Raw genomic sequence first — 115,343 nt, 5'->3', positions numbered from 1 at the left:
CCCAGATTGATAAGCCTCTCTGAAAACTCGTCCAATTCTGATGATAAACCGTTCTTTTCAATGCTTGTAAAAATGACGTTCACGAATTCTCGGTTCGTATTTTCAACCATTTCGTCTGAAATTGTTGATGTGTAGTCATTTTTGTTGCTTGTATTGATTTCTTCGAGCCACATTTTTACAATGTCATCACTGTGCTCAAGAACAATATCCTTCAAATTTTCATCCATTTTTGTATCCCCGCCTCCGTCAACTTTCTCAATTTTTCACGTTCTTTATTATTTAGATATAATTTTATCAAAAATGGGGTAGGTTTTCATAGTCATCCGTCTTCTAAAATAAATCACCGTCAACTCTTCCCTTAATAAATCTATTATAAACTAGAAAAACAAAAAAAATAAAGCTGACTTTTCAGGCAGCTTTATTCTTAACATGAAGATATAGTTTTGTAATCAGAAATCTATCAAGCCGAGACTGATCTGCAACGCTTTGTTCACTTGCTGCATCATCGGATCATCTAGTTGAGTAATCTTGTCGGTCAAACGTTGTTTATCAATCGTTCTGATTTGTTCCAATAGGATCACAGAGTTTCGTTCAAACCCATATTTTTCTGCGTCGATTTCAACATGAGTTGGAAGTTTGGCTTTTTGTATTTGCGCTGTAATCGCAGCGACGATTACCGTTGGGCTGAAACGATTACCGATATCGTTTTGTAAAATGAGTACAGGACGAACCCCGCCTTGCTCTGATCCCACTACCGGGGACAAATCAGCGAAATAAACGTCTCCTCGTTTGACTATCAATGGCTTCACACCCCGCCCACTAGTTGCTCCAGGGTGTGTTCGGCCTCCTCTTCAGCTTGAAACGCTTCTGAAGCGATGTTTAAATTGATTTTCGCCATTTCCATATAACCTCTACGCATAGATTCTCTGATATGGCGTTGTTTCTTTTCTCGCAAATACATTTTAGTTGCTTGACACATGAAATCGCTCCGATCACTATTATCGAGTTGAATGAAGCCGTCCACTTCATTGAGTAGGTTATCCGGAATCCGGATGACAATTTCCTGCATGCTATCGGACAAAACCATACACCTCCACCATCTTCTCTCAAAGAAAACCAGTCAATAAGTCCACTCTAATCTTACCAAACGGGAGTGTCTATTGCAAAGGCGGGTTGGAATTTTTTTGTGAATGATGCAGCCTTGTTACCAAAGATAGGGAGGTTTGTCTAACCCCTGAAATGACAACGTTTAAAGAGGATTATCAATTTCTACGATATTTCCATGATCCACGAACATGCGCGGCACCCTGTAACTGATCATACAAGGGATTTCATAATTGATCGTTTCTAAATAATCCGCTACTTCATCCATTGAAATAGATTGATGTTCTTGTTTACCAATTAAGGTAACCATTGTACCGACAGGATATTCTTGATCCAGCCGTACCATGAATTGATCCATACATATTCTTCCGACAATCGGGTGGCGCTTCCCGTCGACCAGGACTTCCATCCCTTGGAGTTTCCGGATCCAGCCGTCCGCATATCCGAGTGGAACCGTACCGATCCACTCTTCTGATTCTGTTTGATACGTAGCCCCGTAACTGATCGATTCATTCGCCGGAACCTTCTTCACATGAATCAACCGGCTTTGCAGTGAAAAAGCAGGTTTCAAGTTTATCGGACGCTCTTTTTTCACTACACTGGAAGGATATAAGCCATACATACTGATTCCGAACCTTACAAAGTGCTTCATATGATCCGGAAACCTCATACTTGCCGCACTGTTCCCTGTATGAATTTCGACATTTCTCGACCAAACCCTTTTAAAATGGGAAAATAATTGGTCGAAACGGTCCTGCTGTTCTTCATAATAAGCGTGATCTTCTTCATCCGCCGTAGCAAAATGAGTGAAGACCGCTTCTAATTCCATCAATTTATTTTTATGAATCATAGATAATAACTCGTCCATTTCATCCTTGGTCCGAATTCCTATCCTTCCCATACCCGTGTCCCATTTCATATGGATCTTCAACGGTTTTGCAGAAGGAGACAGCCTGGCATTTTCAACCCAGTCTGCCTGGAAAACAGTCACAGATATATCCCTTTCAGCTGCTACATGGGCATCTTCCGGTCGAATCCAACCCATGACTAGTATGGGAGCTTCAATCCCGGCATCTCTTAATTTCAGTGCTTCATCCAGCAAAGATACGGCAAGGCCCTTCGCCCCTGCCCTTAATGCACATTCAGCAACCTGCTCATCGCCATGTCCATAGGCATTCGCTTTGACGACTGCATAAATTTTCGTATCTGTATGAAGACGCTGTTTCAATTGATTGATGTTGTATTCAATACTTGAAAGGTCCACTTCCACCCATGAATCCCTGTAAAAAGCTTCAATCGACAAAAGACCCGCTCCTCTCTATTTCTTTCAATATCTTTCTATTATTGAACGAGAGGAAATCCATGTCAATAAAATTCAGAAGCCGTCTCCACTCTTCAACCCTGCCTTACAAAATTCCTTCAACATCCTCACCAAAACTTTGCTGGAAGGTATGGTCACCCTCCACCTCGAATAGTCTCTGATTCCTCACTAAATAAGGGGGAAGTGACCGCAGCGCTGAAGACGGAACACTCCCACCGCATCTCCTTGAAGCTTTTTTAACTATGCCTGATGATATCATTCACAGGGATGGATGACTCCAAAATAAAAGCAGACCGCTAAGCCTGCTCCACGCAATGTTATTTGGCTGTCGAACTGGTAATGGAACTGGCCACAGAAACCATTTCGGCCTGCGTCAATTCATTGCTTGCAAGCTGGTAGGTGGTACCATTCTGATTCCACTCCAGGCGGTTATGCTCCATAGCACCGATCGATCCATCTTCCAATTGGACGGGATCACCACTGACCTCCACAGCATATTGAGCACTGGCCGGCTGCACTTCCGCTTTCTCCTGAATCAATGTGAAGTTTTTATCTCCGGCGTAAGTCATGATGACCCGCGTACCGTTTTCTGTCTTCACTTCCTGCTCACTCGCGAGCTCTGCACCATATGTCTCTTGTGGGTACAACACTTCTGCCAATGATTCATTCTCTAAGTTCGCGACTGGTGATTCGGTTGGGGCCATCGCCATATTTTTATCCACATCGAAGTCTTCTTTCTTCAATGATTCGTCCTTGGCGAAATTGGCGAACTGCACTTCCACCAGAGCGTTCATATCCTGATCGAAAACTTTCACCATCACAGGTTGATAGGTTTTCTTATCAAAGTAGATTTCCTGATACGGAAGAGTCTTATTGTTTTGATAGTTCGTCTTCGTTTTGAACATGAAATATTTCTCTGATGCTGTGAATTCAGAATCTGCATCAGCTTGGATGTCCTTCAGTAAAGAAGCATATAAATAAGGCTGACTTGTGTTTTGCGGCCATTCACTTTGGAACTTGAAGCTCTTATTCAAAGCCGGCGTCAATACATAGACTCCGCTGTCGTTCTTCAAAATGATCTGGCTGCCTTTTTCATCTTTATCGCTCTCCAGCTTGACTCGGTAAAACTCGTCTTTCTTATGCCAAACCTGGATATGATATTTTTGTTCATCCTTACCGGTCCGCATTTTCATGTTGGCTTCCGTCTTATACCCGGCCATTTCTTCCGACTGTTTTTCAAGCTTCTTCATGACATCTTCTTTTGATTGCGCTCCACATGCAGTCAAAGCAAATAATGCAAACAATGCAAACATCAAAATCAGAAAACGTCTTTGCATAAGACTCAACTCCTTTGTCTCTACTTAAGGACAAAGGGAACGTTATGATCTGGATGAAGAAGAAAGTGTACGAAAGGTTCGGGATAAACCTTCAATGACATCAGAAGCGAGTAGGTCCGTTTCCGAATGTGTCTCTTGGGTCAACCAATCTGCCGTGCAGCCATGGATGACACAACTGTTGCTCATGGCGTCCATCAGCGACTCTGTTTGCAGCACCATACCTAGCAGTATTCCTGACAACACATCACCGCTCCCGCCTTTGGCTAAACCGGCGTTCCCCGAAACATCCACACGCTGCTCACCATCGGCAGATGTAATGATCGTCGATGGTCCTTTTAAGATCAGGTGGACACCGTATTCCAAAGCGAAATTACGGCTGTAGGAAAATGGAGACTTCAGCAATTCCTCAATCGAAACGCCTGCCAGGTGCGCAAATTCTCCCGGGTGCGGTGTAAGGATGGTCGGTGTTTTTCGATTTTTGAGCGAAGGAAGCAAGCTTTTCATCAGATACAACCCATCTGCATCGACGATCAACGGTCCATCGACCGAGTCGATCAAGGATTGGAGAAGAACTTCCGTCCCATCCCTTCGACCGAGCCCCATACCGACCAAAACGCCGTCATATGAAGATGCTTGCTCCAATGCTTGTCCGGCAATCCACCCTTCCTGCTCTTCCACATTTAAAAATGTAGCCTCTTGAACAAAAGAGGAAACAGCAGGAATAGCTTCGCGAACTGTCGCTACTGACAATAAACCCAGTCCACTTTTCAAGGCTGCCCTTGCAGCCATCGCAATCGAACCCGGCATAAATGCAGATCCACCGATCATCAACCCTTTACCGTGGCTACCCTTATGAGAATCAGCTGCTCTGACAGGGAACGTTTCTTTCACCTCATCGATCCCCCAAAGTTTCCGCTTCGGCTTTTCCAGCAATGGGACAGGCAATCCGATTTCCACCACATTCCACTCCCCGTAAAAGGGTCGGGATTGTTGGAGAAAAACACTCAGCTTCGGCGCAGCGATGATGGTTGTATAATCCGCACGAAAGGCATCAAATCCACTCTCGCCTTCACCGGCAGGCACTCCAGTCGGCAGGTCCACAGACATTCGGAATGCATGCAGGTCGTTCACCACTTGAATGATCGAAGCGTAAGGTTCTCTCAAACGTCCCTTCACTCCAATGCCAAGCATGGCGTCTATCACCACATCGGCCCGCTCCAAGTGAGGATGAAGATCCTCGATCGTAGTGAATGGATACACGTCATAACCCGAAGACAAGAAAATTTTCTTGTGAGCTTCAGCGTCACCGGATATCTTCTCATCCGGAACTACCTGCCATGTGTCCACCTCATACCCTTTGTTCAATAGAGTACGAGCGATGACGAATCCATCTCCTCCGTTGTTCCCGGCACCGATTAAAATGATGACTTTATCCTGCTTTTTGATGTGTTGAAGCATATCATTCGCGACGGCGCGGCCTGCACTCTCCATTAACATTTTCCCGTCGATTCCGGCAGCTTCGATAGCCGCCCGATCCCAATCGTACATTTCTTGTGCGGTTACAATATCCAATTCGTTCCCTCCTACCCGCATTACAATGTTATGAGACAAACTATGTAATTATGTCAGGTCACTCTTCCAAAACAACTTGGGCTACGGCATGGTCAGAACTGTGACTGATGGAAACCCATATGGAAAAATCCTCGTAGCCTCTCGCTTTCAGCGTCGGCGCTCCCGAAGATTCAGATAAGATTTCAATATCCTGAAAACCCAGTTCTCCGATTCCCGTGCCAATTGATTTGGCAAATGCTTCTTTTGCCGCGAACCTTCCAGCTAAATACTCCACCTGCCTTCGTTCACTCAATTGGAAGTAGCGTTCTTGTTCCTTCTCCGTCAATATTCGTTGAACGAAACGAGGGTTACGCTTTATACTTTGTTTAATACGTTGCATGTCGATGATGTCAATTCCGATTCCTTTGATCACATACATCTTCCTTTTCATAAAAACTACTTGTAGTATACCCGATATTCAACGTCATAAAAAAGAATACTAGATACTGAAAACGATTATATTGGTACAAACACATCCTATTTAAAGGAGAATCAACCTATGTTCCTGAGGACGGAAAGCTTCAAAGAATTTCTCAAATTTTACCCGGTCGTCTCCTTTCTTGTCGGCCTGCACTTCTTTTTATGGATTCTGATCGATGTTCTCGGCCTCGGATTCGCCAGAGATTTAGAGAGCTTTGGTGTCGGGGTCAACCTTTTCATTTTACAAGGAGAGTACTGGCGTCTTGTAACGCCGATATTTTTACACAGCGGATTCACTCACGCACTGTTCAATTCTTTTTCCCTTGTTTTGTTCGGCCCTGCTTTAGAACAAATGCTAGGCAAAGGGAAGTTCATCGTCATGTATTTAGCCGCGGGCATTTTCGGCAACTTCGGTACATTCATCGTTGATCCCGATGCTTACTATGCCCACTTGGGGGCTTCTGGAGCAATCTTCGGCATTTTTGGTGTCTATGTTTATATGGTGCTGTTCAGAAAACATTTGATTGACCAGGCAAATTCCCAAATCATCATGGTCATCCTGATATTAGGTTTATTCATGTCTTTCACCCGACCGAACATCAATATACTCGGTCATATTTTCGGATTAATCGGGGGATTCGCTGTCGCTCCCCTTCTTTTAAGGCGTGCACGTCCGTTTTCCATCTGGCAGGTGAGGGCTCAGCGTACTTCATCTACCCGTTCAGACATTTCCTTCGATCCAAACCGATGGAATCAAAAGAAGCTCCCGATGAAGAAATACGGAAAATATATCATCTGGGGACTCATCATCTTTTTAGTACTCGTCGCCCTCGCCAGCGGATCATTTTAACCTGAGGTTCTGTTCATTTAACAGGAACTTCTTCGCATAATAAAAGCCGGACCTTTTGAAGGTCCGGCTTTTCGTTCATTTATTTAGCGTTGGATCCGCTTCTTTTGTTTTGATAGCTGCGCTTCCCTTTACCGTTGAAGTTACGGTTGCGGGATTTGTTTTTAGAGTTGAAGTTTCGTTTGCCGCCTTTGCGGTAGCCCTTCTTCCCTTTATCGCGCTGGGCATTTTTCACACTGATCGGTTGAACAGAAGAAAGACGGACAGGTACTTCACTGCGCTCTTTCGTCATCTGTTTTAGTGCAGCTGCAACTAAATCGACAGAGTCGTGCTGTTCAAGCAATTCGTGTGCAGATTGCTTATAGTGTTTAAGGTCATTTTTATCGATGGTTTCCACCAGTTTGTCGACCGCGACTTTTTGCTGTCCACGCTGTGCTTCTTCAGAAGAAGGAACCTTCAGACGCTCCACTTTCTTCTTCGTAAGCTTCTCGATCAAGTTCAGTTGAGCTTTCTCACGTGGTGTAACGAAGGAGATGGACTCTCCTTTACGTCCGGCACGGCCTGTACGACCGATACGGTGTACATAGCTTTCTGGATCTTGAGGGATATCAAAGTTGTAAACGTGAGAAACTTCTGAGATATCCAACCCACGTGCTGCAACGTCTGTCGCTACAAGGATTTCGATGCGTCCGCGTTTGAATTTATTCAGTACGGACATACGCTTTCCTTGCGTCAAATCGCCGTGAATACCTTCTGCGCTGAAACCACGCGCTTGTAAGCCGTCAGCAACTTCGTCAACACGACGCTTTGTACGACCGAATACGATCGCAAGTGCCGGGTCATGGATGTCCAATAGACGAGTCAGCGTATCGAACTTATGCTTTTCAGGAATCTCAACAAAGTACTGTTCGATATTTTCAACCGTCATTTCCTTTGCTTTGACTTTGACTTCTTCCGGGTTCTTCATCAATGTCGTTGCAATATCACGGATTTCCTTCGGCATTGTAGCTGAGAACAACAGGGTTTGGCGTTCTTCAGGAAGAGCCTTAAGAATATCACGGATATCATCGATGAAGCCCATGTTAAGCATTTCATCCGCTTCGTCAAGTACAGCAGTGTGTACATTTTCAAGCTTGATCGTTTTACGACGGATATGGTCAAGTAGACGCCCCGGCGTAGCTACAACGATGTGGTTGTTTTTCAAGGCACGGATTTGACGTTCCATGTTGGAACCACCATAAATCGGCAGAGAGCGTACGCCTTTACTTTTACCAAGGCGGTTCAGTTCTTCTGCCACTTGGATTGCAAGCTCACGGGTAGGTGCGATTGCAAGTCCTTGAACCCCTTTTTTCTTCGTATCGATCTTTTCCAGCAATGGAATTCCGAATGCAGCCGTTTTACCAGTACCTGTCTGGGCTTGGCCGATAACGTCTTTTCCTTGTAATCCTAGCGGAATCGTTTGTGCTTGAATCGGTGTCGTTTCCTCAAAACCCATAATGTCTAATGATTTAAGAATCGGTTTTGAAAGTTCTAGTGATTGAAATGTTGTCACTTAATTTCATGCTCCTTTTATATAAAGTGTTCTATTTGTTATTTACCTATAAACATGTAAAAAAAGCCTTCCGCCACACGTCTCGGAGAGGCTCCTCTGATTATTTGCATCATAGATTTATTCATCATAACACACTTGTTAATGATAATTCTACACATTTTATCTGTGCTTTTCAAACCGAACAATGATAAAATGATTGCAAACTGATAATACCAGAGGAGGGATCCCATGGATAAACCTCCATTCCATCCCTATATTATTTTATTTATCGGGGTACTTTCGATTTCCACTGCCGCGATCTTCGTTAAACTGGCAGGAGACACCCCCGCTTCAATCATCGCCTTTTACAGATTGGGTCTGGCCGTAGTGATCATGGCCCCTTATGTATTATGGAAACATTTCGACGAACTCAAACAGACGCACAAAAAAGATTGGATCCTTGCTGTTTTTTCTGGCATTTTCCTGGCATTTCATTTCATCTTCTGGTTTGAATCTTTACAATATACATCAGTTGCAAGTTCCGTGGTCCTTGTAGCGCTGCAGCCCGTTTTCGCCTTTATAGGTACATTCATCTTCTTCAAAGAACGTTTTACGATAGGAGCCGTTCTCAGCCTGATCATCACCTTGACCGGCAGCTTTATCATCAGCTGGGGAGATTTTCAGATCAGCGGGATGGCTTTATTTGGAGACATGCTCGCTATCTTGGGAGCGATGATGGTGACCGGGTACTTTTTATTAGGTCAGAATCTGCGTAAGCGGCAGTCATTGATGACTTATACCTTTATCGCTTACGGAATGGCATCTGTCACACTTTTGTTTTATAACCTTCTCCTCAATCATCCCTTCACAGGGTATGGAGGAGATGAGTGGTTGATTTTCCTTTCTTTAGCGATCATCCCTACTTTTTTCGGACACTCTTTGTTCAATTGGACATTGAAATGGATCAGTACTTCCACCATTTCTATGGCGGTTCTGCTTGAACCCATCGGCGCATCGATTTTGGCTTATTGGATTTTGGAAGAAGCCATCACCTGGTCGCAATGGTTAGGTGGTTCTATCGTCATTTTTGGATTGATGATGTTCATTTTCAGTACGACGAAAAAAGTGAAACCGAAGATCACACATGTGAGAGACAAGAATTGAAGCTTTGAGAGTATTTGTATAGAAAACATAGAATTGAGAGCAGGTGTAGAGATGACAATCAAACTTTTTATTGACGGGGGAGCAGATCTCCCTAAAGCAATGAGTGAAAGGTATGAAGCTAACACAGTCCCGCTGAATTTGGATTTCGGAGAAGAACAATACAAGACAGGGCAGCTTGATCTACAGACATTTTATGAAAAATTAAAGCGTTCAGAAGAGCTGCCGAAGTCTTCCTCCCCAAGTCCTCAGGATTTCTACGACCATTTCAAAAAACAGGACCCGGAGGATGAAATCCTTGTCCTCGCTTTGACACAGGGTCTCAGCAGCACGTATGAGAGTGGTGTCATGGGAATGGAAATGCTGCTTGAAGAAGAGCCTGACAGAAAGATTTCAGTATTGAATACGAAAACAGCTACATGCGGTATCGCACTTCTTTTAAATGAAGCTGAAAGCAAAATCGAAGAAGGAATCACCTTTGATGCGCTTGTTTCCCATATGGAGGAATGTATTGAAAGAACGACTACCCTATTCATTTTGAAGACGCTTGAAAATGTCATCAAAGGGGGACGTCTTGATAAAGTCAAAGGAGCCATTGCTAAAACACTGAATATCAAGCTGCTCATGAGAGCAGATGAAGATGGGGCAATCGAAGTATCAGAGAAAGTCCGTGGAAACAAAAAAGCCTTGCGCCGTTTTGTTGAACAAATCGGTGAATATGCGAACAACTTCGAGGATCGTGTCATTGCTTTATCCCACTGTAATGATGAGACACGCGGTCAAAAAGTGTTAAACGACATCAAGGAAAAGTATTCATTCAAGGACAGCTTGTTCATGGAAATGGGACCTCTGATCAGCACCCATGCTGGTGAAGGTGCCCTTGTCATCGCCTTTTTCAAAGATTAATAAAAACGTCAGAGGACAGCAGCCTCTGACGTTTTTTTATGCATGATAGTCTTCATATTTCGGTTGTGGTGATAATAATGCCAATATCCCCGCAGTGACCGGGAACAACAGTGTCAGAAGGATGACCTCCTGATAACCTCCGAGCCAGTCGTAAAAAATACCGAAAGGCAGCGGGCCAAGCGCCGATCCTATGACCATCACCGTCTGAGCCAGACCCTTGATGCTTCCGAGATGCTCCCTGCCGAAATAATTCGGCCAGACAATATTGAGAACGATCCGTTCAAACCCTGAAACCATTCCCCACACAACCCCGAATCCCACCGCCAGCCACCAAGTGTCCGTAAACAGCAGGATAAGCAGTGTGAAAATGTGACCGAAAAACGTGATTGCAAGTATGTAATGCACTTGGAAACGATCGACAAGATAGCCGCTGATGAATGTAACCGGAAAACCGACTACAGCCATCAATGTGAGCACCATGGCTGCGACGGCTGTGTCCAGTCCTCTCAGATCCATGATGGAAACCATGTGGAAAGTGATCGCTGTATTGACGAGAGCAGGAACGACCACACAGAATAAAATGAACCAAAAAGCACGAGTCGCCATCGCTTCTTTCAGTGTCCAGCTTTTTTCATTCACATCGACATTCGGGTTTTTATTCACCTGTCCTTTGATCGATTTTGGATTCCCATCGGGAACTTCACCGATCTGTTTCGGTTGATTCCTCACAAAGAAATAAGCGGACGGAACGAATAATACCAGAATGACAGTCCCCCAGATTCCCCAGGTCATCCTCCAGCCGAATTCTTCAATCAGCCACGTATTCAAAGGAGGAAGCAGCGCTGAGCTTGCAAATCCCCCGATAGCCATGACGCTGAGAGCTCTTCCTCTTTTCCGGATGAACCATTGAGGCACCAGGGTATTCGGTATCAGCGTCATCGACCCTTGTCCGAAAAGCCGGATCATGAAAAAGCCGAGGAACATCATGATCGGACCGATTAAAAAGGCATTCCAAAACAGAGCCAGTGATAAAAGTGAGCCGATGGCCACCATCATGGCACGCTGCCCGAAACGATCGACAAGACGCCCCATCATAAATAAAGTCAAACCTGCACAAAGGGTAGCACCGGAATAAATGCCGGAAACCAACGACCTGGAATAATCGAAGTCTTCAATATAGTAATCAATGAAAATCGAAACGGAATACGTTTGGCCTGGGCCAGAAAAGAAAACGCCGAGTCCAGCGACGAACACAATAACCCAACCGTAGAAGAACGGGGGTTGGATGGGTGCTTTTTTATCATTTTCACTCATCATTCATCCCCCTTGCCCCATTTAATTCAAAAATTCGAGAACTCTGTTAAACAACTCGTCCTTATCATCCCCGTGACAGATCAGGTGCTTGGATTGCTTCAGGAAAACGACCTCTTTGTCAGACGAAGGAATCTCATCATCCAAATAGTCAGCCGCTTTTTTCGGAACCATCCCGTCCAGTTCTCCTTGTATGATCAATACCGGGCACTCGACGAGTCTTAAATAAGGGCGGGTGAACTTCACACATTTCATGAATTCCAACGAAGAGATGAAGTACGTCTGCTTCAATTTCTTTTGATACCTTAGAAACAGTTCATTGGAAGCCAGTGCACCATTACAAGCATCCACACACATCCCGCCGACATCTTTGCACATTTGGGGGAGGCTGATATATTTCCCTGCTGCCGACAGCAGAACGATGCGCTCCACTTGGTGTTTTGCTGCAAGATAGGCTGCAATCATACCTCCCATGGAAAAACCGACGATATAGACCGTTTCATGCCGGTCAAGGAGACCTAAAAGTGCTAATTCAGCTGTAGCTATCCATTCTTGAAAGTAATGCCCGGCGAGATCCAGTTTTTCTCCATGCCCGGGTAACGTAGGATTGACAAGCTCCCAGTTTGTACGTTTACTTAAAAAATCGACAAGGGGTTGTACTTCTTCAGGACTGCCTGTATATCCATGAATACATAAACAACCAATACTCATTCCGATCCTCCACCATTCATTCAGATATGCGAAGATTATAGCATAAAGCATGTTGAAAATTGAAAAAATACGCGCTGTGAGTACCCTCAGCAGCGCGTTTATTTTATTCCTTTGACGAAAGAGCCGATCCCTTTGACGAGCGGAGAAACTTGTTGGACAGTTTTCATGACCTGCCCCGTCGTAGACATCATTTTATCCAAGTCCAACTGCCCTTCTTCATCCTGAAAATAATTGATGACCGTCTTTTGCAAATCGGCTACGTTGAACGAGGACGCGTTCGGAGCTCCGTTCCCAGTATACCCTCCATACCCGTAACTATGCGTGTATGGGTTCGAGTAGTTGTAGGTGCCTTGAGCATAATTATGATAATTATTCCAACCATAAAGGGGATTGGAATACACTTGCTGCCCGGCAGGATAGTAGGGCTGAAACGCGGGATTGCGATAATACCAGTTATTCCATGACTGTGGGTATCCGTTCATGTTGTTCCATTGCTGTTGATAAGAATACATGGTGTACCACACCTTTTTTGCATTTACTTCAGCCTATGCCTAAGCCAAAAAAAAGTGTAAAAAAAAACAAGTGATTCACAATCACTTGAGTCAAGAAAAGTTCATAGCATCTGTATTGAGAAAACGATCCTCATATTGAATGCCAAGGGTTCGTTTGAGTTTGCGCTCTTGGAAACCTAAAACCTTTTCTTCATCTATAAAGGTAGCTGGTGTACCATATACTTTTTTGCTTTGCAGTTCTTTAAAATATTCTCTATTTCTAGTTATGTTGCGCTCTTCAAATTCTACTTCCCATTCCGATAACTTCGTAATGACCCGATCACAATTAGCGCAGTCATCACTTGTATACACAACAACTTTTGGGTTACTCATAGATGACCTCCTTAGCCCAAAGACCAATCATATAATCCACTATTATGTTTCTTTTACCCGTTCGTTTTTATATTAAACCCATACTTATAATAAAATGTACCTACATTTATGTAAAGGTGCTGGATTGAACTGTTACTCTTCTTTCAAAGATGGCTCTGTTAATATTTTGTTTCGTTACTTTCACATGTGAGCTTACATCAGCTCTTTCCGTACCAGCAATTGTATGAGGCGGTCTTGGGAATAACTCGCTTTCTGTGGGGTACCGTTAGTCTCCTCAGCCTACGCCTTCCGGGGTCTCACGATGTACCTTTATCCCACAGGAGTCTTCCCATTCTAAAAGGCCGCCTCTTCAAAATAGGAGAAACGGAAAGACCATATACCTTTATAAAGCGAAGTCCGTTAAACCAACAACAAATGGTTAGGAAAGGAAAACAAGGAAACTCAGCGTTCCCCGCGGAAAGACCGCTAACAAGGGACTTGTAAGATTTCTTATAAAATTCACCCTGGACTTTAAAAGATATTTTAAGAAAGGCAGCGGGTCAGTCGCTGCCTTCATTCATCCAATCTTCATAGAGGTTTTCTATTTTTCTCTCTACCTCTTCTTTTTGACTTTGTAATTCCATCAATTCATCAAGGTCCGACGTTTGTTCCATCTGCATTTCAATCGACTCTTGTTCCTTTTCCAGCCTCTGAATTTCTCCTTCAATACTTTTGGATTCATCCACATCCCTGGTTGTTTTGGAACGCGGCACCTTGGGAGCTGTTGATTTCACCTTCTTAACAGGTTGGTCAACAAGGTTCAGCCAATGGTCACGGGTTTCATCGTACGTTCCAATATAACGATGCAGTCGCCCATCGACTAAATAAGCAGTGTCTGTAAAACAGCTGTTCAGGAAATAACGATCGTGTGAAATCCCTAAGACTGTCCCTTCAAACCGGTTGAGTGCTTCTTCAAGAACTTCTTGAGACTCGATGTCAAGGTGATTGGTCGGTTCATCCAAAACGAGAACATTGACGCCCTGGTGCATAAAGACGGCTAACTTCAACCTCATCTGTTCTCCGCCGCTCAAATGGCGGATTTTCTGGAATACGTCATACCCGTAAAACATGAAGTTGGCAAGGATATGCCTTGCTGCCCCTTCAGTGACGGTGATATGTTCCCTGAAATAGTCAATCATCCTTTGTTCAGGATCAGCACCCTGAAGCGGATTCTGAGGTAAATAGCCAATTTCTATCGAAGGAGCCAGTTTTATTTCACCGTCATCAGGCTTTTCTTTGTCCATAATCAAACGGATCAGTGTAGACTTGCCGCTGCCATTGGCACCGACCAGGGCGAGCCGCTCCTGGTAACGGACATGTAAATCGACCCCTTTAAGAATGGGACGCCCGCTGAAGGTTTTCTGCAACTGATCAGCTACAATTACATCCTCGCCTGTACGGGACTCCGCGTCCAAGGAAAGCTTCATTTTCTTTGGGTCCATGACTGGACGGTCAAATTTCTCCATCCGCTCCAATACTTTTTCCATACTTTTCGCTTTTTTGAACAGTTTCGGATTGGGTGGATTCGCTTCATTTGCCCACTGCCTCAACCGACGTATCGATTCTTTCATTTTTTTAATCTTTTTTTGCTGTTCTTGATATTGATGGAATTCGACAAGCAGCTTTTCTTCTTTTTGTTTTTCAAAAGAAGAATAATTGCCTTTGAATACATCAATCTCTCCTGACTCCAAATCCATGATGGTATCGACGGTATGATCAAGAAAATAACGGTCGTGAGCAATCATACATATCGCCCCGTCATAGTTCACCAGATACTCTTCCAGCCATTCGATGGCACGCAAGTCTAAATGGTTGGTGGGCTCATCCAATAGGAGTACATCCGGTTTTTCAAGCAGCAGCTTGGCAAGGCCCAGCTTCGTTTTCTCCCCTCCGCTCAATTGATCAAACGTTTGATTTAACAGCGTGGAAACATTGAGCCCCTGCGCTACTTGGTTGATGAGACTATCGATTTCATAACCTCCGGATACGGTGAATCTTTCCTGAAGTTCACCGTAAGCTTTCAAAGCTTCCTCCATTTTCTCAGGGTTACTCATTTCTTTCTCCAGCCCGTCCATTTGTCTTTTCATCACGAAAAGATCTTCGAAAGCGGACTCCAGGTAAGACCTTGCAGTTCCATCCCATTGGTCAGGGATTTGTTTCAAACAGCCGATTTTCAACCCTTTTTGAATGAACAGATCTCCACCATCCAAAGGTTCTTCTTTCATAATCAAACGAAATAAAGTAGACTTTCCGCATCCATTCCTTCCGACTAAACCGATCCGTTGTCCTTCATTCAACTCGAACTGCAGCGATTCGAATAGGACACGGCCACCAACAATTTTATGGATATCTTTTAATGTAATCAGCATTTATAATACTCCTCCTAAAGACAAAAAAAGCCAGAGGCCTCTGCCTCTGACTTTTTTTCCGTAAATGTAATCAGATATGAGACGTTACAGTTTTCATGTATTCAGCTATTTAAAAAAGGACATACGTGTCCCGTTGACAGCTGAATCATGAATAATCGCACGACGGATGTAGTTCAATTGATAACCGATCACGTGCTTCTGTAACATCTTCATACCTCCTTCGCCTTTAGAATTTCATTCAGTATAACGTATTTTCCGAAAATTCTCTACCCTTGCTGCTGATCTGCATACTTCCCTAATTTTTTCAGCAGTTCGACCGCCTGCACCTTTTCTTCCTCCGTCAAGCCATCGGTGATCGCTTCAATCTGTTTCCAGTGTTCAGGGAAAATTTCATTCAGCAGCTCCCGACCTTTGTCCGTAATGGATGCAAATGTAATCCTTCGGTCGTTCGGACACGGGATGCGTTTGAGCAGCTCTTTTTTCTCCAGTTTATCTACGACATACGTGATACTTCCGCTGGCAAGCAGAATTTTTTCGCCGATTTTTTGAAGAGCCTGATCGCCTTGGTGATAAAGCAACTCCAGCACGGCAAATTCTGTAGGGTTCAAGCCATGATTTTGAATATCATCTTTTACAAGCTCAGAAATCGCTCTTTGAGCTTTTGACAAAACGACAAACAATTTCAATGACGGATCTTCTTTTTTCTTTTTATATAATTCTTCTTGGCTCATCAGTTTCGACCTCTCATCTTTTTTTAGCAATAGCGTATAGTATAAGTTTAACAAAAAACGGCTGTCAAACCACCCCTATACTTGTCTACCGTCTACAAATCAGCTGCCATGGGAAGAGTTAACCAACTACACCCCACCCTTTTGGTCCGACTATAGAACTATGTCATAATAAGATTATAAAAAAGGTTCTGTTATTGTTTGGTGTTGTTATTTAACATGTGAGCTCGTCTCAAATCTTTCCGTCCTGGAATTTGTTTGAGGCGGTCTTTTAGAATGACTCGCTTTCCGTGGGGTACTGTGAGCCTCCTCAGGCTGACGCCTTCCGGGGTCTCACGATGTACCTTAATCCCACAGGAGTCTCCCCATTCTAAAAGACCGCCTCTTCAAGATAGGTAGAACGGATAGCCCATGAATTTTTATTATAAAATCGTTACACCAACTTTGATGGGAGGGAAGGGAAAACAGGTAGACTCCTGCGGGAACAAGGAACAAGGTGAGGCCCCGGAGAACGAAGTTCGAGGAGGCTAAAGCGTTTCCCGCGGAAAGCGGACTGTTTTCCCTTCCCTCCCGTACTCTGGGCAAACAACTGACTGAACCAAAATCGGGTGAGTAGTAAAAAATCAACACTAGACTATAACAGAGCCATAAAAAAAGAAAGCGGTGACACAAGTTGATAGAAGATACAGGCGAAAGAGTCATTCCTGAATTCATGGATCCATTGAATACGCTCTTGCTGGAACACATCGCACGTTATCAATTTTCACTACCTTATATGAATGGAAGGGTATTGGATCTTTCCTGCGGTTCGGGGTATGGGACACATTTGATCGCTAAACGCTGCAAATCGAAGATCGATGAAATTATCGGGGTGGATATTGATGAGGAAATCATTGATTATGCAAAAGGGAAGTATTTTCATCCGAAGTCGAGTTTCGTCGTTGAGGATGCCGTCCACCCGCATTTAGTAAAAACTCTGGGGACATTCGATGTCATTGTAAGCTTTGAAACCTATGAGCATATCGAAGAAGAAGAGTGCTTGCTCCGAAATTATTATGACTTACTGAAACCTGGGGGTACTTTGATTTTATCGACCCCATTCGGAGAAGGTAAAGGCATGGAATGCAAGTACCCATTTCACGTCCACCAAATCACACCAGCAGAATTCAGAGGGTTGTTCCAACATTATTCCAATCGCCAGTTCTTCTATCAAAACGGGGTGTTGATAGAACCCCCACGGCCTGAAGTCTATTACCCACTTGGCGTGGCTGTATGCAAAAAATAACTGCGGCCGGGAGATCATCAAGTGATATTACCTGAAGTCTTCAGAAATATCTCCACAAATCATCACAGCATTTCCATCCGGATCCTGAACGTGGAACCACCCGAAAGAACCATGAGTTTCCATGTCCCTTGTTACAACGACACCAGCGTCTTTCATTTCTTCAAGGCTCTTATGGATATTTGATGAAAAAAAGTTGAACGCGGGTGCTTTGACAGGCTCGAACGAAAAAGATGGATCGAACTTATGATCATCAATCGTCAAATGGACACCGGCTTGGACAGGTATATTGTAAACCGGTGATTCTACATCCTTCTCATCAAAAGGTACTCCTAACAACCAGCTGTACCAGGCAGCTGATTTCACCAAATCCCTCGTATGGACGAAAACAGCGTGCACGGCAGGGGTCAACGTTTCCACTCATAATTCCTCCCTCTAGTTATAATGAATAAACCACCCAGTATCTGGGTGGTTCTTCCTCATTCTTCAGTATCTGGTAGTATTCCTTCTTGATTGCTTAAAAAAGTGAAGTGTTCAGGTAACACTTTTATTCCAGCTGGTGTATGTCCTTTGATTTCCCCATCCATATCAACGTCTCTGGAAGATTCGACATCGATTTCGATCTCTTTACCCTGAGTATGATACAACTCTTGAAATCGACTTTCATCCGCCCCCGGCTGACGCATCGTCAGCAGCTCTTTGAATAATGTAAGACTGGAATTCTTAATGATCAACAAATCCAGATTGGAGTCATTCAAATGGATGGATGGAACCGGAAGGCGTCTTGTACCAATGAATTGACCATTCATCACTAATATCATGACAGCTTCACCGGACACTTCTTTTCCATCGATCGTAACACGGAACTCAAAAGGATCAGCCTGCTTCATCGTTTTCAGAGCGCTGATGAAATAACTCAACACTCCGAGCCGGCTCTTTTGATCAGGGTCGATATTGAAAGACGTCTGGGTGACCAGACCGATCCCCCAAAAATTGATGAAGTAATGGTTCTCCGTCATTCCTGCATCGACTTTGAACTCTTCCCCTTCTATTAACGTACGGGCAGCCTGGTTCATATTTTGAGGAATTCCCAATACACGGCTGAAGTCATTGCACGTTCCCCCAGGTAAAATGCCGATCACCGGACGTTTCTCCAGTTCAGCCAAACTATTGATGCATTCGTGAACCGTTCCATCTCCGCCTAATATGAAGAAAACATCGACGTCAGGTCCGTATTGAACACAAACGGATTTCAATTCATCCAGGGAATGGGTCTGAATGACTTGTAATTGTTTGACTTGCTGACTAATGATGGGCAGCGTTTGAGAAAGATTGTTTTCCATTTCATTGCTATCCGAATTTCCATTATATAAAAAAAGTCCATTTTGATATCGAGCCATGATGATCCCACACCCTTTCCTGTTCTTAGGATTGACCAATCCTGTAAATATGAAACGATAAATCACCTTCTGACGGTTTTGGAGTACGACCGCTCCTCTGTAGGTATGAATTACCCCTTCCACCGCCTTAGATAAACGTCACCCATACATGAACATATAAGACGAGCAAAGATTTTTACTTCTATATTCCGTTCCTCTATACTTGTATTTGTTTAGGGGGCTAAATAAAATGGAAGAACAAAACTTTAAAAGCCATTTAGGCTATAACATTCATATGGTTTCTCATTTCTTACAAAATTCATATAACGAAAAACTAGGAGAATATGGACTCACACATTCGCAGGCTAAAGTCATCTATTATTTAGCTAATCACGGACAACAGACACAAACGGATTTACAAAAGAAACTCCACATCAAAGCTTCCTCCATGAATGGAGTGATCGACTCTTTGTTGAAACATGAACGGATCAAAAAACGCTCCAGCGCTAAAGACAAACGCAGCAAAGAGATTACACTCACACCTTCGGGAGAAGATTTGTATGATCGGATCGTCCAAATCATACAATCGATGGAGGAACAGCTTTCCTACGGTCTTACAGAACAAGAAAAAGAGGTAATGGTAGCTACGTTGAAAAAAATGCAAGACCGCATGCAGCCAGTTTCTGCGGTGAGGGACCATCCATGAAAGAACAGAGTCAACGCTTAGGAACACAGCCGATTCCTAAATTATTGGCCAACTTGTCCATTCCTGCCATGATTGGAATGTTTGTCATGGCACTCTATAACGTCGTAGACACCCTCTTCATCGCTCGAGGGGTTGGAATTCTGGGGGTTTCCGGCGTGAGTATCGGATTCCCGGTCATGTTGATCATGATGGCCGTTTCCGCCGCAGTCGGAATCGGAGGTGCTTCGGTAATATCGAGGCGGCTGGGAGAAAACAAAGCTGAAGAAGCCGAGCAGGTATTCGGCAATATTCTGTTTGCCATCCTACTCATCAGTTCTTTCGGTTTGATCGGGGCATTTACGTTCCTTGAACCTTTGTTGATCTTATTCGGGGCTACAGAAAACATCCTCCCTTATGCAAAGGATTATCTCTATCCCATAATGCTTGGGTCTATCTTTTTCTCATTTTCTTTCACGACCAACAGCATCATCCGTTCCGAAGGAAATTCCAGATTTGCAATGATTACGATGATCATTCCTTCTGTCCTGAATATCATCTTAGACCCTATCTTCATATTCGGATTGGATATGGGCGTACTGGGTGCATCCGTGGCCACGGTCATTTCTCAAGCTACTGTCAGCGTTGTGGTGCTCGTCTATTTCCTAAAAGGAAAATCAACATTGACGATTTACTCCGCCTACTTGAAACCTAAGGTCATCGTGTTGAAAGAAATCCTGACCATCGGTATGCCAGCCTTCATCCGTCAGGTATCAGGAAGCGGAATGATGATCGCCATCAATGTGATGCTGATCAAATTCGGCGGTGAATTCGAAGTGGGTGTTTTCGGCATTGTCCATAAACTGGCCATGTTCACCATCATGCCGATGATCGGTGTCCTCCAAGGGATGCAGCCGATCATCGGGTATAACTATGGAGCGAACCAGTTCGGCCGCTTGAGGGAAACGATTGTGCTCGGGATGAAAGTAGTGACGCTGATCTCGGCTGGAATCTTCATTCTCATGATGACGATCCCTGAAAGTTTGGTACACATTTTCTCAGGGGATGAAAAAACGATAGAAACCGGTGCTTATGCAATCAGAATCATGTTTGCCGCTTCTATACTGATCGGTGCTCAAGTCGTCAGCGGCGGGTTATACCAAGCTGTCGGAATGGCCAAACCTGCACTTATCTTATCCATGGCACGCCAAGTGTTGTTTTTGATTCCGTTAGTCCTCACTCTTCCTTATTTCATTGGAGTGACGGGCGTCTGGCTCGCTTTCCCGATTTCTGATTTACTGGCTTTCACATTATCCATGTTCTTTTTATACAAAGACAGAAAGCTGTTCTTCAAATCCGGAAATGCTGCCAGCTACAAAACAGCTCCAAGTTCATAAATACAACGCCATTCCCTATACGGAATGGCGTTTTTATATTACGACTCTATAACTTCAAAGAGATGATCAGACTGCCGGATATTAATGAAAATAGACTGGAACCCCGTTCCCCCTTTACGCAGTTTCTTTCTTGAAATCTATTTCCAATTATTGCATCGATTATCTAGCAAGCTATGACAAATTCAGTTAAAATGAATGGAGAATAGACAATGAAAAAGGATGGCCTTCATGACCTATACCGTTAATCTAATTAAACTTTTCACCCGCCGAGATGATCACTTGTTCAAATTGAATGAAGCAGAACGATTGAAGAATGTATGGAACTTATTGTTCCTATTGCTTTTCTTGACGATTTTTACATATGTATGGACTTCATGGCTCGGTTTAGGGTCAGAGGCCGTCTCTCAAGGGATGGCAGGCTGGAACCGCCTGGAATACGAAACCAGTAAAGCATGGTTTGTGATGGGGCGGACCTTATTTTCCCTATGCTTATTCGTGTTCATTTTATTCATCTCATCTTTTTATTTCTGGCTGTTTAATGATGTATCCTATAAAAAATTGATGATTGTACAGATGAATGTGCTGTTGATCCTATTGATTGAACGGATGACCTGGATACCTCTGATGGTCTATGCCGGGATTGACTGGTATGTTTCTCCCTTTTCGTTCGGCGTCATCACTTCATTATTGACGGATCAAAAATGGATCATCTATTTCTTCGGAGCAATTTCCCTTTTCCAGCTTTATATCATCTACTACCAAATCAAATGCCTATCATGGCTGTCGTCGACGAAGAAAGTTTGGATCTGGACAGGAGTTCTGATTTGGCACATCCTACTTTGGGCAGGAACGGCAGCCCTTTCCTATTACGACCTGTTTCTCATTCAAATCATAGAGAAAGCATAGGTGAGATGGCTTATGAAAAAAATAAACTATAAATCCAGAATCATAGGTGTATTGATCGTCATTTTCGTAGCAGTCAATGCATTTCTGATTTTCATCGATGAACACGACGAAGTCGACCGAAAATCTTATATCAATGAATGGTCAAAGTCGATTACATATGATTTATATGAAAAACTCGACGCCGATGGTGTTTTCACTTCTCAGGAATCCAATCATGTATATTTTGACAGCGATGTCGGGGCCTTTTCCGAGTTTTTAGTTGAAGAAGGAGAAATCATCGAGCAGGGTTCCGACTTGTATACATACGAAGTAATCAACTATGACCAACAGGAAACTCAGCTCCAGAGTGAGATGGATCGACTGGAAGAAGAAATAACAGCCATCGAAGATTACATCGATGAAATTCAGAATTACGACATATCCGACTCAGGCAGCAGTTCCTTCTTCGGCAATAATACAAATGACGAAAGCAAAGAACATGTAAGGACCGAATTCCAGAAAGAAGAATCGATCGCTCACCAAGCTGCTGAGCTCACCAAAAAGGAAGCCATGCTTGAAATGGTCGAAGATCAGCTGGACCAATTACAGCTCGACGGAAAAACGATTACGGTGACGAGTCCATTCGGCGGTGTCATCACAGAAGTATCAGAAACATTGGAAAGCCCTTTGATCACATTGAAATCCAATGACTTGCAAATTGAAGGGAAGTTGAATGAAAAAGAGCGCAAACAAGTCGAGCCCGGAATGGCTGCGAACATCAAAGTCGAAGACATGGATCTCGTTTGGGAAGGGACTCTGGATGCAATTCAAACTTTCCCTGAAGACATAGATGTCCACCGCTCGAGCACGTATCCCTATGTCATTTCACTAGACGATTCCAGTGATACAATTCTGCCGGGATACCATGCAGAAATTGAAATCATCACCGAAGAATCTCTCGGCGCTGTCACGGCTCTAGAAGATTTACTCATTACAGATGAGAATATTTACGCTTGGGTCATGGACAGGAATGGCTTATTAGAAAGGCGGGAAATCATTTCGGGAATATCTGAGAATGGCCTGGTTGAAATAAAAGAAGGATTAAGTGAAGGAGAATGGCTCGCTTACCAACCGAAAGATGAATTCAGAAACGGAGCTCCATTTTTCACCCCTCTTAAAATTCACACCTTATCGTTGAAGGAAGCGGTTGATTCTGATTCTACCGATATCTCCCGTTTTGTCATGATGGGGCTTTTAGCAAGGTAAAATTTCTGTACTTCTCCATATTGTGGAGAAGTACTTTTTATGTACGTTAAATGCGCTCATTTATATTACTTCACAGTAGAGCGTAACTATTGCATCGTTTTTCGTCTCATGGGACGATAGTAACAAGTCATTACATAAGAGAGGAAATCAGATTGTGAAATTAAGTGTACTGGACCAGTCACCTATCCTACATGGATCCAACCCACAACAAGCACTCCAACAAACGACTGAACTGGCGAAATGGACGGACAAGCTGGGCTATCATCGTTTCTGGGTTTCTGAGCATCACAGCACTGACAGCTTAGCTGGTTCAGCACCTGAAATATTGGCCGCCCATCTTGCAGCTCAAACAAAGCAAATCAGAATTGGTACAGGAGGCGTTCTGCTGCCTCATTACAGTCCATATAAAGTAGCGGAAACCTTCCGTGTACTTGAATCCCTGCACCCCGGTCGAATCGATCTCGGGGTCGGACGGGCCCCCGGGGGAATGCCGAATGTAAACCTGGCCTTGAACGGGGGGAAAATGCCGAATGTGGAAGATTACCCTGGAGAAATTGAAGAATTGATGGCGTACTTGCATGGGCAGGATCCACACGGAATGGATCTTTATGCAACACCAAAAGGGGAAACGACTCCGCCCATCTGGATGCTCGGTTCAAGTGGAACCAGCGCCCGCTTAGCTGCTGATCTTGGAGCCTCCTACTCCTTCGCCCACTTCATTAATGGAAGAGGCGGATTTCGTGCTATGGAACGGTATAGAGACTATTTCTCTCCTTCCATGCAGCAAAGTGAGCCGGGAGGTAACGTTTCTGTGTTTGTCGTTTGTGCTGAAACGGATGAACATGCAGAGTTTTTGGCTTCGAGTTTGGACCTTGCACTCTTGAAAATTGAACAAGGAGAAAAAAGATATGAATTTCCAACTCCGGAAGAAGCAATTCAATACCCATACTCCTCATTTGAAAGAGAGCGCGTAGAAGATAATCGTAACAGGATGGTTGTCGGATCTCCGCAAAAAGCAAAAGAAGAATTAATTCAACTGGCTGATCTCTATCAAGTGGATGAAATGATAATCAATACGATTGTTTCTCCTTTTGAAGAACGTTTGAAATCTTATGAGCTTCTGGCAGAAGTTTTCTCAATGAAAGAACTTGATTAGTTCATAAAAAAGCCGCCATTCAATGTATGGCGGCTTCTTCTCTATCTGTTTTACTATTCAGGAGCGTTTCGGTCTGCCAGCCGGTCGTTCAAGAGAGCGAAGATCTTCATCCATGTTGATGATTTTTTGCTCTACCATCCCTCTGGCATCCTTTACCCCTTTATTGTAAAGGAAAGGCCCAAGCTCCTCGACCATGAAATGGACGAATGAGTCTGCTGCTAATTCACCGATCTGCTCTCCTCTTTCCAATTCAAAAAACTCCTGGACACGGGCCACGACATACTCGCGCTCCTCTTTCGTCAATGACTTCATACCCTCACCTCACTGCCACCATCGTATCATATTTCTTGATAAGAAAACTTGTATCCTGATGTACCGCTCCTTCAATCCGTATAGTTCTCTTACTGCGCTTTTCTATGTATGATAGATTACAGAGAACCTTATAAGGTAATATTAAAATGAAAATACATAGGGGGCTTACGAATGAAGAAAATTCTAATCACCACTACGATACTAGCGATTATTATTTTAACCGCTTGTGGAAACAACGAAAGTCAACAACCCTCATTTAATGAAACGACAGAAAAAGATTGGTCAGAAATAACCACCGCTGCTGAGGACACAACTGTCCGCATTTTCATGTGGGGTGGTGATGAAGGAATCAACCAATACATGGATGATTGGGTAGCTCCAAAGCTTAAGGAACAATACAATGTCACATTGGAAAGAGTACCCATGAACACCGGGGAGATTCTGCAAAAGCTCCAAACTGAGAAGCAGGCTTCTAAAGATGAAGGCACGATCGATATCATATGGATCAATGGTGAGAACTTCAAGAATGCCAAGAATAATGGACTGCTGGCCGGTTCATTTGTTGATACTCTTCCGAATTTCAATGAGTTTTATCAAACAGATGACCCGGCATTCGAAACCGACTTCGGTACACCGGTAGAGGGAATGGAAGCCCCATGGGGGAAGGTACAATTCGTATTCCTTTATGATTCTGCTAAGATCGACACCCCTCCGGCTTCAATAGTTGAATTGCAGGAATGGGCCAGTAACAACCCTGGAAAATTCACTTATCCTAATGCCGATGACTTTTCTGGGAATGCTTTTTTAAGGCATATACTGTATGCAAAAGCAGATTCACCTGCTGACATTTATGAACAGCCTTTAGACAAAGAACGTATCTCTGAAACAGCCGGTGAAGTGTGGAACTACTTGAATCAAATTGAACCAGATTTATGGCGGTCTGGAGAGCATTACCCGAATTCATTGACTGAATTGGATCGTTTGTACAGTCAGGGAGAAGTGTGGATGACGATGGGGTATAACGAAGCTCGTGCCGAATCATTGATCGACGAAGGCGTTTTTCCTGAGACCACACGTTCCTTCGTCATGGAACCAGGATCTATCGGAAACACGCATTTCCTTTCCATCCCTTTCAACAGCTCCAACCCGGAAGGGGCTTTGACTGCTATCAATTTCATGTTGTCGCCGGAAGCCCAATTGGCTAAATTGAAACCGGACTATTGGGGAGAAAACAGCCCGATCAGTATCGAAAAGCTTCCCGATGATATGAAAAACAAATTCCAGTCAGTGGAACGAGGGAATAGTGTCCTCTCTCAGCAGAAACTCGAAGAAAGCTTCCTACCCGAGTCTGAAGCTGAGTATGTGGAATGGATGAAAGAGCAGTGGTTTGATGAAATCGCTCAAAAATAGAACATCACTTCTACTGCTGCCCAGTATGCTTTTCTTACTTCTGCCCTTATACGGAATGGTGGCTGCCATTCACCAAAGTTTTTCAGTGAATAATCAATGGACCCTGCAGAATTATATCCAACTGTTGGAATCAGAGCGCTTTGTCGCTTCCACCATTTTCAGTTTGAAGACATCCTTGGCAGCGACTCTTATATCTTTGGTTATCGGACTCCTGCTGACCAGATATTTTTATACATTCTTAGAAAGAAATACGCCCCGGCTGATGGTATGGCTGCCTATGTTATTCCCCCACTTCGTTTGGGGATACATGGTCATTTTGGTTTTATCCGAGACGGGCGTGGTTTCTCAGATGCTCCAAGCTGCTGGCTGGATCTCATCAAGTTCGGAATTTCCTGTATGGACGCGGGATTCGCAGGGAATCGGAATTATCATCACTTATGTATGGAAAGAGGTTCCATTCGTCATCCTTATGCTACTTCCCGTTTATTCGTCCATAAAGTCCGAGTACCATGATTTAGTAAAAACCCTCGGCGGAAACAGATGGCATCGATTCAAGACAGTAGAGTGGCCTCATATTTTACCTGTATTCATTGAAACTTTCTTGATCGTTTTTTCATTCACCCTGGCTGCTTACGAGGTCCCTGCATTGCTTGGGACCACATTCCCTGAAATGTTGTCGGTCTTGAGCTACGATTGGTTTTATGGCAGCAGCTGGGATGACAGACCGTTAGCTTTTGCAGCGATGGTTTTGCTCAGCCTCGGAGTTATCCTTCTGACTGCTGCTGCATATCTGTTTTTGAATAAGAAACGTTGGAAAGCTATGAGAGGAAGATCTACATGAGCACCAAGAAAACCACATTCCTTCTCTTAGCTTCTGTGCTGTTCATCGCTCCTGCACTGATATTAGTATTGCAGAGTTTGAGTAAGACATGGCGGTTTCAAGCCGGAGAAGGGTTCACATTCAGTCTAAACAGTTATCAAACACTACTCTCCGATCCTAACTTGTGGACTGCAACATTTTGGTCGTTCACAGTAGGAAGTGGTGTATTGATCGTAAACTTGATCATAGGAATTTTGACAGGAAAAGCTTTAGCCATCCTATCCTTCAAAGGAAAGTCATGGGTTGAAGTTCTTTTGCTTACCCCGATTTTAATTCCTGTATTAGCAACCGCCATGGGTTTGCACTTATTCATGATACGAGCAGGACTTGCAGACACGGCTGCAGGAGTCATGCTGATTCATTTGGTCCCTACGATTCCATACAGCATTAAAATTTTTCATAACTCCTATAATCAGATGGGACGTTTGATGCTTGAACAGCCTGCCATTCTCGGGGCATCACCGGTCAGACAATTATTCACGGTCGAGTTGCCCTTGATGAAACCGGCTGTTCGAAGCGTCACCTTTTTAACGATCGTCATCAGCTTAAGTCAGTATGCGATCACCGCCATCATCGGAGGCGGGCGCATCATCACTTTACCGATGGTTTTTTACCCGTTTTTAGACACCGCGAATGCCTCGATCATGGCAGCTTTTTCCGTATGGTTCGCCGCGCTGCCGCTGTTGATGTATGTGATGGTTGAATTATTGATGAGGTTCTTGCCTTATTCACAAACCCTCAGGAGGAATCGGACATGACTCTTACACTAGAAGTGAATCAACTAAAAAAACAATTTCATGACAAGTCCATCCTCTATGATCTCTCCTTCGAACTTCATAAAGGAGAAATCCTAAGTATTGTCGGGCCCTCGGGCAGTGGAAAAACAACCCTTTTAAGGATTTTAGCAGGGCTTGAAGCTCCTACGGATGGAAGCATCGTCATGCAGGGAAAAAATATCACTGACAAAAAAGCAAATAAACGAAATGTCAGTCTCGTTTTTCAACAGCCTCTATTGTTCCCTCATATGACTGTAAAAGAAAATATCAGATATGGAGCAAAGATCGCTAAAAAAGATTTGAAAAAAACAGATCAACTTTTAAAATCGATTGGACTGGAACTATACGCGGATCATTACCCTTCTGAACTATCAGGTGGACAGAAACAAAGGGTTGCACTGGCGAGGGCAATGGCAACAGAACCCGATGTCATCCTGTTTGATGAACCGTTCAGCAGTCTCGACCCGAAACTTAGGCAGGAGATGAGGTATTGGGTCCGTCAGTTTCTCGTAGAACGATCGATCACTTCCATTTTCGTCACCCACGATATCGACGAAGCAATGATCATGGGGGATCGGATTGCATTGTTTCACGAAGGGACATTTCAGCAAATCGACCGATTGAGTACATTGCATGAAGCTCCAGCGAATGCCTTTGTAGCCCGCTTCCTCGGTGGACATTTAGTCATTGATTCTGACCATTATGCTCCTCTCAGCTCTTGTTACCTCTCAGCATCTGATGCGGGGGAAGACCCACGTACATTTGAGGCTGCAGTACAGCAGGTCACCTATCAAAATGGACAAGCCATCGGTCACATCTACGTAGACGAGCTTAATGAAAAAGTGTCCTTACCAATCAAGCACTTTAATCATAACGACCGAATTAAGCTTTATATAGCGAAATCTATGATTCGCAGGTTTGGAGGAAGTCACCTATGAAAAAGAAAAGCATCATACGCGCTCTTCTATTTGTCATTGCGTTTGTAGCAGTCGCATGGTTTGTTCGTCAGCGATTTGATGTGACTGCAGATGGAATCAGGGAGTACATCTTATCTTTCGGCATCTGGGGACCTATCATCTTCATGGGGATCTACGCCATAGGACCGATTGTCGTATTCCCTACCTCCGTCCTATCCCTGGCTGCCGCATTCGCATATGGGATATGGCCGGGCATGCTCTACATCGTAATCGGAGCGACAGGGGCAGGAATTACCGGGTACATCATGGGACGCTTTTTCGGTGATTCAGTATTGAAATTCCATGAGTCCAAGTGGGCACAGAAAATTTACCCGAAAATGAAAGAGCAAAGCTTCCTTTATGTGTTCATCCTAAGATTGATTCCGATTGTCGGATTTGATATTTTAAGCTATCTGGCAGGGATAACCCGGGCGAAATTCGGTGCCTTCGTACTTGCAACCGTATTGGGAATGCTCCCGGGGACTTTCGTTTATAGTTTGGTAGGTTCCAGTCTGGCAAGTGGGAACACCACGTTGATATTCATCGCTCTCACTCTTTTTACGCTTTTACTCGTGGTCACTTTCCTTTTCAAAAACAAAGTACGAAGCTGGTTGAAAATATAAAAAATGAACGTCAGGTCCAATGTTGGATCTGACGTTCATTTTTTGTATTTATCCATGAATTCCCGGTCTATTTTGTTTTTGATTTTCCACGCCCGGTGACTGTGATGGACCAAAGGACCATAGATGAAAAACCCTTTTTTCCCGCCTGTAGATAGAATATACAATGCCTTTTTTTGAGGATCATATTCTTTTAGAGGTTCTCTCTTTAAGTAATGGTTCAAATTTTCCCATAAAACAGGTCCCTGGCGGACAGCATAGACACCGCTTTTGGCCAATTGAGGATACTCTTCCATCGTGACGCAATCACCCGCTCCGAACATGAAGTCATAGTCTTTGAATTGAAGTGTCGACCGGACAATTGCAAAGCCTCGATCTTCAATGCTTAAGCGAGACCTTTTAAATATGTCATCCGATATCGCCCCACCCAGCCATAAGACGCCCGTATGACGGATCTTATTTCCTTTATCGGTCTTGATATGGTGGTCTTCCACTTCTGCTACACGTTCACCTTCCCAAAGTTGAATGCCTTTCTTCTCAATCAATGACTTCAGTTTTCCAGATGTACGTTTAGATGCATCAGACAGTACTTTTTCGGCAGTGACGACACGAACCTGCCCTGGTATTCCGTGTTTTTGTTTATACGCATGAATGGACATGGCAAGCTCTGTACCCGCAGCCCCGCCTCCGACGATTAATGGATGCGTGGAAGAACGAAGCTCGTCCATTTGATGGATGAATTCATAGTTAGGTTTGATCGAACGGGCGATTGATTGGTCATACTCAGAAGGCAGACTTCTGGACCCGATATCAAAACTGATTACATCGAAAGGGTAAACCGAACCATCTTCACATATCAATTTCCGATGATCAGGGTTCACTTTCCAAGCTTTTTTTTGTATAAAATGAATTCCCGCACTTCGTGCATATTCTTTCACATCAATACGAATGTCCTCTTTTTCATACAAACCCTCCGTATAGCCTGAAAACATTCCAGAATAATATTGATAACGCGACGGAGTAATCAGACACACTTCCAGCTCTTGAACCGCTTCATTCTTCAGCTGCCTCATAACCTCCATGTGAGAATGGCCCGCTCCTATTAATAATAATCTCTTTGACATCATCGGCACCTCTCGATACAAAACGTCCACATGGGGGCCATGTGGACGTCGGGATTTACAAGTTCGCCTGCAAAAATTCCTGTACTTCTTCAGGGGTTTTCGCATTCGCGCTATGCAAGTGAGCCATCTTCTTCCCTTCTTTGAAAATCAACAAGCTGGGGATTCCCATGACTTCATATTTTTCTGCCGTTTCTGGTAGTTCATCACGATTTACCGTGTACCAATCGTATTGGTTATATTCCTCCAGGATCTCACCGATAAACATGTCCATACGCTTACAATCCGGACACCAATCTGCTTCAAATTTCATGATGACAGGGCGGTCACCAGCAATCTTCTCGTTAAAGTTTTCTAAAGTATGAATAGATTCCATTATGAATTCTCCTTTACAATCAATCTGTCTACACCTCATGATAATCGGTCGAGGAGCTTTTGTCTTATCATCTGCTTAATTATATTCTACGCGTCCAAGCAGCCAAGCCGTCAGCAATCCGCTTATGAAAGTAATAATGCTTACAATCCATAGGATAAGCGTGCCCGGAACTCCTGGAAAGATGACAAAGACTGATCCTATGACTAAACCGATGATGACAGCGAATGTACCGATCGTATAATTGTCCAAAAAGAATTTAACAATTTTGCTCATCACTAGAATTCCGAATAAAATACCCAGCCCAACGACGGCAATAATATCGATTTTAAAATCAGAAATGCCACCGACTACTGTCGAGTACACGCCGATGACCAGCAATATGAATGACCCACTGATACCAGGAAGAATCATAGCACTGCTTGCGAGCCATCCTGAGAAGAATAAAAGCAGGTAAGTCGATGAATCAAGGTCCTGGATCTGTCCGCTTTCCCCCGTCTGGAACACGGCCATGGAAGCGACGATTCCGGCCCCGATCAACAGCAATACATAATGTTTCACTTTGAATGTCCGCTTCATATCAGCTTTATGTGCTAGATAAGGAAGGACACCGATAATCAAACCTAAGAAGAAAAATTTTGTCGGATCCGGATAGTGCTCGAACAACCATTCAATCAGACTGGCCAAAAGAATGATGGATATAGAAACCCCCATCCCTAAGGGAATAAGAAATTTCAAATGCTTTTTCCATTCTTTACTGAACACACCATTAATAGCTTCAATCAACCGATCATAAATTCCTAACACGACGGCAATGGTACCTCCACTGACTCCAGGAACGACGTCACTCGCTCCCATAAGCATGCCGCGGTAAATGTTTCTCCATTCCCACATAATTATATACTCCTTCTCTCTAAATCATACCTATCCTATTCTATCAAACATTTATAAAAATCCTAGAATACTTTCAACAGGTTGTCCATAAAAAGAAAGGCCCAGATTCCAACTGGACCTTCTCACATTCCTATGCTGAAGTCTTCTCTTCCTTTCCACTCTCTTCTTCTTCCAGCATTGCTTTATCCGCACGCAATGCTTTATATAGAGACACGACCATCAATATCATGATGAAGGAAAACGGAAAAGCCGCTGAAATCAGAGCGTTTTGTAACGCCTGCAATCCACCTGAATATAAGAGTACAGCTGCCATGGAAGACTGGATGATTCCCCAGACGAACTTGACCATCGTCGGAGGGGTTAGTGAACCATTGGTCGTTTGCATACCTAGTACGAATGTTGCTGAGTCTGCTGAAGTAATGAAAAAGGTGCCGATCAGCGTCATAGCGATTATGGACATGATCAAACCTAATGGATAATTATCAAACATTCCGAACATCGTTTGTTCGGTAGCTAAGGATGCCAGGTCTGTCTCTCCATTCTGCTGAACTTGAATAGCAGAAGAACCGAATGTAGAAAACCATAAGAATCCTACTACAGAAGGTACAAGCAGAACCCCGGAAAGGAATTCCCTGATTGTACGACCTTTGGATACACGTGCGATAAAGATTCCGACGAACGGAGACCAAGCAATCCACCAGGCCCAGTAGAATACGGTCCAGTTGTTGATCCATGTCCGGTTTTCTTCACTATTCGGAGCCATTCTGAAACTCATGGATGGAAGCTGCTGCAAATAAGCTCCTATCGTATCTGTAAACATGTTCAAGATGAAAAGTGTTGGACCGACAATGAACATAATGACTACCAATGCCAGCGCTAAAAACATGTTCGTGTTACTTAAGTACTTGATTCCTTTGCTTAATCCTGTGTAAGCGGAAATCATGAATAATACAGTGACCACTGCTATGATCGCCAATTGTACACCAAAGGAGTCTTCAATCGGTGTCAGGAATGTCAGTCCTCCATTGATTTGAGAGGCACCGAACCCTAAGGTCGTCGCCACACCGACAATCGTTGCAAAAACAGCGATGATATCGATGAATTTGCCCCATGGACCATCCATCTTATCTCCGAAAATCGGTTTTAATGTGGCACTGATTAATACTGGAGCCCCTCTTCTGAATTTAAAGTAGGCCAGAACGAGAGCTACGATTGCATATATTCCCCAGGCATGGACACCCCAGTGGAAATAGACAAAGCGCATGGATTCGTTCAAGGCAGCTGCCGTGCCTGTATCTTCCGTAGGCGCATTATTGGCATAAAAATAAATCGGCTCAGCTGCTCCCCAGAATACAAGACCGATCCCCATTCCTGCACTGAACAACATCGCAAACCAAGTCGCATAGTTATAATCCGGTTTATCATCTTTTTTACCAAGTTTGATTTTTCCATACGGACTGAAAATCATGTACACACAAAATAACACAAACCCAGTAACGACCAATAAGTAATACCAGCCAAAGTGGACAGATAAATAGGTTTGAATTTTTCCTGTAATAGCTTCTAAATTACCCGGGGCAACTGACCCCCAAACTACTGCGAATAAAGCAATAGCTAACGTTCCCCAAAATACAGACGTAACCTGCTTCATCTTCTTCTCCTTTCTTGATACTTGATTATTTGATGAAGAGACGAGCGGAGAAATGTGTTCGAGGCATGTATATCGAATACCCATATTTAGAAAATATAAACAATAAATCGACGAATTTTGAGGGGAGATAATAAGCATCCAAATATGAATAAACATACAAAAATGCCCTTACCTACAAAGGTAAAGGCATGAAAGGTTACTGAATCTTCTCTTCTCTGCATACTTCCTCCAACTTCTCTGCCTGCTTTTCCAAGAAGTCGATATCCCAGTCATCCATTTCTGTCCGATCAATAGAGTTCAGAATTGTTTCACCGAATTTCCATACTTCCTGCTTTACTGTACTGTCCTGTGTCGCTGCCAGTTTATATAGTGCTTCTAATACACCTGTCATGACGGCCAGGTCATGCTTTCCATAGATACGTATCAAATAAAAGCTTTTAAATAAATAATCCCGGAACAAACGTGGATTCATCATGAACCTCAGCTGTTCTTCCTCATCAGAATAATAGCGGATCGGTTGATAAACAGACGCAAGCTCCGTTAATAATGAACCAATCCGGTTAATGCAATTCACAGCCGTATGAGGATCGTTGATGCTGGGGGATATAGCCTTCACTGCGATTTCAACCAGCTTTTGGATAGAAAACTCGATATCCTGTTCATCCGTCCTCTCGTTCCCAATGACGATGAAAGCCAGACACTCTTCTATGGATGACTGCTCACCATCGTTCTGATACCAGCAATAAAAGATCGGCATCCCTTTTTGAATGTAATCCCCGATCTGGAAGTTCGCTTCTATAATCATATGGTTTTGCTTCGCCCATCCAATGATAGATTCGATTCGGACGGCCTGGAGGTAGCCGGATCTCTGTGCATATACCGGACGTTTTTCTTCTTCATTTAAGTCATCCAATTCATTTTGGTCCCAGGTGGATGACTGGTAAAAATCTTTTTCCTCAAAAGTGGATTGGATCAATGAAGATCCACTCTTTCTAATTTGACCGATGAGGTTATTGACCTGGACGAAACGAGATGAGTGATGGATGAAGATGATGAAAAAGGCTAAACAGACTATAGATAAGAGGACGGTAAGAGTAGGGCTGAGCAGACCACTTCTGTCACTCCCTAGTATTAAAAGGTTGATCAATGAAAAAATGAATCCTAATACATAGACCCCCAATACATGTTGAGTCAGCCGGTTTTTCATAAAGTCCTGAAGTGTCCGGGGTGAAAACTGTGTGGTGTAAGTCGTAAGAACAACCATGATGGTAGAGAAGCTGATCGTCGTCATGGTCAGGATAGAGGTAATCAATGCCCCATATAAAGTTTGAGCTACACTTTTCTTCGTCAAAAGAATTTTCGGCAGTGATTCTTGAAATTGAGAGACGAGCCAGAAATCCAGCGTGGAGGTCATCAATACCAATAATAACGAAGAAATTCCATATAAAGCTGGAATATACCAGAAACTGTTGCGGATACTGACAGCTCGTTTTTCCTTGTTCATAGGCTGACCTCCTTTATAGTTTAATACAATAATCTTTCCAGCCATTGATGATGAGGGTGATGATGCATCAAGGATTGTTTCAACCATTCCTTTTGATGTTCGTTCAAGTATACAAAAATGTTGTCAAAATCCTCGAGGTCCCTTTCTCTCGTATGCTTCGCTTTGTGCAACAAGACAATTTCAGGGTTCAAATAAGGAATTCCCTGCTCTGATTGGAGGTTCATTCTAGTAATGGGAAAAGTGATTTTTTCATTCCTTCTGAACTTCCACCTGTCGTGTTTCTTTTCATTCAGTAAAAACTCTATCTCCATCCCCTCTCCACTGAAAGCATGAATTTCATGAAGTGGAGGAGAAAGCCATTGTTCCTTGTCCCAGGGAACCGGGCTCTTATCTTTCATATAAACGGCTTCCCATCCTGACAACTGGGGAAGAAGTAGGCGCTGGTCCTCTCGGAAAATGGCTATTTCTATATCTTTATGTTCCCTGGTTTGTTCTCCGATGTGAAGGTCTACAGCCCACCCGCCGGCAATCCACCACCTACCACTATATTGGTTCATCCAGTTTTTCAAATACAGACATTCATCAAACATGACGTCCCTCCTTCGTCATTCGTGTAAAGGCCCTTTGTAAATGTTTTCAAAAGGAAATTAAAGGGAATAAATCCACTGATTAAATAAATTTTAAGAAAGGAGATTTTATGAAGAGACAATTGAAGAACCCTGTATTTATCATATCCGCTTCCATCGTGTTCATCCTTGTTATTCTTGGAGCATTCAACCCAAGTGGATTCGGAAGTGTAGCGACGACTTTATTCCAGTTTACCACTGTTAACTTCGGATGGTTCTATTTATTGTCTGTATTCGGATTTGTCATCTTTCTTGTCGCCCTGGCTTTAAGTAAATATGGCAAAATCAAAATCGGTCCTCCAGACTCCGAACCCGAATACCCTTTTTTTACATGGATCGGAATGTTATTTTCTGCGGGATTCGGGGCGGGCCTCGTATTTTGGGGTGTAGCCGAACCGATGAGCCACTTCTTCACCACTCCTTTTTCAGAGTTGAACGCCCAAACGGAAGAAGCCGCGCGGGTAGCGATGGGGTACGCATTTTTCCATTGGGGAGTGAACCAATGGTCCGTTTTCGCGATTGTAGGATTGCTGATTGCATACCTGCAATTCAGGAAAAACAAAAACGGTCTGGTTTCTACTGCACTTGAGCCGGTTCTTGGAAAGAAAAAAACGGTGAAACATACGATCGATTCTTTAGCAGTAATCGCAACTGTCATGGGAGTCGCCACTTCACTGGGACTTGGAATCCTGCAAATGAATGGCGGATTAAAAGCCGTATTCGATGTGCCGAACAGCATCTGGGTTCAGCTCATGATTACAGGCGTCCTATTAGGTCTATACTTAATCTCATCCAGCACCGGACTCAATAAAGGGATCAAATGGTTGAGTAACATCAACCTGGGACTCTGCCTCCTATTACTTACCTTTGTCTTCATTGCGGGTCCTACAGTTTTCATCCTGAATAGTTTCACTCTCGGGATTGGTGATTATATTTCAAACTTTGTCGGTTACAGCTTGCGCCTGACCCCTTATGAAGGCGGAAGCTGGTTAAGAGAATGGACGATCTTTTATTGGGCCTGGGTCATTGCATGGTCTCCGTTCGTAGGGGCTTTTGTTGCACGCGTTTCCCGTGGACGGTCCATCAGACAGTTCATTTTCGGTGTACTAGTAGTCCCACCTGCCATTGCATGCTTTTGGATTGCTACTTTCGGAGGAACTGCATTGAATAGTGACTTGAACCAAGGGACGGAAATCGCAAAAGCCGTCAACAACGATGTGACCGTTGCGTTATTCGAAACCTATCAGCATCTGCCGATGACAGAAATTCTATCTTTATTGTCCATCTTGCTGATCGCCACCTTCCTGATCACTTCAGCAGATTCTGCCACTTATATCCTGGCAAGTATGACGACGAATGGCAGTCTGACCCCCGCGCTTCCTATCAAGATTATTTGGGGAGTTTTAATGGCGGCCATTGCCGGGGTACTCCTTGTGGCTGGCGGATTGAACGCCTTACAAACCGCTTCCCTCGTCTCTGCCCTGCCGTTTACTGTTGTCATCATTTTGTTCGTGTATGCATTTACAAAGATGATTCGAAAAGAATCGGTTACACAGAGCAGCGAACATTAAAAAAAGCGGTCACCTTCAACCGGTGGCCGCTTTTTTTACTAGGTTCATCCAATCCCGGAATCTCCTGGATCATTCGCCTCTGTTCGATCGAATGAATAGATGTTTTCTATGCTGTCTTCTGATAAGCTCCCTTGCAGGTCGAAAGATGAATGAGAACTACCGCTTATAACTATTCCTAATACCATGACTGTGACTGCTATAAAAAGATTGAACCGCTTCTTCATGTTTCTTCCCTCCCTTTGCAAGTGTCTTATAATGAAGATTCTTTACCACTAGTGTATTGAAGTTCCAACTTAAAGTCCAAGCATTTATGTAATCAAAAAATAGTAGAAGTCAAAAACCATACATTCCATACAATCAAGCTGAATACCACTAAACGCTCCATATCGGATCCAGTCTTGAACGTTAATATAAACTGCACATGTTTTTTAGAAAGTGGATACGCTAACGGAATGCCTTTCACAGTTATGTAATCCGCAAACAAATGGGAAACGACCCCAACAATCAAACCACTCAAATAAAGCCATGGAATCATGAACACCTGCTGCAAAATGATGCTGTAAACGATTAATACGCCTACAAACAGTAGAGAATGTGTCATTTTACGGTGCCCCCGAATCATGATCAAAACAGGCAGCAAAAGCATGACAAACACTTTCACTTCTTCTCTGTAGCGGCCGATATATTCTGGTATGAACAAATATATCAAGAGTGAAGCAGCAAATATTGTCATTAATCCTCTCCAAAACTTTTGTCCAAGCTTTGATGCAGGCGTATCGATATCCGGAAGTAAAGACCCGAACATGACAAACAATAAAAAAAGCACAGTTTGGAATGGTCTTTCTGTTACGATTCCTAACTGAGGGAGCAATGTCAAAGCACCAACCCCGAATGTAAATCCTACGACTTGATGTCCTGGAGCCATCATGATGTTAAAAATCCTTTCTATTTTTGATATTGCTTCTTCAGCATATCAAAATCTTTTATGTCATTTTGGTTAACTGGAATCTAAGATGCAGCCATGTCGGTGAGATTCCAAATAAAAAAGCCCACAAGGGTCAGCGTGGGCTTTGAGCTCAACAGTCTTTTTCAGGCAGGCCAAGCATTTGAAACTTAGGCCCTTCCATAGTCGCTTTTCCTTCTATCGTCAGTTTTTCAGTCAAATGGACAATTCTCCGGTCGATGGCGACGGGAATGGAATTGATATGATGGAGTTCATCATCCGCTTGCGGCTCACCGATCGTCATTCCGATATCAGGTTCTCCACATCCATACCCTGCAAAAAATAGTCGTAAGCAGCCACCTTCTTCATCTTCTAAGATCTGATGTAACAAATCGCGTGCTTGATCGGTAATTTTCATGATTGTCCTCTCCTTCGACTATAAAATACCATATTCAGGTATGAAATATGAAATGAAACACTCTCTCCTCAATCATTGTGACGGTCCTTTCCATTATTACGAATGACCTGGTCCTTACAAGAATAATAAGTCAATAAAAAAAGACTCCAGATTTTATTCTGGAGTCTTTGGCTTTGTATTATACAGCTTGAGGTTTCAATTCCACGTCGACATTTCCTCTTGTCGCTTTAGAATATGGGCAGACCTTATGAGCTTCCTGAGCCAGTTCTTCCGCTTCTTCCTGGGAGACGCCTTTCACTTTGATGTTCAAGACTACTCCGATTTTGAAACCATTGTCAGCTTCATCTTTCAATAAGCTGACATCTGCAGTGATTTCAGATTCAATTTCTTTCTTTTTATTGCTGGCTACAAGATTAAGCGCACCATCGTAGCACGCGGAATATGTAGCAGCAAATAGTTGTTCAGGGTTCGTCCCTTTTTCATCACTCTCACCCGGCATAACCAGATTAAGATCAATCAAACCGTCGTCAGATTTCACGTGTCCATTTCTTCCGCCTTGAGTTGTTGCGCTTGAAGTAAATAATACTTTACTCATCCAAATCACTCCTCAAAATTTTTTCATTCTTTACTTCTTACCTCTGTTAAAGAATCCTTAAACCTGTTTAATCCTGTTTCATATCAAGTTCGTCGACGAGCGACGGTGGTGCTACCTTTACCATCCATTGCATGATATAGGTGAAAACCGCCACATCATCCAGAAGACCGAAGAATACTAGAAAATCCGGGATGATATCCCATGGGAATAAAATATAAGCAATCAGAAAAGTGACTGATATCCATTTCTTTTTCCCACTTACTTCCTCTGAACGGAAGAATCGAACGAGGAAAGGAATCGATTTTCTGATATTGAACACGAACTTGATTCTTCGCCACAAGCGTAACACGACCATTCACTCCTTCCAAACCATTCTGCTTATCCATACCCTTTTCTTCTGGAGACTACCCCCTTTAGTCACAATTGCTTAAATAATGCGTATGCTTTAACATAAGAATAAAAGTTGGGCGGTTTAACACCTGTTCACATCATAGTTTTTTTCTTTTTAATGGGAACCATAGGAATGAGAGATTACATAAAAAACACCTGAAGAAATTGAAGGGGAGAACCATATCATGAAGATTTTATTGTTAAATGGTACGATCGTCGGTAAAAAAACACGGACTTTACTTGAAGAGATAGATAAATATATTGAAAAACTTCCACAGAGTCACGACACTAAGATCATCGATTTAGAAAACTATGAAATGCAGTTTGTGGATGGGCGCCCAGCCGAACAGTACAATGAAGATATGCAGACGTTGATTAAAGAAGTGGAAGATGCGGATGCTTACGTCATTGCGACACCTATTTTCCAAGGATCGATCCCAGGAACACTGAAAAATCTCTTCGATGCTGTTTCTCCACTTGCCATGAGATACAAACCAGTCTCAATAGTGGCTAACGGTGGCACCCTTCAGCACCATTTGGTCATCGAAAATCAATTGAAACCGATTTTGAATTATTTCCGTTGTATGGTGACCCCAAACTATGTTTACACCCACACGAACCATTTTTCCACGCAGGGAGAATTGATTGATGAAGATGTCCGAAACCGCTTGAAAGAAATGACACGTGTTTTCAATCAATACATGCAGATGAGCCGGGAAATCGAGCCTGATAAATAAAAAAGACCTTGTCACCCGTTAAGGTGGCGAGGTCTTTTTTGCAAAGTTATTTGTTGATTGGCGGCTCTTTAATATCGAGCCTCACCCCAATATTTTACGGACATAATTCTCCGTTTCTTGGAATGGCGGGATGCCTCCATATTTGTCCACATTTCCTGGTCCTGCGTTGTAAGCAGCAAGAGCCAGCTTTTCATCTCCATCATAACGGTCGAGCATTTGTTTCAAATATTTCGTCCCGCCCATGACATTTTGTTCCGGATCAAAAGGATCCATAACCCCGAGTCCCTTGGCGGTTGCGGGCATCAACTGCATCAATCCCTGTGCCCCTGCGTGGCTGACAGCATTCGATTTGAAATTTGACTCAGCACGGACCACCGATCGGATCAACTGCCGGTCGACTCCATAACGATCTGCTGCTTTGTCTATGATTTGGTCAACTGTCGTTGGAGCATCGTCAGCCCCTGACTTTTCAACCTTATCAATTGTATACGTATGTATGAGTGGAGTTTGGTTAAAGGTACCGAATTTGGCAGGTTTAACGGAAGTCCTCGATTGACCATTTTCCAGATGTGAAGCCATTGTTGCTTCCAGTATACTTTGGAAAGTCAAATCCCGCATTCGGCTTGAAGTGCTGTCAAAAGAATTTCCACTGAACATCGACATGACTTGCAAGTGCATCCAATGATTCATCTTATTCACGTCCATCTGTCCACCTCACCCTCAATGATTACTTACATAGTAACCTATCCATCTTTTTACAACAACACTTAATTAGCCGTGTTTTCTTCCAAATAAAAGAAAAACTTGTGAAAATCTCTGACGAAAACCTTAAATGAATGACCACTTTCCATCATTTTTTTCCCAAAGCAGACCAGGGGGATGAAATGGTACAATGAAATTATCAAAAGAGAAAATGCAGCATCAAACACCATAAAAGGGTCCTCTATGCCCTATTTTATGGTTAGTTTATTGCTGCACATTCTGGTCTGAAGTGCGACGCTTTGGTACTCTCTTTTGTCTCTTACGTCGAATCACCCTAGTATCTATTTTTCCCCGCCAGGAAAAATAGACCTGTAGATTTCATGGTAAGTCTCCCTTCAATCGAAGGAGCGATACCATCCCCTTTTTGATCATTCAAAAAGGGGATTTTTTTTGTGCAAAATGCTGGATATAAAAAGCGTCAACCTCCTTTACCAACAGACATACAATTTTTTTCTCTATTGATAAATATTGAAAATAAACCGAGCATATATTGGTTTTAAAAGGAGGTGGATAATAATGGACTTCAAAAACGATTCGAAAGTGTGGCTTTATTTTTTGGCTGTCCTCTCTGGATTTGCACTGATTTTCTTATCTGATGAAAATGTCGGTGAATTTTTCAGCGAATTGTTTAAGTACGTGGGAATCATCGCAGCTGCGGTCTTTTCATTTGTCATCATATTCTTTGGTATATTCAGTTTCTTCAGAAACAATTAGCGTGAAAACAATCAAAAACTGGATCAAGCGCTTAAGCTTGATCCAGTTTTTATTTAGTTCTTATTTGACGATCACTTGTATGTGAGCCGGCTTCACTTCAATGGCAGCGGGTAAAGGGTCTCCCTCTTCTCCATCGACGTTGGTCGTCAATTGATCTGGAGAAGAGATATGAAGGTTTTTGGTTGCGAAATACTCCACCTGATCCTCATTTTTCAAATTCCCTTGCAGAATGGAGGATACGATGGATGCCAGCCGAAGCATACTGACATCTTTAATGACATAACAATGCAGATGCCCATCATTCACTTCAGCTTCAGGGGCAAGGCTTTTAATGCCTCCTGTAGAATTCGTCAAGGCAGCAAGAAATAAGAAGGAGTCTCCTTCCCACGCCTTATCCTCGTATTCGATCCTAAGCGGATAACTCCGTTTGGCTTTTAAAGTTTTGAATCCTTCCATCACATATGCAAGAGGACCAAACTTCGTCTTTTGTTCGGGTGTCACCTCATATGTAGCTTCTGCCACGGATCCTACGGCTACGATGTTAACGAAATATCGATCATTGAACTTTCCTATGTCCACCGATTTTGTACGGTCGGAGCGCAGGAACTCGACTGCCTCCGCAGGGTCAAGTGGAATTTGCAGCGCACGGGCAAAATCATTGACTGTCCCTAAAGGAATGATTGCTAAAACAGGACGGTGCTCTTGATCCACCATTCCATTGATGGTTTCATTCAATGTTCCATCCCCACCTAATGAAACAACAAGATCAAATTCCTGCTTACAGGCATCTTGGCAGAACCTGGTGGCGTCTAATTCTTTTTCTGTCATCGATACGATGACGTCATAGCTCTTTTCTTTCAATATTTCTTCAATTCGATCGATGTAATTGACTGCTTCTTCCCGCCCAGAAGAAGGGTTTACAATAATCATGGCTTTTTTCATTAAAAGGCCCTCCTTCCTTTTTTATACGGAATGATTACTCTTTCTTGTATTCATATTTAGTCCTGACGGTAATGAACCCGACGCTTTCCATAAAAGCATGTACTTTCGGGTGTCCCGCCTCGAGACTCAATTGGATGGTGGATATGTTATGGGACCAGAACCACTCAAACATATGCTTACATAGTTCTGTTCCAAGACCTTCTCTTCGGTAAAATTCATCAACGAACAATTCTTGTAGAGTACCTGTTCGACCTTCATTTTCATCCGCTTCAATGATGCCCATGATATATCCTACGACTTTCCCTTCCACTTCCACTACAAATACCTTCTGGTCAGGACTGTCATTCATGAATTGATCCGCCGCCCAGTATTTCCGATGTCTCAGTCTTTCATCCAGTGAATGTTCAGAGGGCAGGTCTTTATAAATTGCATGAAAAAAATCAATTGCATAACGGGTGAAGTACATAAGGTCATTTTCTTTCAATTGTCGAACTAAGGCCATAAACATCTCTCCTCCCGGTTTTCCTATCCGTTCCAGACTACATGATATTCAGGCGTCTCCTTGATGATCTCTCTAGCGAACGAACAAACAGGATCTATATTCAACTTATGCTTGCGCGCATAATTTACTGCATAATCCACTAATTCTGTTCCAAGACCCTGGTTCCTTTCATTTGGATCGACGACAGTGCTTGTAATCGTCATTGTGTCTCCTTCATGTTCAAAGGCGAGATATGCCTTCGGATGTTCAGGATCACCTATATAAAAACGTCCATTTTCTTCAATAACTTCAGAGTTCATCCAACCTCTCCTTTCTACTCTATCCATACCCTTTATACAATCCTCTTATGCAATAAGAGAATGATTTAAAGTGTGTATGAACGTTCAGTCTATGAAGCAGAGTTCCACGCAGGAAAACCACCGAACACACTCTTTAATAATCAACAGGCTCTGTTAAAGTAGATTGTTTATATTTAAACGATTTCTTACTAGTTCACATCCCGTCACACTAATTCTTCTACGGAAATAGTGTGACGGGATGTGAAATAACAACATTAAGTATTAACAGAGCCAAACAATAAAAATAAACAACACCCACCAGAACTTTTGGTGGGTGCTGCTTTTAAAAAATATAGAATCCAATCGCTGCAAGGACAATTATCCCGCTCGAAAGCTTCAGCCAAAGAGGAATGCGTTCAGACCCTTGATCATTGATCTGCTCCTCTTGTTCTTCTACTTGTTTATGATAGTTCGGGCTGCAGCATCCCATCAGGCGGTCGACTTCAACTCTTCTTCAAGAGGAATCTCTCGTTGTAAACCACGACGGGCGGCTAGGAAGAAGGCTGTAACTACCGCCAGGGTAATGATTGCAGCAAGGATATAAGATGCATTCAATGATAATCCGAAACCTATCGGAGCATTCAGAATATACGTGAATGTGGCCATCGTAATGAATGTCGCAGGTACTGCAGCAATGAAGTAGTTCTTTCTAGATAAGAACAAGTACATGGCTCCTACCCACAAAGCGATGGCAGCTGTCGATTGGTTTGCCCAGGAGAAATATCTCCACAACAGCGTAAAGTCAATCTTTGTAAGAATGAATGAAACGACGAACATTGGTACCGCAATCCACATACGGCTTGCCACTTTTTTCTGTGAAACTTTCAAGTAATCTGCAATGATCATACGTGCACTTCGGAACGCCGTATCCCCTGATGTGATAGGCAGAATGATGACACCAAGGACAGCAAGCGTACCACCAATAGCACCAAGCATAGAAATAGAAACTTCACTTACAACTGCCGCAGGTCCACCATTAGCAAGGATTTCGTTTAATCCAGCTGAACCGTTGAACAGGCTCATCGCCGCAGCGGCCCAAATCATTGCAATGATACCTTCTGCGATCATCATGCCGTAAAAGATTCGACGACCTTGTTTCTCCTGTTGCGTTGTACGGGAAATGATCGGTGATTGTGTGGCGTGGAAACCAGATAGAGCACCACAGGAAATCGTTAAGAACAGCAGCGGGAAAATCGGTGCATTATCCGGGTGCATGTTCGTGAAGCTCAACTCCGGAATCGGTGCTCCTGTAAAGACTAGTGAAGCCCCTACACCTAATGCACTGATCAATAGCAGAGCTCCGAAAATCGGATAAAAACGACCGATGATCTTATCGATAGGAAGCATCGTCGCCAATAGATAATAAGCAAAAATAGCGAAAAGAATGATCGGCAGCGTCAACCAGCTGTTCATCATGTTGTGCAGCAGGTTTGCAGGTGCTGTCACAAACACAGTACCAACCAAAACGAGCAGTAAAATTGCAAATGCATTAACTACGTGTTTCATGACTTTCCCTAAAAATTTACCCGCCAGTTCAGGCAAGTGAGCCCCGCGGTTTCGAATAGAAATCATACCAGTCAAATAGTCATGGACGGCACCCGCAAAAATCGCTCCGAATACGATCCATAAAAATGCGACCGGACCATATAGCGCTCCAAGAATCGGACCGAAAATCGGACCCACTCCGGCAATATTCAATAATTGAATCAAGGCATTTCTCTTCTGCCCCATAGGTAAATAATCGACACCATCTTTATGTGAGTACGCAGGCGTCTGGCGTTCTTTAACTCCGAACGTTTTTTCAACATATTTACCGTACGTGAAATAACCGACAACTAATAAAGCAATGCTGACAAGAAACGTGATCAATGTGTTTTCCTCCCTTAGCGTTCGTTGTAATCGCTTACATAAAGCTTACCAATATAACGCTTTCAAAAGGGGACTTTTGGTCTAAGATGTCGAAATCTGCGTTTAACATGCAAAAAAGCCGGCCCGAAAATTGGGCCGGTCTTACAATTCCAGTCTTTCCCTTAAATCTTTGACATAATTCCGACTGACGGATAGTTTTTCCTCAATGCCGCGAAGCTCCAGCTGATAGGCCCCGTTGAACCAAGGGCTCAATTTCTCGACATAATCCAGATTGACGATATAACTTTTGTGAATCCTGAAAAAAGAGAACTCCTGAAGTCGCTGCTCCACTTCTTTCAATGTCCATTTCGTTTCATACTCAGAAATTTTACCTACAATCTTAGTAGAACGATCCTCTCGGTAAATGTATACAATTTCATCAGGGTCCAAATAAATAATTTCTTCATTTCCTTCCACTGCTAACTTAGAAGGTTTAACTCTCTGCAGCTCATCTGGTGATTGCGGCCTAAGCTTCTTCTTCAACCGCTCGATGGCATCACTCAGCTGTTCTTCTTCATAGGGCTTCAATAAATAGTCAACCGCATCGTGTCTAAATGCTTCAACAGCGAAATCAGGATGGGCTGTAGCAAAAACGATATAAGGCACGTGTTTCAGTTCCTGCAGTGAAGCGGCTACTTCCATTCCTGTCATTTTAGGCATTTCTACATCCAAGAAGAGGACATCCGGATGCATTTGAATAGACTTCATAAGTGCATCATCACCAGAAGACGCTTCGCCAACGACTTCAATACACTCAAAACTCTTTAAAAGAAAAATCAATTCTTCACGGCTGAACCTTTCATCATCGACAACTAATGCCCTGATTTTCTCCTTCAAGCCGGCACCTCCTCTTCTTTGTGTGGGATCAGGAAAGATATTGTGGTTCCATGCCCCGGTTGACTCTCTATATGAAGCTTGGCCTTTTCACCGTGCATATGCTCCAACCTCTTATTAACATTGTATAACCCCAGTCCTGTCCCTTTCGTGGAATCTACTTTGGATGCCCCCAGCCCTTTCAAGCGGTCTCGGTCGATTCCACTGCCATTATCCATCACAGCAATTTTCACACCCTCTTCCACACCTTCAATCCGTATAGTAATCTCAGCTTCGCTTTGCTGATCATTTATGCCGTGTTTGATGCAATTTTCCACTAGAGGCTGCAGCGTCAAAGGGGCGATTTTGGCATTCAAAGCAGAATCATCGATTTCATAAGAGACATGAAGTTTATCGACAAATCTGGTTTCTTCGATCAACAAATACGATTTCACATGACGAAGCTCTTCTTCCAGTGTCGTCCACGTTTTTGTCGTTGCTCCCAGGTTTTGTCTGAAAAACTTGGATAATGCAATCAATAATGAACGAGCGCGCTTGGGCTCACTGCGCGTAAGTGAGACGATGACATTGAGTGAGTTGAAGAGAAAATGCGGATTGACCTGGGCTTGAAGAGCTTTCACTTCGGCTTCACGGGCAAGTTCCTGTGCTTTTTCTGCTTCTGCAATTTCCAACTGCTGACCTAACAAGGCACTCAAGCCTTGGATCAACTCCAATAAAACATTGGAAATTTCTTTTTCTGAGTGAACATAAAACTTCAAGGTTCCGACCACTTCATTCCGGCGTTTCAAAGGGGCAATGACTGCAGCGCCCAAGGGGCACTTCGGATGTTGACAGTTGATGTCCTCATGCTTCGCCACGACCATCTCACCTTTATGGATCACTTGACGCGTGGCATTGGTCAATATTGTTTCGCCAGATTTATGATGATCATCTGCCTGTCCGACATGGGCCAGGATAGTCTCTTGGTTCGTCATCGATATCGCACTCACATCCACTTTTTCATAGATGATCTGACACGCTTTTTGAGCAGAATCAGCCGTCAAACCTTTCCTTAAATAAGCGATGGTGGATTCCGCCAGCTTCAATGCTTTTTGAGCTTGAAGTGCTCCTGCTTTTTCCTCTTCATTCAGAACATTACGGATGATCAATAGAAACAGAGCAGCACCGACTCCGTTCGCTGCAATCATAGGCAACCCTATTTCCTGGACCAGTTCCCAGGCGCGTGTATAAGGACGTGAGACTGCCAGTATGATGAACATCTGGATCGTTTCAGCGAGACCTCCGACCAATAAAGCCGTTTTCAACTTCAGCGGCTGATCTTTTTTATGAAAAAAACCAGCGATGATTCCTGCCACCACCGCTGATACGCCACAAGCGAATCCTGTAAATCCACCCAGCGAAAAACGGTGAAGACCTGCGATCAATCCAGCTCCCGCTCCGATCCTGTAGCCACCGAATAGTCCAGCGGCTACGATACCGATTACCCTTGAATTGGCAATCGCTTCTGATTCTCCAAGATCATAGGCCCACCGTCCGAATTCAAGGGAGTTCGTATCATAGGTGATCCCTGTGTATGTGCCGATAATTCCAAACAAACCAAAAAAAGCGATTGCCATGTATTGCTGTTCAACGTTCAATGTCTTCCGGTCTATCAACTCCCGGAAAAACTTGAAACGAGTGATGATGAAGGCAACCGTAACGATGATGCCGAGACGTTCCAGCATCGGAAGAAACAATTCGAACATCCGTCTCGTCCTCTCCGTTGTATTTGTTTCTATTGTAGCATGCTTGAAAACGTTTCATACAAATGGAATAATCTTGGTAAAGACGAAGGAACGAGGTGCTGCAATGACGATGAAAATAGCCATCATCCAAATGGACATCGCTTTTGGCGATCCCGAAGCCAACCGTGCAGAAGCTGAAAGAAAAGTTCAAGAAGCGGCAAGGGAAAAAGTTGATGTGATCGTTCTCCCCGAACTATGGACTACCGGGTACGATTTAAGCCGCTTTGATGAGATTGCAGAAAAGATGGACGGTCCTACCCATCGATTGTTGAAAGAACTCTGCCAAAAATACAAGTTAGCCATTTTAGGATCTGTGGCGGAAGTGCAGGGAGAAAACTATTACAACACTCTCGTGGGCTATAACAGTGAAGGAACACGTATCCTTCACTACCGAAAAGCTCATCTTTTCCGCCTGATGAATGAGGAAAAGTACTTGGAATCAGGAGATACCAAAGGGAACTTCAGTATATTGAACCATAAAGCCGCCGGTGTCATTTGTTATGACATCCGTTTTCCTGAATGGATGAGAACACACATGCTGGACGGTTCCAAAGCTCTTTTTGTCGTAGCAGAATGGCCGAAGCCCAGGGTGGATCATTGGCGCAGCCTGTTGATCAGCCGTGCCATTGAAAATCAATGCTTCGTCATTGCCTGCAACCGGGTAGGTTCAGACGATAATAACCGGTTCGGGGGTCATTCTATGGTGATCGATCCATGGGGAAATATAGTGGCCGAAGCTGGCGGCCACGAGGAAATTCTATACGCGGAAGTCGATTTATCAGATGTCGAAGAGATTCGTGAACAAATTCCGATTTTCCAAGATCGACGTCCTTCCTTATATGAATAGAGAAAATAAACAACCTATAACACTTAAAAAAGCAAGGACGAGTTTGACCTCGTCCTTGCTTTTATTTATTGCCATCCTCTGTAAATTCATTACAATCTTTTTTATAAGCGGCTTCTTGATAGAAGTAGTTCGGTGTGTCCATCCGATCTTTATAAGCAGAATGGAAGATATGCGTCGATGCAGGAGAAATCGGAGGAATGAGCCACGTCCAGTCCCCCGTCGCTTCCCTTCCGCACTTACGCTCCTTACTCTCAAACAGCTTGAATTGCTGGGCCGCTGAATGATGATCGACGATATTTACTTTGTCGGTTTTATAGGAATGGATGACCGCTTGGTTCAATTCAATGAGCGCACGGTCTTTCCAAAGCGACGTATTCCGCTTGATATTCAACCCCATCCCTTCTGCTACAGCGGGTAAAAGGTTATAACGAAATTCATCAGCTAAGTTTCGCGCTCCGATCTCCGTTTCCATGTACCATCCATTAAAAGGAGCAGCGGTGTAATCCAGTCCTCCAATTTCCAAGCGCATATCGGAAATAATTGGAACAGCATACCAACGAAGACCCAAGTCTTCAAACCATTCAAATTCTGGATGGCGAAGCGGAACCTCCAGTACTTTATCCTTTGGAATGGAGAACCATGATGGTTTTCGGTCGTTCACTTGGATCACCAACGGAAGCACATCGAAATGACTTCCTTCTCCTTTCCATCCAAGCTCTTCGCACTTCTTCGTAAACTCCACTGAAGCCGGATCCCCAATCAACCCTTCTTCTGTTTCATACCCTGCATAACGAACAAGCTGATGATTCCAAATTCTTATTTCTTCATTTTCCCCTCTAGGTTTAAAAATTGAAATGGTCGAGCGGATTCTGCCTTCGTTCGTAGCAAAATCGATATGTTCAAAAAGAGCATCACGGATTTCTTCTTCGTTTTCCAAATGACGATGATCGAACACTTGCAGGCTGTTCCAGAACAATCTCCCTATACACCGGTTACTGTTCCTCCAAGCGACTCTTGCTCCATATTCGAGTTCTTCATACGTATGGTCATAGGTACCTCTACTTCTGATCGATTGATGAATATGTTCAAGCCTTTCCTCTACTCCGGAAAGACCAAGCTCTTCATAATATTGACGGATGAACGATTCTGCCTTTTGATGTAATTCTTTATTCAACACTAGACTAGATCCTCCTGTACTTTCTTCCTCCACCAATCGTATCACAAAACTTTCATCCTAAAGGGTTAGAATGCTCTTCCCTTCATTTCGCTTTACGGGCCGCCTGTTGAATCGGATCCCAGACACTGTTATAAGGAGGGGCATAGGCAAGGTCTAAATCCGTAAGTTCATCAATTGTCATCTCATTATAAAGAGCCGTCCCCAATACATCCAGCCGTTTATCCACTCCTTGTTTTCCTATGATTTGAGCACCCAGCAGCTTTCTTGATTCTTCATGGTAAAACAACTTCAAAGTCATCGGGTCTTCCTTGGAGTAATATCCAGCTGCGTGTGTAGAACCGGTTTTTATCGTCCGAAAAGGAATATGTTCCTGCTTCAGTTCTTTGGAAGAGAGCCCTGTACGCCCTAACGTCAAACCGAAGAATTTGATTATGGAAGTCCCTACAATTCCCTGGAACACTTTTCTTTGATTGATCATGTTCAAGCCTGCGACTTGCCCCTGTTTGTTTGCATGAGTTCCTAAAGGGACGTAATCCGACTTTTGTTTAATGCGGTGGAACTGAGTAGCACAGTCACCGGCTGCATAGATATCCATGATGCTCGTTTCCATGAATCCATTCACTTCGATAGCATCAGCGACGCCTTTCGCAATTCCAGTCCCCTCAAGAAACGAAGTGTTCGGTGTCACTCCAACAGCAACTAAAACGAAATCCGATTCATACTCTCCATGGTCTGTAACGACACTCTCCACGCGGGTTTCTCCTGAAAACTCTTTGACTGATTCTCCAAAGTTCAGAGTAACTTCGTTTCTCTCCGCTTCTTCATTGATCATTTCAGCCATGTCTTCGTCAAAAATTTTCGCCAGCTGCTGCCCCCGGTCGATGATACGCACATTTTTCCCAATCGCTCTCATGCTTTCTGCCATTTCTAAACCGATATAACCTCCACCCACAATAGTGACGTTATGTACAGGATCGGATATATCAGCCAGAATTTCTTTGACATCTGGAATCGTCTTTAATGTAAATACCCCTTCAAGATCCTTTCCATCCCATGGAGGCATGACCGGAGATCCACCAGTGGCAATCAATAAACGATCATAGGATTCTTCGAATAGCTCCCCATTTTTGTGGTTCACTCCATAAACGATCTTATGGTCACAATCGACTTTTTCCACTTCGTGAAGAGTTCGGACGTCTATGCCATACTTTTCTTTGAAAGTCTCCGGGCTTCTAGCTATAAGATCTTCCGGGGATTCTACATCTCCGCTCACCACATAAGGCAGTCCACACTGGCCATAGGAAGTGATTTCTCCCTTTTCTATCGCTACTATTTGATTACCTTCACTGTTCCTGACAATTTGCATCGCTGCACTCATTCCCGCAGCGTCGCCTCCGATAATGACGAATTTCATTGGTCTACTCCTTTCTAAATACATAATTTTTCATATTATTCCCTACCTGCTACTGAACATGTTACACTAACGTTATTATCTGTTGTTCGATTATTCAAAAAATAATAAGGTGGGTTAGAATGAAACGCTTCTCTCAATCCAATACAATACAACGATTACCGGACCAATTCTTTGCAGAGCTTGTAAAGAAACTGAACCATTATCAAAAGAAAGGTCATGACACAGTGAACTTAGGGCAGGGAAATCCCGATCAACCGACACCCGATCACATTGTCCATTCCCTTCAGACTGCTGCAGAAAAACCCGTATATCATAAGTACCCTCCATTTCAAGGCTTTGATTTTTTAAAAGAAGCGGTGGCCACTTATTATAAGCGTCATTATAATGTAGAACTCGATCCCGGTTCTGAGATAGCCATCATGCCTGGTAGTAAAACAGGGCTCGTAGAATTGAGCCAATGCTTCTTGGATCCCGGTGACATTGCCCTTGTTCCGGATCCGGGTTATCCCGATTATTGGTCGGGCGTAGCTCTGGCTGGTGGGGAAATGAACTCCATGCCTCTACGCGAAGAAAATGATTTTCTGCCTGATTATGGAGAACTCGATAAGGAAACTTTGGAAAAATCGAAGCTTATGTTCCTTAATTATCCGAATAACCCGACAGCCGCTTTGGCAAACCAGCAGTTTTTCGAAGAAACGATCGAACTTGCTGAGGAGAACGACATTTGTGTCGTGCATGACTTCGCTTATGGCGCCATCGGTTATGACGGAGAAAAACCGCTCAGTTTCATGCAGGTACCAGGAGCGAAAAATGTAGGTGTTGAAATTTATACGATGTCTAAAACCTACAATATGGCAGGCTGGCGCGTCGCTTTCGCTGTAGGAAATCCAAGCGTCATCGAAGCTTTAGAAAAAATCCAGGATCATTATTTCTGCAGTCTTTTCGGCGGCTTGCAGGAAGCATCGGCTACTGCCCTGCTCGATTCCCAAGAGTGCGTTGAAGAACTGACGGCTACATACGAAAAGAGAAGAAACGTTTTCGTTGGCGGTTTAGAAAAGCTCGGATATGAAGTCATGCCTTGCAAAGGCTCCTTCTTTGTTTGGATGAAAACACCGGAAGGGTATTCATCTCAAACATTTGCAGATGAACTTTTGGAAAAGGTCGGTCTGTTCGTCGCTCCGGGCGTCGGTTTCGGAACGTACGGTGAAGGTTACGTGAGGATCGGATTGAATAATTCGGAAGATACGCTCAAAGACGCCCTCCAACGTTTTGATAAATTCAAAAATAACGAATAATAAAATGCCATCCTGGCCCAGGATGGCATTTTTCATGGGGATAGCGTCATCCTATGTAAAGGAAACCAAGCCTCTTGAATGATTATTGATCTATAGAAAGATCAGCCTTTCAACTCCATTACCATATCTACGTGAGGGATCCCATCTTCCAAATAGACGTCAGTAACTTCTTTGAATCCGAATGATTGATAAAAGTAACGTAAATGCTCTTGTCCATGCAGTTGAATGCCATCTACTTTGATTTCCTCTTTCAGTATGTCAATAGCTCGATTCATCAGTTCACGGGCAAGCCCCGTTCCACGACACTCCTCAATCACAAGGACTCGACCGATTGCATAGTACTCCCCTTTCTTTTGAGGAGGAACCAGTCTGCAATACGCTTTGATGTCACCATCTTCTTCTTTCCATAAATGTAGACAATCATCATCGATTCCGTCGATTTCAGGGTATGGACATTCCTGCTCTACTACGAACACACCCACTCTCTTCTTTAGAATTTGATACATCATTTCTTTACTCAACTCATGGAACTGCTTCAATTTCCAAGTCATTAATTATTCCTCCAATACAAGTACATATGATCAGGCTACTCTATAAACGCATTGTGTTTATTGATTAAGATTTACTTCCCAGCACCCAAGATTTCATTCACTGATTAGCCCCAAAGATAGAAGTCCGATAGCTCACCAAAGGCCATTCCCACTTTTTAAAAAGGGCTGTTCTAACTAAATTATTTTATAAGAATAATTTTGACAGTTTGATTATAGCCGAAGGTGGGGAAAAATACTTTAAACAACTAAGTAAATGAGGGAGAGATTAAGGATGCTGTTGGACCTTTTACCAGTATCGTTAAAAAAATACTTTGAAATGTCTAAGCGTCAGCGCAAGCATGAAATGCAGTCGACGTTATGGTATATGCCGGCTATTTACATATCGGCTTCTATCGCTTTTGTCGCCTTGACATTAATCTTGGATCTGGTCTTGGAACTGGACCAATTGGCCCCCGCCGCTTTTCAAGTAAATGGTGATATTACAAGGATGCTTGTCAGTACCTTGATCGGCGGGATTTTGACACTTAGCGCCTTCACCTTGAACTCCTTACTCGTCGTTTTGACGACGTTCAGCGGGCAATTTTCTCCACGATTATTATTGAATTTTGTCTCAGATAAGCAAACCCAGCATTGTCTGGGGATATTCAATGGCAGTTTCGTGTATGTACTAGTAATTTTCCTATTTACAGGAAACTCTTCAGCTAATGAAGAATTTGCAGCGGTTCCCATCATCACGGTGCTTCTTGCTTTTATCTCAGCCGTCACTTTCATCTACTTCATTAATCATGCGACGACTTGGATGCAAGTCCATAATATCACTTATTCAATGAAAAGGTCTTCTGAACAAATCATAAACAAGTCTCTACGAAAAGACTTGGAAGCCTACCGCACAGAGGAACCTGGAGATTTAATGGAGAAAGAACAGGAAAATGCTTCGGATATGTGCGCCCACCGTTCAGGTTATTTACAGCTGGTTGATTATCATTCAATGATACATGAAGCTAAAAAAGATGACATCATCATCCAATTGAACAGCCAGGTAGGAGATTATATTCTGAGAGGAAACAGCATGATGAGTTATTGGGGACCAGGAGCAGATCAAATTAATGAAAACAAATATCTGAACATGATCGAACTTGGTCACAAGGAAACGGAGCTGCAGGACATTAACATGGGGATGCATAAGCTTGCGGAGATTGCGATCAAGTCTATCGGCAATAATGATCCAAAGACGGCCACAAACACGATCCACCAGATGGCGGAATTGATGCTCACCGTTGAACATGACATCACTTTCACCCCCTACTTGAAAGATGATGAAGATCAAGTACGTGTCATCTTACTATCTGAATCGTTCGATTACTACATCTACCGAGGGTTCGGCTATATCCGCCATTACGCGAAGGATAATCATTTGATCATCACTGAATTGGTAGCCGCCCTGGGCCTTGTAGCCGAATCGATCGACTCTTCAAAGCACGACATGCTGTGGGAATTCGCTTGCAATACATTGGATCACATTGAAGAACGAGTCATTTACAAACTGGATAAGACATTCCTATTGAATGCTGTAAAAAAACTTGCAAAAACTACAGATCATTTACTGGACTATTATGAAATTGAACGCCGCTTTTATCCACAGGAGAAGTGATTCATAACATACTCAGCGGCCGGCACAGCATAGTTGACAACGCCAGAAAACTTCCTTATGTTCAAATCAAATAAAAAATGATCCCAGGAGGCGCAGTTTTATGGGGCATCATCACCATCACGACCACTCTACCGGTAACATTAAAGTAGCGTTCTTTTTAAACTTTTTCTTTACAATCATCGAAATCATCGGAGGGCTTTTGACCAATAGTATGGCGATTTTGTCTGATGCTCTTCATGATCTCGGTGACTCTTTATCTCTCGGCCTCGCCTGGTTTCTCCAGAAGTACTCGAAAAAGAGCGGGAACTCTGACTTTTCATTCGGCTATAAAAGGTTCTCCTTACTTGCTGCACTGATCAACAGTGTTGTGTTGATTGTCGGATCGGTCTTCATCTTATTTGAAGCTGTCCCTCGCTTATTGAACCCGGAGAGTCCGAATACAACAGGAATGATGATTCTGGCTGTACTGGGAATCCTCGTGAATGGGGCAGCTGTCTTCCGGTTAAAAGATGGTCAATCGATGAATCAGAAAGTCATATCCTGGCATTTACTCGAGGATGTCTTGGGTTGGGTTGCTGTTTTGATCGTTAGTATCGTGATGGCTTTTACAGACCTGTCTATATTGGACCCGCTCGCGTCAATTGCCATCACTTTATATATTTTGTATAACGTATTCTTAAGCTTCATACAGACGATGCGGCTGTTTTTAGAAGGAGTCCCAAGAAACATCGACTTGAAGGATATACGGGAAAGGATCAATGACATCGAACATGTTCTTTCCACCCATCACACCCACCTCTGGTCATTGGACGGGGAACACCACGCTTTCTCCACCCATGTAGTCGTTTCTCCTGATGCGACTAAAAAAGAGGTATGCGAGGTTAAAGATGAAATCAAAGAAATCATCCATTCCATCAAGCTGGAACATGTTACGATAGAAATCGAATATGAAGACGAACCTTGCTCTATTCCTGATTCACTCAATCATAAGAAAAGTGACTAGCAGTTGAGCTAGTCACTTTTTTCCATTTACAAATCCAAGGTTTCAGGAGTATTTGCACCTTCATTCATCAATCGGATACTTTCAGGGAGAATTTCAAGCACGACATATTCAGGATCATCTTTTCCATCGAACCAACGGTCCATATGATCGTTCCAGAGCCAGTCTTTGATCTCTTGGTCTTCTCGAATCTTAGCCTGACCTTCTACTTCAAGGTATGTGTCACCATAGCCTTCCCCTTCATACCCGAGGAGAATGTGTACATTGGGGTTTGCTTCAATTTCATCTGCCTTATGAGTTTCACGGTTGGTCGGTGTGAAAAATGTGAAGTTTTCATCGTTGGAGAAAGTCATATACCGGGAGTGAGGCTTTCCACCTTTAACGGTAGCCAACGTTCCTACTTTATGATGTTTCATGACTTTTTGAATTTCTTCTTTCAATTGATTTTGATTCATGCAAATGCTCCTTCCGTTTTGATTGGTTCCGTTTCAGTTTTCCCTTGTAACTGTAAAATATAAACATCTGAATAGGTGGACACGAATCACAAAAAATATATGTAAGGAGGCTCCCCCAATGTCACCAATGATCACAGGAAATAAAAATAAATGGTTGACCCTGTTGTTAACTTCTCTTTTGATTGGGGTGGCTGTATTCTTTATGAACACCAAGATGACTCAGTCTGAAAAAGGTCATCCAACGTCCGCCACTTTATTCGTACACGGATACAAAGGCGGAGAAAAAAGCTTCGGACCGATGATTGAGCGATTTGAAACCATGAATGAGAACAGCAATCACATGCTTATCTATGTCCATGACAATGGAAAGTTGGCATTTAAAACCCCCTTATCAAAAGGTCAGCACACATTTATTCAACTATTATTCGAAAACAATAGGGCCAGCCTTGATCAACAGACGAAATGGCTCCAAAGTGTAATGTATGAATTGAAACAGAGCTATCACATCGACCAAATTCAATTGGTCGGGCATTCCATGGGAGGCATGGCTGCAGTCAAATACTTGATGAATAACCAGTCCCCCCGCTATCCTTCGGTCGAAAAACTTGCCGTCATTGCCAGTCCTTTCGACGGGATCAGGAAAAAGGGATATTTCAATAAAAATTACGGAGCAGCTCTTGAGGACTTGAAGCCTGGTTCTGCAGCTCAACAAAATTTCCTGAATAGAAAACAGCGTTTGGACCAAGAAGTGGACGTCCTTGCAATCGCAGGTGTAATTAATAAATCAGAAGCACCCTATGACCATTGGGATGGTCTGGTTCACCTCGACAGTGTAAAAAAATTAAGATCGATCATTTCGGAAGAACAATATGAAGAAGAGATTATTTACGGGATTGATGCGACGCATTCCGGTCTACATGAACACCCCACTGTCGATCGAGTCCTTCAAGACTTTTTATGGAAAAACGGTGAATATGAAAAAAGCGTGCACGGTTATTAAAACGTGCACGCTCTTTTTGTTTGCTCTTTATTTTTGAAATATAAATACCCACATGAACGTCAATGCCTGCTTCATATCGTCCGATAAATCGTGTATGTGTTCCTCTTTTACTCCTCTTTTATAAACACCATGACCATCAATGTGAGTCCACTGTGTTTCAAGAGCCATTTTTTCCAACTCCCAAGGCATCATAGTATTACAAATGACTCTCTCCCCAAACAACCGACGGTAACTATTCACCCTGGGCATTGCGGTCGGGCCCAGCACCCCTATACAAAGCTTCCCTCCAGGCTTCAGGATACGTCTCATCTCTTCGAGTCCTTTATATGGAACCTCTGTCCATTCCAATGAATTGACTGCCATGACACCGTCGAAGGAATCTTTCTCAAAAGGTAAGTCAGTCAAATCCCCTTGTACAAACGTCAGTTCTTCAGAATTTGAATGTGCATTTGCACGATCGATCATATCTTGGGACAGGTCTAAACCTGTGACTCGAAAGCCCTCTTGAAACAACTTATAGGAGCCATAACCATCCCCGCAGCCCAGGTCTGCAATATGGCTGCCCTCAGATATATATTTCCGAAGAAAAGGAATGATCGTTTTCCGACTTCCTTCTTCCCACATCGTCCGGCTTTTCGAATTCCACATCTCCGCACGGTCATTCCATTGTTTCTCTGCTTCTTCATGCCAATTAAATGCTTCTCTCATAAAAGAAATCCCCTTTTTCCTTTTACTTATTTACTGGTAACCTCGTAATTTCCATTATAAATAAACCTTGAAAGAATAAACAGAGAGAGCTTCTATTGTCATTAATTAAACGTTTGTTTAATCCTCACACTCTTTTATATGTAACTTTTTCTCACATATTCATTTGACTTTTCAGATTATTCGAAGTATTATACAATTTATAAATAACATAAGATGTTAAGAAACCTTACATCAAATCAAAGGAGGACAAGAAGGATGAAGAAAGTAGAAGCGATCATTCGCCCCGAAGCCTTCCAGACATTAAGGCAGAACCTGGATCAGTTAGGTGTAAAAGGTTTGACTGTGTCAGAAGTAGCCGGGTGCGGGCAGCAGAAGGGGCAGGAAGGAATATTCCGCGGAAGTCGTTTTCAAGTGAAACTCTACCCGAAAGTGAAAGTGGAAATGGTTGCGGAAGATACAGAAGTCCAGTCTATCGTTGATCTGATCATCGATACATGCGCTACCAACGAAGTAGGAGATGGCAAGATTTTCGTCTCTACGATTGATGAAGTTTTTCGCATACGTACAGGTGAAACAGGTAAATCAGCTTTAGTTTAATAATAGGAAGGAATGAATATTCACTTATGAAAAAAACGCTGTTTTTATTATTGTTCTTGTCCCTTGTATTTCCACTTACCGCAAGTGCCTCCCCAGCGATTACACCTGAAGCCGTAATGGAATCGGTCGATATGGTGTGGATTATGATCGCCGCCTTTTTAGTCTTCTTCATGCACGCCGGATTCGCAATGGTTGAGTCAGGATTCACACGATCCAAAAATGCCTTGAATATTTTAATGAAAAATTTCATGACGATTTCCATCGCTTCTGTCCTTTATTTTGTGGTGGGTTACGGCATCATGTTCGGAAAATCAGGAGGCGGACTCATCGGACTGGATGGTTTCTTCTTGAACGGTCATGAAGACCAAATCGGATTCTTCGTTTTCCAAGCTGTATTCGCAGCGACATGTGCCACTATCATTTCGGGTGCTGTTGCAGAACGTATGAAACTAAGCTCTTATTTACTACTTACATTACTTATGACCGGAATCATCTATCCTGTGGTCGGACACTGGATCTGGGGCGGGGGATGGTTGTCTCAACTTGGATTCGTCGATTTCGCCGGTTCGACTACTGTTCACTTGACAGGTGCGATCGGAGCAATCATCACAGTCATGTTCCTCGGACCTCGTTTAGGGAAATACAGCGGTACAACCGTCAATGTCATACCAGGCCACAATATCCCGCTAGGCGCTTTAGGGGTCTTCATTCTATGGTTCGGATGGTTTGGCTTCAACGGCGGAAGTACGCTTGCTGCTGATCCTTCGTTGATTCCGGCAGTTGTCGCTACTACACTCCTTTCAGCTTCAGCAGCTGTCATCAGTTCCGCCCTTTATTCTCAGTTGAAATTCAAACAAATCGATGCTTCCCTTACATTGAACGGAGCTTTGGCAGGTCTTGTGGGAATCACCGCAGGTACAGCGAACGTCTCTCCTCTAGGAGCTATTTTGATCGGATTAGTTGCAGGATTCATTCTGGTCGAAGCTGTCCAGTTCTTCGATCAAAAAGCGAAAATTGACGATCCTGTAGGAGCAATAGCTGTCCATGGAGTTTGCGGAATCTGGGGAACGGTAGCAGTCGGATTATTTTCTGTAGAAGGCGGACTGCTTTATGGAGGAGGTCTGACGCTGCTTGGTATTCAAGCCATTGGCGTACTGGCTGTAATTGGTTGGACCTCATTAGCCACAGCTTTAGCTGTCATTACAATCAAGGCCGTAACCGGATCCATCCGGGTTTCTCGTCAGGAAGAAGTATCTGGACTTGATTTCGCCGAACACGGTTCGAGCGCTTATGAATCAAGCCGCAGCATCTTCAATGAAAATCCAGGGCCAGACAGTGATTTTGGTGTCGGTTTACTCCATCGTTTAGATAGCTTGAACGATGAAGAAGAACACCCTAGACCGTTAAAAGAACAAGCTTAAAAACAAGAGAAATTACCACCACCGGTGATCCGAAAGCGGATGAGCCGGGGTGGTTTTTTCATTTTCTCATGGTTCGTTCTGTCTATTTTACAAATAAATGCGAACAAACGTTCTTGTTTTTCTGAAAAATATGGTATCCTTGTATATAGATACCGTTCTTATAGGGTTAGGTGAGCGTGTGATAGAGAAGGAGTGATGCTTTTCATGAGTACTTATGAAGCTCTTATGATCATGCTGGCGTTTGGAACGTTTATCATCACACTCCTGGCATTGATCATAAAAATGAACAATAAAAGATAGACCCCTTTCGAATACGAAAGGGGCCTTTCCTCCATTGACGGATTAGAACGAACGGTATCTTCTCAGGTCACAGTGGCACCTGTGACCTGATTTTCTTTTATTATAGCACAGTAAAACGCAAACGAAAGAATATTTCTCCCTAAAAGGAACGGCACATTCAACCTTCTGCCTTTACTCTTTCAAGATGCGCTTTGACACGGGAAAGAGACCGGTTGATATCTTCCCTGATTTTTGGGTTGTAAAAGACAGCCGCAGGATGATAAAGGGGAACGACTGGGTATGTTTTTTCCGATTCTATATATTGGTCTTCATTGTTTCCCACTTTCATTATAGGTGTTTCAATGACCTCACCTAAATAATCACTGATTTTTTCTTTTCTTCCAGTCAACCTTTCAAAAGCTACTCCACCGAGTGCAATAATCAAGACGGGGTCCACTTTTTCTATTTGATAATCAAGGAGTTTGGCATGGGCCATAATTTCTTTTTGGTTCGGCTTGCGGTTCGCTTTTCGTCTCCCTCCCGAACCTTTCTTGTTGGTTTTCACCCATTTGTAAGGTCTGCTTCTTACCACACTAGTGATGTAAACATCTTCTCTATCCAAGTCTAAAATCTGTAATTGTTTATCCAGTTCTACTCCGGCACGTCCGATGAAAGGAATCCCCTTTTCAGCTTCTTTTTCCCCCGGTGCTTCTCCTACAATCATGATATCCGCTTCAGGATTCCCTTCTCCAAGAACGAAACCTTCCACATCATATGGATCGATTCTTTTTTTGGCATCTTGGATCAGGTCTTTCGGCAAGTCCAAACTTACCCCTCCCTCTTTTTATTCCTTCTACCTATTTTCCACCGTAAGAGACAGGTTACACATCCGCTTCTTTCAATTACTTGGAAAAAGCATAAGATTTAGGAGATAATAAAAAAAGAATCGAAAACCAAGGAGCGCACACAAATGAAAAAGTTATCCAGTTGGATTGTAAGATTACATAAATGGTTTTTAGCCTTATGGGTAGTGATGGCTGTCGTATTAGGATTCCTTGCAGTTCAACTTCCTTCCTTACTTGAAGGAGATGGGTTCCGGACAGAAGGTGAGTATGAAAAAGTTGATGAAGTTTTGAAAAAGGATTTCGATTTTCCGGAATCCACCCTCTTCCTTTTATTTGAAGAACCATCTGAAGATAAGATTTCGAGCATTCTTGAGATGGTTGAAAAACGCGTTTCACCATCGACGCTCCTTTCCCCATTAGACGATTCTTCTATGATAAAAAATGACATCGCTTATGCCAGCATTCAATTTACCGATCCAGCTGTAGATATCCAGCGTGCAATTCATGAAGTCGAAAAGGTGATTCAGTCCGAAGAAGGAGTTACACTCACTGGTGCTCCTGTCATCTCCGAAGACATCAATAAAGCCAGCCAGGAAGATTTGAAACGAGCGGAATTGATCGGATTACCCGTAGCGTTAATCGTTCTTGTCTTTGCCTTCGGCACTTTATTCGCTTCTTTGATTCCCTTAATTATAGGCGCTGTCACAATCATCTGCGGATTCGGCGTCCTTTCCCTCATCGGACAAGATGTGCAGCTATCTATATTTATTCTGAATATAGCTCCAATGATCGGTCTCGCCCTAAGTATCGATTTTGCACTCTTATTCATAAATCGGTACAGAGAAGAATTAAAAAAACAGGAGAAAGAGGAGGCATTAAAGACGACGATCCAAACAGCAGGAAGATCGATTCTGTTTTCTGCCGTCTGCGTATTCATAGGACTTGCAGCGATGAGTATCATCCAAGTCGATATTTTTATGAATATCGCTATCGGAGGATCGATCGTCATCGTTTTCGCCGTCTTGGGTTCATTGACACTTCTACCATCATTACTCTATATAGCAGGTCCGCATATCAATAAATGGAGAATCATCTCCGTCAGGTCAGATACCAGCCCGAAATGGCGAAGGTTTGCTGAAAAAGTCATGAAACGACCAGTGGCTGTGTCAGTAGCGGCACTGATCGTTCTATCGATTGGAATCCTTCCAGTCACAAACATGAACCTTACTATCCCTACGATCGACTCTCTACCTCAGAATTATGAGTCGAGAACTGCTTATGATACAATCGACGATACTTTTTTCTCCGACCAGGAGAGTGTTGCCTATGCCATCGCAGAGCGCCAAGGGGGATGGCTGTCCTTAGAGGGCCTTGAGAAAATGGAGGAGATTAAAGAGGAGTTAGGAAAGGCTGAGATTGTCCAGGAAGTCAGTACCCTGTACTCAGAAAGTAACACGGACTCCCCAGACCAACTTTCGAAAGCTCTTTCGCAGGAAGTTACACGAATCCGATTGGAACCAGCTGTTAATCGGTTTGTTTCTGAAGAAAAACTTGTCATTCCCATCAAACTTACCGCAACTGCCAACTCGAAAGAAGCAAAACAACTGATGACGGATTGGGACCAAAAAGAATGGTCGGTTCCTATGATGTTCGGGGGACGCCCGAAATTCAATCAGGAAATTTACTATGAAATCGAAAATAAAATTTATATGACCCTGGCTGTCATTCTTGTTTCCACGTTCATTATTTTGATGATTGCCTTTCGTTCCATCGCCATCCCATTAAAAGCGATTTTGATGAATGTCATCGGCCTTGCCTCAACTTTCGGTATACTAGTCTGGCTGTTCCAAGGTGGTCAGTTTGGATTGAACCCTTCTGATATAGCACTCATTTTACCTGTGATTGTATTCAGTCTTGTTTTTGGACTAAGCATGGACTACGAAGTATTTCTCATCTCCCGTATCCATGAATTCTATTTGAACGGAAAAGATAACACGACCGCAACCATAGAAGGGTTGGCGACAACGAGTAAAATCATCACTTCTGCTGCGTTGATTATGATTGTAATAACAGGAGCATTCGCGTTTACTGATGTCGTCCCGGTAAAACAAATCGGAATCGGTATTGCGCTTGCGATTTTTCTGGATGCAACAATCATCCGTCTGCTTCTCGTACCGAGTCTCATGAAACTTATGGGGGACTGGAACTGGTGGTTACCAGGATCAAGGCAGCCCATACGTAAAAAAGAACATTAAAAAAAGCGGCGGTCTGCCGCTTTTTCACTTCATTTCAAATACTAGATAGGTCGTAACAAAATAAGCTGCAATGATGGCAACCGAAGGCCATAGATAACCAAATGATTTCGCTTTTTTTCTGGATATGCTCAAAATAATCAATAGTATAAATAAAATGGAGGCTCCGCCTGTCACTAAATTTGCTGGACTAGCGTTTTCAAGGAGATTCCCTTTGAAATAAATGACATCCGTAAAAGCCAGTATCATCAAGTTGAACGCATTACTTCCAAGCAGAGAACTGATACCTAAATTGAAGTTTCTTAACTTCAACGCTGTCCCCACACTGACAGCATCAGGTAGAGATGTACTGATCGCCACTAAGAATGAACCGATAAATGACGCACCGATCCCTGTAATTGTGGAAATTCGTTCAGCGGTGATCGTCAAGATACTACCAATGACCATAATGGCAATGGCATAAGCGATAAAACGCCACAGCACTTGTTTATAGGAATATTCCTTATAACGATCTTGTTCCCTTTTCACTTTCCGGCCCTGGTATTCTGTCCGATCATTGATCCATTTCGATCCAATGAAGTAAAGGAGCACGATTGCGATGGACGTATAGCTGATGTGGAAAATGTGAGCCGGCAAAGTAAGAGTCAGCCCAGCCATAACAATCATTGTCATGAATACGACCAGCCAGCCATAAAGCTTACTTTCAACTGTGGCATGAGTCATTATTTGATGTCGTCTATAAACAACATCGAAAATCGCCAATCCCATTATATTGAACAAATTACTCCCCACCAAGTTTCCAACAGCCAAATCAGGGCTGTCGATCCAAACCGCCGTGACACTGGAAGTCAGTTCCGGCAAGGAAATCGCAATGCCGATGAGGGCTCCGATAAAAGCGGAAGAAGCTTTTGTTTTTTCTTTTACCGCATCACCGAATATGGCTAATCGGGAAGCAACAAAGAATGTACTTACTCCCGATAAAATGAAAATCGCAAATACCATCCAACTGTTCATCTGAAATTCCCCTTCTCCGAGTCCGTCTATTGTTCACCCTTTCCCTGCATCTCTGAATATGAAACGAAAAAAAGCCGGCATAAAGCCGGCCTTTGTTCAGGCTTGTTTAACTTTTGGCGACTCTTTCTCTTTGATGAGATCCGCCGTCAGTTGACCTGATAATGTTACCATCGGAACTCCACCACCAGGGTGAGTGGAACCTCCTACAAAATACAAACCTTCATAAACCTGACTCTTAGACGGGATTTTAAATCCGCCATTATTTTTACGATCTGCCGCTATTCCGTATATGGACCCTCCGTTTGGACCATATAGAGACTCAAGGTCTTCCGGAGTGAAACGGTACTCAAATTCGATGGAATCCCTCAATCCGGTCATACCCATCCGCTCGAGTTTATCCAAAACTTTTTCCCGATATTGATCCCAATCGATCGGCTTTCTCTTTTTATTCGCTAATGGCGGCACATGAGTGAGTACGAATAAGTTATCTTTCCCTGCCGGTGCCTGCGAATCATCTGACCTTGATGAGATGCCGATGTAGATGGTCGGGTCATCAGCAGGTTTTCCTTGATCAAAAATCTGCTTGAATTCTTTTTCGGGATCCTCTGAGAAGAAGAAATTATGGTGTTTCAAATTCTCGAATTTCTTATCAGTTCCTAACAAGAGCACCAGACCGGATACCGTCGGGTCGAATTTTTTCTCCAGCGATTTCGTCTCTTTTTTCACCTTGCTTGAATTCGGTGCTAAGCGGCGGTAAGCAGGGATGACTTCCAAGTTTGAAACGACGACATCCGCTTCATGAACCGTACCATCCTCCGTCTCCACCCCGACGACTCGATCCCCTTCCACGACCAGCTGCTGCACAGGTGTATTGAGTTGAACATCCACGCGAAGTTCTTCCATCAGACGCCCCATCGCTTCAGCAATCTGGTACATTCCACCTTTTACATAATGAATGCCAAGACCAAGCTGAACATATACAAGTTGATTTAAAATCGCAGGTGAAGAGTATGGGTTCGAGCCCACATACATAACAAAGAAATTGAAAAGCTGCTCTAAATACTTGTTATCAAAATGTTTGTGCGTCGACCTTGCCACTGTACTCATCGGATCCATTTGGAACAGTTCCTTTAACTTGTGATGGCTCTTCAAATCTTTCAGATCCTGAATACTGTATTTATAAAAGCTCTTCATACACAGCTCATACATTTCCTGACTGTAAGAAAGGAAATCTGTGAACTTTCTATTCGGTTTATCCGTCACTTTCGCCATTTCTTCAAGCATATTCGGCAGGTCACTTGTAACATCCAACTGAGTTCCATCTTCAAAGAACGTCCTCCACTGAGGTTCCACCCGCTCAACGGTTATGTAATCTTCCAGACGGCGGTGAACACTTTCAAATAATTGTTCCAAAACCCAAGGCATCGTTAAAATGGACGGACCGGTATCAAATGTGAATCCCTTTCCTTCACGTCGATTCAATTTTCCTCCGAGATTACTGTTCTTCTCAATCAACTTCACTTGGTAGCCATCCGCAGTCAAACGGATAGCAGCGGACATTCCGCCAAGCCCTGCACCTACGACAATCGCTTTCTTCTGTTTCAAAGCATCCACCTCCAAATTAATAAACAAACGGAATCAGCCTGTACCTGGATTTACACCAATTCACATACATATCCCCGTGGCCCTCCACCAGCATCGCTTCCTCTATGCGGATTCTATGTAGTAGTGCGATGAAGATGACGAATCCAAAAATCAACGCCCCAAGAAGACTGCCGACCCCCAAGCAAAAACCGATAACAATAAAAAATAACCCTGTATATAGTGGGTGTCTCAATTTCCTATATGGTCCACTGCTGACGAGACGATCACCTTTACGAACGGAAACATCTCTCGTGAATTGATCCTTCAAATGAATAATTCCCCAATATCGAAGAAACACACCGATCGTATAAAGCAACAAACCAGCCCACCAAACGAACGCAGAAGTAACCACCCAAAGATCAATCTCCCGCATCCCAAGAGTCAAAACGACAGTCGCTACGACTGCCACGAGAATGATAGAATAGGATTTTCGCTCAAGCTGACCGCCTTCTCGGGAGTTTTGATTACGGAAAACTAAAAACTCCCCCACCCATAGAGCAGTCACGGATAAAAACAGAATTTCGTAGAGTGTCATGAAAATTCTCTTCGGATCAAAAGAAACTCGAGCAATCCTCTCTCCTCCCACTATTTTTAATAGCTGCTATCTTCTACCATTCCCATATTTAAAATGAAATAAACAGCAACACAGACATTTGACCTTGAAAGGTCCAAACGATGAATTTATGATGTTAAAAAGAAGGACAATGAAGAAAAAATAATATACGGAAAAGGGTTGTTCCATGAACCTAATCTACTGGCTCTTTGTAATCGGGGTCGTACTCATGACTTTTTATGTGATTTTTCGATCATTAAGTAAAAAAAGCTATTGGATCATGATCGTCATCGCCATCCTCTATACGGCTTTATTGACAATCAGCTTTTTGACACAATAGTTAAGCCGGCAAATAAAATGCCGGCTTTTCCTTTATTTCTGTTCTCTCCGCTCTTTGTTGATCGCTTCTCTTATGTGATAAAGTTCTGCGTACATCGCAGTAGCATACACACTCAGGATGCTTAAAAACATAGACAGAACAAATACTGAACCATCCAGATCAAATCCTAATACGGATGTGAAACCCACGATAGTTCCTATGATCACACCAATGGATGTTAAGAATATGATCTTCTGAAGTGTTACTGAATAAAACATGTCATCACCTCTTCAGGATAATCTATAACTATCATACCCTTCAGGACTATTCCGTACACTTAGGGAAAAGAAAGTGTATATATCTCAATGAAAAAACAAGGCTCCATGATAAGGAAGCCTTGTTTGATATCACTATTCAACTTTAACTTCTGTTTTCTTGTGTGTATGGAATTCACCTACTACGACATGGAGGTTTACGGCATATTCACCACTATCCGTAAATGTGTAATCCAGTTTGTAACGGCCTTCCTCCATTTCCTCAGCGTCTAAGAACGTATGCTTTTCATTTCCCATTTTCCAAATTTCAAAGCGCACATCGGCTTCAGATATGGGAACGTCCCCATTCATCAGAAGAGCTGTGAGAGTGGTTTCTTTTCCGATTTTCAAAGTATCATCGATTTTGATGTCCGCCTTGAACTTAGAATAGTCTCCATCACCAGGACTTTGATGGTGATCGTCTTTTTCTTTATCGGATACAGCTTTATTCTCACCCGTAGTGCCGATCATCAACTCTTGTTTAGGCATATTATGCTGATCCCTTGCCTGAACATGCGAGATGACATAATAGACACCAGGCTCATCCACTTTTTTATTCATCGTATAGACGCCATCGCTTTGGTGCTCTCCATCAATCATTTCATGTTCAGCAGATTCCTGGCCTTTTTTCCAAAACTCAAAACGAACTTCGTCAGCATCTTCAACCTTTTCCTGTCCGTATGACACTTGAGCTTTAACCGTAAATTCTTCTCCGACATCAAGATCAGCTGATTTCGGCTCTGTAGATATTTCTACATCAAGCCTTTTGATTTCTTCACTTTCATTTGCATTTTCATTGGTATTTTCTCCGCAGGCAGCAAGTAGAAGAACACTTGAAATTGCAAAAAGACTAAACATGACCTTATTCAACATCCATGCCCCTTTCAGGATCAAGGAGATTTATTGCACTTTCTCCAAATCTTCTATGATCTTGTCCATTTCCTCATTACTTGTTCCTTTGTATTTCTTGATAACTTTCCCCTCAGGGTTGACCAGGAAGAAGCTCGTTCCATGCATGAATTGTGATGAATCAGGTATTTCATCCACTAAATTTTTAAATGATTTAATAGAGAATTCTTTGATTCTTTCAAATTCATAACCGGTCACAAAAGTCCAATTTTCATAATCGGCATCATGTTTATCGCCGAATGCTTTCAGTTTTTCAGGAGTATCATTCTCTGGGTCTATACTGAATGAAACGAATTCGACATCCAAACCTTTTTCTTCTGCTTTATCCTGTAGAATAGACATGTTTCTTGTCATCGGAGGGCAGACCGTTTCACAATTTGTGAAAATGGTATTCGCAACCCACCATTCCCCTTCTAAATCACTTTTAGTTAGTGTGTTATTATCTTGGGTGGTAAATTCAAAATCCTGGACGGTTTCATCCATATTCGATTCAATTTCCGATTGACCGCAGGCGGCCAACAGGGAAAGAACGGCTATAAGTACGATGTGAATTGCCTTCATAATAAAACTCCCTCTATTCATACTGATTTATACACGTTATTTTCAGTATAGTATAAATTACCTTTCCCTTTGTGAACAAATTTCATCATTTTCATGAACCTTTTTCAATCGCAGCATCCGTGTTTAACAAATTAAAAAGACACCCTTATTCACTAAGAATAAGGGTGTCTTCTATCTTGTTTATGCGTGCATAGCTTCTTTTTCTTCTTTTTCCAATCCGTGCTTTTTCTCTGTTTCAGAAACAACAACGGCACATGCTGCATCACCAGTAATATTCAAGGCAGTTCTTGTCATATCAAGAAGACGGTCGATACCGATAATCAGGGCGATACCTTCCACAGGAAGGTTGACCTGATTGAGGACCATGGCCAGCATGATCAAACCTACTCCCGGTACACCGGCAGTTCCGATACTAGCCAGTACAGCTGTAAGGACAACCATGACCAGCTGAGCAAAGGATAAATCGACACTATACACTTGTGCAATGAATACAGTGGCAACACCTTGCATGATAGCTGTACCATCCATATTGATCGTAGCCCCTAAAGGCTGCACGAAACTACTGACCGATTTCGGTACCTTCAGGTTTTCTTGAGCTGTTTTCATAGAAACCGGTAATGTAGAACTACTGCTGGATGTACTGAAGGCAACCGTCATAGCCGGGAAGAATCCTTTGAAGAAAGCAATAGGACTCCTCTTTCCAAGGAACTTGACAGCTGCACTATAGGTGATTGCACCATGAAGGAACAGCCCCGCGATGACGACCACCATATACATGAACATCGCCTGCGCGCCATCCAGACCCATGGAGCCGATCGCTGACGCAAGCAAACCGAACGCGCCATATGGTGCAAAGCGCATAATCAAGTTTACCAGGTACATCAGGATTTCATTTCCTTGTTCAAGCAAGTCCATAAGCCCCTGCGTTTTCTTACCCAGCATCGCCAGACCTAATCCGATAAAGATGGAAAAAGCGATGATTTGCAGCATATTTCCATCCGTCATAGCCGCAATCGGGTTCGTCGGAATTATGTTCGTAAATGTTTCGACCACTGTCGGAGCTTCTTTACTTTCGAATTCGGCTCCGGATGTATCGATATCAATGTTCCCCGGCTGGAACAGATAAGCTAATGATAAAGCTATAGAGATGGCAATTGTTGTCGTCGCGAGGAAAAACGCGACGGTTTTACCACCAATACGCCCGAGCTTCTTAGGGTCTCCCAATGAGGCAGTTCCTAAAGTGATTGAGAAGAATACGATAGGAACGACCAACATTTTAATTAAGTTCAGGAACACCGTTCCAAGGGGACTGAATAGATAAGCATCTAGTGTGGAGAATAAATCTGGAGCTGTACTGTGCAATACGAGACCGACAATTGCACCGAGAAATAAACCAATAAATATTTTCGTCGTTAGCTTCATCGCATGACCTCCTGTGTTTTAAATTGAAAACGCTTTCGTATATATTGTTTAAAAAAAGCATAGAATCATAGATTACAAACGCTTGTATGTGTATGAAATCGAATGAACTCCTGATGCCTCAACTGTTCCGAAATGTACCGTTCTCAATCACCTCAAGTATTGTGCGAGTGTGTAAAAAGCTCGCCAAGATAGAATTATACCACAACAATTTCAATTGAAAAATATGCTCCAGATCGATCAAGTCTTTCTCCGTCAAAAGTCGCTATGATTCCAAGTCTCTCCATACTACTATATACCTTGATAACTTCCATGATATAGAATATATAAAGCAAAAAAAATCCAACCTCCATTAGTTCGAAGGTTTGGATTTTTTGTAATCAGATCATTTAATTGCTTTATGGATCGCCTGTTTAAACTGATCAATGATATCACTTTCGTCCTCGATCCCGACAGATAAGCGGATGATGGAATCATTGATTCCGATTTTCTCAAGCTCTTCTTGTGAAAGGGCACGGTGGGAAGTCCGTACCGGATAGGAGACTGTTGTTTCTACTCCAGCCAATGTCGGTGCAATTTTAATCCAGCCTAAGGATTTGAAGAACGTAGGGATATCGATCGTTTCTTCCAACTCAATGGTTACGATCGCCCCATTTCCACGATCGGATACAAATTCAGGGTAATAAACGGTTTTGACCAACTTATTGTAATTCAATGCTGCTGCCAATGATTCAGCATTGTGAGACTGCTGTTTCATTCGCAGACCCAACGTCTTCGCTCCTCTTTGTGTCAGCCACGCTTCAAAAGGACTCAAGTTTGCGCCAAGAGTAATGATTTTTTGTTTGGCCGAATCGATGAGATCTTTTGTTCCTACCAAAACACCAGAAGTGACATCGCTGTGGCCTCCGATATACTTGGTGGCACTATGAACGACCAAATCCACCCCTTTAGTACATGGCTGCAGTAAATACGGAGTGGCAAACGTATTATCCACCATCGTTTTGACATTGAATTCTTCCGCAATTTCTACCAGCTTCTCCAAATCTTCTACTCTTAAGAATGGATTTGAAATCGATTCCGTATATAACAACTTCGTATTTTCTTTTATGGAATGCTTCACTTGATCGAAGTCTCTGAAAGATACGATACTGACATCTATACCGAAGTTTACCAGCTCCTTGGTAATCAATTTATGGGAACCGCCATACAGATCTTCTGCCGCGACAATGTGATCTCCCGGCTTCGCTGCAGCAAGGATCCCGGCAAGGATCGCAGACATTCCTGAAGACGTTGAGACACCCGCTTCCGCCCCTTCAAGGTTAGCAATGGTCTTTCCTAATTCTTCGGTGTTCGGATTCTTTTCCCTGCTGTAAAGATAAGGACTGTCTCCCTCGTAATAACTTTCAAGGTGATCCAAATCTTCAAACGTAAAAGCTGAACTTTGGTATATCGGGGTACTCTTACTATTATGTACTTCCTTTTGGTCAAGCTTTTGGTGAACCACTTTCGTATCAAATGATGTATGTGCCATTATATTTCTCCCTTTCTTTCCTCATTAATCCATGATTATATAGAGAGAGATGCACATTTGTCAAAGTTTTTCGACATTTTTCGCTATTTGAGTGATGATAAACCTATAATAATTTTCTTCATGTGGAACGAAATCTCCTTTCCGTAATGGAAGCTTCTTATCATTTAATACAGATGTTCCGTTAATACAGGTACAATCATCATTGAGTAACCTCTCCCATTCCAGGAGTTTAATTTTAATGATGTCTGTCACTTCTTCGCCTATGGTAAATTCACGCTTCTCAAACATCGGAAGCATATAAACATTACAGATTTCACGGTCGATCAATGTAGAAGAAATCAACTCTTCCTGAAAAATCCCCATGTTAATGAGATCTTTTTCATCTACCGTCGTCCCTAACTCTTCTTTTACTTCTCTGACGCCTGCCGATAGCACGCTTTCACCTGCTTCTACATGACCTGCAGCTGTTATGTCGAATAAACCCGGGAATTCTTTTTTGTGTTCAGCACGCTTTTGAAAATAAATGAAAGTTTCGTTTCCTTTCTCTTCAAAAATCCAGCAATGAAAAGTTTCATGCCAGTCTCCTTCCAAGTGAACGAGGCTCCTATCTTTTTCACCTTTTACATTCATGTTTTCATCAAAAACCGTTAAAATTTCAGCCATTTTCCCACCCTTTCAAGAGTATTCATATGATATTTTCACTGTTTTTTCCAGGTTTACCTATGCCCTAATGATGGAATATTAATCGTGAAGGAGTGATTCATATGCCAAAACGGAAACCTAAAAGAGTGAAAAAAGAGAATTCCAGCGAAATTGCTGAAGCATTCAGTAAACCTTCAAAGTATAACACAGCATTTCCACCGCATTCTGAAAATGAAAAAATAGATGATGATTCTGAAGGTGATGCTCTTCTGGACCATTATTCCGATAAGGATTCATAATGTGACCTGGTTCTCTGACGCAGAGGCCGGGTCTTTTTATATGGGAGAGTTCCACACGATGTAACCATTTCTGTTATCCTGAATATATACATTTTTTAACATAAAAGGATGAGTTGACTTTATGACCGTAAAGAAAAAGTGGCAATGGGGATCGATCGCTCTGATTTTGCTGCTGCTGGCAGCCGGTACATATATCAGTACTTCTGAACGGAACGGAAAGCTTACTTTCAGCGAAGATTATAAACCAATGAGAAAAGCAAAAGCAGTGGATAAAGAAGAACTGCCTGCATCCTGGCGGGAAGTTTCCAGCAAAGAAGATGTGGAATCCTTTTACAAAAAAGCAGTTCCGGGTTATTCCCTCGCTCGAGAGCAAGAGGTCATGACCTCCCCTAACGTATCTGCACGCATTCAAAATCGGGACGGGAGGGTTCAAATCAATAATGTTTGGCATACCGGAAAACGTATCTATCTCTTTTACAGCATCGACCTTTCTGCACTCATTGAAGAAAACGAGAATTCACGAATGCAGCCCATCCCTATGTTAGAGTCCTTGGTATGGAATGAAACGAATAACAATGACCGTAAAAGCATGCATGGAAGAATCGTCCATCAGCCAAAAGGGATGTTATTCAATAATCGGTTGTATACAGTGGCAAGGGTTGTACCTGCCCATAAACCTCTGGATGAAGTAAGCCAGGATCAATGGGAGCCATTCGAACCTTTCAATCAAACCATACCAACCACAATGAACCTTAACATCGGTGGTAAGGTGTACTCATCAGATTCTGTTGCTGTCCAATACCAATACCAACCTGTAGATCACAAACTGAAAGAGTATGAATTCACGGGTACTTATGAGACTGATAAAATCCGACTTAAGCCTTTGTCCCTTTCTTTAGGTTTGGATAAGACCACTTTAATGGTCAAAGTCGAAGGAGATTCTAAGAAGTCCATTCAAGCTATTGAAGGTGATCTTCTAGGTGCTGATGGAGAAAGGCTTCCGGTGGTTCCTTATTTAAAACCAGTGCCGGAAAGAAAGAACGTTTATGAAATGACGATTCATGATTCCTTCTCAAAAGTGCCGGACGAAGTAGAACTGCGGGTGGCAAGAATTCAATTCAGGGGAGACACTTCATATACTTTCAATCTTGACTTGAGTGATTATGATCTAGAGGAAAGATATATCCACGTAAATAAAACGGTGGTGGAAGTTGAAGGAACCAATGTTAAACTGAATAAAATCTCGAATGACCCTTCCAACAGGTTCGGTGTCCATCTCACCTATGAACCTGAAAATCATGATCAGGATATTATACTATCAGGTTTTCCCTCTCCTTCAGAACAGAAAAACGGCTATCCGGCTGAAACGATCCACATAACAAGTGACAATGGAAAATCTGATTCCTCTCCTCCTTCCGTTTCCTGGGGGAATCACACTAAGCTTGACGTGAAACCAAAACTCATTGAGGATGCAGAAAACATACAAATTAAAGTCACCGATGTATCCTATTCAAGAAAAGTGGGCCAGTCCTTCTACACAAGGGATGAAAATTAAGAAAAGAGAGCTTTTTAAAAGCTCTCTTTTTTTATACCAGACACCTTTCTTCCAAAAATCGATCGATCGTTCCGTTGAACATTTCCCAATTGGTTGCAGGAATCTGATGATACGCTTTTTCTATCAGAACTAAGGTGGCATCTGGACACTTCCGGTAATATTTCGAATGTGGATTGATCCAGAACTCTTTACTTCCATACATGACCAAAAGTGGAATTTGCAAGTTTGCCAGCCGTCTGCTGCAATCAAAGTGGAAGGCTCGGTTATAGAATTCGTACCATGCATCAGGGTCGGATTTAGCCATGTGTTCATTCAATTCCCTTTTAATTTCCACATCCGAAAAGTGGGAGTGGCTCAACAATTTCGCCAAAGTTTCAGGACTTTTCTTCACCCATTCCATTCCTGATAAAAATTCAAAGCGAAGTCCTCCAGTCGCGACCTTCGGAAAACCGCCGGCCAGAATAAGTGCTTTCACTCGATCAGGAAAAGTCAAAGAAACCTCTTGAGCAATCATTCCTCCACAAGAGTAACCGACCATCACTGCATCCTTCACATCCAGATAGTCCATTAAATCAATGATTTCCCTCGCATAAAAGCTGATGTCCGGAGCTTTCGTCACGGTTTCTGAATCCCCATTCCCGCTCAAATCCGGAAGAATCACCCGATATTTGTGCGACAGCTTGTGCTGCTCTCTGAACACTTTCCGCCCCATCCCAGGCGGGTGTATGAAAACGAGGACATTTCCGTTTCCCTTCTCCTCGTAAAATAATCGTTTTCCATGTTCACCTGTATAATAAGGCATGACCATCCCTCACTAACGAATTTTCATACCCTAGTTTTTCCGAAAAGCCTTCAAATATGTAAACATGAACCCATACATAAAAAGCCTCAGTTCACCCATAATGTTGGACAAACTGAGGCAGGTACTCATATTTATTTAAGTAGTGAAGAAATAAAATCACTCAACGATTGGAAAAATTTTTGTACAGACGATTGAAGGTTGTTCCAGAATCCTTCATCATTGATGAGTTTCTCCAACTTCCCGGTCAAGTCATTCAACTGATTTTTCACCTGGTCGAAATCAATATTCAAACTGCGCATCTGTTCAAACAAATCCACCAGGCGCTGACGATCTTCAGGGGATAATTCAATGTTCAGTGCCTGCAGCTGTTCCTGGACGATTTTTTCTATTTCTTCTTTTGTAGCTGGATTTTGTTCAGCGATCGCTTTCTTGATCTCCGTCAGTAATTCACTGATCTCGGCCTGATCAATGCCTTCTTTTTCAGCTATGGATGTCGCTACATCCAACTCTTCACTCGCAACTTTCATCCGTCCTTGATCAAGTTTTACGCCTTTCGCATCGTACGCTTTATAAATGCCCGTGAGAGCAGAATGACCACTTACTTTTACGGAAGATGCTACAAATACATCGGCATTCTCTACTCCAGCTGTCAATAAAGCGTTCGCGTACATTTCTTTAGTCACTTCAGTTATTTGATCAGGTGTGACGATTTCTATGTTCAATCCTTTTCCATTATCCTTATGAAGGATTTTGACTGAAGAATACATGTTTGAGTTGGGGTTTCCACCGATGTAATCAGCTAAATCCCGGCCATTGACTGTAAACTCATCAATTTCTTCATGTTTGTCGACTTCCAAAAGCCCGGCTACTTCATTTTTTTGCGAATCAGATAAAGCTTCTCCATAAACGACGATCGGAAGACCAAGCTTTTCATTGATTCCTTTATCCCCTTGCGATGCCAAAGCTGTTCCAGAACTTATAAAGACTGCCGTCAAAACCATGAGCACAATCAAAAGACTGAATTTCTTTTTCATAACGAACGACCCCTTCTGAACGAAAATAAGATGAAATGTATTTTACTTAAAATCATTATAACGGATAATTTATAAATGACATCAGACCTAGGATTCATTACTATAGAATTTGAGAACCCTTTACTGATTACTTTCCTATTCTCAAGTACTTGAAACGATTTTTGTTAAGGACGTGTTTTTTTGAAAATCATCCGACTACTGGGGCTCTATTTGTTCTCCATTTCTTTTTTCACCGCTGGAGTCACCCATTTCATTTACGATCGAGGTTATGCAGAAATGCTCCCTGAATGGGTCCCGTTGAAACTGGAACTCGTTTACATTACAGGGATAACGGAATGGCTGCTCGCTCTTCTTCTCATTTTCCCCCAAACGAGAAGAGCGGCCGGATTCGCTACGTCTGCTTTTTTACTACTCGTACTGCCGGCCAATATATATGCCGCTATTCATGGAGTGCCCGCTCCATGGAGCAATGAAACACCACTCGCTGTCTTATGGCTGCGGCCTTTATTCCAGCCTTTGCTCATCTGGTGGGTATTAGCTGTTTCTAAACATTCGTATCAAGCAAACGTGTCTGATAAAATTGAGTAAGAGAATGAATGAAGGAGGTTGTTTATGCGTTTAGAAAACAAGAAAGTCATCGCTCTTGTCAGCAAAGACTTTGAAGACCTGGAGCTATGGTACCCCCTGATGAGACTTCAGGAAGAAGGAGCAGTCGTACACTTAGTGGGAGAAGAAGCCGGCGTAGAATATCCAGGTAAGTATGGTGTTCCTGCCAAATCAGACTATTCTTTCGACCAGATTGACCCTGCTGAATATGATGGCATCCTTGTTCCAGGAGGTTGGTCTCCGGACAAGCTGAGACGTTATGATTCAGTAATCCAAATGGTCCGCCACATGGACGACAACCATAAGCCCATCGGACAAATCTGTCACGCAGGCTGGGTGTTGATCAGCGCGGATATTATACAAGGTCGTAAAGTTACGAGCACGCCTGGAATCAAGGACGATATGATGAATGCAGGAGCCACCTGGGTGGACGAAGCAGTCGTTGTAGACGGTCACATCGTTTCTGCGAGACGTCCGCCTGATCTGCCTCCATACGCAAAAGCTTATGCAGACTTACTTGCTGAACAGTAATAGAAAAAAGATGGGATGTCCTCATCCCATCTTTTTTTCATGATAGAGCTTTTTTCGCCAGCATACTTACGACCGCATCATCCATAGGGGGATTATTCAATCCAGCCCGGACGTCACGGTAATACTTTTCAAATAAAAATGCCTTGGAAAGACCACGTCCTCCAGCAATTCTCATCGCCAAGTCGACAACTTCGCTTGCTGTATTCGTAACCGCAAGCTTCACCGCAGCTAATTCCTCTTCCATTAAGTGCCTATGATCAGGTTCCTCGTCCCATTTCCTCGCGGTTCCATATAAGAAAGAATGAGCTTGCAGCAACTTCCACTCCATCTCTCCAATTTTATCTTGAATATGATTGACCTCTGAGATCGGGGTGTCCAAACTGTTAGGCTGAAAATTTTTAGCGAATTCAATGGCATCGTTACGTGCTGCAACGGCAATCCCTAAATAACACGCCGGGATATGAAGAAGCCATCCCTTAGGCAGGGATTTCCTCTTCGACTTCACTTCCACCAAATCTTCTTCGTTCAGTTCTACTTGATTCAATACAAGATCATCACTGGCGGTTCCGCGCATCCCGAGGGTGTCCCACGTTTTTTCGACGGAAACGCCCGGCTGATGACGGTCGACTAAAAACCAGCCTACTTCCTGAAGGTCTTCTACATAAGCAGAGACAATATAATAATCCAGATGTTCTGCCATGGAAGTAAAAGTTTTTCTTCCATCCAGGATATATTGACCGCCGTTTCGTACGGCTTTCGTTTCAGGAATTCCTCCTCTGGTCGGACTCCCCGTCGCAGGTTCTGTCGCCGCGCGATTGACAACTTTCTGATCTTCTGCCACTTCCTTGGCGAGCCGCTCAAACTGAACATCATTCCAGAGATTGTCTTCCGAAAGCTCCATAAGTACACCTAGGTGCCAGCCTATCGATAGTGCGACAGAGCCATCCCCTTCTGCTATTTTCTCCTGAAGTAAAAGAAATTCATATAAGGATAGATCCTCTCCTCCAGTATCGGCCGGCAGCGTCAAGGAGGGATACTTTTCCTGCTTGATCACTTTTAATGTTTTGTAAGAAAAAACGGCATCCCTGTCGGTTTCTTTTATATGGTCCCGCGCCTCCTGAGAAATTCGTACTGCCTTTTCGAACAATCGTTTTTGGCGATCATTTTTTATCCAAGGTTGCAAGGCATCTCCCACGTCCACTCACTCCCGTTCAATACTTTTGTTTAAATCATACATATGCACTCGGATTTTATCCAATGCTATGCTCGGCTACTTCTTAATGTACCCTTAATGAACATTCGCAAGCATCTTTTCATATCATCATAAGCCGGATGATATGAAGATTTCCATCAGTCTAACCATGAGGTTTCAACGAGCGGGGGATCGCATAAGAAATCTCATCCATAAAAAATTCCGAACCTTTTCAGGCTCGGAAAAAAATTAATGGATCGCTTTAAGAGCTTGTTTTACCGTTGTATAAGTTTTTAATGGTAGATCACTGAAATTGGCGTAAGGAGTACTCTGCATAGCCAGAGATGGTTTCACTCCTGTGATGATCAACTGCGTACCCATAAGTTTAAGCAGTTGATACAATTGGTAAATCCCCATATGTATCGCTTCATTATAAGAATGTATGGCAGACATATCCATAATCATGTAATCTTCCTTTGTTTCTTTCACATGATGACTGACCGTCTCCAGCATATCATGTATTCGATCATCATCTACCGTTCCAATAAGAGGAAGTATAGAGATATCATCTTCTACAGGAACAATCGGAGTCGAAAGACGCTTGACTTCATTGAGGTAATGTCCCATCAAATCTTCTTGTTCACGTCTTTTCGTCACGTCCCGCTGCACACCCACGAAATACGTTTGATCCATGTTTTCGATGAAAACCGGGAAGATTTGAAGTTCATTCCAGAATGGCGTCCCATCTTTTCTGTAATTTCTTATCTCCACAAATACAGGATGATAATCTTCCAGGCCCGCCTTTATTTTTGAAACAACTTTTGAAGAGGTTTCTTCCCCTTGTAAAAATCGACAATTCCGGCCTAAGATTTCCTCTGAGTCGTAACCGGTCAACTCTTCAAACCCTCGATTGCAATAAATCATCGGATTATCTTCCTGTTCAGGGTCTGTGATGACCACTCCAGCCCCCACACAATCTATAGCCGCTTTTATGAATTCATTCTTTTGTATTTCTTCCAACTTTTGAAAGTAAACGTCGTTCATAACCCCAATCCCCTTTTATATATGGATTCTTTACTATTATAATAAAATGAATCCGAAAGAAATGACAACTTAAAACCGTAGATTTACCAAGGTTTTATTACCAATTCAGGCCAATAGGACTTCCACTTCATTGCTTTTTCAATATATATTTCTTCATTAACTAATCGTTTATTAGGGCGCACGACCAAATCAAATAAATCGTTTAAACCAAAAGGAGCAATTACGTGGTAGGTATCTCCGTCTCTTTTCACCGCAATTGCCGATGCTGTAGTGGGCCAGGTGCCGACTGCCTGTTCAATCGACGTGTAAGGCGAGGGTTCTACCCCAAACTTTTCTTTATACCATTGATGGACGAGAGCCTGATTGGTTAAATCCACCGGGAAGGGGTGATCGGTTAATAAATTCCTTACTTTTTCTTCTTTTATTTTCTCATCCCTCACCGTTTCTGAAGGGTCGAAATAGATGAGATCTGCATCTCCAATTCCGTATGTCGGCGAGTATCCATGATGAGTGTTCCATATGGTTTGAGTAATCACTCCAGCACCTATATATGCTTCCGAAAAACAAGTGTCTGCAGCATCGAATAATTCCTGTATGTAAGGTTTGTCATGAATGATTTCAATTAACTTTCTTTCTTGATTGATTTTTACTCCTCCTCTATCAGCCTCAAGACTATCATTTGATATTTCGAGAACCATGCCTGATTCAATTAAGCCTATCAGATATATAAACAAAAAAGGTATGTTTCTTTTTAGAACATACCTTTCCAAGTTAGTATCCGACATATATAAATTTGTGAACTCTCCTGCTATCTCGTCTCTTCTCTAGGTGCTTTATATACCTTCTCCACTTCCACTCCCAGCGTCTTCAAATATTCGACAATCTGGTCTAGGCTCTTCATTGTTTCACCTCAATGTGCATAAGTATTTGCTCGCGCATGTAATAGGCTGTTGTCTAACCTAAATACGAACAGAACCCTGAAAACGTTTCAAATTTTATTTATAATGCACGATACCCTATAAGATGCTCAACTATGCAGTTTTTTACACATTCGTATGTTTTTCATCGTTATACCTTGAACGGATTTGCTTTGTTCGCCTATGATTCTGAATCCTTGCGACTTGAAGAAAGGATAAGCTGTCACACTCGATTCTGTGTGTAAAACCAAAGCCTTGTTTTTAGAAGCGAATTGTTCCACAACATTTAATAATGACCGTGCTATCCCTTGCCGTTGTAAATCTTTATGGACATAAAGCAGGTCCACCATATCTGGAGGCTGTAAATTTACAATACCTACGATCCGACCTCCGCTTTTTGCAACGAAGGCTTCAGACGACTGGATCCGTTTGGTCCACTGCTGTACATCGGTGAAGCTTCCAGCCCACACTTCCCTTTCCCTAAAGGAATAATCCTGTCCATTGATGGAATGAATCGTCTCCTGAATCATTCTGAGAACTTCCTCGATATCTTTTTCTGAAAAACGGCGGATCTCCAATTACAAGACACCCCTTTTCTCCTCAGTTTCTATCATACCAAATATTCTGAATAAAAAATCATACGATTCTATGACAATTTAAAATGGGAAATTTGCTCTAAAAGTTCTATAAAAACCTTGGCGTTCTTAGATATTTCCTCATCATTTTCCTGAACCACAAGCGAAAAATACCGTTTCATGGGGGACATGAAAGGTAGGTGTACCCTTAACTGTTCTGCTCCGGTGTGGCGAACGACGGTTTTGGATAGGAGTGATAATCCGATCCCTTCTTTTACTGCCTGTACGACGCCATGGTTGCTCCCGATTGTAATCACTTTTTCAGGTCTGATGTTATAAGAATGCAACATCGTATCAAACATCGCTCCTGTTCCTGAGCCTGACTCTCTTGTCACCCAGGTCAAATGCTGCAAATCATCTACAGTTGAAGAGGTGAGGTGTTGTAACGAATGGTTTTTCGGAGCAATGATGACCATTTCGTCTTCCAAAAAGGGCGTGGAGTGTAACCCTTTATGGCTGACTTTTCCTTCAACCAGACCTAAATCCAAATCATGATTCTGCAACCCTTGATTAATTCGTTCAGAGTTGGCGATTTCCACTTTGATATCAATGCCTGGATATAATTCATCATACTGTTTCAGCAGAGAAGGAAGAATGTATTCTCCGACGGTATAGCTTGCACCAATATGAACTGAACCCCGTAAGTGATTGTGGTACTCCAAAACTTCTGACCTGGTCGTTTCCATCATCCTTAAAACCTGCCTGGCCCGCTGGTAGACGAGTTCTCCCGTTTGAGTGACAATGAATCGCTTTGGAGAACGGTCAATTAACGTCGTATCGTAATAGTCTTCTAGATTTTTAATATGAAAACTGACGGTAGGCTGAGAAAGACTCAATATTTTGGATGCCTTGGTAAAGCTTTTCTGGTCTACTACGGTTACAAATGTCTTCAAGGCTTCGAAATCCACACTGATCATCCTTATTATTAAAATTATTAATGATTGAGATTATAATCTTTTATTTTACTAATCTTAACTGCACTCGTATAGTAAGTACAGTGAAAATAGATAGAAAGACGTGATTACACCTATGAAACCTGCCCTATGGCGTTCCTTATTTCCAGGAATTGCACTTACAGCCTTCATCGCTTCAGTTGGATTCATGGTTGCTCAACTACCCTTGGCCGATAAAGTCGGCCCTTTAGCTGCAGCCATTTTATCAGCAGTACTTTACCGTCACTTTTTCGGTTATCCAGAAAAAATCCATAGTGGCATTCAATTTTCAGCAAAAAAATTACTTCGATTGGCCATTATTTTATTCGGTTTGAAGCTTAATATGAATGTAATATGGAATGAAGGCCTGCCTTTGTTAGTTCGGGACCTGCTTGTCATATTGTTTGCGATCGGTCTCATGATGATTCTTGCCCGCCTCTTCAAGGCGGATGAGTCCTTATCTATGCTGCTCGGTATCGGTACAGGTGTATGCGGCGCCTCCGCTATTGCAGCCGTATCACCGATTTTAAAAGCAAAAGAAGAAGATACAGCTATCAGTGCCGGCATCATTTCCATTGTAGGTACTGTGTTCGCGATCGGTTACACGATAATCAGACCTTGGCTTCCAGTAGATGCTGAAGCTTATGGGATGTGGGTGGGACTCAGCCTGCATGAAGTCGCTCATGTCGCTCTCGCGGGTGCTGCAGCTGGAGATGATGGACTTGGAATGGCTTTGTTAGGAAAGCTGGGACGAGTCTTTTTGCTGGTTCCCCTTAGTCTGGTTTTGATCGCCATAATGAGAAAAAGCTCAAAAAGCCAAGGTGATCATACGATTGCTTACCCATGGTTTCTTGTCGGCTTCATTCTCATGAGCCTTTTCGGAAGTTATGTTAACGGAAACCTGGTAGTCATACCCACACCTGTGATGGAAGGAGTATCTTTCCTCACCTCATTTCTGCTTACAATGGCAATGGTAGGACTCGGCTTGAATGTAAGCTTGCGTGATTTGAGACAGAAAGCATGGAAGCCTATGCTCTTGCTGCTCATCACTTCTTTACTGCTTTCCTTTTTGACATACTGGATCGTATAGAAAAACTGTACCGGCAAATGTCAGGAGAATCACGATTAACAAAGCAGTATCGGAATCCTTCAACCGACTCGAGCTCAGTGTTTTATCGACGATTCAATAGATAGTTTGACTAGTAAAATCACTAAAGGCGTCCACCTATCCGGTTGGACGCCTTATCTGTTCATTATTCTTTATTGAACTTTTCCCAGTCTGATACATACATTTTTTCCTGAACGTTCTTTTTATTTTCAATTTTACTGATCAATTCCAAACTGTTGCCGTCCGGATCGTTGAAATGTATTTTGGCATGAGCATAAGAATCATGAGGAATGACGAACGGTTGATCCGGTTCAAAACCGAAAGCCTTTCTAGGTTTCATCCCTTTTTCTTTCAACCATTCTACAGATTGTTTCAAATCTTCATAAGATACTTCAAAAGCGATATGTCTTATAGAGGGATGGTAAGGGAGATCGACACGATCAGAATTCCATAACCCTAACCAGCTCTTCCCTTTTTCAATCCATAAAAAAGCGATTTGGTCTTCAACTTTATGATCGAACTCAAGCCCGAGTTTTCCGTAAAATTCAATGGACTCATCCAGGTTGCTTACTGGTAGATGAGCTTCATATAAACCTTTAATCATTGTATCCATCCTTTCATTCCACGTCTCCCACTTCTAGATGTATTGGCAACATTCCTCCTTCTGTTAAAATAGAAGAGGAAATATACACAGTAATTTTAAATATGAAAGGATAGACCATATGCCTATTCGTACCCTTCAGCCTTCAAGAAGAGAAACGGCTGAAATCATATATAAGATGCAGTATCGGTCTTATCAAATAGAAGCGGACTTGATCGATTTTCAAGACCTCCCTCCCCTTAAGGAAAGTGTGGAAACCATCCAGAACTCGAATGAAACGTTTTTAGGATATTTTAAAGATGATGAGTTGGTAGGCGTCGTCTCTTATAAAGATGAAAATGAGGAAATTGACATTTACCGAATGATGGTCGATCCTGACCATTTCAGAAAAGGGATTGCCGACTGTCTCCTCACCTATTTGAAAAAGCAGTACCCCGATCACACCTTCATCGTTCATACAGGCTCTAAGAACACTCCGGCCGTGAATTTATATAAAAAGCATGGATTCGATACGGTAGACGAAGTCGAAGTCGCTCCGAATATCTATATCAGCCAAATGAAAACATGAAAAGGCAGAGGTCATAAAACCTCTGCCTTACTTATTCCTGGTCAATTTGATATTGATCTTCAACTTCGACAAACTTGTTATATCTTCTCTGCATCCAATAAAAGACGTGGGAGACCAAAACCTTTAATATGGCAAACCCAGGAATAGCCAGGATAATACCTATGATTCCATATAAATGCCCTGCCGTCAGCAACACGAAAATGATGGTGACAGGATGGATATGCAAGCTTTTGCCCATTATTTGAGGGGAAATGAATTTCCCTTCAAGCAATTGTACGACTGTCCATACAAAAGCCAGCTTCAAAACCATGAAAGGGGAGGTGACAATAGCAATGATCAACGCTGGTGTAATGGCTATCATTGGTCCTAAATAAGGAACAACGCTAGTCACACTGGCTATGGCAGCCAACAACAAAGCATAGTCGAGACCAATGATCAAAAAGCCGATATACATCATCACCCCGATGCAGAAACTGACGATGATCTGCCCTTGGATATATGCACTTAATTGATGGTCAATTCCCTTGAATACACTGATTACTTGGGACCTTGCTTTTGGAGGAAAGAGACTGACGATTTTATTTGGCAGTTTGTGCCCGTCCTTCAGCAGGTAAAAAAGGATGAATGGCAGAGTAACGAGTGCCACGACTACATTGGTCAAAGTCGTAATGAATCCCGTTATCCCCTCAATCGTCTGGGCTGCATAACTAGGCAGATCAGGAAGTTGATTTAAAACTCCGTTCACATCTTGAAATAAATTACTATAGTACTCTCCGAATACGGAATCTCGGAGCCACTGATCTGCTGTGTTGATTAAATCACGTAAATATCTTGGAAGTTCCTCAGCGAGACTGACGAACTGCTTTTCCAAAAATGGAATGATTAGAACAATCAACAACGTTATCAGACCGATCACAACCAACAATGTTATCAAAATGGCCCATATACGCTTTATCTTCCATGACTCCATTAAGTTGATGATTGGCCGTAGCAGATAGTATACGACCACTGACAAAATGATCGGTAACGCTACCGTTTCCACAAAAACAACGAGTGGTTTAAAGATGAAATCCAACTGTGTGTAGACGAGAAGGTTCAAGCCGATGAGGAAAAAAACTCCTAATATGTATAACAGCTTCCGCCCTCCCAAGAAACGGATCACCGGTGTAGAGTCCCAGCGATTCATATGCATTTCTCCTTTTTCATTCCAGGCTCTTATTCAATACTACGATATTCTTCACTGATCACAATTCATAACACCATTTTACATAGCCTTATTCTATAAAAATTCATAATTTTATGTAAGGTACATTCTACCATAAATAGAAAAAAACACGTGCTGAACTTCAGCACGCGTCAATATTTCCCTCTTCTTTTCCGCATGAACTTTTTAATGACTGGATAGATGACAGGTCCATATTTGAATACTTTTTTAAGAATACGTCCCATACAAGAATCCTCCTCGGAAGTATAAGTTATAATTAAGTGTTCCCTTTAAATTTCTCCGGCAAACACAACAGGCTTATGTAAGTCACCCGACTACTTGATGATAAAGACTTTTAGCTTTTGAGATATCCTTGGTCCCATGTATAAGGACACGACCATCAGCAAAAAACACCATTCGATGCTTCCCGTCATGGTAAGTGAGTAAAAAAGAGTTGTACTTCACATGCTCCTCCGGCAGCTTTTCTTTCAGTTCCAACAAATCTCTCTTCCCTCCAAAAGATGGACGGATTTGTACTGTCTCCCTTCCACACAAAACCACCGTCTTCGAACGATGACTTTCTGATAAGAATGGATAAGCCGGTGACTCCCCGCAAGAAGAACACGCTTTTCTTTTAGCATGGGACACTTTGAATGCAGAATAATGATGCTTCCACAAGTCAAAAGTCACAAACTTATGATGAAGTGATTGTCTATCGTCTACTAAAACCTTCATAGATTCAGCCACTTGATGGGCGGCGACCATATGCACGACTGGACTGATGACTCCTGCCGTATCACAAGTAGCACCTCCCATAGGGATTTGTTCAAGCAGGCAGCTCAAACAAGGAGTCTTCCCGGGGAGAATCGTATAGCTCATGCCATAACTCCCCACGCAGGCACCATAAATCCATGGGACTTTAAATTTTTGAGAAACATCATTGATCAGCAAACGGGTTTCAAAATTATCCGTCCCATCCAGAATCAAATCTACGTATGGAACGATCTCTTCTAATTGTTCTTTTTGGCAATCGGCCACTCTTGCCTCAACCTCTACTGACGCATTGATTTTGCCGAGCCTTTTCTTAGCGGCAACCGCTTTTGGAAGTTGTTCACGTGCATCCTTTTCTGAGTAAAGCTGCTGCCTTTGAAGGTTGCTCATCTCCACATAATCACGATCGATGATTGTCAGCTTTCCGATCCCTGCACGTACTAATTGCTCCGCACTGCATGCTCCCAAGGCGCCCATACCGACAATCAATACATGAGACTTGTTCAAACGTTCCTGGCCGCTTTCTCCAATCGGTGCAAATAAACGCTGCCTAGAATAACGCTCATCGTTCATTTGAATACTCCCCTTCTCTGTTACCTCATCACACTTCCCCCTGATATTTTCAAAGATTCTCCGACAATGTTTTCAGACGCATTGGATAAAAGAAAAATAATTGAACGTGCTACCTCATCCGCCTCACTGATCCTTCCAGACGGAATCCCCTGCTCGGAAAGTTTCCGCTGCTCTTCATAGCTATTTCCATTCCTTTCTCCTAAACCAGCAATTGCACTACGTCCCATCTCTGTATCTACGAAACCCGGACAGACAGCATTGACACGAATTCCATGTTCAATGGCTTCTACCGCAAAGGATTGAGTGAAACCGATGACGGCAAATTTCGAAGCACTATAAGCTATATTGCTATGGGTACCTCGTAATCCTGATAAAGAAGATACGTTAACTACCGCACCTCTCTGATTTTCCTTCATCTGCTCATACACACCTTGAGTCAATAGAACGGTAGAAAAATAATTCAATTCCATCATTTTTCTCATTTTTTCTTCTGAGAGCCGATCGAGCGGATCTCCTCCTGCAATTCCTGCCGAATTGACAAGACCGGTAACAGGCCCAAAAGTTTGTTTTGCATCCTTCAATAACCGCTCTCTGTCTTCTGAATCATTCAAATCAGCGGGACATACAAAAATTTCTGCTTTTTCATTAAGATTAGCACATGAGTCTTTCAATTTGTGCAGCTTTTCTTCATTACGCCCTGTAATGGTCAACTTTGCACCCATCGCGGCTGCCTCCACAGCCGTTTCATAACCGATCCCACCAGTGGCACCGGTAATCAAAATGTGTTCACTTTTAAATGCATCATTCGAAAATAACGCCATTCTTCTCTGCCTCCTTTCTGTCTTCTTATCCTTATTGTTCAGGAATGAAACAACTTGAGGAGTCCTTTGAAGCAAAAAAATCAGCGTTTAATTGACAGAATTGTCATTAAACGCTGATCCACGGATCCCCTCTTTTCAGGTAGTCCGCTGTAATTATTCTTTTTTCCATTCGTCTCATAGCTGACCTCACCACTTCTAATTGCTATTTCCGTTTATTATTCTGCTTACGGAAAGAGAATAGAACCTTTCCGGACCGTGTCCGTTTTACACCTTTAGCCTTAGTTTGAGCTTTGCCTTCAGGGCTGTTTTTGTAGTCCTGGTCGAACAGCTCACGGGCTTTTGAATAAAGCAGAGTCATTGTGGTGAACCTCCTTTTCTTTTGAAGATATTATACGATTCCCCACGATAATATTAGTAAAACGTCGTATATGCAAGAAAAAAATATTTTTTATGTTCAATTTCTTTTATCACGGCTATTTATGGACGATAATGCCTGTTTTAACCATATATTCCACTGATTTCTCACTACTCCCTAGCTTCAATATGAGCATATCAGTAGTATCCAACATTTTCCCTTCTTATAATGAAAGTAGCTTTTTTAAGGAGGAATGGGTTTATGTTGAAAGTAGCCGCATTAGTGGGAAGCATAAGAAAAGAATCCTATAATATGAAGTTAGCCAAGTTTATCAAAGACCGTTTTAAAGATCACTTAGATATTCGATTTGTGCCGATTCGAGATTTAGCTCATTATGACCAGGATATCGAAAATGAAGCTCCCTCCTCTGTACAGAATTTCAAGGACCTGCTTTCAGATGTTGATGCCTTCTTAATTGTCACACCTGAATTCAACCATTCCATTCCAGGAGTTTTGAAGAATGCCCTGGACTGGTTATCCCGTGGCGATAAAGAAATGAACGGAAAACCCACCTTTTTAGCTGGAGCTACCATGGGTGCTCTTGGTACTGTCAGAGCTCAAATGCATTTGCGTCAAATTTTAAATGCTCCTGGGATGGGTGCAAAAGTATTGCCGGGGAATGAAATATTAATCGGACATATTCAACATAAAATGGACGAAAGCGGACAATTAACTGACCAAAGGACGATTGATTTCATCGATGGTGTGGTCGAGGAATTTATACAATTCGCTGAAACTGTAAAACCAAAATCAAACGTATTATAAGCCTCCTAAGGTCTTTACTTAGAGGCTTTTTTGATCTCTACTCTAAAATATTTTTGAAATCTCATTAGTTTGGGGAAAATAGATGTATAACAAGAGATACATAAGGGTAAAGTTCATTACACTTTGGTTTGGAGGATAGAATGATGAATCAATTAAATGAAAAAATGGCGGAATATTTTCAAGAAAATCAAGAAAACCTGGTGAATGAATTGCTGCCTCATACACTGGATCATTTGAATCTAACTTATACAGACGAAGATTTAAAACAACACGATCAAATGCTCAGCGCTCTTCTTGATCGTGTAGCCAAAAGCCTTCATCGAACGGATAAAGAGACAAATGAGGCTGAGACGGGTTATGATTCTGAGGATTATTTTTATTCCCAAGGAGTTCTGTTAAAAAATACGGTTGATGTCCTCAGTGTTTTCAGACTTAAATTAGTCAACCATTTACGTGATACAGAGTTGATAAAAGAAGCTCGGCTGGATGAAGGATTTGAATTGGTTGAACAACTGATCTTTGCATTTGATGCAGCCATACGTCAAACGACTAAAAATTATAATGCATTGAAAGAAAGGGAAAAAGAAAATTTCGAGCAGCATTTAAACTCCATGTCTACGCCGGTAGTATTGATCGATGATGCTCAAGCAGTCGTCCCGCTGGTTGGTGAATTTTCTACTGAACGTTTTGAAATTGTAATGAAAAATACTCTGGAGAAAGTGAAGAAGCACAACTTGCGTGTCATTTTCATTGATTTTTCAGGTATTGCCACATTCGATTCTGTGTTCATCAACGACATTTTCCATATGACCCAAACCATTCAACTTTTAGGAACAAGGACCGTTTTAACAGGTATTCAGACTGATATAGCCACCGCTGCTGTTGAAGCCAATATGAGTTTTGAAAAGCTGGAAACCTTCGGGGAGCTGCGACAGGCTCTCGATATCATCAACAAACGGAAATAAAAAAAGCGATATCCCCAGCGGATATCGCTTTCTCTTTTTATTCAATTAGGAATCCAATACTTTCACTTCAACGGTTTGACGACCGAAATCCAGAGCGTCAGAACGGTTTGGGATAAAGACGTCAATTCGGTTGCCTTGAATAGCTCCGCCAATATCTCCAGCGATGGCTTTTCCGTATCCTTCAACGTAAACTTCAGATCCGAGAGGAATGACATCCGGGTCTACGGCAATCACTTTGCGGTCAGGATTTTCTAACAGGTTGATTCCTGTATAAGTCGTACCGGAGCAGCCTTCACAATGAGCTGTATACGCTGTCGCTTCCATAGTCATTGTCGTAGCTTCCTGCTCTTCACTTGATGGCTCATTGGATGTGTGTTCAGCTTCTTCTTCATGACTGTGTGAAGTATTTGCTGTTTGTTCTGAAGAACCATCGACTGTAAGTTGTTGACCTGGATGAATCAAGTCAGAGTTCAATTGGTTTGAAGACTTGAGAGAGCTTACGCTTACTCCATATTCCTGGCTGATTGCCCATAGGGTGTCACCAGATTTGACCGTGTACGTTCCTTCGGTTTGATTAGATTGAGAAGTTGTATCGGCTTCTGTGTCGTTTCTTTCATTGATCGTCAATGTTTGACGAGGATAAATAAGATTTGAAGATAGATTGTTAATTTCTTTTATATGATTAACGGTGACATTGTTTTCTTGTGCCATGCCCCATAAAGTATCGCCTTTTTCAACTACAAGCTCTTCTGCGCTTGCAACGGTTGTTGTTCCCATAATCGTAGTGACCGCCGCCAAAGAAAATATTGTTTTTTTCATGATTTTAGTCCTCCTTGGTAAACAGTCGCTGCTCATGAATTCAGTATTTTGCATGAGCTCTGTATCAAAATCACAATTCCTACTATAACATCTTTAAAGTTATAGCCAATAACAGAAGGACAACAATCACATTTCATGGATTACATCCCCATTACACACTGTAATAATATAGATGTTCAACTAATGACTTCCATTTTATAAAGCCTTGCACACAATAATATTCTAAAGATTCTTAAATTACTTTGTATTCGTCTTCTTTAGCGATATAATAGAGTTATTAAAGGTTGGAGGTAGAGGATTCATGGGCAATCAACACATCATTGAGCCGAATCAAGTCAATCGCATCCATCTGGTTCATTTTTCTGACATCTATGAAGTTTACTACCATTACCTCAGTATCCATTCGAAATCGGATGCTTTAGAGCTTACTAGACGTTATGTAGTCAAAACCATTCATAAGAGTATCGAAGAACAGCTGGCCGCCTTCGAATTCTTATATATGAATGACTTCTTTGATGAACTGGAAAATGAACTGCACAAAAAGCATTATGATAAGGGTGCAGCTTTGGTCTATAGTATCATTCTCAAACGTAAAGATACTCCTTTAACGGAGGACGAACTTGCGGAACTTGAATCTTTACATTTCACACATCCTTCTCTTCAAAGTCTCCGCTTATTTTTACTCGTATATGCTCATTACGATTTGAAACAATACCAGGGGATGGACAAATATGCTGATGAAATTCAAGCATCCTTATTCACCATCAATGAGCCATTACTACACTATTATCTCAAGCTGCGATACGATGAAATTTCTTTTGTACACTATTGGAAAACCAACAACTTGATACTAGCTAAAAAGTTCGCCTATAAATTCATCAACTCTGACTTAGCTCCAAGAAAATACACGGCTATGCATCACCATTTGGCATTATGTAATGCATTCCATGATTATGATGAAGCGATGTATTACGCCAATAAAGCAGCAGACTTAGCTGAAAAACACAGATTAACAAGAGCATTGAAGTCAGTGTCTGAACATACCATTCCGTTCATATCAGCTTTTCACGAAAAGGTCGGAGACATCCATACTCCTGACCCTGTAGAGACTGCACATATCAACATAATGAAGGGAGATTTGGAACCTGCGATCACGTATTTATCTTCTTTAAATACATTAACCCCTTTCCAGCAAAGTTATTTAGGGTTGGCAACAAGAGATAAGAGTCTGCTTTTAGAAGCTAAGGACCGTTTCATCAATCAATACGGAGACATGTTCTTCGCGCAACTCCCTGAACAATATTTACTAAGGGTAGATTCCATAAAAAAAGAAGCTGTTGAAATATAACAGCTTCTTTTGTCTTTGCTTCTTGATGATGTAGATATTTGATTCATACAGTATAAATAAAAATCAATATTCTGCGGAATTTTGACTTTATGAAAAAGGAATTATCTGGGTATCTATCGAAGTAATTTAGTTACACAACTATATTAAAGAGGAAGATACTATGAATATGTACTGCCAAAGCGCTTTTCACCAAATTGAAATTGTCATTGCCTCCATCTCTGAAATGATAGGTCAACTGGAAGAAGAAGATTTATCCCTCCGCCCCACTAAGGGGAAGCGGTCTGTTGGCGAATTGCTTGAGCATATTGCATTGATTCCTGCAGCTGACGGTAAAATAATCGAAGAAGCCTCAAAAGAAGAAATGGAGTCGTTTTACAAATCGATGCACTTAGAGAATAAGAACGAAATCCTCGATCATCTTTTTGAACACTTCTCCATACTTAAAACTCAGTATGAAAACTACACCGAAGAAGATCTCCAATCGGAAACCACATCATGGTGGGGCGTGACTTATACACGTTATGAATGGCTGCTGCAAATTGCCGCTCACATGTACCACCACCGCGGACAGCTTCACGCCATGCTTGTACATGCCTTCAATAAAGATCCTGAAGTTATACTGTTTGAATGATAGAAAATGATAAGAATCCTCTTCTCAAAGATCTATGATTGAGAAGAGGATTCTTTAAATTTGCTGATTATCAGGCATACATATCGTGCTTATGAATTACTTTTCTCCAATGTCTGAATGTCTTCCTTATATGCATACGAAAATAACAGGGATACCAGGATTCCTCCACCGATCAGGTTTCCAATACTCGCCGGCAGAAGGTTCAAGAAGATGTATTCATACCATGTATATTGATCAGATGAAAGGAAACCCATACTGAAGTAACCCATATTTGCAGCACTGTGCTGGAAGTTACCTGCCACAAACAAAATGACCGGGAGCATCGTACCGAGAAACTTCCCTGTGATATCCCTTGCAGCAGTGGTCAAAAAAGCGGCCATTCCGATCAGCCAGTTGGCCAGAATACCTGAGACCAACACTTGAAACCAACCAATCACTCCACGGTCCATGAACTTCATTTTGTGATCCAGATACATGGATAATTCCGTATAAAAAGAGCTCGATAACGACCCGGACATTTGAATGAGTACGGCTACAATAAAAGCCCCCAGGATGTTCCCAACATACGCAGATGCCCAGAATTTATAAATGTTCACTTTCATCAAACCGGATTTGTTGAACAAGTAAGAAGGGAGAAGCACATTGATTTCCGTGAATAAAACGGAACCTGAAATGAAAACCATCGCATAACCGGCCGCAAACCCCAATCCCGATAATAGATGATAAATTCCTTTCACTTCTACTCCTGTAGCTAATAAGATTGAAAAAATTGCTCCAAACGTCATGAATGAGCCTGCAGTAAGAGCCAAAAGCAGCTGAGCCCGGAAAGGCTTATCCAAATGGTCCCTGCCCTTCTCCCCGAATTCATCTACAATCTGGGAGGGGATATAAAACTGCCTGCCTGGACGATCGACTTTCTCTCCTTCATCCGATGTTGAATGGAGTGATTCTTTATTCATTTTTTCATTGTTCTCCTCACCAGTCTTCATGATCAAAACCTCCAATAATACCCACATTCCCACATTTCATAAACTCTAATCTCCTTCGTATAGATCAGAACTATTGGAGTAAGATATAAAAAATAAGCTGAAATGAGGTAGGGAATATGCCTAGAGATCAGGTTTGTTTAGCGTGTGATGGAGCAGGGCTGCTTATGGACGATGAAGAGTGGAGATACACATGTAAGATATGTGGAGGTAGTGGGTACAGGCCTCAAAATGGTACGGTTTATAACAGACAGGCAGCTGATGTGGACGAGATGAACAGAATATTGGATTAAAAAAAGCGCTGATTTTATGTCAGCGCTTTTGCTTGTGCAGATGGTTTTCTTTCCTTACCTTTTATTTCTTCTAAAAAAAGGTCGACAAAATAAGGGTCCCATTGTGTTCCTTTTCCAGACTCAATGATTGCGAGAGCTTTTTCAACCGGCATGCCCTCGCGATAAGGTCTATTTGAAGTCATAGCATCAAAAGCATCTGCAACAGCCATTAAACGGCCGAAAACAGGGGTCTCCTCCCCACATAAGCCATCCGGGTAACCTTTACCATCAAACCGTTCATGATGATGACGTACACCGGAGAGTACAGGTTTCAATTCGTCAGGGAGCTGGACTTGCTTAAGAATATCTGCTCCGATTTGTGGATGTTTTTTAATTTGAGTGAATTCCTCATCGGTCAACCGGCCTTCTTTCAATAAAACACGATCTGGAACCCCGATCTTACCAATATCATGCAATAACGCTGATTTTCTTATTAAGTCTATCTCTTTATCAGCAAATCCTGCTCTTTCAGCAATCAGCACGGAGTATTCAGCGACCCTCTCAGAATGTCCAGCGGTATACGGATCCCTTGCATCGAGTGTTGCCGCAAACACTTTGAAAAAACTTTCTAGAAGTCTCTCATTTTCCTCATCTCTTGTCTGAATACTGGAAACCATATGATTGAAACCAGTCACAAGGTTGGAGAATTCATCTGTATAAACATTTTCCATTTTTGTAAATTCACCTGTTCGAACTTGATCGAACCGCATTCGCAGGGATTCCATCGGTTCCTCAATACTCTTAAACAGCAGCGAAGAACTTAGCACCGCCATCGCTAGTATGACGATTATGACAAGAGAAGCCCAACTCCAATACTGCTCCACCATCCCTCCTCCGCTTTCCATGAATCTGATTTGAGAAGCAAGAATGAAAAGGAGAATAGGAAAGACAGCCGTGAAGACCGAGCTTACTAACAACTTATGTTTAAGGCTGATCTTAAAATCAACTTCGACTTCCTCGTGTCCCTCATTTTGAAGCTTCTGGTTTATGGATAAGATAAGATTGTTTGACGCCCTGTATGTTAAAAAAAACTCGATCAAGGCGTGCATGATTGCAATGAGCACCGCACCAGTCCAGGCCAAACCTATGTAATAGTAGGGAACATTGATCCAGCCTTGAAAGATTCCTAAGACCGTCAAAAGGGAAGCCGGGACAGCCAATCCGAATAAGTGAGGTCCTAAAATCCTGTATACAGTCAAAAGAGGGAAGCGATGAGCGGCAAGCATACCTTCTTCATACTCCCATACCCTCAGCGTTTCAGACTTGAAAATCCGTTTGATCGAGCGGATATGGATTTGGTACACGTTCCACTCAGCCACTAACATAATCAACACGGATAGAACCATCGTACTTAATAAATAAATCACTTCTTCGGATGACAAAGAGAGAGTGTGGAAAATAAATACACTTCCCACCCCGAAGACGGCCGTCATTGAACCAACTATGTAATTGAACACGATCCTTCTCTGAAAATGGTCAAAAGGTTTCATTATCCGCTCCTCCAAATTAGTCTGCTGCTCCTATTATATCAAACCTTAGAAACGCATATAAAAAAAGGCATAAGTACTAAGACTCATGCCTCTGAAGCATTAAACGTCAACTGTTTGTACATCTTCTGTATTCTGCTTCGACTTTCTCACTAAAGCCACAATTCCTGCAATCAAATAAGCGACTCCAGCAAATAATCCGAAACCGACCGTTCCGAAAGTCATTAGAACTGCTGTTACGATCAAAATGATTCCAGCCGCTTTTGGCTTTTTATCCCCTTTAAGAAATACGATGGATAGAATACCAAGACCGATAGAAATCAGGGCCGCCACTAAAATGAATGTTGCGAAAGAACCTAAAAAGTCCATCATCTGATCCATATTTACAGCACCCATTTGCTCAGCATTGGGAGCTGTCTGCAATCCTCGTTCAATTTCCCGTCTCACTTCCGGGTTGTCTTTCACATTCAGTAAAATTGTGCTCAAAAGCACTGGAAGACCATACAAAACCATTCCTACGACGGTCAAAATAATTTCTGCTGTTCGTTTCATTCTTTTCCTCCTATCTATGTGCTCGCCACATCTCTTTTTGTGAAGGAATACCAGGATAAACTAACGAAGACGAAAAAGTATACTATAAGAACAGTAATAGAAAAGCTTATCGTCAAATCCTGGATCATCGGACTTCCTTCAAGGAATTTCCTCAGATCCGTGTTGGCGAACAAAATATATTTGACCCACTCTTTATCCGATAAGAACAGAATAATTGAATTTCCACCCATCATCAAGAAAATCGGGACTCCTATAGCTAAAGATGTATTCCTGAACACGGTAGAAATCATGAACGCAAACGTTCCCATCATCACTAAGTTGACCATGCTAATTAAGTATTGGAAAACAGTATGGATAAAGACATGCGCCTGCTGGATGTCTCCACCTTGTCTATATAAGTATGGATCAGAAAACCCGTTCATCCCGAAAAGGATGGATCCGATGAGGAATGCCGTCCCATAGAGGAACACGAGCATGATTCCCGCAAACAGGAAAACAGAAACAAACTTAGAGAGAAGAATTTTCGACCTTGAAATCGGTCTGATTAACAATAGTTTGATTGTTCCCCACTTGAATTCATTTGCTACGACTCCTCCGGCCACAATAATGGTGAATAAGCTCAGAATCGATATATTGTTCAGATTTTCATGCAGGAACTTCCACACGTTATATGTAGTAGGCCTGATATCATTTTCAATACGGTATTCATTCATTCGGACATCTGTAAGGCTGGAATATTTTATTCCGTCTTCCGGTCCTTTCTGTGAAGTCAATTGTGCATTTTGTTCCCTGAGTTCATTCTTCCAATCGGGACCAGCCGGTACTTCTCCGGCTACCATCGAACCATCCACCTTCATGAATATTCCAAAAGCGATAGTCAGGACACTGATAATCGTGATCATGATCCATGTGGATCTTTGTGAAAAAAGCTTCATTTGTTCGTTTTTCACTAATTGCAGGAAGTTAATCAACGGCTCTCTCTCCAATCAAATCCAGGAATTTGTCTTCCAGTGTGGAACGATACATATTCACACTGTATACATCGATATTTTCATCCACTAACCTTCGGATCATTTCAGGTACATCATCACGGTCCATCTTGAATGCGAGACTATCTTTTTCGATTTTCACAGGACGATTCAGCCATTCTGAGAGTATTTTGCGGGCACGTTCACGCTGCTGCACTTCGAGAGTGATGTCTCTTTGTTCAGGTTGTTGGAGAGCGGATTCTACAGATTGAATTGATAACAGTTCTCCTTCTTTTATCACTCCAATACGGTCACACATCATTTCCATTTCTGATAAGATGTGGCTCGAAACAATCACCGCTACACCGTCTTCCCTGGCCAGGCGACGGATATATGAACGAATTTCACGTATGCCGGAAGGATCCAAACCATTGGTGGGCTCGTCCAGAATAAGAATCGATGGTTTATGCAGCAAGGCTTGTGCGATTCCCAGCCGCTGCCTCATTCCCAAAGAGTATTTCCCGACCTTCTCTTTGATTCTGTTTTCAAGTCCTACTAATTTTACAACTTCATCAATTCTCTCTTTTGATATTCCAGGTATCATCCTTGCATAGTGCAATAAATTCTTCCAACCACTCATAAAAGAATACAACTCCGGATTTTCAACAATGCCTCCTACGTGTTGAACCGCCTTTTTATAATTATTGCGGATGCTTGTACCTTTGATTACTACATCCCCCTCAGTCAAACTCATCAGACCGACCAGCATTCTGATCGTAGTGGTTTTTCCAGCACCGTTAGGACCAAGGAACCCAAAGACCTCACCTTCATACACTTCAAAGTCCAACCCTTTGATGATCTGCTTGTTACCTATGGTTTTCTTCACTTGCTTCAATTGCAAGATGGGATCCGACATCGTCATTCCTCCTTTTCCTCTCTACTTTGGTACGTCTGGTAAATACATAAGTTTCATTTTTACCTATTTTTTCTATTTTTGGTTCCAACTGATAAACTCACCCTCTCTTCATGGATGAGGCAAACAATCTTTGATAAAATAGAAATCAACTGAGTGTTCAGGGAGGAGATTAGAAATGAAGATTGTGTCCATAGAACCCACACCAAGCCCGAACTCAATGAAAATCAATTTGAATGAGCAGCTTCCTGATGGAGAAGCTCACAACTATAAACAGGACGATGATTTAAGTAATGCTCCTGATTTTATTCAACAATTGTTTGATATTGAGGGTGTCAAAGGACTTTACCATGTCACTGACTTCATCGCTCTGGAACGGAACGCGCGCGTTTCCTGGGAATCCATTCTTCCTGAAGTCCGTCGTGTATTCGGATCGACGGCCGAGGAAGGCATGACTTCCGAAAAACCCGAACAACCAGCACAAGTCGAAGATTCTTTCGGGGAAATCAAAGTCTTTGTGCAGATGTTCAAAGGGATTCCTATGCAAGTGAAGCTTGAAGACGGAGATGAAGAAATACGTGTAGGTTTACCGGAGAGATTCCAGAATGCAGCGATGAAAGCCGCTCCTGCATCCCCCAATATGATCATGGAACGTCAATGGGTCGAACAGAGCCCTAGATACGGGGATGCTGATGAAATTGGTGAACAAGTGAAAGAAGAGCTTTCTGCCAGTTATGATGAGAAAAGACTCGAATCGTTGGTCAATCAAGCGTTTGATCAAGAGACGGATACTGTCGAAAGCTCAGGGCAAGAGTCGAAGATTACTCTGGAGACGCTGGATCATGACGATTGGAAAGTACGTTATGCAGCGCTTGACTGGATGGATCCTACAGCGGAAGATTATCCTATTCTTGAAAAAGCGTTGCAGGATGATAAAGCTTCGATCCGCCGCTTAGCGACCGCCTACTTAGGAATGATTGAACAGAAAGAAACACTCCCTTACCTCTACAAAGCCTTGAATGACAAGACCGTAACCGTGCGACGTACAGCTGGCGACTGTTTGTCTGACCTAGGATACAAAGAGGCCATGCCGGAAATGATAGAGTCATTAAAAGACCCAAACAAACTTGTACGCTGGCGGGCAGCCATGTTCTTGTATGAACTCGGCGATGAAACAGCACTTCAAGCATTGAAGGATGCAGCAGACGATCCTGAATTTGAAGTCCGGATGCAAATCAATATGGCGATTGAGAGAATCGAAGGCGGAGAAGAAGCCAAAGGTTCTGTCTGGCACCAAATGACACAAGCCACACAAAAAAAACAATAGGAGGACCTTTTTATGAATCCATATGAAGCATATATGAAAGAAATATCCCAGCCGATGAGAGACGAATTGACCAATGCAGGCTTTACAGAGTTGACGACTCCTGAAGAGGTCGATGATTTCATCGCTTCTAAGAAAGGAACGGCTCTTGTCGTCATCAACTCAGTCTGTGGCTGTGCGGCAGGCTTGGCTCGTCCATCTGCAAGGGAATCACTGAAAAATGAGAAAAAACCTGATCATCTCGTCACTGTTTTTGCAGGTCAGGATCGCGAAGCCACTTCACGTATGAGGGATTACCTTGAAGGCTATGAACCTTCCTCCCCTTCTATGGCTCTTTTAAAGGATGGACAAGTCATGCACTTTATTCCACGTGAGGAAATTGAAGACTACGAAGTTGAAGAGATTACTGAAAATCTTACTTCGGCCTATAATAAATATTGTTGATAAACCAACGTCCGCTCTTTTGGAGCGGGCGTTTTTCATACTTTGAATCTACCTCCCACCTATACATGGGTGAAAAAGTAACATTTTAGTATGATTTACCAACTGTTTATACTTATTTAATCAGGCGTTTACATCCATACGGTACAAATAAGATGTACTTTAATTCAGGAAGGAGTTTTCAATATGTTGAAAAAATGGATGTTAGCGTTCGGATTGACTTCTGTACTTGCTTTGGCTGCATGCGGAGGGGCTGAAGAGCAAAATGGAGAAGGAGAAGCGGAAAAGGAGGAACAACAAGAAACGGGAACTGAGGAAGACCAACAACCTGAAGGCAATGACACAAGTGAAAACGAAGAAAGCTCCGAAGATGAAGAAACTGAAAAAGCTGAATGATTGATGAGGGGTGCAGCTATAGAAAGCTGCACCCCTTTTCGAATTTAGGTCATCCAAGGAAACGGTACTCAGAGCATGGGATGGCAGGGAAAACAGTCCGCTTTCCGCGGGGAACGCTGAGTCTCCTCGAACTTCGTTCTCCGGGGTCTCACCTTGTTCCTTTTTCCCGCAGGAGTCTACCTGTTTTCCCTGCCATCCCGTTCGAAGTTGGTGTAACGGATTTTGGTTCTGACCTTTCTGACCCTTCTACTTTGAAGAGGCGGCCTTTTAGAATGGCGAGACTCCTGTGGGATAATAGTACATCGTGAGACCCCGGAAGGCACAGCCTGAGGAGGCTCACGGTACCCCACGGAAAGGGAGTCATTCTAAAAGGCCGCCTCCTACAAATTCCAGGACAGAAAGAGCTGATAATATGAACTCACATGTGCCAGCCTTTACTTTACCAGAGCATTTTATAAAAGAAATGGGAGAAATAACGGACCAGCGCCCTTATCCTAGACGGGGACTATTTACTAATCGTTTGAAATATCAACAACAGACTTTAACAAAGCCTTATTTTATAAAAGAAACATTCACTTTACCCTCCATTTAGGAGGTCCACTCCCTCTCCGGCCTGCTTTATCTTCTTGTTGAGAAGCGCAATTCGGACAAATGACGGCTTGACTTGGAATTGGCATACAACAGTAAGGACACTCTTTTTTAGTCATGGAATGTACGGGGTTTTGATGAGGTTTTTTCCATCTATTGATCTGCCTTACTACAACGAATACAGCAAACAGAATAATGATGAATCTAACCAATGCAGTGATAAATAATCCATAATTGATGGTCGCCTCCCCCGCTTCTCTGGCCGCGGATAAAGAAGGGTACATCGTACCGGATAAGCTGATAAACATACTCTCAAAATTCATTTTTGCATAGAGCAGCCCGACAGGCGGGAGTAATATATCAGTCACCAACGAGTCGATGAATCCGCTGAAAGCCGCTCCCAACACCATGCCCACTCCCATATCAATGGCGCTTCCTCGGACTGCGAACTCTCGAAATTCTTTAAACACACCCATATACTCTCCCCCTCCTCCGTGCTATTCTATGAGAAAAGAAGCAGGTCTATGAGCTGTCCTATATAGCCCTCTCTTTTGGTATAGAAATAATGCTCGAAAAGAAGGTGTGAAATTGATACGTTACTCCATAAAATTAAGTCCGCCCCAAACATTAATTATGGTATTCATCCTTTGCATTTCTCTGGGTGCAGTCCTGCTTAAACTGCCGTGGGCCACTTCAGAGGGAATTCTATTCATAGATGCCCTTTTTACTGCAACTTCAGCCATGACAGTAACAGGCCTCGGCGTAGTCGATACAGGTACGACTTTCACCTTATTCGGCGAAGTGATTATATTGCTGTTGATTCAATTAGGCGGTTTGGGAATCATGACGTTTGCGGTATTGATATTCATGATGTTAGGTAAAAGAATCCGTTTAAAAGAGAGGATCTTAATTCAGCAATCATTGAATCAGACGTCCATCGGCGGCATCGTCCGTCTCGTCCGAAAGCTGCTTCTATTTTCTATCATTGTAGAGGTTGCTGCCGCTTTATTGCTATCCATAAAGTGGGTTCCTGAGATGGGCTTCGCAGAGGGCGTTTACGCCAGTGTTTTCCACAGCATCTCAGCCTTCAATAATGCCGGTTTTTCTATATGGTCAGCAAACCTTACCGGTTATGTACTCGATCCGTTTGTAAATGTCGTCATCTCATTACTATTCATCATTGGTGGAATCGGATTTACGGTTCTTTTTGACCTCTGGAAAAGTAAAACTTTCCTCCGTCTATCCTTACATACTAAGATCATGCTCGTCGGTACATTCGCAGTCAATGTCATCAGTGTTTTGATGTTTTTTATTCTCGAATACAATAACCCGGATACGATCGGCGATTTTTCTGTGGCAGGAAAACTGCTTGCTTCCTACTTTCAAGGGGTGACACCAAGGACAGCAGGATTTAATACTGTGGACATAGGACAAATGGAAGACTCTTCCCTTTTTTATATGCTTACCCTCATGTTCATCGGAGGAGGCAGCGCCTCAACAGCAGGAGGCATCAAATTGTCCACCGCTTTAATCATTTTTCTCGCAGCTATCGCTTTTTTCCAGGATAAAGAACACATTACGCTGTATCATCGAAGCATCTCTGTCCGCATGGTGATGAAAGCGCTGGCTTTAACGGTCGGTAGTGTCCTCATTGTATTCATAGGCACTTTTTTACTGAACTTGTCCGAAGACGCACCATTCTTAATGATTTTATTTGAATGTATATCTGCTTTCGGCACCGTAGGATTGACCATGGGATTGACGTATGAATTGACGGAAACAGGAAAAGCGATCCTCATTTTTATCATGTTGATCGGAAAATTAGGCCCCCTGACGTTCGCTTTCGCTTTTGCCAAGCATAAACCTACGTACATCCAGTATCCAAAAGGAGATGTATTGACCGGGTGATTTTCATTCCTTTTTCATCTGTTAAATTCTTTCTGATGTTACTTTTTTAAAAGGATCTGTTAATGCTTGGTGTATTTATTTCACTTGGAATCTTGCATCAGCTATTTCCTTCGCAGAATTCTTGTGAGGCGCCCTTATACCTTTGAAAAAACAAGTCCGTTAGACCAACTATGAACGGGAGGGATGGGAAAACAGGGAGACTCCTGCGGGAAAAAGGAACAAGGGGAGACCCCAAGAGAACGAAGTTCGAGGAGACTTAGCGTTCCCCGCGGAAAGCGGACTTTTTTCCCTTCCCTCCCATACTCTGAATAAAAACAGACCACAAACCTAGACCCATCGGACTTGTAAGAAATCGTTAAAAAAATATATAAAAGTCTTTAACAGAACCATAAAATTTCAATGGTGAGGAATACAGCTGACCGTTCCTGCGAAGATTAGTACTACTAGGAAAAGGAGGAAGTCAGTCATGAATAAAGAACGTGCGAAAGAAATCATCCACTCTCCTGAGATGATTGAGGTCATGTATAACAAGCAGCCGATTTACATCGAAGAAGTCATTGAAAGAAATGAATGTGCACGCATACATCCACTGGATAAGCCGAATTTGGCACAAGAAGTGCCTTTATACGAACTGAAAGAGAATGAAACACATTAAAAAAAGCCTGAGCAGAATATGCTCAGGCTATTCTATATTATTTATGAACAGCAAGCTTCAATTGATGATCACCGACAGTGAACTCCTTCATTTCTTCGGACTGCCCGATCGTCAAATTATTGACCAATACGTTTTCACGGATCAACTCTTCATTCTTTTCCACCGCTTTCTTGATTTCTTCATCTCCATCAAGCGCGATATCTACGCGAAGGTCGATTGGAAGGTCTTGTTTTTTACGATCGTCCTGAATGACACGGATGACTTCACGCGCAAGTCCTTCCAGGCGCAGTTCATCTGTGATTGTCGTATCCAGGATAACGTGGAACTCTTGATTTGAGCCCATAGACAATCCTGAATCAGCGACACGCTCAACATTCAGCAGTTCCATCGGCACTTCAATATCTCCGCCGTCTGCAGGCACTATAACCTTTTCATCTGCTACGACTTGAGCAGCTTCTTCATCAGAAAGCTTTTCAAGGTACCCTTTGACCACTCCGACATTCTTGCCAAGCTTAGGTCCAGCAGCACGGAAATTGAGTTTCACTTCGTAGCGGACAAGATCTTCGGAAGACTCTTTCACAACGACAGACTTCACATTGATTTCGTCCCGGATGATGGCGCTGTATTTCTCCAGTGCTTTTCCTTGTTCAGGATTGACCGGAATGACAACAAGCTCTGATAATGGCTGCTTCGTCTTGATTGCTTCGCTGTTACGGACACCGCGGGCAAGTTCAACCACTTGAAGAACCGCATCCATATCTTTTTCAAGCTCTGCATCTACTTCATCATTATTGACTTGAGGGAAGTAAGACAAATGTGCACTCTCACCGGTAAGGTTGTGGTGGATATCGTCCGCAACAAACGGGATGAATGGTGCCAGAAGTTCACTCAACCTTACAAGCACTTCATGAAGCGTATGGTAAGCAGCTTTCTTGGACTCGGTCATTCCTTCTTCCCAGAAACGGTCACGGGAACGACGGATATACCAGTTACTCACTTCATCCACGTATTTTTCAAGTGCTTTTGCAGCTTTCGTGAAGTCATAATCATCGAGAGCCTCACCTACGACAGCGGTCACACTATTCAAGCGTGATAGGATCCAGCGGTCAAGCAAGGTTTTCTCCCCTGTTTCATTCGCATCGAATTGATAGTTATCGATATTGGCATAAAGGGTGTAGAAGCCGTGCGTGTTCACAAGTGTATCGATGACTTTCGATTTTGCTTCTACAACAACACGCTCAGAGAAGCGCTTGTTATTCCATGGTGCACTATCAGCAAGCAATGCCCAGCGGAAAGCGTCAGCTCCGAACTTGTTTACCAAGTCCATCGGATCGAGGGCATTCCCTTTACTCTTGGACATCTTACGTCCATCTTCGTCAAGGATGTGACCTGTAGATAGGACTCGTTTGTAAGGCGCTTTTCCAGTGAACAACGTTGATACTGCAAGCAGACTATAGAACCATCCACGCGTCTGGTCAATTCCTTCACAAATGACATCCGCAGGGAACTGCTTTTCAAACTGCTCTTTGTTTTCAAACGGATAGTGCTGTTGGGCAAATGGCATGGAACCACTATCGAACCAAACGTCGATGACTTCTGGTACACGATCCATCGTGCCTTCACATTTTTCACACTTCAATTGGACGCGGTCGACATAAGGTTTATGAAGCTCAACATCGCCGATATCTCCAATTGCTTTTTCTTGAAGATCCGCTTGACTGTGCGGTGCATATTGATGATCGCAAGAATTACAGATCCAAATCGGCAGCGGTGTACCCCAGAAACGGTTACGGCCGATGTTCCAGTCAACCATGTTTTCAAGGAAGTTTCCGAAACGTCCATCCTTGATATGACCTGGATGCCACTCGACCTCCTGGTTGTTTTTCAGGAATTGGTCTTTCAATTCCGTCGTTTTGATAAACCAGCTTTCGATCGCGTAATACAACAATGGAGAGTCACAGCGCCAGCAGTGCGGATAGCTGTGCTCATATTTTTCTTTATGGAACAGAAGACCTTCAGAAGCCAGATACTTCACGATATCTACATCGCAATCTTTCACGAAACGTCCAGCGAACGGAGGGATATCTTCCGTATAACGGCCTTGACCGTCTACCACGTTAAAGAAGGACAGGTTATGCTCTTTCACTAAGTTGTAGTCATCTTCACCATAAGCAGGAGCGATGTGTACGACACCTGTACCACTTTCAGCATTGACGAAGTCAGCTTCGACAACGAAGTGGCCTCGCTCTGGATTCACGAATGGGAATGGAGCGACATATTCCATGTCTTTGAACTCGCTGCCTTTGTGCTTGGATACAACTTCATATTCTTCTCCAAGATTCTTTTCAGCTAAAGCTTCAGCAACGATGTAAACTTCGTCCCCTTGCTTCGCTTTCACATAAGTCAATTCAGGATGGACAGCCAGTGTAACGTTTGCCGGAAGCGTCCATGGAGTTGTCGTCCAACCGAGGAAGAATTCATTTTCAAAGCCCTTCACCTTGAATTTCGCTGTAGCCGACAAGTCTTTGACATCTTCGTATCCCTGCGCGACTTCGTGAGAACTCAACGTCGTCTGACAGCTCGGGCAGTAAGGAGTTACCCGGTGACCTTTGGAAAGCAGGTTACGCTTGTGAAGGTCACTTAAGATGTACCAAACACTCTCGATATAACGGTTTTCAAGCGTTACGTAAGGATCGTCCATGTCCAGCCAGTAACCGATGGATTCAGTGAATTCACGCCACTGACGCTCGTAATTGAAGACACTCTTCTTACATTCTTCAATGAATTTCTCCACACCATACTCTTCGATTTCCTGTTTCCCGGAAATACCGAGCTGCTTCTCCACTTCCAGTTCAACCGGAAGTCCGTGCGTATCCCAGCCGCCTTTACGGAGAACCTGGTAGCCACGCATCGTTTTATAACGTGCAACGAAGTCCTTGATGACACGTCCTAATACGTGACCGGCGTGTGGAAGCCCGTTCGCCGTAGGAGGTCCCTCGTAAAATACAAATGTTTCTGCGCCTTCCCGTTCATCCATTGAACGATTGAAGACATTTTCCGCATTCCAATAATCTTTGACACGATTCTCGCGGTCTAATGCCGCTTCTTTCGTATTGACACTGCGCATTCGTTCCACCTCTTACCCTTTTTATTTTTCATTCCACAAATCTAAAAAACATGACGAAAGATCTTTTTGCCATAAAAAAATCCGCCCCTGAAACAAAACAGGGACGGATGTATATCCGCGGTACCACCCATATTCCATGTCACATTCACACGGCTCTTGGTCATAAAAACGGATAACGGTCGTCAGCCGGTGCTGCTTACTCATAAGCTTTTCAGCAGTACATCTCGGAGATGATCTTCAGCTATAAACTGTCATCGCTTCTCAGCTGCCAGCGATTCTCTGAGCACAAGTTTTACAGCCTACTCTTCTCGTCAACAAAATTAAACGTAGTTTGCCAATATCGTACAATGAATTGAAAGAGATGTCAAAGCTTTCTTCCTCCAACATCCTTTCCATTTTCCTGACTATTTATAACTGAATCGTATCTTTTGGAAGACTTTAAGGGTATGAAAGTTTTCATTACATTTCTTCCAGCGAAAACTCGCATGTAAGTCAAAGTACAGACTTGGTTATCCTATTCAATATAGAACGAGTCCGATACACTGTTCACACCCAAAAGGAGGGTCTAAGTTGTGTACGTTTGAATTGGGAACTCAAGTTCCTGACTACCGCCTACCCGATGTTAAAGGGAAAATCGTATCTTTGAACGAACAACTGAACGAGCATCAAAGTTGGCAGCTCATCATTTTTTTCAGAGGTGCATGGTGCCCCGTCTGTGTTCAAGATTTGAAAGATCTGCAAGAGAGCAAAGATTTTCTTGAAGGAAAAGACGTTTATATCACCGCCATCTCCACTGACCGAAAAGAGAACTTGCAGGCAATGGCAGAAGAGAATGGCTTTACGTTCCCCGTCCTTTCGGATGAATATTTGGTTGTCCTCCAAGCCTTTCAGGTGCATTACCATTCTGAAGATGCTCCTTATGAGGATCACGGGGCCCATGGTGAGGCTGCGTATTTCTTAGTCAACGAAAAAGGGGAACTCTTGTATCAGCAGAGACAAACAAGCCCTTTCGGTCGTCCCACAGCCACAGAATTGAGAAAAATCGTTCAATATATCAAAAAGAATCTAAAGGAATAAATATTCAGTCCTATGCCGCCCAGGTATATCCAGATATTGGATGACCCTGGGCGGCATACTTTATATAATATAAATAAATCAGATTTTAAAAGGTGGGATTGAATATGTCGGACGATAAACAGAGAGTGAAGGATACATTTTCAAAAAATGCAGAGTCTTATGTAACCAGCACGACGCACAAGAACCAATCGGACCTTGATTTGATGGTCGAGTGGGCTGAACCACAATCGTCTTGGACAGCTCTCGATATTGCCACAGGAGGCGGACACGTTGCCAAAGAAATGAGCCGGTGGGTAGACACGGTTTTTGCCACCGACCTCACGAAGAAGATGCTTGAAAACACCTCCAGGCATCTGCAAGCACAGGAAAACATCCACTACATCATCGCAGATGCCGAAGAACTCCCCTTCATAGATGAGTATTTTGATTTAGTCACCTGCCGAATCGCTCCTCACCATTTTCCTGAACCTGACCGCTTCATTGAAGAGGTAACCCGTGTCTTAAAACCTCAGGGCCGTTTTTTAATGGTAGATAACATTGCTCCGGAACATGATGAATTGGATCACTTTTATAACACGTTTGAAAAGATGCGGGATGAAAGTCACGTCCGGGCATTGAAGATTTCGGAATGGAAAAAGCACTTCCAATTCCATCACTTATCGATCACGCAGGAACAGACGCGCAGAAAAACCCTGCCGTTCTCAGACTGGGTGACGAGGACATTAGATGAAGCTGCCGATCAGCAAAGAGTAGCGGATTACTTTTTATCTGCCAGCAAGGACATCCAATCATATTTTGATTTAAAAAAAGAAAAGCAATGGATCACTTCTTTTACCATCGATGAATGGGCGGTATCAGCAGAAAAGAAATAAACTTTGTATAATCTCCCCTTGCATTGGAAAAATAATCTAAGTATTGAAGATTTCAATGTGAGGGGTACATAGGATGGACATAGTGGTTATGGCACGTGCATTATTCGGAGCTTCTTTGGGATTTCATATCATATACGCCACGATCGGCGTAGGTGTTCCCGTTATGATCATCATTGCGGAAGTTTTATATTGGATAAAAAAAGATTCGGACTATGCATTGATGGCAAGACGCTGGACGAAAGGTTTTGCCATTGTGCTGGCCGTTTCCATTGCATCAGGTACAATCGTCGGCGTCCTCATCTCCTTGTTATTTCCGAGTTTCATGGAAATTGTCGGCCAAGTCATCGCACTGCCTTTTCAAATGGAAATCTTCGCTTTTCTCATTGAAGCGGTGTTCATGTCCATTTATTTATACGCAGCCGACCGCCTTTCCCCTTCCCTCCGCTTAGTGAGCATTATTTCTGTTGCAATCGGAGCGACCGCTTCTGCGGTACTGATTACAGATGTCCACGCCTGGATGAATACGCCAGCCGGTTTTCGGATCACCCCGAGTGGTGATGTGACCGACATCAATCCCTGGGCTGCGTTTTTCAACCCAAGCTTCGGTGTCACAGCCATTCATGTCACGTTATCCGCTTATATGACTGTATCGTTTATTATTGCTTCAATCGCTGCTTTGCGGTTAATGAAGAGCAAAATCACACAAGCCGAAAGAAACTATCACAAAAAGGCTTTGACCATCGCTTTATATTTCGGTGCAATCACCTCTCTTGCTACAGCTGTGAATGGCCATGAAACGGCTCAAATGCTTCATGAATACAACCCTCGGAAACTGGCCGCTGCCGAAGGATTATTTGAAACGACCCGATACGCCCCACTTTCAATTGGAGGTTACACTTCTCTTGAAGATCAGCGGGTCAAATATGCTGTGGAAATTCCTTATGCGTTAAGTTTTTTGGCAGGGGACCGATTTGATACGGAAGTGAAAGGGTTGAATGAGTACCCCGAGGAGCTATGGCCTCCTCTCTATGTGCACGTCTTATTCAATATCATGGTGGGGATCGGATCCCTGCTGATCGTTGTCGCTTTTCTCGCTTTATTTTGGAAACATATTTTGAAAAGAGAGTTCCCCGGATGGATGCTTGCTTTACTTGTAACGAGCGGGCCTTTAGCGATGATCGCCATTGAAACAGGATGGTGTTTCAGCTGTATCGGCAGACAACCGTGGACGATCACCGATGTGCTTCGGACGGAGAATGCCGCAACACAATCTCCGAGTGTAGGGATTCTGTTTGTATTGTTTCTTTCTCTCTATATCATTCTTTTGTTTGTCACTGGCTTCGTATTGAAAAATTATTTCAAGCGGAACCCCGTCAGCAAGGACTTATCTGCAGATACCTTAGGATAGAAAGGAGAGATCGGGATGGAAGCCTCTACTCTGGCAGTCACCATTTTATGGAGTCTGCTGTTTGTCTATGCAATGCTGGGGTCATTGGATTTCGGTGCCGGATTCTGGGGAATGATTTATGGAAAAAATGATCATACGAGTGCATCTCAGATTGCCAACCGATTCTTATCCCCTACTTGGGAAGTCACGAACGTGTTCTTTGTCATACTGGTCGTTTCTGTCGTCACGTTTTTCCCTTTTGCTACAACCATGCTGGGAAGCCTGCTGCTGCTTCCTATCGGGCTGGGATTGATCCTTTTAGCCATACGAACCACCTTCATGGTATTTGAGCACCATGCTAAAAGGTTCAGGGAGTTATTGAGAATGACATCCGGTATAACCGGGTTGATCATCCCCGCCCTTTTAGTCAGTATCTTACCCATTACTCTCGGTGGATTCATTGAATTTGAGGATGGTCTTCCCCGCCTGTATTACCGGGAACTGCTCGTTCACCCTACCTTGTACATGCATATCGCATTCGGTTTATCTACAGAGTTATTCATTTCTGCTGTGTTTTTGATGGACTACGCAAAAGAAGCCGAAGATCACTCTGCTTATCATACATTCCGAAAACACGCGATCTGGCTCGGACCTGTATCGATTGCTATTGCCGTTTTGACGATTGGTACGTTTCCTGCTGAAGCGACCTGGATCGTGGACAATATCCAAAGGAATTGGTTCTGGTTCGGTTTATCCTTGTTTTTCTTCCTTATCGGATATGGGTTTCTATTTTTGAAGCGGTCGGATGGAGAGCGGGGAATGGCCAGGCTGGCGGTTCTTGCGATCGTCCTCCAGTATGGCATCGCAATTTATGCTTATGGGTCCGCACACCTCCCTTACCTGGTCTACCCTCATTTGAAGATTGAGGACGGTTTTACAGACCCCGGCATGTTTTATCAGATGTTGGTGGTTTACGGAATCGGCTTCGGTATATTGATTCCAGCTTTCATCTTGTTTTGGCGGCTATTCCTTAAAGACCGCCGTTACTTGAAACAGGAATAGTTCTTTTGTAAGGTCTGGCCCCTCACTGATGTGGCCGGGCCTTAATTTTTTTACATAGGGTTGTCTGATTTGGATATAGGGTAATGGAAACTATCTGATTATAGAAAAAGGAGAGAGATGATGAAAGAGTTGACAGAACAGTATCTGATGGAAGCGATTGAAGACAGTAAACCTTTTGCTTCATCAGGTAATGTGAACATGAACATCCCTAATTTTGACGAAACGTTGAAAGACCTTTTAGGGGTGACCATCATTACTATGGACCAAGAATGCTACTATGCGGGAGACTATAAGGAATGCGTGCCTATGCAAAGCACCTCAAAAATCATCGGTTTGATGCTTGCCCTGCAGGATTTCGGCAAAGACAGAGTGTTTCAAGCCGTGGGCATGGAGCCGATGGGTGATTTTTTCAATTCCATCAGTCAGCTTGAATCCTACGACACCAGCAAGCCATTCAATCCTATGATCAATGCCGGGGCGATTGCTGTCGCTGCACTAATCAAGGGACAGAGTGTAGAAAAAAGATTTGAACGCTATTTGAATTTCCTTAAAAAGATCACTTCTCATGAAGAACTCTGGATGAGCGAAGAAGTGTATGAAGCGGAAAAAGCGAACGGTGCCCGCAACCGCTCCCTCGCCTATTTCATGCAGAGTACAGGTACACTCGTAACAGATGTGGAAGAAGCTTTAGACCTTTACTTCCGCATGAACGCAGTCATGATGAATTGTGAAGATTTCGCACGCGTCGGACTATTCCTTGCTAGGGGTGGAAGAGCTCCACATACAGAAGAACGGTTGATTCCTCCCCACCACCTTCGCACAGTGAAAGCCATCATGATGACTTCTGGTATGTATAACTCCTCCGGGCACTATGCGGTTGAAGCAGGTATCCCCTGCAAAAGCGGTGTCTCTGGAAGCATCATAGGAGCTATTCCCGGACGGATGGGAATAGGAGTGATCGGACCTGCGATTGATGAAAAAGGAAACAGCACTGCAGGCGGCGCGTTGATCAAGAAGCTGTCTCAAGACCTTGGATTGAATATGTTTGGTATAGAAAACATCGAAAAGGAGCGGTAACGTGGCTTTTGACTACTCGATCGATTTTGAAAATACGGACTTTCGTAAGAACCCTGAACATTACCGGGTAGGGCGAGGCGAACAGGGAGTGCTTCTTGTAGAGCCTTATAAAAGTGAGATCCTCCCTCATTGGAGGTTCAAGACCCCTGATATCGCCAAAGAATCTTCTGAAAAAATTTATCAGATGTACCTTGACTATAAGGAAGCAGAGGATTTTGTAGGAATGGACATGGCTAGAAAATTCCTGCAAATGGGGTACACAAGGTCCCGGCGTTATGCCAACTATAAAGGCGGTAAGAAATACGATGAGAATGGAGACGTACAAGAACGGCAAATTGATGAGGAGAAAGCAGAATCGGCAGCGATCTTTGAAGAGAAGTGGATAAAAGTCCGCGAAGACGAAGACTATTTGGAAAAAAAGAAAGAGCATCAGAAGGAATACGGATAATCATTTCTCCTAATCGTTTTGCGCCCTTATCTATCTTCCATATTCTATTGATATCTTCCTTATAATGCCGTATATTGAAACCTGCTCAGCTTCTTCAAATGGTCGCTGAGCACCATTTTTGTACGTATGGAGGAAGATTCATTGAAGAAAAATCGCAATTCATTATTGGAAATATTTAAAGCAAGCACCAAGCTGGGATTGACTTCTTTCGGCGGTCCAGTTGCGCACCTTGCTTATTTCAAAGATGAGTATATCGACCGAAAAAAATGGATCGATGATAAGACGTACGCGGATATCATCGCTTTATGTCAATTCCTTCCCGGTCCAGCAAGCAGCCAGGTCGGCATCGCCATTGGTATGCTGAGGGGTGGTTTTTTAGGTGGACTCATTTCATGGATTGGTTTTACTGTTCCATCCATCATCATTTTGACCTTGTTCGGATTGCTTTATCAAAATTTTGATATTGGGGATGCCCCTTTCATACACAGCCTTAAGGTCGTGGCCGCTGCTGTTGTTCTTCATGCTCTGATCGGACTCGGAAAGAAATTGACGCCTGACCGGCCCAGGATTGCTATAGGATTGATTGCTTCCCTTATTCTCATTCTTTATCCATCTGCCTGGATGCAGTTAATCATCATTGCTGGAGCCGGCTTGATCGGTTGGAAGGCCTTTGCCACTGAATCAAAAATTGAGCCGTTTCCCGCTACGTTTTCCAAGAAAACAGGAATCACTGCCTTATCTGTTTTGATAGGGATGCTGACTCTTCTCCCTGTTCTTGCGAAGAACACGGAAAATATCCTGGTACAAATGTTTGATACCTTTTTCCGTGTAGGGGCGCTCGTTTTCGGAGGCGGTCATGTTGTTCTTCCTATGCTGGAACGTGAAGTTGTCCCAACAGGATGGCTTACTGCAAATGAATTCCTGGCGGGTTACGGGATGGCACAGGCTGTGCCTGGACCGCTTTTCACATTTGCCAGCTACTTAGGTACAATGATGGAGGGAGTCATAGGGGCTGTTGTAGCTACAATCGGAATTTTTCTTCCTTCGTTTTTGTTTCTTTTAGCGGCTTTACCTTTCTTGAATGAACTGCGAAAGCGGCCGGCCTTTCAGGGTGTGTTGACTGGGGTGAACGCGAGTGTCGTCGGGATTTTACTCGCTGCTTTTTATGACCCGGTCCTAAAGAGTTCCATTCAAGGCGCTGAAGATTTCGCTCTAGCTGCTTTGTTGTTTTCCCTGCTCCACTTCTTCCGTACCCCAGCATGGGCGATCGTATTAATAGGAATCGCCGGTGGACTACTACTGAATATAATTTAAAATAATGGCGCAAAAGGCTTACTTTTGCGCCTTTTTATTTGCTTTTTTTTAATTTAATAATTTTTTTAGCAGGAAGTTCATTATAAAGGTCGAATTTTAATACAATATGACTACTTATGGAGGTTTTGTAATGGCAGATCAACAAACCAGGTATTCGCGTCTTGCACAAATTACAAAGCTTATCAATACGAAGCTGGATTTGCAAGAAGTACTAGAGCATGTAGTAACCGCCATCTCTGAAGAAATTATGCGATGTGACTCTGTAGGAATTTATTTACCTCAGGAGGACGGTACGTATCGCGGTTACGTAGGGAAACCATCCACCATTAATGGAATGTCACTAGACATGCACGTGGTAGACCCGGAAATGGATCAATTGACAAAAGAAGTCATTGAAACGAAAGAAGCTATCTATATCCCTGATACTTCAAAAGATGACCGCCCTGATCAACGAGCTGTTCAGGCATTCAAAATCCAATCATTACTCGTCGCCCCGATCGCTCAAGATGACGAAATATATGGGCTCGCCTACCTATTTGACTACGGGACTCCGATGAATCTGACTCTTTCTGAGATAGAATCGGTCAAGGCTTATGTCAACATGGCTGCAGTGGCGATTCGTAACGCTAACAACCTTGTGCGCAAAGAAGATCTGATCGAGCAGAAGCAGCTCCTTTTGAATGTGACCAGAGATTTGTCTCTCTGCTCCTCTCTCCCTGAAGCTCTGGATCGTTGTTATTTTTACTTAGGAAAAGTTTTGGACAACTATAACATCGGTGCGCATTTCGTCGATCCTATCGCCGAGAGTAAAATCACTCAAGGTACCCTCAGTAAAAACAGCGACTGGACAGAGGAAGAGTGGAAGAAGACTCATGAAGATTTGAAGGTCGACCATACGAAAGATGAAGTATTCCAGGAAATTCTCAAATCCAAGCAATCAATCATGATTCCTGATGTTTATGAGGATAGCCGGACCAACCATGAGTTGTGTGAGCATTTTGGAATACAAGCTTTATATATGATCCCCCTTGTAGCTGTTGGTGAAGTACTTGGGGCCATTGCAATTGTTAATTTGGAAGAAAAAGGATTAAACTATTCTAAAACTGCGATCCAGCTCGCCGAATCAATCGTGGATGCAACCGCTCCCGTATTGTTCAACTTGATCTACATGGAAAAACAGGATTTGATCATCAACCAGCGGACATCGGAGATTCGGGAAAAAAACAATGAACTGGAAAAAGTCATTACCGAGTTGAAGCAGATGAGTCATGAGAAAGAATTGATTCTGAACTCTGCCGGTGAAGGTATCTTCGGATTGGACTTGAACGGACGGCTTACGTTCGCAAACCCTTCAGCAACGGACCTGCTTGGGTATGATTCGGAGGAAGATATTATCGGTTGCTCACAAGATCAAATCTTCCATTCAGAGCTTTCGATGAAAGAACTACTATCCACTTTTTCCATAGGGAATGAAAGTAAACGGAACCAGGAAAATATGGATGAGTATTTTGTAAGACAGGATGAAGAGATATTTCCTGTCGAGTATGTAATCACTCCTCAGAAACAGAGCGGTAAAGTCGTCGGGTATGTTGTCACATTCAAAGATGTCACGACTCGTAAACAAATGGAAGAAAAAATAAAGTACCATGCCTATTACGATAGCGTAACGAACATTCCGAACCGGGTTCTCTTCCAGGACCGTCTCAATCAAGCATTGACCTATGCAGAAATGCAAAAGCGCTCATTAGCGATCTTATTCTTGGATTTGGATCGTTTCAAAAAAATCAACGACACGTTCGGGCACGGATTTGGTGACTCAGTCCTTAAAAGCGTAGCTGCCCGGCTGGATTCCGCGATTCCTAAAGAAGCCACCGTCTCAAGACAAGGCGGCGATGAATTCATCATTCTCTTACCAACGATCAAGAGTAAGGATGAAGCTGTGGAATGTGCAGAAACGATTCTTCATACATTCGATGAACCCTTTAACATTGGTGATCAAGAAGTCGC

At 42.8% G+C, this 115,343-nt stretch carries 123 protein-coding genes and 1 other annotated feature (2 of these 124 cut by a window edge); of the genes, 51 read left to right on the top strand and 72 right to left on the bottom strand.

Annotated features, from left to right (window positions below):
- From LCL89_RS13820 to acpS, 7 genes are all read right to left on the bottom strand, one after another.
- Positions 1-227 carry the start of an RsbT co-antagonist protein RsbRA gene (locus LCL89_RS13820; protein ID WP_197318202.1) on the bottom strand. 643 nt of this gene lie to the left of the window's left edge, so the window shows 227 of its 870 coding nt (coding positions 1-227); the start codon lies at positions 225-227; its stop codon lies off the left edge, out of view.
- 222 nt (positions 228-449) lie between these two features.
- Positions 450-800, bottom strand: coding sequence for a type II toxin-antitoxin system PemK/MazF family toxin (locus tag LCL89_RS13815; RefSeq protein WP_197318373.1), 351 nt, complete (start codon positions 798-800; stop codon positions 450-452).
- A gap of 5 nt (positions 801-805) precedes the next feature.
- Complete coding sequence (locus tag LCL89_RS13810) at positions 806-1,087, bottom strand: CopG family ribbon-helix-helix protein (protein WP_079477086.1); 282 nt, start codon at positions 1,085-1,087, stop codon at positions 806-808.
- Between the two features lie 162 nt (positions 1,088-1,249).
- On the bottom strand, positions 1,250-2,407 hold the full coding sequence (gene alr, locus LCL89_RS13805; protein WP_224810569.1) for an alanine racemase: 1,158 nt from the start codon (positions 2,405-2,407) through the stop codon (positions 1,250-1,252).
- Between the two features lie 335 nt (positions 2,408-2,742).
- The gene (locus tag LCL89_RS13800; protein WP_197318204.1) at positions 2,743-3,762 is read right to left on the bottom strand and encodes a LolA family protein; all 1,020 of its coding nucleotides are present in this window, start codon (positions 3,760-3,762) and stop codon (positions 2,743-2,745) included.
- Between the two features lie 42 nt (positions 3,763-3,804).
- Entirely contained in the window at positions 3,805-5,334 is a 1,530-nt protein-coding gene (locus LCL89_RS13795) for an NAD(P)H-hydrate dehydratase (RefSeq protein ID WP_224810568.1), read from the bottom strand.
- 58 nt (positions 5,335-5,392) lie between these two features.
- The gene (gene acpS / locus LCL89_RS13790; RefSeq protein WP_197318206.1) at positions 5,393-5,746 is read right to left on the bottom strand and encodes a holo-ACP synthase; all 354 of its coding nucleotides are present in this window, start codon (positions 5,744-5,746) and stop codon (positions 5,393-5,395) included.
- A gap of 126 nt (positions 5,747-5,872) precedes the next feature.
- Between acpS and LCL89_RS13785 the strand changes: the two genes are divergently transcribed.
- Positions 5,873-6,643 carry a rhomboid family intramembrane serine protease gene (locus tag LCL89_RS13785; protein WP_224810567.1) on the top strand — a complete coding sequence of 257 codons (771 nt, stop codon included), beginning with the start codon at positions 5,873-5,875 and terminating at the stop codon, positions 6,641-6,643.
- 79 nt (positions 6,644-6,722) lie between these two features.
- Here LCL89_RS13785 and LCL89_RS13780 read toward each other — a convergent pair whose 3' ends face one another.
- Positions 6,723-8,192 (bottom strand): DEAD/DEAH box helicase, encoded by a 1,470-nt coding sequence (locus LCL89_RS13780; RefSeq protein WP_318245628.1) that lies wholly within the window; start codon positions 8,190-8,192, stop codon positions 6,723-6,725.
- A gap of 228 nt (positions 8,193-8,420) precedes the next feature.
- Between LCL89_RS13780 and LCL89_RS13775 the strand changes: the two genes are divergently transcribed.
- Together LCL89_RS13775 and LCL89_RS13770 are read left to right on the top strand one after the other, a co-directional pair.
- Entirely contained in the window at positions 8,421-9,335 is a 915-nt protein-coding gene (locus LCL89_RS13775; RefSeq protein WP_224810566.1) for a DMT family transporter, read from the top strand.
- Between the two features lie 51 nt (positions 9,336-9,386).
- Positions 9,387-10,238 (top strand): DegV family protein, encoded by an 852-nt coding sequence (locus LCL89_RS13770; protein ID WP_197318210.1) that lies wholly within the window; start codon positions 9,387-9,389, stop codon positions 10,236-10,238.
- Between the two features lie 36 nt (positions 10,239-10,274).
- On the opposite strand, the gene LCL89_RS13765 is transcribed toward LCL89_RS13770, so the two are convergent.
- From LCL89_RS13765 to LCL89_RS13740, 7 genes are all read right to left on the bottom strand, one after another.
- Positions 10,275-11,552 (bottom strand): MFS transporter, encoded by a 1,278-nt coding sequence (locus LCL89_RS13765; RefSeq protein ID WP_224810565.1) that lies wholly within the window; start codon positions 11,550-11,552, stop codon positions 10,275-10,277.
- Positions 11,553-11,573: 21 nt separating this feature from the next.
- Complete coding sequence (locus tag LCL89_RS13760) at positions 11,574-12,260, bottom strand: alpha/beta hydrolase (protein WP_224810564.1); 687 nt, start codon at positions 12,258-12,260, stop codon at positions 11,574-11,576.
- Positions 12,261-12,358: 98 nt separating this feature from the next.
- Entirely contained in the window at positions 12,359-12,772 is a 414-nt protein-coding gene (locus tag LCL89_RS13755) for a YppG family protein (RefSeq protein WP_224810563.1), read from the bottom strand.
- Positions 12,773-12,862: 90 nt separating this feature from the next.
- Complete coding sequence (locus LCL89_RS13750) at positions 12,863-13,144, bottom strand: glutaredoxin family protein (protein ID WP_224810562.1); 282 nt, start codon at positions 13,142-13,144, stop codon at positions 12,863-12,865.
- Between the two features lie 539 nt (positions 13,145-13,683).
- Complete coding sequence (gene abc-f, locus LCL89_RS13745; protein ID WP_224810561.1) at positions 13,684-15,552, bottom strand: ribosomal protection-like ABC-F family protein; 1,869 nt, start codon at positions 15,550-15,552, stop codon at positions 13,684-13,686.
- A 105-nt stretch (positions 15,553-15,657) separates the two neighbouring features.
- Positions 15,658-15,759: an RAxF-45 family protein gene (locus LCL89_RS16855; RefSeq protein ID WP_318245627.1), complete on the bottom strand. Its 102-nt coding sequence runs from the start codon at positions 15,757-15,759 to the stop codon at positions 15,658-15,660.
- 59 nt (positions 15,760-15,818) lie between these two features.
- Positions 15,819-16,283 carry a MarR family winged helix-turn-helix transcriptional regulator gene (locus tag LCL89_RS13740; RefSeq protein ID WP_197318216.1) on the bottom strand — a complete coding sequence of 155 codons (465 nt, stop codon included), beginning with the start codon at positions 16,281-16,283 and terminating at the stop codon, positions 15,819-15,821.
- A gap of 670 nt (positions 16,284-16,953) precedes the next feature.
- On the opposite strand from LCL89_RS13740, the gene LCL89_RS13735 reads away from it, so the two are divergent.
- Positions 16,954-17,565, top strand: a complete 612-nt coding sequence (locus tag LCL89_RS13735; RefSeq protein WP_224810560.1) for a class I SAM-dependent methyltransferase — start codon at positions 16,954-16,956, stop codon at positions 17,563-17,565.
- 27 nt (positions 17,566-17,592) lie between these two features.
- Here LCL89_RS13735 and LCL89_RS13730 read toward each other — a convergent pair whose 3' ends face one another.
- The gene (locus tag LCL89_RS13730) at positions 17,593-17,982 is read right to left on the bottom strand and encodes a VOC family protein (RefSeq protein WP_197318218.1); all 390 of its coding nucleotides are present in this window, start codon (positions 17,980-17,982) and stop codon (positions 17,593-17,595) included.
- 59 nt (positions 17,983-18,041) lie between these two features.
- Positions 18,042-18,962, bottom strand: coding sequence for a YegS/Rv2252/BmrU family lipid kinase (locus LCL89_RS13725; RefSeq protein WP_197318219.1), 921 nt, complete (start codon positions 18,960-18,962; stop codon positions 18,042-18,044).
- Positions 18,963-19,191: 229 nt separating this feature from the next.
- Between LCL89_RS13725 and LCL89_RS13720 the strand changes: the two genes are divergently transcribed.
- From LCL89_RS13720 to LCL89_RS13700, 5 genes are all read left to right on the top strand, one after another.
- Positions 19,192-19,647: a MarR family winged helix-turn-helix transcriptional regulator gene (locus LCL89_RS13720; protein WP_224810559.1), complete on the top strand. Its 456-nt coding sequence runs from the start codon at positions 19,192-19,194 to the stop codon at positions 19,645-19,647.
- Positions 19,644-21,020, top strand: coding sequence for an MATE family efflux transporter (locus LCL89_RS13715; protein WP_224810558.1), 1,377 nt, complete (start codon positions 19,644-19,646; stop codon positions 21,018-21,020). The genes LCL89_RS13720 and LCL89_RS13715 overlap by 4 nt, the downstream gene beginning before the upstream one ends.
- 228 nt (positions 21,021-21,248) lie before the next feature.
- Positions 21,249-21,926 carry a hypothetical protein gene (locus tag LCL89_RS13710; protein WP_224810557.1) on the top strand — a complete coding sequence of 226 codons (678 nt, stop codon included), beginning with the start codon at positions 21,249-21,251 and terminating at the stop codon, positions 21,924-21,926.
- Positions 21,927-21,938: 12 nt separating this feature from the next.
- Positions 21,939-23,171, top strand: a complete 1,233-nt coding sequence (locus tag LCL89_RS13705; protein WP_224810556.1) for an efflux RND transporter periplasmic adaptor subunit — start codon at positions 21,939-21,941, stop codon at positions 23,169-23,171.
- Between the two features lie 154 nt (positions 23,172-23,325).
- Positions 23,326-24,327 (top strand): LLM class flavin-dependent oxidoreductase, encoded by a 1,002-nt coding sequence (locus tag LCL89_RS13700; protein WP_224810555.1) that lies wholly within the window; start codon positions 23,326-23,328, stop codon positions 24,325-24,327.
- A gap of 57 nt (positions 24,328-24,384) precedes the next feature.
- On the opposite strand, the gene LCL89_RS13695 is transcribed toward LCL89_RS13700, so the two are convergent.
- Complete coding sequence (locus LCL89_RS13695) at positions 24,385-24,639, bottom strand: DUF2164 domain-containing protein (RefSeq protein WP_224810554.1); 255 nt, start codon at positions 24,637-24,639, stop codon at positions 24,385-24,387.
- A 171-nt stretch (positions 24,640-24,810) separates the two neighbouring features.
- Here LCL89_RS13695 and LCL89_RS13690 point away from each other — a divergent pair, with 171 nt between their 5' ends.
- From LCL89_RS13690 to LCL89_RS13670, 5 genes are all read left to right on the top strand, one after another.
- On the top strand, positions 24,811-26,049 hold the full coding sequence (locus LCL89_RS13690) for an ABC transporter substrate-binding protein (RefSeq protein WP_224810553.1): 1,239 nt from the start codon (positions 24,811-24,813) through the stop codon (positions 26,047-26,049).
- A gap of 85 nt (positions 26,050-26,134) precedes the next feature.
- Positions 26,135-26,890 carry an ABC transporter permease gene (locus tag LCL89_RS13685; protein WP_224810552.1) on the top strand — a complete coding sequence of 252 codons (756 nt, stop codon included), beginning with the start codon at positions 26,135-26,137 and terminating at the stop codon, positions 26,888-26,890.
- Entirely contained in the window at positions 26,887-27,687 is an 801-nt protein-coding gene (locus LCL89_RS13680; RefSeq protein ID WP_224810551.1) for an ABC transporter permease, read from the top strand. The genes LCL89_RS13685 and LCL89_RS13680 overlap by 4 nt, the downstream gene beginning before the upstream one ends.
- Positions 27,684-28,643: an ABC transporter ATP-binding protein gene (locus tag LCL89_RS13675; protein WP_224810550.1), complete on the top strand. Its 960-nt coding sequence runs from the start codon at positions 27,684-27,686 to the stop codon at positions 28,641-28,643. Before LCL89_RS13680 ends, LCL89_RS13675 begins: the two co-directional genes overlap by 4 nt.
- On the top strand, positions 28,640-29,284 hold the full coding sequence (locus tag LCL89_RS13670; RefSeq protein ID WP_224810549.1) for a TVP38/TMEM64 family protein: 645 nt from the start codon (positions 28,640-28,642) through the stop codon (positions 29,282-29,284). Before LCL89_RS13675 ends, LCL89_RS13670 begins: the two co-directional genes overlap by 4 nt.
- Before the next feature lie 35 nt (positions 29,285-29,319).
- On the opposite strand, the gene LCL89_RS13665 is transcribed toward LCL89_RS13670, so the two are convergent.
- From LCL89_RS13665 to LCL89_RS13640, 6 genes are all read right to left on the bottom strand, one after another.
- Complete coding sequence (locus LCL89_RS13665; protein ID WP_224810548.1) at positions 29,320-30,405, bottom strand: FAD-dependent oxidoreductase; 1,086 nt, start codon at positions 30,403-30,405, stop codon at positions 29,320-29,322.
- Positions 30,406-30,460: 55 nt separating this feature from the next.
- Complete coding sequence (locus LCL89_RS13660; RefSeq protein WP_224810547.1) at positions 30,461-30,778, bottom strand: thioredoxin family protein; 318 nt, start codon at positions 30,776-30,778, stop codon at positions 30,461-30,463.
- A gap of 75 nt (positions 30,779-30,853) precedes the next feature.
- Positions 30,854-31,669: a DUF368 domain-containing protein gene (locus LCL89_RS13655; RefSeq protein ID WP_224810546.1), complete on the bottom strand. Its 816-nt coding sequence runs from the start codon at positions 31,667-31,669 to the stop codon at positions 30,854-30,856.
- Between the two features lie 130 nt (positions 31,670-31,799).
- Positions 31,800-33,320 (bottom strand): glycine betaine uptake BCCT transporter, encoded by a 1,521-nt coding sequence (locus LCL89_RS13650; RefSeq protein WP_197318233.1) that lies wholly within the window; start codon positions 33,318-33,320, stop codon positions 31,800-31,802.
- 196 nt (positions 33,321-33,516) lie between these two features.
- Positions 33,517-34,824 carry a DUF2254 domain-containing protein gene (locus tag LCL89_RS13645; protein ID WP_224810545.1) on the bottom strand — a complete coding sequence of 436 codons (1,308 nt, stop codon included), beginning with the start codon at positions 34,822-34,824 and terminating at the stop codon, positions 33,517-33,519.
- A gap of 20 nt (positions 34,825-34,844) precedes the next feature.
- A complete protein-coding gene (locus LCL89_RS13640; RefSeq protein WP_224810544.1) occupies positions 34,845-35,414 on the bottom strand; it encodes a nucleotidyltransferase domain-containing protein in 570 nt (189 codons plus the stop codon).
- A gap of 107 nt (positions 35,415-35,521) precedes the next feature.
- On the opposite strand from LCL89_RS13640, the gene LCL89_RS13635 reads away from it, so the two are divergent.
- Positions 35,522-37,021, top strand: a complete 1,500-nt coding sequence (locus tag LCL89_RS13635) for a BCCT family transporter (RefSeq protein ID WP_197318236.1) — start codon at positions 35,522-35,524, stop codon at positions 37,019-37,021.
- A 44-nt stretch (positions 37,022-37,065) separates the two neighbouring features.
- On the opposite strand, the gene LCL89_RS13630 is transcribed toward LCL89_RS13635, so the two are convergent.
- From LCL89_RS13630 to LCL89_RS13610, 5 genes are all read right to left on the bottom strand, one after another.
- Complete coding sequence (locus LCL89_RS13630) at positions 37,066-37,245, bottom strand: hypothetical protein (protein WP_224810543.1); 180 nt, start codon at positions 37,243-37,245, stop codon at positions 37,066-37,068.
- Positions 37,246-37,337: 92 nt separating this feature from the next.
- A complete protein-coding gene (locus LCL89_RS13625) occupies positions 37,338-37,949 on the bottom strand; it encodes a metal-dependent hydrolase (RefSeq protein WP_224810542.1) in 612 nt (203 codons plus the stop codon).
- Positions 37,950-38,097: 148 nt separating this feature from the next.
- Positions 38,098-38,382 (bottom strand): iron-sulfur cluster assembly accessory protein, encoded by a 285-nt coding sequence (locus LCL89_RS13620; protein ID WP_224810541.1) that lies wholly within the window; start codon positions 38,380-38,382, stop codon positions 38,098-38,100.
- A gap of 178 nt (positions 38,383-38,560) precedes the next feature.
- Positions 38,561-38,977 (bottom strand): organic hydroperoxide resistance protein, encoded by a 417-nt coding sequence (locus tag LCL89_RS13615; RefSeq protein WP_197318240.1) that lies wholly within the window; start codon positions 38,975-38,977, stop codon positions 38,561-38,563.
- Positions 38,978-39,044: 67 nt separating this feature from the next.
- Positions 39,045-39,332: a YkvA family protein gene (locus tag LCL89_RS13610; RefSeq protein ID WP_224810540.1), complete on the bottom strand. Its 288-nt coding sequence runs from the start codon at positions 39,330-39,332 to the stop codon at positions 39,045-39,047.
- Positions 39,333-39,552: 220 nt separating this feature from the next.
- Here LCL89_RS13610 and LCL89_RS13605 point away from each other — a divergent pair, with 220 nt between their 5' ends.
- On the top strand, positions 39,553-40,104 hold the full coding sequence (locus LCL89_RS13605) for an NADPH-dependent FMN reductase (protein WP_224810539.1): 552 nt from the start codon (positions 39,553-39,555) through the stop codon (positions 40,102-40,104).
- An 81-nt stretch (positions 40,105-40,185) separates the two neighbouring features.
- On the opposite strand, the gene LCL89_RS16850 is transcribed toward LCL89_RS13605, so the two are convergent.
- The gene (locus LCL89_RS16850; RefSeq protein ID WP_318245626.1) at positions 40,186-40,794 is read right to left on the bottom strand and encodes a lytic transglycosylase domain-containing protein; all 609 of its coding nucleotides are present in this window, start codon (positions 40,792-40,794) and stop codon (positions 40,186-40,188) included.
- A gap of 588 nt (positions 40,795-41,382) precedes the next feature.
- Here LCL89_RS16850 and LCL89_RS13595 point away from each other — a divergent pair.
- Positions 41,383-41,580 carry a hypothetical protein gene (locus LCL89_RS13595; protein ID WP_197318243.1) on the top strand — a complete coding sequence of 66 codons (198 nt, stop codon included), beginning with the start codon at positions 41,383-41,385 and terminating at the stop codon, positions 41,578-41,580.
- A gap of 60 nt (positions 41,581-41,640) precedes the next feature.
- Here the strand turns inward: LCL89_RS13595 and LCL89_RS13590 are convergent, their stop codons facing one another.
- From LCL89_RS13590 to LCL89_RS13560, 7 genes are all read right to left on the bottom strand, one after another.
- Positions 41,641-42,522, bottom strand: coding sequence for a diacylglycerol/lipid kinase family protein (locus tag LCL89_RS13590; protein WP_224810538.1), 882 nt, complete (start codon positions 42,520-42,522; stop codon positions 41,641-41,643).
- Between the two features lie 34 nt (positions 42,523-42,556).
- Positions 42,557-43,024, bottom strand: coding sequence for a GNAT family N-acetyltransferase (locus LCL89_RS13585; RefSeq protein ID WP_224810537.1), 468 nt, complete (start codon positions 43,022-43,024; stop codon positions 42,557-42,559).
- A 23-nt stretch (positions 43,025-43,047) separates the two neighbouring features.
- The gene (locus LCL89_RS13580) at positions 43,048-43,350 is read right to left on the bottom strand and encodes a GNAT family N-acetyltransferase (protein WP_224810536.1); all 303 of its coding nucleotides are present in this window, start codon (positions 43,348-43,350) and stop codon (positions 43,048-43,050) included.
- A gap of 295 nt (positions 43,351-43,645) precedes the next feature.
- The gene (locus LCL89_RS13575; RefSeq protein WP_197318247.1) at positions 43,646-43,792 is read right to left on the bottom strand and encodes a hypothetical protein; all 147 of its coding nucleotides are present in this window, start codon (positions 43,790-43,792) and stop codon (positions 43,646-43,648) included.
- The gene (locus LCL89_RS13570) at positions 43,792-45,231 is read right to left on the bottom strand and encodes a carbon starvation CstA family protein (protein ID WP_224810535.1); all 1,440 of its coding nucleotides are present in this window, start codon (positions 45,229-45,231) and stop codon (positions 43,792-43,794) included. The genes LCL89_RS13575 and LCL89_RS13570 overlap by 1 nt, the downstream gene beginning before the upstream one ends.
- A 141-nt stretch (positions 45,232-45,372) precedes the next feature.
- Entirely contained in the window at positions 45,373-46,107 is a 735-nt protein-coding gene (locus LCL89_RS13565) for a LytR/AlgR family response regulator transcription factor (protein WP_224810534.1), read from the bottom strand.
- Entirely contained in the window at positions 46,104-47,849 is a 1,746-nt protein-coding gene (locus LCL89_RS13560) for a sensor histidine kinase (protein WP_224810533.1), read from the bottom strand. The genes LCL89_RS13565 and LCL89_RS13560 overlap by 4 nt, the downstream gene beginning before the upstream one ends.
- Positions 47,850-47,952: 103 nt before the next feature.
- Here LCL89_RS13560 and LCL89_RS13555 point away from each other — a divergent pair, with 103 nt between their 5' ends.
- A complete protein-coding gene (locus tag LCL89_RS13555; RefSeq protein ID WP_224810578.1) occupies positions 47,953-48,735 on the top strand; it encodes a carbon-nitrogen family hydrolase in 783 nt (260 codons plus the stop codon).
- 61 nt (positions 48,736-48,796) lie between these two features.
- Here LCL89_RS13555 and LCL89_RS13550 read toward each other — a convergent pair whose 3' ends face one another.
- On the bottom strand, positions 48,797-49,948 hold the full coding sequence (locus tag LCL89_RS13550) for a nitric oxide synthase oxygenase (RefSeq protein WP_263620727.1): 1,152 nt from the start codon (positions 49,946-49,948) through the stop codon (positions 48,797-48,799).
- Between the two features lie 46 nt (positions 49,949-49,994).
- Positions 49,995-51,326: an FAD-dependent oxidoreductase gene (locus LCL89_RS13545; RefSeq protein ID WP_224810532.1), complete on the bottom strand. Its 1,332-nt coding sequence runs from the start codon at positions 51,324-51,326 to the stop codon at positions 49,995-49,997.
- A 119-nt stretch (positions 51,327-51,445) separates the two neighbouring features.
- Here LCL89_RS13545 and LCL89_RS13540 point away from each other — a divergent pair, with 119 nt between their 5' ends.
- Positions 51,446-52,621, top strand: coding sequence for a pyridoxal phosphate-dependent aminotransferase (locus LCL89_RS13540; protein ID WP_224810531.1), 1,176 nt, complete (start codon positions 51,446-51,448; stop codon positions 52,619-52,621).
- A 101-nt stretch (positions 52,622-52,722) separates the two neighbouring features.
- Here the strand turns inward: LCL89_RS13540 and LCL89_RS13535 are convergent, their stop codons facing one another.
- Positions 52,723-53,172, bottom strand: a complete 450-nt coding sequence (locus LCL89_RS13535) for a GNAT family N-acetyltransferase (protein WP_224810530.1) — start codon at positions 53,170-53,172, stop codon at positions 52,723-52,725.
- 316 nt (positions 53,173-53,488) lie between these two features.
- On the opposite strand from LCL89_RS13535, the gene LCL89_RS13530 reads away from it, so the two are divergent.
- Positions 53,489-54,823 (top strand): DUF2254 domain-containing protein, encoded by a 1,335-nt coding sequence (locus tag LCL89_RS13530; protein WP_224810529.1) that lies wholly within the window; start codon positions 53,489-53,491, stop codon positions 54,821-54,823.
- A 100-nt stretch (positions 54,824-54,923) separates the two neighbouring features.
- Positions 54,924-55,826, top strand: a complete 903-nt coding sequence (locus LCL89_RS13525; RefSeq protein ID WP_224810528.1) for a cation diffusion facilitator family transporter — start codon at positions 54,924-54,926, stop codon at positions 55,824-55,826.
- Positions 55,827-55,852: 26 nt separating this feature from the next.
- Here the strand turns inward: LCL89_RS13525 and LCL89_RS13520 are convergent, their stop codons facing one another.
- A complete protein-coding gene (locus LCL89_RS13520; RefSeq protein WP_224810527.1) occupies positions 55,853-56,278 on the bottom strand; it encodes a pyridoxamine 5'-phosphate oxidase family protein in 426 nt (141 codons plus the stop codon).
- Between the two features lie 118 nt (positions 56,279-56,396).
- On the opposite strand from LCL89_RS13520, the gene LCL89_RS13515 reads away from it, so the two are divergent.
- The gene (locus LCL89_RS13515) at positions 56,397-57,278 is read left to right on the top strand and encodes an alpha/beta hydrolase (RefSeq protein WP_224810526.1); all 882 of its coding nucleotides are present in this window, start codon (positions 56,397-56,399) and stop codon (positions 57,276-57,278) included.
- Positions 57,279-57,305: 27 nt separating this feature from the next.
- Here the strand turns inward: LCL89_RS13515 and LCL89_RS13510 are convergent, their stop codons facing one another.
- Complete coding sequence (locus tag LCL89_RS13510) at positions 57,306-57,986, bottom strand: class I SAM-dependent methyltransferase (protein WP_224810525.1); 681 nt, start codon at positions 57,984-57,986, stop codon at positions 57,306-57,308.
- A gap of 255 nt (positions 57,987-58,241) precedes the next feature.
- On the opposite strand from LCL89_RS13510, the gene LCL89_RS13505 reads away from it, so the two are divergent.
- From LCL89_RS13505 to LCL89_RS13495, 3 genes are all read left to right on the top strand, one after another.
- Positions 58,242-58,583, top strand: coding sequence for a P-II family nitrogen regulator (locus LCL89_RS13505; protein WP_197318261.1), 342 nt, complete (start codon positions 58,242-58,244; stop codon positions 58,581-58,583).
- Between the two features lie 26 nt (positions 58,584-58,609).
- A complete protein-coding gene (locus tag LCL89_RS13500; RefSeq protein WP_224810524.1) occupies positions 58,610-60,004 on the top strand; it encodes an ammonium transporter in 1,395 nt (464 codons plus the stop codon).
- A 204-nt stretch (positions 60,005-60,208) separates the two neighbouring features.
- Positions 60,209-60,304, top strand: a complete 96-nt coding sequence (locus tag LCL89_RS13495) for a putative holin-like toxin (RefSeq protein ID WP_197318263.1) — start codon at positions 60,209-60,211, stop codon at positions 60,302-60,304.
- 157 nt (positions 60,305-60,461) lie between these two features.
- Here the strand turns inward: LCL89_RS13495 and LCL89_RS13490 are convergent, their stop codons facing one another.
- The gene (locus LCL89_RS13490) at positions 60,462-61,109 is read right to left on the bottom strand and encodes a uracil-DNA glycosylase (RefSeq protein WP_224810523.1); all 648 of its coding nucleotides are present in this window, start codon (positions 61,107-61,109) and stop codon (positions 60,462-60,464) included.
- A gap of 144 nt (positions 61,110-61,253) precedes the next feature.
- On the opposite strand from LCL89_RS13490, the gene LCL89_RS13485 reads away from it, so the two are divergent.
- A complete protein-coding gene (locus LCL89_RS13485; RefSeq protein ID WP_224810522.1) occupies positions 61,254-63,383 on the top strand; it encodes an MMPL family transporter in 2,130 nt (709 codons plus the stop codon).
- 24 nt (positions 63,384-63,407) lie between these two features.
- Here LCL89_RS13485 and LCL89_RS13480 read toward each other — a convergent pair whose 3' ends face one another.
- The 3 genes from LCL89_RS13480 to LCL89_RS13470 all read right to left on the bottom strand — a co-directional run bounded on the left by LCL89_RS13480 (position 63,408) and on the right by LCL89_RS13470 (position 66,573).
- Positions 63,408-64,394: a sodium:calcium antiporter gene (locus LCL89_RS13480; RefSeq protein ID WP_224810521.1), complete on the bottom strand. Its 987-nt coding sequence runs from the start codon at positions 64,392-64,394 to the stop codon at positions 63,408-63,410.
- Between the two features lie 96 nt (positions 64,395-64,490).
- A complete protein-coding gene (locus LCL89_RS13475) occupies positions 64,491-65,999 on the bottom strand; it encodes a phytoene desaturase family protein (RefSeq protein ID WP_224810520.1) in 1,509 nt (502 codons plus the stop codon).
- 16 nt (positions 66,000-66,015) lie between these two features.
- Entirely contained in the window at positions 66,016-66,573 is a 558-nt protein-coding gene (locus LCL89_RS13470) for a methyltransferase family protein (RefSeq protein ID WP_224810519.1), read from the bottom strand.
- Between the two features lie 205 nt (positions 66,574-66,778).
- Between LCL89_RS13470 and LCL89_RS13465 the strand changes: the two genes are divergently transcribed.
- Positions 66,779-66,931 carry a hypothetical protein gene (locus LCL89_RS13465; protein WP_197318269.1) on the top strand — a complete coding sequence of 51 codons (153 nt, stop codon included), beginning with the start codon at positions 66,779-66,781 and terminating at the stop codon, positions 66,929-66,931.
- A gap of 32 nt (positions 66,932-66,963) precedes the next feature.
- On the opposite strand, the gene LCL89_RS13460 is transcribed toward LCL89_RS13465, so the two are convergent.
- From LCL89_RS13460 to LCL89_RS13435, 6 genes are all read right to left on the bottom strand, one after another.
- Positions 66,964-67,188 (bottom strand): hypothetical protein, encoded by a 225-nt coding sequence (locus LCL89_RS13460; protein ID WP_197318270.1) that lies wholly within the window; start codon positions 67,186-67,188, stop codon positions 66,964-66,966.
- Between the two features lie 132 nt (positions 67,189-67,320).
- Positions 67,321-68,082 carry a FixH family protein gene (locus LCL89_RS13455; RefSeq protein WP_224810518.1) on the bottom strand — a complete coding sequence of 254 codons (762 nt, stop codon included), beginning with the start codon at positions 68,080-68,082 and terminating at the stop codon, positions 67,321-67,323.
- 42 nt (positions 68,083-68,124) lie between these two features.
- Positions 68,125-68,694 (bottom strand): SCO family protein, encoded by a 570-nt coding sequence (locus LCL89_RS13450; protein ID WP_224810517.1) that lies wholly within the window; start codon positions 68,692-68,694, stop codon positions 68,125-68,127.
- Between the two features lie 180 nt (positions 68,695-68,874).
- Positions 68,875-70,116: a dicarboxylate/amino acid:cation symporter gene (locus tag LCL89_RS13445; protein ID WP_197318273.1), complete on the bottom strand. Its 1,242-nt coding sequence runs from the start codon at positions 70,114-70,116 to the stop codon at positions 68,875-68,877.
- A gap of 382 nt (positions 70,117-70,498) precedes the next feature.
- Positions 70,499-71,644, bottom strand: coding sequence for a trans-sulfuration enzyme family protein (locus LCL89_RS13440; protein ID WP_224810516.1), 1,146 nt, complete (start codon positions 71,642-71,644; stop codon positions 70,499-70,501).
- 60 nt (positions 71,645-71,704) lie between these two features.
- Positions 71,705-72,307 carry an NUDIX hydrolase gene (locus LCL89_RS13435; protein WP_224810515.1) on the bottom strand — a complete coding sequence of 201 codons (603 nt, stop codon included), beginning with the start codon at positions 72,305-72,307 and terminating at the stop codon, positions 71,705-71,707.
- A 101-nt stretch (positions 72,308-72,408) separates the two neighbouring features.
- On the opposite strand from LCL89_RS13435, the gene LCL89_RS13430 reads away from it, so the two are divergent.
- On the top strand, positions 72,409-72,585 hold the full coding sequence (locus LCL89_RS13430; protein WP_224810514.1) for a hypothetical protein: 177 nt from the start codon (positions 72,409-72,411) through the stop codon (positions 72,583-72,585).
- A gap of 121 nt (positions 72,586-72,706) precedes the next feature.
- Entirely contained in the window at positions 72,707-74,140 is a 1,434-nt protein-coding gene (locus LCL89_RS13425) for a hypothetical protein (protein ID WP_224810513.1), read from the top strand.
- 31 nt (positions 74,141-74,171) lie between these two features.
- Here the strand turns inward: LCL89_RS13425 and LCL89_RS13420 are convergent, their stop codons facing one another.
- Positions 74,172-74,942: an alpha/beta fold hydrolase gene (locus tag LCL89_RS13420; protein ID WP_224810512.1), complete on the bottom strand. Its 771-nt coding sequence runs from the start codon at positions 74,940-74,942 to the stop codon at positions 74,172-74,174.
- 131 nt (positions 74,943-75,073) lie between these two features.
- Positions 75,074-75,976, bottom strand: a complete 903-nt coding sequence (locus LCL89_RS13415; RefSeq protein ID WP_224810511.1) for a DUF1002 domain-containing protein — start codon at positions 75,974-75,976, stop codon at positions 75,074-75,076.
- 180 nt (positions 75,977-76,156) lie between these two features.
- On the opposite strand from LCL89_RS13415, the gene LCL89_RS13410 reads away from it, so the two are divergent.
- Both LCL89_RS13410 and LCL89_RS13405 read left to right on the top strand, forming a co-directional pair.
- The gene (locus tag LCL89_RS13410) at positions 76,157-76,564 is read left to right on the top strand and encodes a DoxX family protein (protein ID WP_224810510.1); all 408 of its coding nucleotides are present in this window, start codon (positions 76,157-76,159) and stop codon (positions 76,562-76,564) included.
- Positions 76,565-76,588: 24 nt separating this feature from the next.
- Positions 76,589-77,113 carry a type 1 glutamine amidotransferase domain-containing protein gene (locus tag LCL89_RS13405; protein ID WP_224810509.1) on the top strand — a complete coding sequence of 175 codons (525 nt, stop codon included), beginning with the start codon at positions 76,589-76,591 and terminating at the stop codon, positions 77,111-77,113.
- Positions 77,114-77,150: 37 nt separating this feature from the next.
- Here LCL89_RS13405 and LCL89_RS13400 read toward each other — a convergent pair whose 3' ends face one another.
- The 5 genes from LCL89_RS13400 to LCL89_RS13380 form a co-directional block, all read right to left on the bottom strand.
- Entirely contained in the window at positions 77,151-78,308 is a 1,158-nt protein-coding gene (locus LCL89_RS13400; RefSeq protein WP_224810508.1) for an acyl-CoA dehydrogenase family protein, read from the bottom strand.
- A 246-nt stretch (positions 78,309-78,554) separates the two neighbouring features.
- A complete protein-coding gene (locus LCL89_RS13395) occupies positions 78,555-79,349 on the bottom strand; it encodes an STAS domain-containing protein (protein ID WP_224810507.1) in 795 nt (264 codons plus the stop codon).
- An 83-nt stretch (positions 79,350-79,432) separates the two neighbouring features.
- A complete protein-coding gene (locus tag LCL89_RS13390) occupies positions 79,433-80,083 on the bottom strand; it encodes a nucleotidyltransferase family protein (protein WP_224810506.1) in 651 nt (216 codons plus the stop codon).
- Positions 80,084-80,376: 293 nt separating this feature from the next.
- Positions 80,377-80,844, bottom strand: coding sequence for a GNAT family N-acetyltransferase (locus LCL89_RS13385; RefSeq protein WP_224810505.1), 468 nt, complete (start codon positions 80,842-80,844; stop codon positions 80,377-80,379).
- Between the two features lie 68 nt (positions 80,845-80,912).
- Positions 80,913-81,809, bottom strand: a complete 897-nt coding sequence (locus LCL89_RS13380) for a LysR substrate-binding domain-containing protein (protein WP_224810504.1) — start codon at positions 81,807-81,809, stop codon at positions 80,913-80,915.
- A 121-nt stretch (positions 81,810-81,930) separates the two neighbouring features.
- Here LCL89_RS13380 and LCL89_RS13375 point away from each other — a divergent pair, with 121 nt between their 5' ends.
- The gene (locus tag LCL89_RS13375; protein WP_224810503.1) at positions 81,931-82,923 is read left to right on the top strand and encodes a YeiH family protein; all 993 of its coding nucleotides are present in this window, start codon (positions 81,931-81,933) and stop codon (positions 82,921-82,923) included.
- A 163-nt stretch (positions 82,924-83,086) separates the two neighbouring features.
- Here LCL89_RS13375 and LCL89_RS13370 read toward each other — a convergent pair whose 3' ends face one another.
- Positions 83,087-83,545: a VOC family protein gene (locus tag LCL89_RS13370; protein ID WP_224810502.1), complete on the bottom strand. Its 459-nt coding sequence runs from the start codon at positions 83,543-83,545 to the stop codon at positions 83,087-83,089.
- A gap of 118 nt (positions 83,546-83,663) precedes the next feature.
- Between LCL89_RS13370 and LCL89_RS13365 the strand changes: the two genes are divergently transcribed.
- Positions 83,664-84,110 carry a GNAT family N-acetyltransferase gene (locus LCL89_RS13365; protein ID WP_224810501.1) on the top strand — a complete coding sequence of 149 codons (447 nt, stop codon included), beginning with the start codon at positions 83,664-83,666 and terminating at the stop codon, positions 84,108-84,110.
- 31 nt (positions 84,111-84,141) lie between these two features.
- Here LCL89_RS13365 and LCL89_RS13360 read toward each other — a convergent pair whose 3' ends face one another.
- The 4 genes from LCL89_RS13360 to LCL89_RS13345 form a co-directional block, all read right to left on the bottom strand.
- Positions 84,142-85,296 (bottom strand): AI-2E family transporter, encoded by a 1,155-nt coding sequence (locus LCL89_RS13360; protein ID WP_224810500.1) that lies wholly within the window; start codon positions 85,294-85,296, stop codon positions 84,142-84,144.
- A gap of 345 nt (positions 85,297-85,641) precedes the next feature.
- A complete protein-coding gene (locus LCL89_RS13355; RefSeq protein ID WP_224810499.1) occupies positions 85,642-86,658 on the bottom strand; it encodes a MoeB/ThiF family adenylyltransferase in 1,017 nt (338 codons plus the stop codon).
- Between the two features lie 20 nt (positions 86,659-86,678).
- Positions 86,679-87,479: an SDR family NAD(P)-dependent oxidoreductase gene (locus LCL89_RS13350; RefSeq protein ID WP_224810498.1), complete on the bottom strand. Its 801-nt coding sequence runs from the start codon at positions 87,477-87,479 to the stop codon at positions 86,679-86,681.
- A 202-nt stretch (positions 87,480-87,681) separates the two neighbouring features.
- Complete coding sequence (locus LCL89_RS13345) at positions 87,682-87,837, bottom strand: hypothetical protein (RefSeq protein WP_197318292.1); 156 nt, start codon at positions 87,835-87,837, stop codon at positions 87,682-87,684.
- A 258-nt stretch (positions 87,838-88,095) separates the two neighbouring features.
- Between LCL89_RS13345 and LCL89_RS13340 the strand changes: the two genes are divergently transcribed.
- Both LCL89_RS13340 and LCL89_RS13335 read left to right on the top strand, forming a co-directional pair.
- Positions 88,096-88,659: an NADPH-dependent FMN reductase gene (locus tag LCL89_RS13340; protein ID WP_224810497.1), complete on the top strand. Its 564-nt coding sequence runs from the start codon at positions 88,096-88,098 to the stop codon at positions 88,657-88,659.
- 143 nt (positions 88,660-88,802) lie between these two features.
- The gene (locus tag LCL89_RS13335) at positions 88,803-89,624 is read left to right on the top strand and encodes an STAS domain-containing protein (RefSeq protein WP_224810496.1); all 822 of its coding nucleotides are present in this window, start codon (positions 88,803-88,805) and stop codon (positions 89,622-89,624) included.
- A gap of 45 nt (positions 89,625-89,669) precedes the next feature.
- On the opposite strand, the gene LCL89_RS13330 is transcribed toward LCL89_RS13335, so the two are convergent.
- A complete protein-coding gene (locus LCL89_RS13330; RefSeq protein WP_224810495.1) occupies positions 89,670-90,443 on the bottom strand; it encodes a 3D domain-containing protein in 774 nt (257 codons plus the stop codon).
- A 301-nt stretch (positions 90,444-90,744) separates the two neighbouring features.
- Here LCL89_RS13330 and LCL89_RS13325 point away from each other — a divergent pair, with 301 nt between their 5' ends.
- Positions 90,745-91,791: an AimR family lysis-lysogeny pheromone receptor gene (locus tag LCL89_RS13325; protein ID WP_224810494.1), complete on the top strand. Its 1,047-nt coding sequence runs from the start codon at positions 90,745-90,747 to the stop codon at positions 91,789-91,791.
- Between the two features lie 160 nt (positions 91,792-91,951).
- On the top strand, positions 91,952-92,422 hold the full coding sequence (locus tag LCL89_RS13320; protein ID WP_224810493.1) for a DinB family protein: 471 nt from the start codon (positions 91,952-91,954) through the stop codon (positions 92,420-92,422).
- 89 nt (positions 92,423-92,511) lie between these two features.
- Here LCL89_RS13320 and LCL89_RS13315 read toward each other — a convergent pair whose 3' ends face one another.
- Positions 92,512-93,411 (bottom strand): formate/nitrite transporter family protein, encoded by a 900-nt coding sequence (locus LCL89_RS13315; RefSeq protein ID WP_318245625.1) that lies wholly within the window; start codon positions 93,409-93,411, stop codon positions 92,512-92,514.
- A 116-nt stretch (positions 93,412-93,527) separates the two neighbouring features.
- Between LCL89_RS13315 and LCL89_RS13310 the strand changes: the two genes are divergently transcribed.
- Positions 93,528-93,701: a hypothetical protein gene (locus LCL89_RS13310; protein WP_224810492.1), complete on the top strand. Its 174-nt coding sequence runs from the start codon at positions 93,528-93,530 to the stop codon at positions 93,699-93,701.
- Between the two features lie 14 nt (positions 93,702-93,715).
- Here the strand turns inward: LCL89_RS13310 and LCL89_RS13305 are convergent, their stop codons facing one another.
- From LCL89_RS13305 to LCL89_RS13290, 4 genes are all read right to left on the bottom strand, one after another.
- On the bottom strand, positions 93,716-95,230 hold the full coding sequence (locus LCL89_RS13305) for an HD-GYP domain-containing protein (protein ID WP_224810491.1): 1,515 nt from the start codon (positions 95,228-95,230) through the stop codon (positions 93,716-93,718).
- A 99-nt stretch (positions 95,231-95,329) separates the two neighbouring features.
- Positions 95,330-95,779 (bottom strand): DUF4064 domain-containing protein, encoded by a 450-nt coding sequence (locus LCL89_RS13300; RefSeq protein ID WP_224810490.1) that lies wholly within the window; start codon positions 95,777-95,779, stop codon positions 95,330-95,332.
- A 14-nt stretch (positions 95,780-95,793) separates the two neighbouring features.
- Positions 95,794-96,750 carry an ABC transporter permease gene (locus tag LCL89_RS13295; RefSeq protein WP_224810489.1) on the bottom strand — a complete coding sequence of 319 codons (957 nt, stop codon included), beginning with the start codon at positions 96,748-96,750 and terminating at the stop codon, positions 95,794-95,796.
- Complete coding sequence (locus tag LCL89_RS13290; protein ID WP_224810488.1) at positions 96,743-97,663, bottom strand: ABC transporter ATP-binding protein; 921 nt, start codon at positions 97,661-97,663, stop codon at positions 96,743-96,745. The genes LCL89_RS13295 and LCL89_RS13290 overlap by 8 nt, the downstream gene beginning before the upstream one ends.
- 175 nt (positions 97,664-97,838) lie before the next feature.
- Here LCL89_RS13290 and LCL89_RS13285 point away from each other — a divergent pair, with 175 nt between their 5' ends.
- The 3 genes from LCL89_RS13285 (at position 97,839) to LCL89_RS13275 (ending at position 99,821) form a co-directional block, all read left to right on the top strand.
- Positions 97,839-98,987, top strand: a complete 1,149-nt coding sequence (locus LCL89_RS13285; RefSeq protein ID WP_224810487.1) for a conserved virulence factor C family protein — start codon at positions 97,839-97,841, stop codon at positions 98,985-98,987.
- A gap of 12 nt (positions 98,988-98,999) precedes the next feature.
- Positions 99,000-99,428 carry a BrxA/BrxB family bacilliredoxin gene (locus LCL89_RS13280; protein WP_224810486.1) on the top strand — a complete coding sequence of 143 codons (429 nt, stop codon included), beginning with the start codon at positions 99,000-99,002 and terminating at the stop codon, positions 99,426-99,428.
- Positions 99,429-99,611: 183 nt separating this feature from the next.
- Positions 99,612-99,821 carry a hypothetical protein gene (locus tag LCL89_RS13275; protein WP_224810485.1) on the top strand — a complete coding sequence of 70 codons (210 nt, stop codon included), beginning with the start codon at positions 99,612-99,614 and terminating at the stop codon, positions 99,819-99,821.
- A gap of 572 nt (positions 99,822-100,393) precedes the next feature.
- Here the strand turns inward: LCL89_RS13275 and mscL are convergent.
- On the bottom strand, positions 100,394-100,885 hold the full coding sequence (mscL, locus tag LCL89_RS13270) for a large conductance mechanosensitive channel protein MscL (RefSeq protein WP_224810484.1): 492 nt from the start codon (positions 100,883-100,885) through the stop codon (positions 100,394-100,396).
- Between the two features lie 157 nt (positions 100,886-101,042).
- Here mscL and LCL89_RS13265 point away from each other — a divergent pair, with 157 nt between their 5' ends.
- Both LCL89_RS13265 and LCL89_RS13260 read left to right on the top strand, forming a co-directional pair.
- Complete coding sequence (locus LCL89_RS13265) at positions 101,043-102,317, top strand: TrkH family potassium uptake protein (RefSeq protein WP_224810483.1); 1,275 nt, start codon at positions 101,043-101,045, stop codon at positions 102,315-102,317.
- A gap of 466 nt (positions 102,318-102,783) precedes the next feature.
- A complete protein-coding gene (locus LCL89_RS13260; RefSeq protein WP_197318304.1) occupies positions 102,784-102,972 on the top strand; it encodes an H-type small acid-soluble spore protein in 189 nt (62 codons plus the stop codon).
- A gap of 37 nt (positions 102,973-103,009) precedes the next feature.
- Here LCL89_RS13260 and ileS read toward each other — a convergent pair whose 3' ends face one another.
- Entirely contained in the window at positions 103,010-106,099 is a 3,090-nt protein-coding gene (gene ileS, locus LCL89_RS13255) for an isoleucine--tRNA ligase (protein WP_224810482.1), read from the bottom strand.
- Between the two features lie 96 nt (positions 106,100-106,195).
- Positions 106,196-106,423: a binding site (T-box leader), on the bottom strand.
- Between the two features lie 246 nt (positions 106,424-106,669).
- Here ileS and LCL89_RS13250 point away from each other — a divergent pair.
- From LCL89_RS13250 to LCL89_RS13215, 8 genes are all read left to right on the top strand, one after another.
- Entirely contained in the window at positions 106,670-107,176 is a 507-nt protein-coding gene (locus tag LCL89_RS13250) for a peroxiredoxin family protein (protein WP_224810481.1), read from the top strand.
- A 104-nt stretch (positions 107,177-107,280) separates the two neighbouring features.
- Complete coding sequence (locus tag LCL89_RS13245; protein WP_224810480.1) at positions 107,281-108,048, top strand: class I SAM-dependent methyltransferase; 768 nt, start codon at positions 107,281-107,283, stop codon at positions 108,046-108,048.
- Positions 108,049-108,121: 73 nt separating this feature from the next.
- Positions 108,122-109,456 (top strand): cytochrome ubiquinol oxidase subunit I, encoded by a 1,335-nt coding sequence (locus LCL89_RS13240; RefSeq protein WP_197318308.1) that lies wholly within the window; start codon positions 108,122-108,124, stop codon positions 109,454-109,456.
- Between the two features lie 15 nt (positions 109,457-109,471).
- Positions 109,472-110,497: a cytochrome d ubiquinol oxidase subunit II gene (locus LCL89_RS13235; RefSeq protein WP_224810479.1), complete on the top strand. Its 1,026-nt coding sequence runs from the start codon at positions 109,472-109,474 to the stop codon at positions 110,495-110,497.
- Positions 110,498-110,617: 120 nt separating this feature from the next.
- A complete protein-coding gene (gene glsA / locus LCL89_RS13230; RefSeq protein WP_224810478.1) occupies positions 110,618-111,574 on the top strand; it encodes a glutaminase A in 957 nt (318 codons plus the stop codon).
- 1 nt (position 111,575) lies between these two features.
- Positions 111,576-112,022, top strand: a complete 447-nt coding sequence (locus tag LCL89_RS13225; protein ID WP_224810477.1) for a DUF4385 domain-containing protein — start codon at positions 111,576-111,578, stop codon at positions 112,020-112,022.
- A gap of 141 nt (positions 112,023-112,163) precedes the next feature.
- Positions 112,164-113,336: a chromate efflux transporter gene (chrA, locus tag LCL89_RS13220; protein ID WP_404813432.1), complete on the top strand. Its 1,173-nt coding sequence runs from the start codon at positions 112,164-112,166 to the stop codon at positions 113,334-113,336.
- Between the two features lie 130 nt (positions 113,337-113,466).
- On the top strand, positions 113,467-115,343 hold the 5' portion of the coding sequence (locus tag LCL89_RS13215) for a bifunctional diguanylate cyclase/phosphodiesterase (protein ID WP_224810475.1). Its footprint extends 943 nt past the window's final position; the window shows 1,877 of its 2,820 coding nt (coding positions 1-1,877); the start codon lies at positions 113,467-113,469; the stop codon falls past the right edge of the window.

Origin of the sequence: Halobacillus yeomjeoni (assembly GCF_020171525.1) — a bacterium.
In the GTDB taxonomy this organism is placed as follows: domain Bacteria; phylum Bacillota; class Bacilli; order Bacillales; family Halobacillaceae; genus Halobacillus; species Halobacillus yeomjeoni.
Note: the sequence above shows the minus strand (reverse complement) of the source record. Positions and strands in the feature narration are given on the sequence as shown.

Coding starts and splice junctions, on each gene's coding strand:
- LCL89_RS13810 (WP_079477086.1), bottom strand. CDS start 1,087: ATGGTTTTGTCCGATAGCATGCAGGAAATTGTCATCCGGATTCCGGAT.
- LCL89_RS13800 (WP_197318204.1), bottom strand. CDS start 3,762: ATGCAAAGACGTTTTCTGATTTTGATGTTTGCATTGTTTGCATTATTT.
- LCL89_RS13785 (WP_224810567.1), top strand. CDS start 5,873: ATGTTCCTGAGGACGGAAAGCTTCAAAGAATTTCTCAAATTTTACCCG.
- LCL89_RS13775 (WP_224810566.1), top strand. CDS start 8,421: ATGGATAAACCTCCATTCCATCCCTATATTATTTTATTTATCGGGGTA.
- LCL89_RS13770 (WP_197318210.1), top strand. CDS start 9,387: ATGACAATCAAACTTTTTATTGACGGGGGAGCAGATCTCCCTAAAGCA.
- LCL89_RS13765 (WP_224810565.1), bottom strand. CDS start 11,552: ATGAGTGAAAATGATAAAAAAGCACCCATCCAACCCCCGTTCTTCTAC.
- LCL89_RS13760 (WP_224810564.1), bottom strand. CDS start 12,260: ATGAGTATTGGTTGTTTATGTATTCATGGATATACAGGCAGTCCTGAA.
- LCL89_RS13755 (WP_224810563.1), bottom strand. CDS start 12,772: ATGTATTCTTATCAACAGCAATGGAACAACATGAACGGATACCCACAG.
- LCL89_RS13750 (WP_224810562.1), bottom strand. CDS start 13,144: ATGAGTAACCCAAAAGTTGTTGTGTATACAAGTGATGACTGCGCTAAT.
- abc-f (WP_224810561.1), bottom strand. CDS start 15,552: ATGCTGATTACATTAAAAGATATCCATAAAATTGTTGGTGGCCGTGTC.
- LCL89_RS16855 (WP_318245627.1), bottom strand. CDS start 15,759: ATGTTACAGAAGCACGTGATCGGTTATCAATTGAACTACATCCGTCGT.
- LCL89_RS13740 (WP_197318216.1), bottom strand. CDS start 16,283: ATGAGCCAAGAAGAATTATATAAAAAGAAAAAAGAAGATCCGTCATTG.
- LCL89_RS13725 (WP_197318219.1), bottom strand. CDS start 18,962: ATGGCTCGATATCAAAATGGACTTTTTTTATATAATGGAAATTCGGAT.
- LCL89_RS13720 (WP_224810559.1), top strand. CDS start 19,192: ATGGAAGAACAAAACTTTAAAAGCCATTTAGGCTATAACATTCATATG.
- LCL89_RS13715 (WP_224810558.1), top strand. CDS start 19,644: ATGAAAGAACAGAGTCAACGCTTAGGAACACAGCCGATTCCTAAATTA.
- LCL89_RS13710 (WP_224810557.1), top strand. CDS start 21,249: ATGACCTATACCGTTAATCTAATTAAACTTTTCACCCGCCGAGATGAT.
- LCL89_RS13705 (WP_224810556.1), top strand. CDS start 21,939: ATGAAAAAAATAAACTATAAATCCAGAATCATAGGTGTATTGATCGTC.
- LCL89_RS13695 (WP_224810554.1), bottom strand. CDS start 24,639: ATGAAGTCATTGACGAAAGAGGAGCGCGAGTATGTCGTGGCCCGTGTC.
- LCL89_RS13690 (WP_224810553.1), top strand. CDS start 24,811: ATGAAGAAAATTCTAATCACCACTACGATACTAGCGATTATTATTTTA.
- LCL89_RS13680 (WP_224810551.1), top strand. CDS start 26,887: ATGAGCACCAAGAAAACCACATTCCTTCTCTTAGCTTCTGTGCTGTTC.
- LCL89_RS13675 (WP_224810550.1), top strand. CDS start 27,684: ATGACTCTTACACTAGAAGTGAATCAACTAAAAAAACAATTTCATGAC.
- LCL89_RS13670 (WP_224810549.1), top strand. CDS start 28,640: ATGAAAAAGAAAAGCATCATACGCGCTCTTCTATTTGTCATTGCGTTT.
- LCL89_RS13665 (WP_224810548.1), bottom strand. CDS start 30,405: ATGTCAAAGAGATTATTATTAATAGGAGCGGGCCATTCTCACATGGAG.
- LCL89_RS13660 (WP_224810547.1), bottom strand. CDS start 30,778: ATGGAATCTATTCATACTTTAGAAAACTTTAACGAGAAGATTGCTGGT.
- LCL89_RS13655 (WP_224810546.1), bottom strand. CDS start 31,669: ATGTGGGAATGGAGAAACATTTACCGCGGCATGCTTATGGGAGCGAGT.
- LCL89_RS13650 (WP_197318233.1), bottom strand. CDS start 33,320: ATGAAGCAGGTTACGTCTGTATTTTGGGGAACGTTAGCTATTGCTTTA.
- LCL89_RS13645 (WP_224810545.1), bottom strand. CDS start 34,824: ATGAACAAGGAAAAACGAGCTGTCAGTATCCGCAACAGTTTCTGGTAT.
- LCL89_RS13640 (WP_224810544.1), bottom strand. CDS start 35,414: ATGTTTGATGAATGTCTGTATTTGAAAAACTGGATGAACCAATATAGT.
- LCL89_RS13635 (WP_197318236.1), top strand. CDS start 35,522: ATGAAGAGACAATTGAAGAACCCTGTATTTATCATATCCGCTTCCATC.
- LCL89_RS13630 (WP_224810543.1), bottom strand. CDS start 37,245: ATGAAGAAGCGGTTCAATCTTTTTATAGCAGTCACAGTCATGGTATTA.
- LCL89_RS13625 (WP_224810542.1), bottom strand. CDS start 37,949: ATGATGGCTCCAGGACATCAAGTCGTAGGATTTACATTCGGGGTTGGT.
- LCL89_RS13620 (WP_224810541.1), bottom strand. CDS start 38,382: ATGAAAATTACCGATCAAGCACGCGATTTGTTACATCAGATCTTAGAA.
- LCL89_RS13615 (WP_197318240.1), bottom strand. CDS start 38,977: ATGAGTAAAGTATTATTTACTTCAAGCGCAACAACTCAAGGCGGAAGA.
- LCL89_RS13610 (WP_224810540.1), bottom strand. CDS start 39,332: ATGGTCGTGTTACGCTTGTGGCGAAGAATCAAGTTCGTGTTCAATATC.
- LCL89_RS13605 (WP_224810539.1), top strand. CDS start 39,553: ATGAAGATTTTATTGTTAAATGGTACGATCGTCGGTAAAAAAACACGG.
- LCL89_RS16850 (WP_318245626.1), bottom strand. CDS start 40,794: ATGAATCATTGGATGCACTTGCAAGTCATGTCGATGTTCAGTGGAAAT.
- LCL89_RS13595 (WP_197318243.1), top strand. CDS start 41,383: ATGGACTTCAAAAACGATTCGAAAGTGTGGCTTTATTTTTTGGCTGTC.
- LCL89_RS13590 (WP_224810538.1), bottom strand. CDS start 42,522: ATGAAAAAAGCCATGATTATTGTAAACCCTTCTTCTGGGCGGGAAGAA.
- LCL89_RS13585 (WP_224810537.1), bottom strand. CDS start 43,024: ATGGCCTTAGTTCGACAATTGAAAGAAAATGACCTTATGTACTTCACC.
- LCL89_RS13580 (WP_224810536.1), bottom strand. CDS start 43,350: ATGGATAGAGTAGAAAGGAGAGGTTGGATGAACTCTGAAGTTATTGAA.
- LCL89_RS13575 (WP_197318247.1), bottom strand. CDS start 43,792: ATGGGATGCTGCAGCCCGAACTATCATAAACAAGTAGAAGAACAAGAG.
- LCL89_RS13560 (WP_224810533.1), bottom strand. CDS start 47,849: ATGTTCGAATTGTTTCTTCCGATGCTGGAACGTCTCGGCATCATCGTT.
- LCL89_RS13555 (WP_224810578.1), top strand. CDS start 47,953: ATGACGATGAAAATAGCCATCATCCAAATGGACATCGCTTTTGGCGAT.
- LCL89_RS13545 (WP_224810532.1), bottom strand. CDS start 51,326: ATGAAATTCGTCATTATCGGAGGCGACGCTGCGGGAATGAGTGCAGCG.
- LCL89_RS13540 (WP_224810531.1), top strand. CDS start 51,446: ATGAAACGCTTCTCTCAATCCAATACAATACAACGATTACCGGACCAA.
- LCL89_RS13535 (WP_224810530.1), bottom strand. CDS start 53,172: ATGACTTGGAAATTGAAGCAGTTCCATGAGTTGAGTAAAGAAATGATG.
- LCL89_RS13530 (WP_224810529.1), top strand. CDS start 53,489: ATGTCTAAGCGTCAGCGCAAGCATGAAATGCAGTCGACGTTATGGTAT.
- LCL89_RS13525 (WP_224810528.1), top strand. CDS start 54,924: ATGGGGCATCATCACCATCACGACCACTCTACCGGTAACATTAAAGTA.
- LCL89_RS13520 (WP_224810527.1), bottom strand. CDS start 56,278: ATGAATCAAAATCAATTGAAAGAAGAAATTCAAAAAGTCATGAAACAT.
- LCL89_RS13515 (WP_224810526.1), top strand. CDS start 56,397: ATGTCACCAATGATCACAGGAAATAAAAATAAATGGTTGACCCTGTTG.
- LCL89_RS13510 (WP_224810525.1), bottom strand. CDS start 57,986: ATGAGAGAAGCATTTAATTGGCATGAAGAAGCAGAGAAACAATGGAAT.
- LCL89_RS13505 (WP_197318261.1), top strand. CDS start 58,242: ATGAAGAAAGTAGAAGCGATCATTCGCCCCGAAGCCTTCCAGACATTA.
- LCL89_RS13500 (WP_224810524.1), top strand. CDS start 58,610: ATGAAAAAAACGCTGTTTTTATTATTGTTCTTGTCCCTTGTATTTCCA.
- LCL89_RS13495 (WP_197318263.1), top strand. CDS start 60,209: ATGAGTACTTATGAAGCTCTTATGATCATGCTGGCGTTTGGAACGTTT.
- LCL89_RS13485 (WP_224810522.1), top strand. CDS start 61,254: ATGAAAAAGTTATCCAGTTGGATTGTAAGATTACATAAATGGTTTTTA.
- LCL89_RS13480 (WP_224810521.1), bottom strand. CDS start 64,394: ATGAACAGTTGGATGGTATTTGCGATTTTCATTTTATCGGGAGTAAGT.
- LCL89_RS13470 (WP_224810519.1), bottom strand. CDS start 66,573: ATGACACTCTACGAAATTCTGTTTTTATCCGTGACTGCTCTATGGGTG.
- LCL89_RS13465 (WP_197318269.1), top strand. CDS start 66,779: ATGAACCTAATCTACTGGCTCTTTGTAATCGGGGTCGTACTCATGACT.
- LCL89_RS13460 (WP_197318270.1), bottom strand. CDS start 67,188: ATGTTTTATTCAGTAACACTTCAGAAGATCATATTCTTAACATCCATT.
- LCL89_RS13455 (WP_224810518.1), bottom strand. CDS start 68,082: ATGTTTAGTCTTTTTGCAATTTCAAGTGTTCTTCTACTTGCTGCCTGC.
- LCL89_RS13450 (WP_224810517.1), bottom strand. CDS start 68,694: ATGAAGGCAATTCACATCGTACTTATAGCCGTTCTTTCCCTGTTGGCC.
- LCL89_RS13445 (WP_197318273.1), bottom strand. CDS start 70,116: ATGAAGCTAACGACGAAAATATTTATTGGTTTATTTCTCGGTGCAATT.
- LCL89_RS13440 (WP_224810516.1), bottom strand. CDS start 71,644: ATGGCACATACATCATTTGATACGAAAGTGGTTCACCAAAAGCTTGAC.
- LCL89_RS13435 (WP_224810515.1), bottom strand. CDS start 72,307: ATGGCTGAAATTTTAACGGTTTTTGATGAAAACATGAATGTAAAAGGT.
- LCL89_RS13430 (WP_224810514.1), top strand. CDS start 72,409: ATGCCAAAACGGAAACCTAAAAGAGTGAAAAAAGAGAATTCCAGCGAA.
- LCL89_RS13425 (WP_224810513.1), top strand. CDS start 72,707: ATGACCGTAAAGAAAAAGTGGCAATGGGGATCGATCGCTCTGATTTTG.
- LCL89_RS13420 (WP_224810512.1), bottom strand. CDS start 74,942: ATGCCTTATTATACAGGTGAACATGGAAAACGATTATTTTACGAGGAG.
- LCL89_RS13415 (WP_224810511.1), bottom strand. CDS start 75,976: ATGAAAAAGAAATTCAGTCTTTTGATTGTGCTCATGGTTTTGACGGCA.
- LCL89_RS13405 (WP_224810509.1), top strand. CDS start 76,589: ATGCGTTTAGAAAACAAGAAAGTCATCGCTCTTGTCAGCAAAGACTTT.
- LCL89_RS13395 (WP_224810507.1), bottom strand. CDS start 79,349: ATGAACGACGTTTACTTTCAAAAGTTGGAAGAAATACAAAAGAATGAA.
- LCL89_RS13375 (WP_224810503.1), top strand. CDS start 81,931: ATGAAACCTGCCCTATGGCGTTCCTTATTTCCAGGAATTGCACTTACA.
- LCL89_RS13370 (WP_224810502.1), bottom strand. CDS start 83,545: ATGATTAAAGGTTTATATGAAGCTCATCTACCAGTAAGCAACCTGGAT.
- LCL89_RS13365 (WP_224810501.1), top strand. CDS start 83,664: ATGCCTATTCGTACCCTTCAGCCTTCAAGAAGAGAAACGGCTGAAATC.
- LCL89_RS13360 (WP_224810500.1), bottom strand. CDS start 85,296: ATGAATCGCTGGGACTCTACACCGGTGATCCGTTTCTTGGGAGGGCGG.
- LCL89_RS13355 (WP_224810499.1), bottom strand. CDS start 86,658: ATGAACGATGAGCGTTATTCTAGGCAGCGTTTATTTGCACCGATTGGA.
- LCL89_RS13350 (WP_224810498.1), bottom strand. CDS start 87,479: ATGGCGTTATTTTCGAATGATGCATTTAAAAGTGAACACATTTTGATT.
- LCL89_RS13345 (WP_197318292.1), bottom strand. CDS start 87,837: ATGACTCTGCTTTATTCAAAAGCCCGTGAGCTGTTCGACCAGGACTAC.
- LCL89_RS13340 (WP_224810497.1), top strand. CDS start 88,096: ATGTTGAAAGTAGCCGCATTAGTGGGAAGCATAAGAAAAGAATCCTAT.
- LCL89_RS13335 (WP_224810496.1), top strand. CDS start 88,803: ATGAATCAATTAAATGAAAAAATGGCGGAATATTTTCAAGAAAATCAA.
- LCL89_RS13330 (WP_224810495.1), bottom strand. CDS start 90,443: ATGAAAAAAACAATATTTTCTTTGGCGGCGGTCACTACGATTATGGGA.
- LCL89_RS13325 (WP_224810494.1), top strand. CDS start 90,745: ATGGGCAATCAACACATCATTGAGCCGAATCAAGTCAATCGCATCCAT.
- LCL89_RS13320 (WP_224810493.1), top strand. CDS start 91,952: ATGAATATGTACTGCCAAAGCGCTTTTCACCAAATTGAAATTGTCATT.
- LCL89_RS13315 (WP_318245625.1), bottom strand. CDS start 93,411: ATGAAGACTGGTGAGGAGAACAATGAAAAAATGAATAAAGAATCACTC.
- LCL89_RS13310 (WP_224810492.1), top strand. CDS start 93,528: ATGCCTAGAGATCAGGTTTGTTTAGCGTGTGATGGAGCAGGGCTGCTT.
- LCL89_RS13305 (WP_224810491.1), bottom strand. CDS start 95,230: ATGAAACCTTTTGACCATTTTCAGAGAAGGATCGTGTTCAATTACATA.
- LCL89_RS13300 (WP_224810490.1), bottom strand. CDS start 95,779: ATGAAACGAACAGCAGAAATTATTTTGACCGTCGTAGGAATGGTTTTG.
- LCL89_RS13290 (WP_224810488.1), bottom strand. CDS start 97,663: ATGTCGGATCCCATCTTGCAATTGAAGCAAGTGAAGAAAACCATAGGT.
- LCL89_RS13285 (WP_224810487.1), top strand. CDS start 97,839: ATGAAGATTGTGTCCATAGAACCCACACCAAGCCCGAACTCAATGAAA.
- LCL89_RS13280 (WP_224810486.1), top strand. CDS start 99,000: ATGAATCCATATGAAGCATATATGAAAGAAATATCCCAGCCGATGAGA.
- LCL89_RS13275 (WP_224810485.1), top strand. CDS start 99,612: ATGTTGAAAAAATGGATGTTAGCGTTCGGATTGACTTCTGTACTTGCT.
- mscL (WP_224810484.1), bottom strand. CDS start 100,885: ATGGGTGTGTTTAAAGAATTTCGAGAGTTCGCAGTCCGAGGAAGCGCC.
- LCL89_RS13265 (WP_224810483.1), top strand. CDS start 101,043: ATGGTATTCATCCTTTGCATTTCTCTGGGTGCAGTCCTGCTTAAACTG.
- LCL89_RS13260 (WP_197318304.1), top strand. CDS start 102,784: ATGAATAAAGAACGTGCGAAAGAAATCATCCACTCTCCTGAGATGATT.
- ileS (WP_224810482.1), bottom strand. CDS start 106,099: ATGCGCAGTGTCAATACGAAAGAAGCGGCATTAGACCGCGAGAATCGT.
- LCL89_RS13245 (WP_224810480.1), top strand. CDS start 107,281: ATGTCGGACGATAAACAGAGAGTGAAGGATACATTTTCAAAAAATGCA.
- LCL89_RS13240 (WP_197318308.1), top strand. CDS start 108,122: ATGGACATAGTGGTTATGGCACGTGCATTATTCGGAGCTTCTTTGGGA.
- LCL89_RS13235 (WP_224810479.1), top strand. CDS start 109,472: ATGGAAGCCTCTACTCTGGCAGTCACCATTTTATGGAGTCTGCTGTTT.
- glsA (WP_224810478.1), top strand. CDS start 110,618: ATGAAAGAGTTGACAGAACAGTATCTGATGGAAGCGATTGAAGACAGT.